Here is a 115343-nt window from a genome sequence, read left to right on the forward strand (position 1 = left end):
GCAGCAGGGGGTTGTGGGTGCGGATGGCGTCGGCTGGAGCGGCCGCGAGGAGTGATCTGCGGTGAGTCGTCCGTCTGATTGGTCGCCGGTGGGTCTGGATATCGATCCGACTCCGGGTGATCCGGTGCTGGTGCTGGCGGGTGGGCGGGACTACCTGGATGTCGCGTCGGCTATTGATGATGCGGCGTCGGCTCTGGACCGGTTGTCGGTCGACGGGACGGTGTCGGCGGCGGTGGATGCGGTGATGGACCGCAAGGAAGATGTCATCGCTGACATCCGCAAGGCGCACTGCCGGTACGAGGCGGCGGGGAACGCGTTGGTGTCGTATGCGGGGGTGCTGGACCGGGTCCAGTCGGACACCCTGGCGGCGTTGAACACGGCGATCACCGCGTTGGACGACTCTGCGGCCGCGACCGGGACCAAGTCGCGGTGGCAGCAGCTCGCGGACGACGCCACCGACCCGCACGAGAAGACCGTTTACCAGCACAAGGCCGATCTTGCGGGCGACCGGGTCTCCGCGGCGCACGGTGCGGTCAACGCGGCGAAGGGCGACATCGACACCGCCGTCCACGATCGTGACCGGGCGGCGGACAACGCGATCTCCCAGATCGAGGAGATCACCTCTCATGATGATCTGAACGACTCCTGGTGGGACAACTGGGGTTCCAAGGTCGTCGCCGCCATCGCGGACATCGCCGATGTCATCTCCCTGGTCACCGCCGCAGACGGTGACTCACCGGCGGGCACGACTCGTCTCGCCGCCATCGACCTCGATGACCGCCACGAGACCGTCTACAACATCCACGTCCACACCCACCACACCTACTACGTCCTCGCCGGCACCATCCCGGTCCTCGTCCACAACGCCGCCGGGCACGACGAGGCAGCTCGGGAGGCAGCCAAGAAGGCGGCCAACGACGTCATTACCAACGTCAAGGGCGCGAGCGGCAAGGACATCGATGAGGTCCGCGGGATGATCCCCGCTGACTGGTCTGCCACGACGCCGAAGAAGGTTCCGCCAGGAGGCACTGCGACGAAGTACGAACCACCGATCAAGAACACCGGACAGCAGATCATCTACGAGAGCGGCTGGCCGGGGCATCCTGACCCGCTTCACACAGGGCCCTACCTGCGGGTCAGCGACGGCCGTGGGGCGCCGGTCCGTGTCCCCTTGGCAGGGAATCCAACGCTGGCAGGAGGTTCACAGTGAACGCAGCGGAGATCGACATCCTGTGGCTCGGGTACGAGGACGTCTCGGGTCTCTGGGAGGTGACGTGGGGGGACGACGACGGTACCGAACCGTCTCGCACAGCGCGTCGTGGCGACCTGTTCGTGACCCTCCTCTCCGACGGCCTGATCGACGTGACCACCGGGCCGCCATCCGCCGACTTCGACGCGGCGCACCACCTGGCCCCTGACGAAGTCCGTGAGCTCCTGCGCGATCCTCGCTCGTGGCGTGGCCCACAGCTGGACGACGACGGACAGCACGTGCTGCTCTTCCGGACCACCGAGGCGGGACTCGCCGCCTACCGTGCGGCGACGGGGTGGAGAGCTGGCGGCGCGGAACCTCGGGGCTGAGGTCAGGCGTGTGAAGAGCTGCAGTAGACGGCGTTGTAGCTGTGCATCGCGGGGTCATCCGTTGCGTCGAATCGCTGGGTGCCCTTGCGCCGGATGACGAGCGACGACAGATTGTCAGTGGCGCGTCATCACGCCGGCAGCTCGATCGTCAGGGCCCACTGAACCTCCCGCCCCGTAGGGCGTCGTCGAGGCGTTCTGCGTGAACGAGACCGCGGAGACTGTCGTGGGGCTCCGGTCCGGCGTCGCCGAGCTGCTGTCGAGCGGTTCCGACCAGGCGCGGATGCGGGAGATCTGGCTCCGCCGCGGACGTGCGGACTGGAATCCGACGACTGACGGCTGGGCGAGCGTCCGCGCCTGGTTCGAAGCCGTCGAGCAGGTGGTGTCGTGATGCGTCCCGAGCGCTTCGCCCCAGCCGCCTGAGCCTGGGGATCCTTCACGCCAGCCCCTGGACCACTTCCGGCACCCGGGCGTCACGAGCGGCCACCTCGGGATGGAGGACGGCGACCCGGTGCGTCCACCGGTCGAGCCTGTCCGCGAGGTGGACGGCGTCGTGCTCGCCGTACGGGGTGGTGCGTCCCGTGACCACGTCGACGAGGGTGGCGACGAGGTCCGACCTCCCGGTCTCGTCCGCGACCGCTGCGGCGAGCGCCGCCGTCGACAGGATCGTGGTGGGCGTGAGCGCGTGCAGGACCTCGACCGCCCAGGGGACGAGGGCGTCGTCGTCCGTGAGCGACGCGGCCAGCACCGCCACGTCCTGGATCGCGACCACCTCTGCGGTCGCGGCGCCGAGCAGCATGCCCAGGTCGCGGGCGGACGTGCGGCGGAGCGCGACGGCCGACGTGAGCGCCGCGCCACGCAGCCGGTCGGCGAACGGCGCGAGGAGTGGCAGACCCAGCAGGTCCGTCCGACGGTCCGCACCGAACGCCGTGCGGAACTCGTCCGTGGACCGCAGCCCCTCGAGCTGCGGGTCGTGCCACATCCAGGCGTCCAACGACGGCGCGGCCTGGGCGAGCCGCAGCGCGCCGACGGCACGGTCGACCATCGACGTCGACGGCTCGTCGCAGTACGTCGCGATGGCGCACGCGAGCGTGTAGTAGCCCTTGGGGCTGCGCGCCAGCCCGTCCGCCGCCGACTCGGGGTCGAGGTCGGGCAGGGTCCCGTCCCGCTGCGACCTCCCCAGCCCGCTGCGTCGCTTCATCGCCTTCAGGGTGCGACGGTCGTCCGGGTCGTCCGGGTCGTCCGGTCGGTACCGGGCGCGGTCCACGACGAGCCGGACGAGCGGTGCGGCGCACCCTCGAAGGTCGTCGAAGAGGGCGGGCGCGGGCATCCCGGACGACCGTGGCGGCCGGGAACCCCACCAGGCGTGCCTGCTCGTGGCCTCCGCCTCGATCTCGGCGAGCCGGCGGACCAGGTCCATGGCGTCCTCGGAGTCCTGCGGCGTGAACGCGACGCCGCTCAGCGTGCCGTCGACGCCGACCGACGACCTCGCGAAGGCCGCGTTCACGTCGACGCTCAGTCGCGTGTACATCGCCCGGAGCGCCAGCGAGCGGTACTCGTCCCCGTCGAGCCGGTGCGCGAGCACCTCGGTGAGCCACCCCCGGTACGCGCGCAACACGGCCGGGTCCTGCGTGTAGCGCATGGTGACGTTGTGGTAGGCGAGCTGCGCGAGCCAGTTCCCGGGGTCGCGCTCGAGGGCACGGGCGAGGATCCGTGCCTGCTCGTCGCGGTCGTCCTGGAAATCGGTCGTGGCGACGTAGTGCAGGCCGAGGCTGCGCCAGTCCGTCGTGCCGCACAACCCGCGGAACTTGTCCGGGTACGACCGGGCCATCGCCGTCATGACCGCCGCGGCGGCGAACCGCTGCAGGTCGCCCCCGACGTCGAGCACCTTGCGGTCGACGACGGCTGCGCCCTTCTGGCGCCCGTTGCGCGTCACGGTCACGGCCAGGGTGTCCTCGTCCACGATGTCCACCAGCGCGCGCCAGGGCGACGACCCGAGGACCGCCTGCACCAGGCCGAGCGCGAGCTGCGCCAGCTTGCCCTGGGGCAGGTCGCCGATCACGCCGGCGAGGCTGCTGACGTCGGAGCCGCGGGGGACCTCGAGGCCGCGGGGCGCGCTCGCACCGAGGTCGGCCAGGAGGGCCGTGATGTGCGCGGACGACGTGGACGCGTCCGACCCGTCGGGCGCGGTCACCGTGACCGTGAGGCGCAGCCGGGTCGCGAGCCACCAGGCACCGAGGACGATCGCCCCGGCGGCCAGCACGATCCCCGCCAGGACGACCTGTCCGCCGCGCGCCGCCGTCCCGAACGTCAGGAGCGCGGCCGAGCCGAGCGCGAGGACGGCGGCGGACGTCGCGGTGCGGCTGCGCTCCTGCAGCGGGGGCCAGTCCGGTGCCACGATCACGAGCAGGCGGGCCAGGCCCGCGATCACCGCCAGGACGACGAGCGCCGCGAGAGCCACCTGACCCAGCGGCTGCAGGTCGTGCGTCAGGAAGGACTGCCACTGGGCGTACAACGACTCGGGTGTCGTTCCCGTCGCGGCACCCGGGATCGGGTCGCGCAGACGGTCAGGGGCGAGCTGCATCGGAACCTCCGGGCACCGAGCGGCAGCGGCAGGGGGCGTCGCTGCTCACCTGGACGGAGGGCAGCCGGCGGCGGCGTGATACGCGTTCGCCGCGCCGGAGCCCGGACAGGCTCCTAGCCTCGGAGCATGGGCGTCGTCACCCCCGGGTTCCACGGCCGGCCGCGACCGCACGGCGTCGCGCTCCCGCCCGGCCAGTACGTCGAGCAGGGCTTTCCCGTGCTGTCCGCCGGTCCCACCCCGAACGTGCACCTCGACCGGTGGAGGTTCGAGGTCGTCACCGAGCGCGGCGACCGGCAGGGGTGGACCTGGGACGAGTTCCTCGCCCTCCCGCAGGAGACGTTCACCACCGACATCCACTGCGTCACCCGGTGGTCGAAGTTCGGGACCCGGTGGACCGGGGTGTCGCTCGACACCCTGCTCGCCGACGTCGAGTCCATGGCCGATTACGCCATGGCGGGCTCCTACGGCGGGTACACCACCAACGTGCCCGTGCAGGACCTCCTCGGGGGCAAGGCGTGGGTCGTCCACGCGTACGACGACAAGCCGCTCCCCGCCGAGCACGGCGGACCGGCGCGCCTGCTCGTCCCGCACCTCTACCTCTGGAAGTCCGCGAAGTGGGTCCGGTCGCTTGAGCTGATGCTCACCGACCGGCACGGGTTCTGGGAAGGCCTCGGCTACCACGACCACGGCGACCCGTGGCACGAGCAGCGCTACCAAGGCGACTGACGGGGCGACGGACCAGATGACGGAGACGGCACTGCGCCTCGGGGCGCGCGTCGGGCCCCTGCCCGGGTGGCAGCTCGCGACGCTCGTCGACGCGTGGGACGAGAGCCCGTCCGCGCGCACGCTCGTGCTCGAGGTGCCGACGTGGCCCGGGCACCTGGCCGGGCAGCACCTCGACGTCCGGCTCACGGCGGAGGACGGGTACCGGGCGGAGCGGTCGTACTCGATCGGGGCCGGGGCCGGGGCCGGGATCGCAACGGTGGTTGAGGGGTCGGGGTCGTCGCGCGCGGGCTACCATCCGGCGCCTCGTTCCTCGGCGCCTCCCGCCAGCCCCGCCACGCCCGCGCGCGACGACCCCGACCCCGCCCTCTCGACGGACGTGCCGCGGGTCGAGATCACCGTGCAGCGGGTGCCCGGCGGGGAGGTGTCCGGGTACCTGACCGACCCGGTGGAAGGGTTCCGGGTGGGGTACCCCGTCGAGGTGCGAGGACCGGTGGGCGGCTGGTTCGTGTGGGACCCCGACGACACGGACCCGATGGTCGCCGGGCGGCCCGTGCTGCTCGTCGCGGGCGGGTCCGGGGTCGTGCCGCTCATGGCGATGGTGCGCGCCCGGCGGGCGGCCCGGTCGCGCGTGCCGTTCCGGCTCGTCTACTCGGTGCGCACACCTGACGACCGTCTCTACGTCGACGAGCTCACGCGGCCGCGGGCGGGGGACCAGGGACTCGACATCACCGTCGTCCACACGCGGGCGGCGCCGCTCGACGCGCGCCGCGGCCCCGGACGCCTGACGCCCGCCGAGCTCGCGGCGCACGGGTGGCCCGCCGACCTCGAGCCCGTCTGCTACGTGTGCGGGCCGACGCCGTTCGTCGAGGTCGTCGCGCGCATGCTCTTGTTGCAGGGGCACGCGCCCGAAAGGATCCGCACCGAGCGCTTCGGCCCGGCGGGGGACTGAGTGCACCGAGCCGTCACCGACGGAATTCGCCCATCGATTCCCCCCCCGGCCCTATCCGCACCGCCCGGTCGTCTCTAGTCTCGAGGCATGCCCGCGCGCGCCTTCCGAGACATCGCGGTGGTAGCCCTCTGGACGCTCGCGCTTCTTGCCGCGGGCATTCTGTCGGCGGTGCGATTTCACGCGACCGTGGTGGATCCGACGTCCGGGATCGATCTTCATGTGTTCCTGACCGCAGCGCAGCAGGTGGCTTCCGGCGGAGATCCCTACGACGCGAAGGACTATGTCTATTCGCCTCTGCTGGCGGTGCTGCTTGCTCCGTTCTCGGGGAGCACTCTCACGCGGGTGATCCCCGCGTGGACCGCGATCAGCATCGCCGCATCGATCGGCACCGTCGCGGTCGTGCTTGCCCTCGTCTGGTCACGGATCGGCCGTGTCATGCGTCCGACGCTGGCTCTTGTGGGCGTCGTGACCACGCTGTGGAGCTATCCGGCGACGTTCGTCCTGTGGTTCGGCCAGGTCGACTTCATCGTCTCTCTGATCATCGCGGTGTCGGTTGCTTCGGGTGTTGCCGGTCGGGCGGCGTGGTCAGGGGTCATGGCGGGTGTGGCTGCCGCTGCCAAGTCATGGCCAGGGGCTGAGGTCCTCTGGTATCTCAGGCGAGGCGCGCAGGGGCGGCGGCGCTCTCTCGTCGGATTTGTCGTGGTGGTCGCGGCCGTTGCCGTGCTCACCTGTGTCGGGCTCGGAACGAGCGCACTTCGGGAGTGGATCGCTGTCACGGTGGGTGCGCGGTCGCAGCCCCTCTCGTCCTTCTCGGCATGGGGTGTGGGGCGCGATCTCTTCTCTGACTCGGGTGTGCTCGCCACACCGGTCGCTGTGTCGCCGGCCATGCGGCTGGGGGCGACGCTCGTCGTGACCGCAGGCGTCGTCGCGCTGCTGGTTCTTGCGATGCGGAGGCCCGGTGACGCTGCGCTCGCCGCGTGGAACATTCTGGGCTGCGTGCTGCTCCTGATGCCCGTGTCTCACTTGACGTATCGGGTCTACCTGCTTCCGATGATCTGGCTGTGGCTGGTGCAGCGTGACCGGCTCCCGCGTGCGGAGTGGCTGACAGCGCTCGGCATCGTGGGAGTGTCCTGGTTGGTCGGCTACAGGACCGCGACCGGCGATCCGGGGCACGTCACGGTGGGGCCGTTCGTGACGGTGCTTGCGGCTAACCTGCTGATGGTCACGGCGTCCGTCATCGGAGCGTCCCGCATGGTGGATATGCGTTGCTCGGACACGCGGGTTTCGTCGGACGGGGCCGGACGGGTAGGCTAGTGGGGTTGCCTCGGCGAGGGACGTCTGACGGGCCGGGTTGAACCAGGGCCCGTCAATCACCACAAGATCGAACACCCGGACGTGTTTCCGGGCGTTCGGCGTCCGTGATCGACACAGGCGGCGTGCCCGCGCGCGTCCGTCATGCGTCCCGCGCCGATGCAGCCGCCGTCCGGACGGACGACCACGGCAGCACCCTCTCTGCGCGCCGCGGACCACCGCCCACCGGACGAAGCCGTCCGTACCCCACTGTCGGTCGGCCCGCACAGAACTGCTGGAGACTGCACATGTCCGAGACCAAGCTCACCGCCGAGACCCGCACCGAGTTCGGCAAGGGTGCCGCCCGCCGTCTGCGCCGCGCGCACCAGATCCCCGCGGTCGTCTACGGCCACGGCTCCGCGCCGCTCCACGTCGCCCTCCCGGGCCACGAGACGATGCTCGCGCTCAAGCACCACAGCAACGCGCTGCTCGAGCTCGACGTCGACGGCAAGGACATCCTCGCGATCGCGAAGGACGTCCAGGTCGAGCCGGTCCGCAACGTCATCGAGCACATCGACCTCATCATCGTGAAGAAGGGCGAGAAGATCGTCGTCGACGTCCCCGTCGTCGTCGAGGGCGAGGCCGCCCCGGGCACCACGACCCTGCAGGACGCCAACACCCTCTCCGTCGAGGCCGAGGCGACCCACCTGCCCGAGTCGCTCTCCGTCTCCGTCGAGGGCCTCGAGGCGGGCGCGAAGGTCACCGCCGGCGAGCTCGAGCTCCCGAAGGGCGTCACCCTGCTGTCCGACGCCGAGACCCTCGTCGTCGCCGTCAACGAGGCGTTCGTCGAGCCCGCCGAGGACGAGGCCGCCGACGCCGCCGAGGCCGCTCCCGCCGCCGAGGAGACCGAGGAGGCCTGAGCCTCCCCGCTCCGCCGCACGGCGCAGCACCCGCACGAGCGCCCGGTACCCTCGCGGTACCGGGCGCTCGGCGCGTCACGACCCTTCCACGAACACCGAAGAGAGGTGCGAGCATGGCGGACCGCTGGCTCGTCGTCGGGCTCGGCAACCCGGGCACGAAGTACGCCGGGAACCGGCACAACGTCGGGCAGATGGTGCTCGACGAGCTCGCCCGCCGCGTCGGCGCGCCGTTCAAGGCGCACTCCGGCGCGCACGGCCTCGCCGTCGCCGCGGAGGGACGCCTCGGGACGCTGCCCGGCGGCGCCCCCGGCCCGCGCGTCGTCCTCGCCAAGCCCACCTCGTACATGAACACGTCGGGCGGCGCCGTGAGCGCCCTCGCGAAGTACTACGACGTCGCACCCGAGAACGTCGTCATGGTGCACGACGAGCTCGACATCCCGTTCGGCGACGTCAAGCTCAAGATCGGCGGCGGCGAAGGCGGCCACAACGGGCTCCGCGACACCACGAAGGCACTCGGCACCAAGGACTACGTGCGGGTGAGAGTTGGCGTCGGACGCCCCCCGGGGCGCATGGACGCGGCAGACTACGTGCTCAAGGACTTCGCCGCGGTCGAGAAGAAGGAACTCCCGTTCCTCCTCGACGACGCCGCCGACGCCGTCGAGATGCTCGTCACGCAGGGGTTGCTCGCGGCGCAGGGGAAGTTCCACACGAAGGCCTGACAGGTCGCAGCCGCGGCCCGACACCGACAGGAGCCGCATGACCGACGGGGTGGCGCTCGCCCACGACTACGCGACGCAGCGTGGGGGAGCGGAACGCGTCGCCCTGCTGCTCGCGCAGGCGTTCCCCGGCTCACCGCTGTACACGACGCTGTACGACCCGGCGGGGACGTTCCCGGAGTTCGGGTCGCTCGACGTGCGGCCCGGGCCCCTGAACCGTGTCGCCCCGCTGCGGCACCACCACCGTGCCGCGCTGCCGTTCCTCGCCCCCGCCGTGTCCACCCAGAAGGTCGACGCCGACGTGCTCGTCGCGAGCTCCACCGGCTGGGCCCACGGCTACCGCGGCGCCCGGCGCACCGTCGTGTACTGCCACGCGCCCGCCCGCTGGCTCTACCAGCGCGACAAGTACCTCTCGGGAGACGCCGGGGCGCGCGTCGCCGACCGCGCCCGGCACGCCGTCGCCGGCGCCGCGCTCGGGGTGCTCGCCTCACCGCTGCGCGCCTGGGACCGCCGCGCCGCCGCGCACGCCGACGTCTACCTCGTGAACTCGACCGTCACGCAGCGCGCGGTGCGGGCCGCGTACGGCATCGAGGCCGAGGTGCTCGCGCCGCCGCCCGCGCTGCTCCCCACCGGCGACGGCGCCGCGCCCGCCCGCGCGGTCGACGGCATCGCGCCCGGCTACGTCCTCTGCGTCGCCAGGCTGCTCCCGTACAAGAACGTCGACCTCGTCCTCGACGCCGTGGGACGGCTCGGCGACCGGCGGCTCGTCGTCGTCGGCGACGGACCGGACCGCGCCCGGCTCGAGGGCCTCGCCCGCGCCGCCGGGAACGTGCCCGCCACGTCCGACGGGTCCGGCGGCGGGGCGCTGCCCGGGGCCGGCGAGCCGCGCGTCCGACTCCTCGGACGGGTCGACGACGCCGAGCTGCGGTGGCTCTACGAGAACGCCGGCCTGCTCGCCGCCGCGTCCTACGAGGACTACGGGCTCTCACCGCTCGAAGCCGGCGCCTTCGGCGTCCCCACCGTGGCCCTCCGGGACGGCGGCTACCTCGACACCGTCGCCGACGGCGTCAACGGGGTGTTCTTCGACGCGCCGGATCCTGTGGAGATCGCGTCGGCACTCGACCGGGCCACCACGGTCGCGTGGGATGATCAGGCGCTCGCGGCGCACGTCGCACGATTCGGGACCGGGCGATTTCTGGACAAGATCCGCGCGGTCGTCGAACAGCAGCGTCATGATGGGTGAGCGGGACAACCCGCGAACGGTCTCGGGAGGCAGGTAGCGCGTGACGGTTCGGGAGTTCCTCCGCACGGTGTGGGACGGCAAGTGGTACGTCCTCGCGGCGGTGGTGATCGTGGTGTTCGCGGCGCTGGTGTACCTCAACCGTCAGGTGACGACGTACCAGGCCACCGCCACGGTGACACTGGCGACCTCGGACTCCGGGTCGGGAGAGAGCGACACGACCGTCAGCGTGAACAGCGACCCGACGATCGTGACGTCGCCCGAGGTGTCCCAGGCAGCTGCCAAGAAGCTTGGCGTGTCCGACCCGTCGCAGATCGACGCCACCGTCTCGGCGTCCTCGGACGGCACCACGACCACGATCCAGGCGGAGTCGGGCGACCCGGCGACGGCGACTGCGGTGGCGAACGCCTTCGCCTCCGCCTACGTCGGATACCTCCCCAAGGTCGTCGACGAGCAGGTCGCCACCATCGACCAGCGGCTGGACGTCCTGAGCGCCCAGCTCGACGACGCCAACTCCACTCTCAAGAGCCACCCGAACGACCCGATCGCAGGGCCGACCAAGACGGCGATCACGAAGCAGATTTCCGCCTACACCGGGCAGAAGGTGTCGTACGCGTCACTCGATCCGGCGGGCCAAGTCACCGGGCCTGCGGGCGGCGCGATGCCACTCGGCCTCGGAACGCCGACGGTGCTCGCGCTCTCGTTGCTCGCCGGTCTGGCTGCCGGCGTGGGGCTGGCGCTGGCGCGACGTGCGGTTGACTTCCGACTTCGTGACTCCGCCCAGGCCGGCGAGGTCGCACACGCTCCCGTGCTCGCGGAGCTCGACGGAGTCCGTCGGGCGCTCAGGCAGGCCGAGCACCACGGTCGGCTGCCCGTCGCAACTCGATTCGCCACGCCGTACACCGAGTCGATTCGTGAGCTGCGGACCGCAGTCCAGGTGGGTATCGGCCATCCGGAGAGCATGGTCGTCGTCGTCACCGCGTCGGACCCGAGCGTCCCGAAGGCGTTCGTCGCGGCCAACCTGGCAGCGTCGTGGGCGTTGTCGGGGCGTTCCACGATCGCGGTGTCCGCCGATCTCCGACGGCCCGAGCTGGACGACATCCTGCCTGCCCCGGGGGAAGCAGAAGAGAAGAGTGCGGGACTGCGCTCCACTCAGGTGGCCGGTCTCCAGCTGTTCGCCCTGCCGGACCAAGGGCTCGACCCCGCGGACTATCTCGCGACCTCGCAGGTCCGAGACCTGATCGAGTCGCTACGCGACGACGCCGACGTCGTCGTGATCGACGCTCCACCCGTACTCGCTGCGGCGGACGCCGCGATCCTGGGGAACTACGCCGACGGTGTGGTCCTCGTGACGAACGTCGGCAGGACCGACGAGGCGGTGCTCGCAGCGGCTGCTCAGCGTCTGCGCGTCAACAACGTGCCTCTGACAGGTCTCGCTGTCGCCGGCGTGACGAGCTCGCGCCGGATGACTTATGCGGCTACCTACGGGACGCTGAACGAGGCCGACCACGACGCCGAGACGCCAGAGGCTCCGGCAGCGCGCCACCAGGGCCCAGGGGATGTCGCCAACACCGTCGCCACCCTCGTCCCGTCCGAGGGAGAGACAGAGGTGGAGAACACCACTGACGCCGAGACGCCGCCCGAGCGCGTGACGGTTCGCCAGCCGGTCAACCCGAGCGAAGCGGTCGAGAGTGGGTCGCGGAAGCTGCCCGACGGCCGAGTCGGGGACGCCACGCGTGATGGGGACGCAGGCCCGCCCGGGATCCATCCCTCGGCGCCCCGCGCGCGGCCCGCAGTCACGTCGATACGCACGGTGGCGCCGACCACGATGCGCGCCCCGAACCGCATCCGACCGGCGTGGAGCCCCGTGCAGAGCCCAGTCCCTGGGGGGCCCGACCCTGCGGGCGCCTCCTCGCCAGGTGAGGAGTGAGCGCGCCGTCCGAGCCGCGTCCCCTTCGTGTGGTCGTGATCGACCACACGGCGAAGCCCGGGGGAGCGGAGCTGGCACTCGTGCGCCTCTGTCGTCATCTGGACAGCAGGGAGTTCCAAGTCCGCGCCGTCCTGTTCGAGGAGGGCCCGCTCATCGGGCTCCTGGATGCCGCGGGCGTCCCGGTCGATGTCGTCCACCTCGACGCGGCAGTCCGGAAGCGCTCCCGAGGCGACCTTGGATCCGTCGCGGCGCTTCGCGCGTCGCTCGACCTCCCGGCCTTCGTCGTGAGATTGTCACGCGTCGTGCGTGAGCTCGATCCCGACGTCGTGCACACGACGTCGCTCAAGGCGGACGTCCTGGGCGGTGCTGCGGGACGGCTCGCCGGCCGTCCGGTGGTCTGGTACCTGCACGACCGGATCGCGGACGACTACCTTCCTCGCCCCGTGGTCAGGATCCTTCGCGTGCTGGCGCGCCACGTCCCGCGGCGCCTGATCGTGAACTCCCGGGCGACGTCGGACACGGTGGGACGGCGCGACGCGGTGGTGGCATATCCGGGCCTCGAACCGTCGCAGGTCGCTGCGCTCGCGCCCGCTCGCGCTGGGACACCTCTGGTGGGCATCGTCGGGCGAATCGGACCCACGAAGGGCCAGCTGGAGTTCGTCCGAGCTGCCCAGCGGGTGCTCGACGCGGCCCCTGCGGCGCGCTTCGTGATCGCGGGTGCGCCGCTGTTCGGGGCCGAGGACTACGCGCGTGCCGTGGAGGAGGAGATCAACGTCCTCGGCTTGTCGGATCGGATCGAGCTGCTGGGACATGTCGACGCCGTGTCCGTGCTGCTCGACCGACTCGCGGTGCTGGTGCACGCCTCACCCGTCCCGGAGCCCTTCGGGCAGGTGGTGGTCGAGGCGATGGCCCGATCCGTCCCGGTGGTCGCTACCGACCGTGGGGGCGTGCCCGAGATCCTCCGCGACGGAGCGGAGCTTCTCGGGGAGCTCGTCGAGCCTGGGGACGTTGACGCGATCGCGGCGGCCGTCGTCCGTATCCTCGGCGACCCGGACGGTGCGGCGAAGCGCGCGGACCGAGCCCGCGAATCAGTGGTCCGGCGGTTCTCCGTCGCCCAGACCGCGCGGGTCGTCGAGCGCGTCTGGGAGGACGCAGCCCGAGGCCGCTAGGTTCCCGGGCGAGCCGGGCGAGAGCGACCCCGGACGTGATTCACCCGGACGCGCGTGCCTGCCGCCCCCGATCCGGCCCTAGGCTATGTCGCATCTCTCGCAGTGCGCCGTTCCATGGAGGTCATCGTGTCGCCGAGGTCGGCCTCCCGCCGCATCACAACTAGAACCCATGTCGTCGCGTCGGCCCGACACGTGCGGAACACGTACCGACGGCAGAGCCGAGTCGCCCGGCGGCTGATCGCAGCAGGAGCGACCCTGCTGACCCTCGGTGCCTTGCTGCCGATCCTCCCTGCGGCCGCGTCTGACGACCCGTGCGGGCCGAGCTCCAATGCGATTGTCTGCGAGAACTCGAAGCCCGGCACGCCGGAGGACCAGTGGGACATCTCGGGCGCGGGCGACTCGAGCATCCAGGGCTTCGCCGACCAGGTCAGCGTTCAAGACGGCGACACGATCAACTTCAAGGTCGACACGGACGCGTCCGCCTACAGCATCACGATCTTCCGTACGGGGTACTACGGCGGAGACGGGGCGCGGAAGATCGCGACCGTCCAGCCGTCGGCAACGCTGCCGCAGGAGCAGCCCGCCTGCCTGTGGGACCAGACGACCGAGCTCACGGACTGCGGCGACTGGTCCGTGTCGGCGTCGTGGAAGGTTCCCGCCGACGCGGTGTCCGGCGTGTACGTCGCGCGGCTCCAGCGCACGGACACGGGCGGTGCCAGCCACATCATCTTCGACGTGCGGGACAACTCGAGCCACGCCGACATCGTGGTCCAGACGTCGGACACGACGTGGCAGGCCTACAACTCGTACGGAGGGTCCGACTTCTACGAGGGCGCGGCGAACGGCCGTGCCTACAAGATCAGCTACAACAGGCCGATCATCACCCGTGGGACCGTGGAGGACCGAAGCTTCTACTTCTCGGCGGAGTACCCGATGGTCCGGTTCCTCGAGCAGAACGGCTATGACGTCACGTACCAGTCCGACGTCGACACCGACCGGTACGGCAGCCTGCTCACGAACCACAAGGTGTTCCTGTCGTCCGGGCACGACGAGTACTGGTCCGGCCAGCAGCGCAAGAACGTCGAGGCTGCACGAGACGCCGGGGTGAACCTGGCGTTCTTCAGCGGGAACCAGACGTACTGGCGGACGCGGTACGAACCGGGATCCGACTACCGCACACTGGTCTCCTACAAGGAGACGTGGTCCTACGGCAAGATCGACCCCGCGAACGAGTGGACCGGCACCTACCGCGACCCGGAGTACGCGCCGCAGTCCGAGGGGGCAGGGATCCCCGAGAACGCACTCGCAGGCACGCTGTACGTCTCGGACGTCACCGACCTCCCGGTGACCGTGTCCGCCACCGAGGGCAAGCAACGGTTCTGGCGAGGAACGGGCCTGGACACGATGACTGCCGGGCAGTCGGTCACCCTCGCTCCGCACACGATCGGCTACGAGTCGAACGAGGACCAGGACAACGGCTTCCGCCCTGATGGCATCATCCATCTGTCCACGACGGAGGGTGACCTCACCCACTACATCCAGGACTTCGGCATGGTGACCGGCTTGGGTCACACCGTGCACAACACGACGCTCTACAAGGCGCCGAGCGGGGCCCTCGTCTTCTCGACAGGATCGATCCAGTGGGCATGGGGGCTCGACGCCGACCACGACGGTGCGACGGCGCCGGCCGATCCCCGGATGCGCCAGGCCACGGTCAACATCTTCGCCGACATGGGCGCGCAGCCGGTCACGATCGCCTCGGGCCTCGTCCGGGCGACAGGCTCGACGGACACGACTGGGCCCACCGTCACGATCACCAGCCCGACGACCGGCAAGAACATCGCCAACGGAACGGTCGTCACGGCGACGGGGACGGCTACGGACAGCGGGGGCGGGGTGGTCGCTGGTGTCGAGGCCTCAACCGACGGCGGCAAGACCTGGCACCCGGCGTCGGGCGGCGCCGCCTGGACCTACACGTACACGCAGTCCGGTTCGTCGACCGCGTCGCTCCGCGTTCGCGCCGTCGACGACAGCGCCAACATCGGGGCCGCCGCGTCCGTGTCGCTCCAGACCTCCTGCCCGTGCAGCGTCTACGGCGACGTGACCCCGCCCGACGTCGACAACTCGGACAACTCCGCCCTTGAGCTCGGGCTGCGCTTCACACCGGACTCCGACGGCTACGTCACTGGCGTCCGGTTCTACAAGAGTCGCTTCAACCTGGGCACCCACGTGGGCTCGCTCTGGTCGTCCGACGGCCAGCTGATCGCGCGGGCGACCTTCGCGGACGAGTCCGACACGGGCTGGCAGACCGTGGCGTTCAGCTCGCCTGCAGCCGTCACGGCAGGCACGTCCTACGTGGTGTCGTACTCGGACCCCCGCGGCCAGTACTCGTCGAAGACGTGGGAGTACTCCCTCGTGGGTCGAGACGCGCCGCCCCTGTCGGTGAAGGGGGGCTATGGGGCCGCCAAGGCAGGGACGTTCGGGTCGATCGGCACGTTCCCGGCGCAGTCGTACAACGACTCCACCTACTACGTCGACCCCGTGTTCGAGCTGTCCGACGCTTCGCCGGTGACGGTGACCGACCAGTGGCCCGTCGCCGACTCGACCAGTGCGGGAACCGGCTCCACGGTGACCGCCACGTTCTCCAAGCCCGTCGACGCGTCAACGGTCTCCGTCGCCGTGAGCGACTCGGCCGGCAACGCCGTCGCCGGCTCGACCTCTTACGCAGCTGCGAGTCGGATCGCGACCTTCACGCCGTCCTCTGCGCTCACGCCGGGGGTGACCTACACCGTGGCGGTGAAGGCGACCTCCGTGGACGGCACCACCCTCACGACGGGAAGGACGTGGAGCTTCACCACGGCCAAGCCGGACAGTTCGGGCGCCGACTGCCCGTGCTCGCTCTTCACGCCGGACACCGTCCCCGACGTCGTCGAGGACCCTGACCGAGGACCTGTCGTGCTGGGTGTCGAGCTCTCACCGACGCAGGACGGCACGATCACGGGAGTCAAGTTTTACAAGGGCCCCGACAACACCGGGACGCACGTCGGGTCGTTCTATGCCGCGGACGGATCATTGCTCGCGTCTGCGACCTTCACCGACGAGTCCAGCTCGGGATGGCAGACGGTCACGTTCGCCACACCGGTACCGGTGCGCGCGGGCGAACGGTACGTCGCGGCCTACAGTGCCCCCCGTGGCATGTACTCAGTCACCGTCGGAGGCCTCGCGAGCGCGACCTCGGCGCCCCCGTTGGTGACGCGTGCCTCCGCGGGCCGCTATACGTACGGGTCTGGGATGCCTGACACGTCGTCGACTGCGAACTACTTCGTCGACGTCGTCTTCCAGCGACCGCTTGCTGCTCAGGTCGTGTCGACGACCCCGGGGAGCGACGCCTACGACGTGGCGGCGGGAACCACTGTCGCGGCGACGGCATCCGAGCCGCTCGCCGGCGGGACCGAGCTCACAGTCGTCGACGCGGCAGGCGGCACCGTGGCGGGCACGTCGTCGCTGTCGTCGGACGCCCTGACGGTGGCCTTCGTCCCCGCCGCGCGCCTCGCGGCAGGTGCGACCTATACGGCGTCCCTCCACGGCGCGAAGACCGTCGACGGCGTGGTCGTCCCCGACGTGACCTGGTCCTTTACGGTGAAGGCTGCGGCCTCGGCGGGAGACTGCCCGTGCTCGCTCTTCGCAGCGGCCGTCCCGGACGTGGCGGGCGTCGGTGACGACCACTCCACCGTCGAGCTCGGCACGAGGTTCACACCGCAGGTCGACGGTTGGGTCTCCGCGATCCGGTTCTACAAGGGCCCGGGCAACGGCGGCACACATGTGGGGACGCTGTGGACCTCCGACGGTACGAAGCTGGCGAGCGTCACCTTCACGGACGAGACCGAAACAGGGTGGCAGACCGCTGCCCTCGACGAGCCGGTGAAGGTCACGGCCGGGACGACGTACGTCGCGTCGTACCTCGCGCCGCAGGGTGGCTACGCTGCGACGTCCGGTTACTTCTCGGCCGCACGCACGGTAGGCCCGCTCACGGCGCCCGGCGGTGAGAACGGCGTCTACGTCTACGGAGGCGGTTTCCCCCAGTACTCCTGGAGCTCCACCAGCTATTTCGTCGACGTGGTCTTCGACGACGACCCGGCGCCCAGCCTGACGTCAATGACGCCCGCGGCCGGCGCGGCCGGCGTCAGCACGTCGTCGACGGTCACGGCTGTGCTGTCCGCGGCGCCCGTCGGCGCCACCCCCGCCCTCGCGCTGTCGAGCGCGTCCGGGGGCGTGGACGGAGTGAGCACGTTCGAGACGTCATCGCGAACTGTGACGTTCACTCCCGCGGGCGAGCTGTCGCCGGCCACGAAGTACACGGCGAAGGTCACGACGGAAGACGGCACCGTGGTCGGGAGCTGGACCTTCACGACGGCAGCGGCAGTCGTCACCGGGCCGCAAAGTCTCTGGGCGACGACCGACGAGCCCGCTTCGGCGAGCTGGCCGGACAACGGTCCGGTGCAGGTCGGCGTCAGGGTGACCGTCGGATCGGCCGGAACGGTCACCGGTGTCCGTTTCTACAAGGGCCTGGGCAACGGAGGAGCGCACGTCGGGTACGTCTGGTCCGCATCAGGAGCCCGACTCGGGTCGGGGACGATCGCGAACGAGACGGCCATGGGGTGGCAGACCATCACGCTCGACACCCCGGTCCACGTGACCGCGGGCACCAGCCTGGTGATCTCGTACTACGCGCCACAGGGGCACTACGGGGTGACGGTCGGTGGGCTCGCGCAGCCGCGGTCCCAGGGCGACCTCACGACGTCGGCGACGGGCGGCGCGTACACGTACGGCACAGGCTTCCCCGACGGCACCTCTGCGGCGAACTACTGGGTCGACCTCGTCTTCGAGAAGGAGTGAACGTGCCCGGTCACGGCAACGGCACGGGCGACGACGCCGCGCCCCGGCTCGGCGTCGCCGTGGTCGGCGCGGGGTACTGGGGTCCGAATCTCGCCCGCAACTTCGCAGCGAGCGGCGCGTGGGACCTGGTCGCGCTCTGTGACCTCGACCTGGACCGCGCGTCGCGTCTGGCGCGGTCGGTGGGACGCGTGGACGTCGTGGGATCGGTCGACGACCTGCTGGCGCGTGACGACGTGGACGCTGTGGCGATCGCCACCCCTGCTCGCACCCATCACGGCATCGTGATGTCCGCGCTCCGGGCCGGCAAGCACGTCGTGGTCGAGAAGCCACTCGCGGAGAGCGGCGTCCAGGCGCGCGAGATGGTCGACCTCGCGCAGGAGCAAGGTCTCGTGCTCATGACCGACCACACCTACTGCTACACGCCCGCCGTACAGCGCATCCGTGAGCTCGTGCACGACGGAGTCCTGGGCGACATCCTCTATATCGACTCGGTCCGCATCAACCTCGGCATCGTCCAGCCGGACGTCGACGTCCTCTGGGACCTGGCCCCGCACGATCTCTCGATCCTCGACTTCATCCTCCCCGGTGGGCTCCGACCGGTCGGCGTCGCTGCGCACGGCGCGGACCCGCTGGGTGCGGGGAAGGCATGCATGGCATACCTGACGCTGCCGCTGCCGGACGGGGCGATCGCACACGTCCACGTCAACTGGATGAGCCCGACGAAGATCCGACAGATGGTGGTCGGTGGGAGCGAACGCACGTTGGTGTGGGACGACCTGAACCCGCAGCAGCGCCTCAGCGTCTACGACCGTGGCGTCGACCTCGCGCGGCGTGGCGGAGACGAGCGGGCCGCGGCGACCGTGTCGTACCGGCTCGGCGACACGTGGTCGCCTGCGCTGCCCGAACGCGAAGCGCTCGCTGCGATGGTCGACGAGTTCGCGGCGAGCATCCGAGAGCGGCGGGCGGCGAGGACCGACGGTCATGCCGGCGCGCGCGTCCTCGGGATCCTCGAGGCCGGCTCGACGAGCCTGCTGCAGGCGGGCACGTTGGTGAAGATGCAACAGTCAGACGACAAGGTGGGGATGGTGGCGTGACGAGTCTCGAGGGTGCTTCGGTGCTGGTGACCGGTGGTGCAGGGACGATCGGTTCGACCCTGGTAGACCATCTGCTCGCGGCGGGTGTCGGTCACGTCGACGTGCTCGACAACCTCGTGCGGGGGCGGCGCGAGAACCTGACGGACGCGCTCGTCTCGGGCCGAGCCGACCTGGTCGAGGGAGACCTCGCGGACCGTGACCTCGTCCACGACCTCACGCGCGGCAAGGACGTCGTCTTCCATCAGGCCGCGATCCGGATCACACAGTGCGCGGAGGAACCGAGACTCGCGCTGGAGGTGCTTGTCGACGGCACGTTCACCGTCCTGGAGGCCGCTGCGGCGCACGGTGTCGACAAGGTGGTTGCCGCGTCGAGCGCGTCGGTCTACGGTCTCGCGGAAGAGTTCCCGACGGGCGAGCGACACCATCACCACAACAACGACACCTTCTACGGTGCCGCCAAGTCCTTCAACGAAGGAATGTTGCGGAGCTTCAAGGCGATGTACGGGCTCGACTACGTGACGTTGAGGTACTTCAACGTCTACGGCCCTCGTATGGACGTCCACGGGCTGTACACCGAGGTCCTGGTGCGGTGGATGGAGCGGATCGCCGACGGTCTGCCCCCGCTCATCTTCGGTGACGGGAGCCAGACGATGGACTTCGTGTACGTCCCCGACATCGCACGGGCCAACGTGCTCGCTGCGCAGAGCGGAGTCACGGAGGGCGTCTACAACATCGCGAGCGGGACCGAGACCTCCTTGCTCGAGCTGGCGCAGGCCCTGCTCCGCGCCATGGACTCCGACCTGCCCGTCGAGTTCGGCCCGGAGCGGGCCGTGAACGGCGTGACTCGTCGCCTCGCAGACACGGACTCCGCCCGCCGAGACCTCGGTTTCGAGGCCACGACCGATCTCGAGACGGGGCTGCGCGGCCTGGTCGAGTGGTGGCGTCCGCAACGCGCGGCGATCGCCGCCGGGCGCACGCTCAAGAGCTGACCAGGAGGCCGGGATGAGCCGCATCAACGTCATGAAGCCGTGGCTCGGTCCTGAGGAGATCGATGCGGTGTCTGCCGTCATCGCCTCGGGGTGGGTCGCACAGGGGCCACGCGTGGCCGAGTTCGAGGACGCGTTCGCGCGTGCGCAGGGGATCGAGCACGCCGTGGCGACGTCGTCGTGCACGACGGCGCTGCATCTCGCGCTCGTCGTCGCCGGGGTGGGCCGCGGCGACGACGTGGTCGTCCCGTCGTTCTCCTTTGTCGCGACGGCCAACGCTCCCGTCTACGTGGGGGCCCGTCCCGTCTTCGCCGACGTGGACGCGACGACCGGTAACGTCACGGCAGAGACCGTCGCCGCGGCGCTCACCGAACGCACCAGGGCAGTGGTCGTCGTGGACCAGGGTGGGGTGCCCGCGGACCTCGACGCGATCCGCGCGGTCACAGCTCCGCGAGACATCGTCCTCGTCGAAGACGCTGCGTGCGCTGCCGGATCGACGTACCGCGGGGCACCTGTAGGACGTCGGTCGGACGTGACGGCCTGGTCGTTCCACCCTCGCAAGATCCTCACGACGGGGGAGGGGGGCATGATCACGACGAGCGAGACGAGCTGGGCAGACCGCGCGCGGCGACTGCGGGAGCACGCGATGAGCGTGTCGGCCGCGGACCGGCACTCGAGCACGCTCGCAGTCGCGGAGCAGTACCTGGAGGTCGGGTACAACTACCGCATGACAGACCTCCAGGCCGCGCTCGGGATCGTCCAGCTCGGGCGGCTCCCCGCAGCCGTCGCGCGGCGGCGTGAGATCGCCGCAGGCTACGCCGAAGGGTTGGCGGGAGTCTCCGGGCTGCGCCCCGTCAGGGACCCCGCGTGGGGCACCTCGAACTTCCAGTCCTACTGGGTCGAGATCGAGCCGGAGTATCCGCTGACCCGTGACGAGGTGCTCGCCCACCTCGCGGAGCGCGACATCTCGGCCCGCCGCGGGATCATGGCTGCCCACCGGGAACCGGCGCACGCTGGTCGTGACACGGGCTCGGCGCCGTTGCCCGTCACCGAGCGTCTCAGCGACTCGACCCTGATCCTCCCGCTGTTCCACGAGATGACCGCGGACGAGCAAGGTCGGGTGCTTGAGGCGCTCACGGACCCGACGCGCCCCACCGCGCATGGCTGAGATCGTCCTCGTCGCCGCCGGAGGGCTTGCGCGCGAAACGATTGCAGCCGTGCGCGCAGCGGGGGACGACCGCGTCGTCGCGCTCCTCGACGACGATCCGTCATCGTGGGGGAGCGAGGTCGGGGGTCTGCCGGTCGTCGGACCGGTGGAGTCGGCGGTGACCTGGGGTGGCGACACGACGTTCGTGGTGTGTGCGGGGCGGGGCACTGTCCGCGAGCGCCTCGTCGCGCGGCTGTCCGCGGTCGGCATCGAGCGCGAGCGCTTCGCCGCGGTCTTCCACCCCGCCGCGTCCGTCGCCGACGGGTGCCTCGTCGGCGCAGGCTCGATCCTCCTCGCGAACGTCGTGCTGACGGCCGACGTCGTCGTCGGCGAGCACGTCGTCGCCATGCCGGGGGCCGTGCTCACGCACGACGACGTGCTGCACGACTTCACGACCGTCTGTGCGGGTGTGGTGCTCGGCGGAGGGGTGGTCGTCGGGGAGCGCGCGTACCTCGGGATGGCCGCGTCCGTCCGGCAGGGTCTGACGATCGGCCGTGACGCAGTCCTTGGCATGGGCGCTGTGCTGCTCCAGGACCTACCCCCGGGCGAGACGTGGGCCGGAGCTCCCGCCCGCGCACTCGACACTGCGCGATCCACCAGGAGGCCGCTGTGAACATCCCTTTCGTTGACCTCGCCGCCCAGTTCGCCGAGGTGGCCGACGAGGTCCTGCCGGGTGTCGAGGAGGTTCTCCGGACCGCCGGCTACGTCGGCGGTCCGCACGTGGCGACGTTCGAGGCGGCCTATGCGCAGTTCGTCGGGGTGAGTCATTGCGTCGGCGTCGGCAACGGCACGGACGCCATCGAGCTGGCGCTGCGAGCGGTCGGCGTCCGAGCGGGGAGCGAGGTCGTCGTACCCGCGAACACGTTCATCGCGACTGCCGAGGCGGTCTCGCGCATCGGTGCGACGCCCGTCCTCGTGGACGTGGACGACGACTACCTGTTGATCGATCCCGAGGCCTGCGCCGCGGCGATCGGCCCGCGCACGGCTGCGGTGGTTCCTGTCCATCTCTTCGGTCAGGTGGCCCCCGTCGAGGAGGTCTTGATGCGGACGCGCGACGCGGGGATCCCGGTCGTCGAGGATGCCGCACAGTCTCAGGGGGCTCGGCGTCACGGACGTGCAGCGGGGACCCTGGGGGCGGCGGCGGCCACGAGCTTCTACCCGGGCAAGAACCTCGGGGCTGCGGGTGACGCAGGAGCCGTATTCACCGACGACTCCCGGGTTGCACGGGACGTGCGTGTGCTCGCGCAGCACGGTAGCGAGCAGAAGTACGACCACGAGGTCGTCGGCATGAACTCGCGGCTCGACGCGATCCAGTCCGTGGTCCTGTCGGCGAAGCTGGCACGACTCGAGACGTGGAACGCTGCGCGCCGAGCCGCAGCCGCCCGCTACGCCGAGCTGCTCGCCGACCTTCCGGTCCGCGTGCCGACGACCAGGGAGGGCAACGACGACGCCTGGCACCTGTACGTCGTCCGCGTCGAGGGCCGCGACCGGGTGCTGGCAGACCTGGCCGGCGCGGGGATCGGCACCGGTGTCCACTACCCGACGCCGCTGCACCTGACGCAGGCGTACGCAGGGCTGGGTCTGCGCCGCGGGGCATTCCCGGTCGCCGAAGCGGCGTCGGCACAGATCCTGTCGCTGCCGATGCATCCCCACCTGACGGAGGACCAGCAGGTACGGGTCGTCGATGCCTTAAGGCGCGCGCTCGGCGCCTGACAAAGCGACGCGAGCCACCACCTCCGCCATGAGCCGCGACTGACGGTCCCAGGTCGCGAGCCCGTCCGGTGGCACGAGGCGGGGAGCATCCTGCTCCAGGGCCGCCAGGACAGCGTCGGCGAACCGGGCCCGGTCGGCGATCGTGGCACGGTCTGGGTCGAGGTCACGGAAGCCTGCCACGGGCGTCGCGACGACGTGCCGTCCCGCAGCGAGGTATTCGTAGAGCTTGATGGGATCGAGCGACTCCGTGAAGGCGTCCACGACGTGCGGGACGACGAGGACGTCGGCCTGCTGGAGATATGCCGGGACCGCCAAGTGCGGGCGCCGCCCAAGGAGGACGACCCCGGCGTCGACGAGCGCGGAACGTGACGACTCCTCGAGCGCGTCGGGCCCCAGGAGCACGAGGGAGCCGCTGCCGCCGATCTGTCGAGCGGTCCGGCACACGAGCTCGACGTCCAGCCGGTCCTCGTGCAGGGTGCCGACGTAGAGGGCGACGGGTCCTGGGGGCAGATCTCTGGGGCGAGGCTGATCGGCCTCGTAGGCGGCGAGGTCCACGCCGTTCGTCACCAGGTGGACGGCCCGGGTCCGCCCTTTGAGGGACGCGAGGTGGGGGGAGCAGACCACGACCTCGGCCGCCCGCTCGAGCAGGGTTTCCTCATAGGCGATCGTCTTCGTCAGCTCGTTCTTCGAGCGCGAGGCCGCGGTCCAGTCGTCCGTGATGTCGTACAGCGTGGGGAGCCCTGCGTCGAGCAGCGCGGCGGTGCTCGGGTCGTTGATCCATATGACTGGGCGCCGCGCACCCACCGCTTCGGCTGCACGCAGGATGGCTCGCGCCCTGCGCGCGTCGTATCCCGGGTCCACCCGGCGGGGGAGCAGCTTGGTGGGCTGGTACAGCCAGAGCCGGCTTCCGGCGACACCCTTGAGCATCGGGCCGTTGCGGAGCCCTGCGCCGCGACGGATCCGCCGTTCCCGACGCATCTCGTGCGTCGCGTCCACAGCGGGCTCGACGAACAGGACGGTCAGCTCGGGGTCGTGGCGCAGCAGGCGGGCCACGAGGTGCTGGTTGCGGCGCCAGACATCGTCCCAAGCCTCGAGCGACGTGACGACGAGCGCGCGCGGAGTCATCGCGCGACCACCTGACGATAGACGGCGTCGGTCGCCGTGACCTGACGCTCGACCGTGAACATCTCCCGCTGGCGTGCCTGCAGCCCGGCACCGAGCAGGTCGCGGTCGGACTCGGAGTCGGCCAGCTGTCGCAGTCGGGCGGCTGCGGCCTCGGCGTCCCGCGACGCGAAGAGGCCGGCACTCCCCACCGTCCCGAGCGACTCGAGATGGCCTCCCGACCCGTCGGCCACCACCGGGGTGCCCGCCGCCATCGCCTCGATCACGCTCAGGCCGAAGTGCTCGCCTGGCGTGGGTGCGAGGAAGATTGCCGCCTGCCCGAGGCGATCCGGAAGATCGGAGACGCGCCCGACGAACTCGGTCGAACCGTCCACGCCGAGGCGCGACGCCTGGTGTTCGAGGCTCGCTCGCTCCGTCCCGTCGCCGGCGATCGTGAGCGTCCAGCCGTCAGAAGCGAGACCCGCTCGGGCGAAGGCCTCCAGGCCGAGGTCGGCGTGTTTCTCGGGCTCCAGGCGTTGCGCCATGAGGATCTGGCGGGGCCGGGTGCGCTGGGGGAAGCTGTCGGGCTGGTCCTCGGTGCCTGCGTACACCACGACGGAGCCGCCGTCTATCGACTGCTGCACGAACCTGCTGATCGCGATCTGCTCCTGCACAAGACGACGGGCGACGCCAGCACCGAGCGGTCCGAGCGGCCCACGCCCACGCGGTGCCGCGAAGTGCCGCGTGGCGACGACCGGCGGGAAGTCTCGGCGGACCGTTCCCGCCAACGAGACGGCGATCTCGGCGGCGGTCATGTGGACGTGCACGACGTCGGCGCCGTCCGCCGCGTGGTGCACGGCCCTCGCGACCGGGAGCACGCGGTCACCCGCCACGACGAGCTCCACGCCGTCGACCAGCGCCGATCTCATGGCGACGGGCTCGCCGCCGACCACGCGGACGTCGTGCCCTGCTTGCTGCTGACCTGATGCGAGCACTGCGATGTGCCTTTCGGCTCCGGCGAAGCCTGACGATCGGATGACGTGGAGGATCTTCACGGGCTCACCATCGTGGTCGTCGGTCGGTAGGACGGGGGCGCGAGCTCGGGCGGCGGGACGTGGTGTCGTCCCTTGGCGCGGCGGCTGGGTGGGAGGTCTCCGCGTTCGTCCGCGAGCGCGGCCGCGCCGACGCAGACGCCGGCGATCAGGTACGGGACCGAGACGCTGACGGCGACCCAGAACAGGTCGAGCTGCCCCTGGACGAGACGCATCAGGACGACCGTGAATGCTACGGTGCCGAAATCAGCGCGGACCTTCCAGAGCACCCACAGGCCCCCGATCGCGAGCACGACGAACCCCGTGAGCCCGACGACTCCGGTCGACGAGAGCACCTCGAGCTCGGCGTTCGGCGGCTGGAACGAGAAGTACTTGCCCGTGTACCACCATCGGAGACCGACACCGAACAATGGTGCGACGCGCCACACCGTGAGCGAGTCCTGGAACCAGCTGAGCCTCTGGTACGTGGAGTTGAACTGGTTGCCGCTGTCGACCTGCTCGTGCGTGCTCGTGAGGACGAAGACGACGGCCACCACGATCGGCACGAGCACCCAACGCGAGTGCCGGACGCCCTGCCCTGGGCGCAGCATGAGGATCACCAGGCCGACCGCCAGGCTCACGTACGCCTGGCGCGCCTGCGAGGCCGCGACCGCGAGGACGAAGAGCCAGAAGAGCGCCCGAGTGAGGTTGCGCGGCCAGCGGAGCCACGGGGGCCGTGCGTACATGACAGCCGCGGCGAACGCGAGCGTCGTCCCGATGTAGTTCTTGTGCATGCCGTACGGCCAGAACAGGTAGACGGCGCCGAAGTCGCCTCGCGCTGCTTGCGTCAGCCACGTGAAGAGCGTCCCGACGGCGATGGCGGCGCAGGGCGCCAAGAGAAGTGCCAGGGCTGCGGACGCGTGTCCGGAGCGCCCGAGCGCCCACCCGACGACAAGGGCGCCTGCGACGAGCATCCACGCGTGGCACCACTCGACGACGTTGGCCGTGTACGGGTTCGCGATCACGGTGAAAAGGGTCGTGAGCTGGTAGAAGGCCGAGATCCAGAGGAGCGCGCGCATGGGCCGGGAGAAGGGTCGGGGCCCCAGTGCCAGGGCGACCCAGGTGGCGCCGAACAGGACGAAGTCGCTGAGAGAGAGGCTGACACCACCGCCGACCCGCTGGACGACGATCATCCCGAGCATCGACAGGAGCGGTACCGCCATCGGGTCGAGCAGTGACGCCCCGACGGCGACGACCAGGGACACGAGCGCGACGGCCACGATCCGGTCGGCGGGCAGCGCCCAGCCGATAGCGGCGAGCACCGCTACCGCGGCGAGAGCCGTGGTCGTCCATGCGCCGATGCGCACGACCGGTATCCGTGCGGTGCCGAGGCGGCTGGTCACGGCCATCGGCCCCCCAGCAGCCGACGCTCGGTGCGGTGCGGGCCTGAGACGAGGATCCGTGCGCGAGCACGTGCCGCCGCGCCGCGCTGTCCGGTGAGCAGGAGTCCACGGGCGGCGGCTCCTGCGACCTGCGCGGATCGCGCCACCTGCCAGCCGAGCGCGCCGAAGTGCTTGCGGAAGTACTTCTCCTGTGAAGCGTAGAAGTGAGTGATCCGTCGCCCTTCGTGATCGCTCGTGCCCCCGCCGGCGTGCACGGCGGACGCGTTCGGGACGATGGCGTGCCGCCAGCCTCGGTCGGACGCCCGCCGCGCCCAGTCGGTCTCCTCCGCGTAGAGGAAGAACTGCTCGTCGAGCCCGCCCACGTCGCGGATCGCCTCGGCTCGCAGCAACAGCACGGAGCCGATGACGAAATCGTCACGGTCGCACAGACGGCCGAGGCCGAGCGCCTCGGCGAGCGCGCGCCCCGGTGAGGGCCACGGCCACGAGACCCGTGCCGGGACGCCGTCGTCGTCCACCTGCCGGGGGCCCACGCTGGCGAGGCGAGGGTCGGCCTCCAGCGCGAGTCCCATCGCCTCCACGCTCCGGAGGTCGACCTCCGCGTCGGGGTTGAGGAGGAGCACGTCAGCGTCGGGCGCGAGACGGTTGGCGAGGGCGAGGTTCACCGCTCGCGCGAAGCCGGTGTTCGCCCCGGGGTCCAGGTAGATCACGCCGGCGTCGTCCGCGACGTGGCGCACCGCAGGACTCGACGAGTTGTCGACGACGGTCGTGGGCAGGGTGCCGGCGACCGGCGACAGCGCCCGGGCCAGCATCTCCGGGTGGTGGTACGCGACCACGATCACCTCGACCGGGCGCGGACGGCGTCCTGCCGTCGGCACGGGCGAACCTGCCGAGCCGGGCCCGACCGCCCGCTCGTACATGTGGAGGTACTGTCGCGCGACCTCTGTCCACGTGCACCGCCGCGCGCAGGCCAGACCGGCGTCGCGGAGCGCGCCGGCGCGGTCGGTGGCTGCACGCAGCAGCGCGGACCGAAGAGCCTCGCTGTCGCCTTCAGGTACGACGAGCGCCGCGTCGCCGAAGAGCTCCGGGAGCGCGCCGGAGCTGCTCACGACGACGGGAGTCCCGCACGCCATCGCTTCGACGACAACCCGGCCGAACTGCTCGACCCAGGTCGGCGTCGTCAGAGACGGGACGGCCAGGACGTCGAGGTCCCGGTAGAAGCGGGTGAGCGCAGCGCCGGCCAGCGAGCCGTGCCAGGTCGTGCGGGGAGCCTGGAGCAGCTCGGCCCGGAGCGGACCGTCTCCTGCGACGTGGAGCTCCAACCGGTTGTCGCCGGCCACGGCGTCCAGGAGCACCCGAAGGCCCTTCCGTTCCTCCAGCCGCCCGGCAAAGCCGACGCGGACGACCCCGTCGTCCGCCTCGCGCGGGCTGGAGCCCGGAGACATCGCATCCGGATCGATCCCGAGCGGGATGAGGTCCGGTGCCGGCACGAGACCGCGTTCGCGCGCGATCTCGCCGGCCTCGGCATTGCAGACGCTCAGGCCGGAGGCGTGCCGAAGGAGGATGCGCTCGATCCAGCGGAACGGGACGGGGTGCTTCTTGCGCAGGTTCTGCGCCGAGTACAAGGTGTAGCGCAGCCGTGGGCGCGGGCGGCGGTGCAGGAGTCGGCTGAGCCAGGCCAGCGCGAGGACCTCCGTGGCGGCGAGGGAGTAGGGCTCCTCGTGCACGTCGACGAGGTCCCACGAGCCGCGTACGGCGCGCCACACGGCCACGGGGTCGTAGACGAACAACGCCGGATGGTCGCCCCAGGTGCGCGCGGACCGCAGGTCCTCTCCGTCCCGCGCCTCGGCGCGCACGACGGAACCGGCTTCGGGCCAGGAGCGGGCCGTAAGGAGCGCCACCTCGACCCCGAGCGACCGCAGCTCGCGCTCGCGCTCGCGCCACGCGTCCACGACCGCGCTGTGCGACACGCGAAGGACCTTCATGGGGAGGATTCTCGCCTACTCGTCCGCCTCTCCCGACCGTCCGCCTTCATTTCACCCGCGACCTGGCGGGACGTGAGCGACACGGTCGGTGAGGATACGATCGCGTACCTTCCGAGGAGTGCCTGTGCCAGAGCTTTCCGTCCTGCTGTGCGTCAAGGACGGTCAGGAGACCGTCGGTTCCGCCGTGCGGTCGACCGTCCGCGCCCTCCCGTCGGATGCGGAGCTGGTCGTCCTCGACGACGGCTCGACGGATGCCACGGTCGACGTCGTCCGGCGTGTCGCAGACCGGCGTGTCCGCGTGCTCTCGGAGGCGACGAGTCTCGGACCGGCCATGGCGCGTCAGGCTCTCGTCGACAGGACGGACAGCCGGTTCATCGCCATGATGGACGCTGACGACGTGGCAATGCCGTGGCGCTTCCGAGCGTCGCGCCGAGTGATGAGACGCCACGACGCACCGATGGTGTTCACCCAGGTCGTGCCTTTCCGGGACGCGCGTCACCCGCTGCGACCTGGTCTCCCGGTCACGGCGTCACCGGCGGCGGTCCGGCTGCTGCTCCTCATCGGCAACAACCTCTACCATCCGACGCTGTTCGCCCGCCGGGACGTGCTGGAGAGCCTCGGGGGCTACCGCGACTGCGTGGCCGAGGACTACGACCTGTGGCTGCGCGCGGCGACTTCAGGTGTGCGGATCGCGCGCTGGGGCGGTCCGGGGATCGCCTATCGCATCCATGACAAGCAGGTGAGCAAGGCGCCTGACTTCATGGCACGTGCCGAAGCGCTGGGGATGCTCGCCGAGAGCCGTGACGGGCTCCGGAGCGTGTTCGGACTGGTGCCGGGGTCGGATGACGGCTCGCTCCGTGCGGTCGTCGCGAGCGCGGCAGAGGCCTCGGGGCTGAACCGTGGTGAGCGCTTCGCCGTGGATCAGTTCGTCCGCGAGCGGCTCCGGGGCTGACCACACCAGGGCTGGTGCGCCGCGTCAGGTGACGATGTGACCGGCCAGCTTCTCCTCGTGCACGCGCTGGTAGACGTCGTAGGTGCGGTCCGCGACCTGCGACCACGAGGCCTGTCGCGCTGCATCCCTGCGAGCTTGTTCTCCGAGCCGGCGCCGCATGTCACGGTCGGCCACGATCGGTGCGAGGGCACGCACGATCGACACGGGGTCATGGTCCACGATCGCGCCGTTGCGGCCGTCGACGACGAGATCCTCCGAGACCCCGAGCGGTGTGGCGACGACTGGAAGGCCGGCCGCCGCCGCCTCCAGCACCACGAGCCCGAACGCCTCGTAGGTCGTGGGGAACACGAAGACGTCGCCGGCCTGGAACGCGGACTCGACGGACGACGTGTGACCCGCGAACACCACCCGGCTCGCAACCCCGAGCCGTGCGGCACGGGCTCGGAAGGGCGCGGGGTCGTCGCCTCCGACGACGAGCAGCCGGGCGTTCGGGGGCAGGTGCGGCAGGGCGTCGATGACGGGCGCGAGCCCCTTGCGCCGGAACTCCTTGCCGACGAAGAGCAGCACGACGTCGTCGTCCGAGAACTGGTGGCGGGCGCGAACCTCCGCCCGTCGTGCAGCGGCGTCCGGCGGCTGGAACCGGGCCGTGTCGACCGCGTTGGGGATCACGGTGATGCGGTCGGGGTCGACGTCGTAGAAATGCGTGAGCTCTCGCCCGACGCTCTGCGAGACCGCGATGACACGGCGGAAGCGGCTCGGCCGGTAGTTGCTCCGCTCGACGTGGAGGACGGCGTGGTGGAACGGGTTGGCCAGCGCCCGTACGACCTCGCCGTGGTGGAGCTTCATGTCCCACCATGCGCGGTGGCAGCTGTGCGCGGTGATCACGTCCTGGGAGCGCGCAGCGCAGCCGCCCTGATTGTGGACGATGTCGAAAGCCCGCGTCGTGACGCTCCGGGTTGCCGCAGCGGAGTACGTCAGCGGGACCATGAAGGACGGACGGGTGCGCGCCGGCACCCGCAGCCAGGTCAGGGGTGGCTCGGGCTCCGGATCGACCGCGGTGGCGACGAGGGTGAGGTCCAGCCGCTCTGCGAGGCGCGAAGCCAGCTCGTAAGAGACGCGCTCGATCCCACCTTCGTGGTTGAACCGGAACGAGGACATGGCGACACGCACCCGGTCATGCTAGGTGCGCCCGGAAGACGCGTGGGCGACGTGACCACAGCTCGTCGGAAAATCACCCATGCCGCCCGCATCCCAGTGTCGCTGCGGGACCTTAGTGTCGGCAGCATGTCCTCGGCGCTGCAGGTGCTCGTCCGCCCCCACGCATTGATCGCGACGTCACCACATCGACGCGTGCCTCCTCGGCCGCCCGAGCGCCAAGAAGCTGGTTACCTCGAGAAGTTCGACGACAGCACGGTGTTCTACGACGTGTTCCGGTGCGGGCGGAAGGTCTTGGCCGTCGGTCCGCCCGCTCACGGCCTGGAATCCGTGGTCGACGACGCCGTCGTCACGCCGGCTTTCGGTTCCAAAGGGTCGGGGGTGCACTTCGCCTCGGAGAAGGGTCTGGATCGTCTCGGACGCTTCTGGGCGTCGTCCCCGAGGTCGGACGGGCCGCTCCGCATCCGTGCTGGCGCAGGCCCGGACGACATCGAGGTCGGTGCCGATCTCGCGGGAGCGTTCGCTGGGAGGCGTGCAGTCATGACGCTGTCGAAAGACAACGACCTGGAGTGGATCCGGTATTGGGCGGGCTGGTACGCGCAGCGGCACGGTGCCGATGCCCTCGTCGTGTACGACAACGGATCCACGGCGTACTCGACGGGCGACCTCGTCGAGACGCTCGCCGGTACCGTGGGCGTTGCGGTCGCAGCCGTCGTGGAGTGGCCGTTCACGTACGGCCCGCAGGGCTTCGAGCCGTATCGGACGTGGGACTCGAACTACGCGCAGCACGGCGCGCTCGAGCACGCGAGGTGGCGGCTGCTTCGTCGGGCGGCAGGCATGGTGAACGCGGACATCGACGAGCTGATGCTCGACCCCGAGGGCCGTTCGGTGTTCGACGCGACGACCGCTTCGCGCTCTGGTGCACTGTCGGTGCCCAGCACGCTCCTCCATCCCGCACCGGGCGCAGTCCTTGGGCGACCGCGGCACAGCGACTCATATTTTGAGCGCGTCGAGAGGGAACCGACCGACCCGAAGTGGTGTGTCGTCCCGTCGCGCCTCCCAGCGGTGGCGCAGCTGGGGATCCACGGGGTGGTCGGCGTCAGGATGGACCGCGCGCCCGGCTTCAGGCTCGGCCACTTCTACGCGATCACGACGAACTGGGCGACCGGTGACCGGATCGCGGCGCACGCCGATCTGTCGTCGTCGAAGGTCGACACCGAGTTCCGCAGCAGGTTCGCGGGAGAAGTGGCGTCGGTCGGAGTGGCTGAACCTGCCTCGCAGCGGCTCTCGGCGCGGGTGAGCCGCACCGCGTCACGCGCAGCGAGCGCTGCGCGCGAGCGCGTCAAGCGAAGCACGTTCGGGGCGGCGCTCCGACGACGCCGTTGACCGCCGGTCGCGTCAGACGAGGATGCCGTCAGTCGTTGGGGGCTCTTGGGAAACAGCATCGAGGGGGAGATCACGCACGTGACGAGCCGGCACGCCCACGTAGAGACCGTGGGCTCTGAGGTCGCTCGTAACCACGGCCCCGGCACCCACCACGCAACCGGGCCCGATAGTCACTCCCGGCAGGACCATGGCCCCTGATCCGATCCAGGTGCCGGTGCCGATGGTGATTCCCTCTGCGTGGTGCTCACCCGCCCGGCCGTCCGGCGCACCGATTCGGTGCGCGCCCGTCACAAGACTGACGTTGTCCCCGATCCCCACGTTCTCTCCGAGAACGATCGGTCCGGACGTGTCGATCGTCATCCGTGGGCCGAGGTAGCAACCTCGCGGCACGGTCAGTGGCCCGACATCGCGGATCAACAGGCCAGCGCAGACCTCGGCGTGGTCGTCGACGTGCACGGCGGCGCGCGAGAGTATCCGTCGCCGGGCGCGCTGTCGCCACAAGGGCCACCCCGCGATCCAGACGATGGTCTCGCGGCGCCTCGAGTAGGCGGGCATGTGTCTCCTCAAGCAGCTCTCGACGGCCAGCGACCGGTCGACGTCGTGGTCCTCATGGCAAGCGTCATGCGCTTCCCAGGTAGCGCCGAGTCTTCCGCACGAGATTCCCACCGCGCATGTGCACATAGCACAGTCGGCCCACAGCTCGCCGTGTGCGCGCAGACTGATCGTCCTGCACGAGGCGGGCGAGGAGCCGTTGCGCGAGCGATGAGCTCCCCGGTCGCGTGCTTTGGCCCAGCGCGAGGAACTCGACCGACATCTCGCTCTCGTTGCGGGCCACGCACTCGAGGCCGGTCCAGACAGCGTGCGACGCGATCCGCTTCTCGACGGCCCGTCGCAGGCCCACGCTGCTTGGCGGGATCGCCATCCGGAACGTGCGCAGCCGCTCGGAGAGGTCCGCGAGCTGGCTGTATCGCGTGTGATGCATGTTCTTGTCGTGGATTCGATAGTGCGCCTGTGGAGGACCGCTCAGTCTGACGACCGAGCCGTGGAGCGCGCTCTGCAGCCAGTAGTAGAGGTCCCCCGTGTGGGGGAGGTCCTCCCGATACGGCCCGACGGCATCGAGTGCGCTCCGCGAGATGATCGCTTCAGGGCTGTAGATCACGTTGGTGGCGAGCCGGCATACCTGCTCGACCCACCTGCTGCCGCTGATCACGTGGGCATGGCCCGGGGCGTCGGAGACCGCAGTGGGTCGATCCCGAAAGACATCGACCGGGCCGTAGATCAACGCGAGATCCGGGTTTGCGAGGAAGGCGTCCTGTGCTCGTCGCAGCGCCCCCGGGGTGAGGAGGTCGTCCGCGGACAGGAGGACGACGAGGTCACCGCCGACCTGCGCCAGCCCGTCGTTGTACGTCCGGATATGTCCTTGGTTGGTCTCGTGGACGACGATTCGCACTCGCCCGTCGCCGTCCGCGATCCGCTGTGCGACCCGCAGGCTGTCGTCCGTCGAGCAGTCGTCCACGATGATCACCTCGACCTGGACGGAGTCCTGGTCGAGAACACTTCGTACCGCGCGCTCGAGGAAGCGTGCGTAGTTGTAACAGGGGATCACAACGGAGAAGAGCGGCTCTCCTGCGCCCCGTGTACTGCCCGTCATGGACTGCCGCCCCTCCCGTGATCAGCGGTGGCCGCGCGTCGCCGCGCTCACACGGTAGCGACCCATCCTGCGTCGACGGCCACGTCGAGCGGGGTTTTCACCCGGACCGTCGGCACGGAGACCTCCGCGGGTCGCCTATCGTTCCTGTCGTGCCCCCGAACCAGCCAGCCGTCCGGGCGGTCGGACTCGGGAAGACGTTCCAGATCGGCCGTACCGACTCACGCGCCACCGCCGTCGAGGCGGCGCTGCGCTTCGTGCGCAACCCCAGTCGTCGCGGGGCGGCGTCCGAGCTCCGGGTGCTCGACGACCTCACCTTCGACATCGAGTGGGGTTCGGCGACGGGGATCATCGGACGAAACGGCGCGGGCAAGTCGACCCTGTTGAAGATCCTCACGCGTGTCTCGCCTCCGACGGACGGCCGCATCGAGCTGGCGGGCCGCGTCGGTTCGCTCCTCGAGGTGGGGACGGGGTTCCACCCAGAGCTCACAGGCCGCGAGAACATCTTCCTCAACGGCAGCCTGCTGGGGATGACGCGCAAGGAGATCCGCGCACGGTTCGACGAGATCGTCGACTTCTCCGGGGTGGAGAAGTTCCTCGAGACACCCGTCAAGCGCTACTCGTCCGGGATGTACGTGCGGCTGGCGTTCGCCGTCGCAGCCCACCTGGAGACGGAGATCCTCGCCATCGACGAGGTGCTCGCGGTGGGCGACGCCGACTTCCAGGCCAAGTCGCTCCGTCGCATGAGAGAGGTTGCGAAGGAGGGGCGGACCGTCCTGTTCGTGAGCCACCAGCCGCAGACGGTCCTCTCGTTGTGCACGTCGGCCATGTTTCTCGATCGCGGTCAGCTCGCCTACCACGGTGACGTCGAGGGCGCGCTCGATCTCTACCGACGCTCCTACGAGAAGTTCGCCGTGGAGCAGTCGGACCCGTCAGCCCGGCCGGGGTCGGGCGAGATCCGCGCCGCCGAGGTCCAGGTCGGGGCCGACCAGTACGAGCCGGAGGACGAGAAGGTCGTGACGGTGCACGTGCCACCGCACCCTGCCGAGAGCGCGCCCTACTACGTCTCGTGCCACGTCAACGACGTCAACGGCACAGTGCTCCTGCAGTGCGACTCGCGGCTGGTCGGCGGGTGGTACGACCCGACGACAGACAACACCGTCGAGCTGCGAATCACGTCGCCATGGCTCAAGCCGGGGCGCTACACGATCGACGTGTTCGTCTGCGGGCGCGTCGTCCTCGACTCGTGGGAAGGTGCTGCGGCCTTCGAGGTCTACCCCCACAACCCCTATCCGGAGTTCGCGACCGACGACGCGTTCGAGAGCGGTCTGGTCTTTCCGAGATTCCAGTACAAGGTGAGCTGACGTGGCCGAGACAGTGGTGATCACGCCGCCGGGGCGCTTCAGCGTCCCCCACTGGCGCGAGCTGTGGAACGCACGCGAGATCCTCTTCCAGTTCGGGATGCGCGACGTGCTGCTGCGCTACCGTCAGACCGCTGTCGGGGTCGCGTGGGTCGTGGTCCAGCCGTTGGCGGCGGCCGCGGTGTTCTCGGTGGTCTTCGGCCGCGTCGCAGGGCTGTCCAGTGCCGGCGTCCCGTACTTCTTGTTCACCTACATGGGCATGCTGGCCTGGACGCTCTTCAGCACGGCGCTCTCGCGCTCGGCCGCATCGGTCGTCGGCAGCCAGGCCCTCATCCAGAAGGTGTTCTTCCCTCGCCTGATCGTCCCGGCAGCATCCGTGCTCTCCTCGGTCGTCGATTTCGTGGTCGGACTGTTGTTCGGGTTGGTGCTGCTCGTCGTCTACGGGGTGAACCCGGGCTTCCAGGTGCTGCTCGCGCCCGTCGTCGCTCTGCTCTTCCTGATGTTCGGGCTCGGCATCGGCACTGCGGCCTCCGCCGTGATGGTCCGCTACCGCGACGTCGCCTACGTGCTGCCCTGGCTGATCCAAGTGCTGCTCTTCGCGTCACCTGTCGCGTACGCGCTGGACGCCGTGCCGTCGAGCCTCAAGCTGTGGTTCGAGGCGAACCCGCTGACCTGGTACCTCGAGCTCTTCCGCTACACGCTCCTTCGGCAGCCGGCGCCGCCGGCATGGCAGTTCGTGGGAGCGGCGGTGCTCGCGCCCCTGGTCCTGGCCGGCGGCGTCCTGGTGTTCCAGCAGTTCGAACGGCGCTTCGCGGACATCGTGTGATGGCCGTCGAGCTCCCGAACCGTGCGCAAGACGGTTCGCCGACGGTGAGCGTGATCGTCATCACCTTCGCCCGGCCCACGTACGTGGCCCAGTGCTTGGCCCATCTCGCCCGCCTGCGCACGCGCCCCGCGCAGGTGATCGTGGTCGACGGGTCGCCCGACGACGACACGGCGGCCGTCGTCACGGACATGTCGGATGTCGACTACGTCCGGCACGCCCTCGGCCGGGGGACGATGCCCGAGTCGAGGCAGCTGGGACTCGCCCGAGCCACCGGCGACGTGGTCGCCTTCATCGACGACGACGCCTACGTGGACCCCGAGTGGATCGACGAGCTTGTGCGACCGTACGCCGATCCGGAGGTCGTCGGGGTCGGCGGCCGTGCCGTCAACGGCATCCCGGGGGAGGACGTCGAGGGCCTGGACGAGATCGGCCGCTTGCGTCCGGACGGCACGCTGACGGGGTACTTCGGCGCGGATCCGCACGAGGTCGTCGACGTCGACCACCTCCTCGGCGCCAACATGTCGTTCCGACGCTCGGCGTTGCAGGAGATCGGGGGCATCCGAGGCAACTACCCCGGCACGTGCCTCTGCGAGGAGTCCGACATCTCGCTCCGTCTAGGGTTACGCGGCGGGCGACTCGTCTTCGCGCCGGCGGCTGTCGTCCGCCACGTCGCAGCGCCGTACACCACTGGTGGTCAGCGGTTCGACCGGCGCTACCTGTACTACTCGCGCCGCAACCATGTGGTCCTGCTCGCGCGGGTCTTCGGCTGGGCCAGCCCGATGCTGCGGCGCTACGCGAGGACGGCCATCGTCGCTCAGCGCTCCTACCTGAGGGTGTTCTGGGAGCGTGCTACCGGCGCCGAGGGGGACGGCTCGACCTCCTCGCGTCTGCGTGCGCCGATCGTGCTCACGCGGTCGGTCGTCGAGATGGTCGGTCTCGTGGCCGGGGTCCCCGCAGCGTGGGTGGCGCGGGCCCGGGATCGGCGAGCGGGCGTCCGAAGCCCTTGATGACGGTCAGCGTCGGCGGAGGCTCCGGCCGAGCCCGCGCGCCGCGTCGACGGGTGCACGGCGCGCGCCCCAAGCAAGCTCCGCCATGGCGTCGCCAGGTCCGTTTCTCCGGGCGACACCGACGGCAGCGGCGCCCGCCTCGGTCGCGGCCCTGCCGCGGAAGCGCGTCAGATGCTCCTCGAGCAGCTCCGCGTTGTGAGAGTCGCCCCGCAGTCGCGCCGCAGCCGCGAGCCGGACGAGCGACTGCTCCATGACCGACCGGCGCGCCCGAACGTTGGCGCGGTCGGTGCTCGTCATGTTCGCGTCGTGGCGGCGGTAGCCGAGTGCTTCGCCCGGCACGCAGGAGAACGTGCCCTCGTACAGCAGCCGGAGCATGAACTCGAAGTCCTCCATGATCGGCAGCTCCGGGGCGAACCCCCCGACCGTCACGAACGCGTCTCGACGAATCATGAGAGTGCCGCAGATGTGAGGCGTGGGCACGGCGCCGCGGAGCATGTCTGCGGCCGTCGCAGGCACGGCAGGGAACGCCGGCTCGAAGGGAGCCCCGCTGGCATCCATGTGCCATCCGCCCACATAGCAGGCCGGTGCGTCGGGGGTGCGCAGCAGCGACTCGACCTGAAGGGCGAGCCGCTCCGGGATCCACAGGTCGTCGTCGTCGTGGAACACGACGAGGCTTCCGCGCGACTCGCCGAAGCCGACGTTGCGTGAACGACCGAGGGTTGCGGGGCGCGTCGTGATGACACGCGTGCGGGGGATCCCGTCCAGCGCTGCCGTGAGCCAGACGTCGTCCTCGACCCCGTTGTCGACGATCACCAGCTCCCACATCTCGTACGTCTGGTTCGCGACGGTCTCGACCGCGGCGCGCAGATACGGCGAACGGCGGTTGGTCGGCAGGACGATGCTGACGAGCGGACGTGGCGTGGTCTGTGACGCGTCCGGAATCATCGGTGTCCCTCTTCGGTCGTGACGTGCGGGCGAGGCGCCCGGCGGAGCGCCGCCACCGCCTCCGGCCGCCCCCCATGCAGGACGACCTCGCGCAGACCGAGGAGGTTCCCGTGAAGTCGCCCCTCGCGGTCGGGACGGTGTCGATCGCGGAGGTGGATCACGTTCGCGCCGAGGTAGACCGCCCAGTCGTGGACAAGCTGACGGGCGCTCTTGGTCCCCTTGCGCCACAGGTAGAAGGGGTTCACGATCTGCGCGAAACCGAGCGTTCGCCCATCGACGCGGCCCGACCCGACGGCCAGGTGGACAGCCACGCACCCGTGGTAGTGGACGACGCGACCGAGGCGGCCGGCACGCACGCTGAAGTCGTAGTCCTCCTGCCAGGCGTAGAGCCGCAGCCGCTCGTCGAACGGCTCACCAGCGACCACCGCACCGCGTGCCGTCATGTTCGCACCGTAGGCCGCCCGGACGTCGCGTTCGAACTCCGTGGGCCTGTGCGCGGCGAGTGCGCCTGCAGCCTCGTCGCGAGAGATCTCGCGGTCCTCGTTCGCGCCGTCGACGACCACGAGGCCCGTCATGAGCGCGACGTCGGGGTGCCCGGTCATGTAGGCACGCGCCTTCTCGATGTAGTCACGGGCGAGGACCGCGTCGTCGTCCATGAAGGTCACCAGGTCGGGAAGCACCTCGAGCGATCGGAAAGCGGTGTTGCGCTGTACGGAGGATCCGCGTTCACCGACGACGACCCGCACCCACGGGTCCGCGCGGAAGGCGTTCGGCACGTCGCCGTCCGCGGCGACCCCCAGGACGACCAGGTCGGGACGGATCGTCTGGGCACGCAACGAATCGACCGTCCGTCCTAGCACCTCAGGTCGACGGGTGCTCGCGATCAGGACGATGTGCTGAGGAGCTGTCACGGCTTGACCACTGACGGGGACCACGCTTCCTTGATCAGTACCTCGGGGGAGGAGCGGCCCGCGGCCGGCATCTGCCAGACGTCCGAGACGCCCGTCTGCCCGTCACGCGGAACGCCGTACATGAGCGTCGCGCTGTCGAGCCAGGCGATCTGGTCGTCGACCGATCTCTTCTCTGCGCTCAGGATCGTGATGGTGCCGGTGGCAAGGTCCAGCACTGCTGGGGTCCAGTGGGTCGCGCCCCCTTCGCCGACGTTGCGCTTAAAGGCGATGCGCGTGCCGTCCGGCGACAGCGACGGACACTCGACATGGTCGACCACGACGGTCAGCGTCCTGCGCGCGAGGTCTCCCTTGACGAGCCAGGTGTGCCCCATCGACTTCGACTGGGTGGTTGCGTAGAACGTGTTGTCGTCGGCGAACGTCACGCCCCACATGTTCCGATCAACCGGCCGGATGGTGTGTCCGTCCTCGATGAGCCGGTAGTCCTCGATGTTGCCGTAGTCCGTCCCGTCCGTCCCATGGATCTCGGTCACGGTCGAGAAGTTGGTGGAGGCGTACGAGTGTCCCGTGACGAATGCCGTCGTCCCGACCAGTGTTCCATCAGGCGACAGCCTGGTGCGGCTCGGGACGCCCGGGAGCGCCCACGAGCTCGTGACCTTCCAGTCAGCGTCGAGGAGCTCCGCCTCCCACGTGGTCACCACGCCGGGCTTCGTCCGGAGACAGGCTGCCTGTGCCGCCTGAGCGTCGATCCGGTCGCACGTCACCCCGGTGAACGCGCGCGGGCCTGCCGGGTCGTCGAGCGCGACCTCGGCCACCCGCCCGTACAGGTTGCCCGTCGCCGTGCTGCGGAACACGATCCGTGGCTGCCGGGAGAGCGTAGCGAGGTCGGCCTGCTCGACCTGGGTGGGCTTCTTCTGCTCAGCATGGGAACGCACGACCGCTCGCCACGTGTAGGCACCGCTCGCGACGAGCACGACCACCACCAGTGCGGCGAAGGCCGTCAGGTTCCTCCGCTTCATGCCTGGCCCGCGCGGCGCTCACTCGCAACGGGCTGGGGGCGCCCCTCGTCGGGTGCGCCGCCTGACGTACCTGGTGCGTCCAGGTGGCGCAGGGCGTAGGCGGCAGCCGGGACCGCCGCGGCGAGCAGGCAGGCGACGGTGAGCACCGCCTCGCTCCGACCGATCGTGAACCACAGGATGCCGAACGCGCTGGATGCGACGAGTCGTGAGACGTCGACGGCCGACTGTGCCGTCCCGATGGCGGACGCTCGCGACTCGGTCGCGATCAACCGACCCACGAGCGCCGCCAGAACGCCGTCCGTGGTCGCGTAGAAGATCCCGAGCAGCAGGAGCGCGAGCAGTGTCACGCTCGTCGAACTCACTGAAGCGCCCGCGCAGAGGTAGGCGCCTACCAGTGCGACGTGGCCCCACACGAGCACCTTGGCTCGTCCGACCTTGTCGGCCAGCCGCCCGGCAGGGACGGCGAGCGTCATGTACGCCACGTTGGTCCCCACGTAGAGGAGGGGAAACCACTGCGTCGCGAACCCGTCCTTGGCCTGGAGGCTGAGGTAGATGAACCCGTCCCCGACGGTGAGCAGGCCCAGGACGACGGACACGGTGAGGATGCGGCGCAGCTCCCGTCCGCGCAGGAACGTCCAGCTGAACGTGGGGGCCCCCTCGGCGGCGAGCGCGGTGACGCCGCAGGTGCAGTTCTTGCACTTGGGTAGACCCCGGGCGACGCGGCTCCTGTGGCGCTCGAGCCAGGCGGCCCGGCGTGGCCTGAGGTCGGGGACCAGCAGGACCAGTGCGCCCACCCCGATCACGGCGACACCGAACGAGATGACGAACACGTTGCGGTACCCGCCGGGTATGAGCCAGAGCACGACGAACGCGAGCAGGGGGCCGATGGCGCTGCCGGCGGTGTCGAGCGCACGGTGCACACCGAACGAGCGACCGATTGTCCTCGGGTCGGACGACGCAGCGATCATGGCGTCTCGTGGTGCCGTCCGGATGCCCTTGCCTACCCGGTCGATAGCGACGGTGGCAGTCACAGCGGCGAGCGACGTGCTGAGCAGGAGGATGGCGCGCGTCGCCGCCGACAGTGCGTAGCCGAGAGCGGCCACCCGTTTGGGGTGGTCACGCTTGTCCGACATCCAACCTGCCACGATCCGCATGAGCGACGGGGCGCCCTGCATGAGGCCGTCGATGAACCCGTAGGCGACCGTGGTCATGCCGAGGGACGCCGTGATGTAGAGAGGGAGGACGGCCGCCACCGACTCGGACGAGATGTCGGTGAGCAGGCTGACGATCCCGAGCGTGACGACGGTCGACGAGACCCTGCCGCGGCGCTGCCGGCGATCCTGGCTCTGTGCGGGCGGCGGCTCGGCCTCCGCGTAACGGTCGCGGATGGCTTGGAGCGCAGCAGCCCGTTCCTCAGGGGAACGTCGGCGCGGTCGTGCTTCGGCCGTCACCGGTCGAGCTCCAGATTGGCGAAGACCGAGTAGGCGGTGCTCCCCTTCGTGGTGTGGAGCGTGACGCTGACCGTCTCGTCGCCGCGTCGGAACGCCGCCGTGGTCGCACCGGGTCGACCTTGTACGGCGACCTCTGTGAACCCGCCCCCGAGGAACCATTGCCGGTAGTCGTTGAGGACGAAAGGCAGGCCCTGCGACGTCGCAGCCTCGACGGTCACCTGCACGTGGTCGTCCTGCGAGGACACGCTGCTCGTGGTGATCCTCGAGTAGGAGGCGACCTTCACGACGTCTCGCGGGAAGTCGTCGAGGAGGCGGCCCTTCGACGCACCGGAGCGAGGCGCCGACTTGCCCAGGTGACCGGCCCCGGAGCCGTCGAGCAGCTGGCTGAGCCCGGTCGGGGTCGGTGTCGGCGTCGCGTTCGGTTCGGAACCGACCTGTGGGTCGGCAGAAGTTCCGGTCTGCCCGGTCGACCCGTCGGAAGCAGGGGGTGCGTCTGGCGACGTGTGGGCGGTGGTGCCGCCTGGCGAGGACGTGCCGTGTGTCGGGGTCGTCGAGCCGCCGTCACTGCCCGACGCCGAGCTGGCGGGTGCGCCTGCGCTGGCTGCCCCTCGGTCGCCGGTGTCTCGAAGGATCCCGACGACGGCAAGGACGCCGATCACGAGGAGCACGACGGTCACGGCCGCGACACCTACGACTCGGCGGACCGGACTCATGTGGACCTCACGGGAAGACTGCGGCTGCCCGACCGCGATCACATCGAAGGGCGTCTTGAGCCTAGTCGTGGTTGGTCACGTCGAAGTACCACCCACAGGGTGAATCGTGCCGCAGAGCATGTGACGGTCGACCATCCTCTCTCTATGCTCCGGGCATGCCGAAGATCGCAGACAGCGCCGACGTGGACCCCTCGGCATCGGTGGGTGAGGGCACCACGATCTGGCACCTCGCCCAGGTCCGGGAGGATGCCGTGATCGGTGAGGGCTGCGTCGTGGGCCGTGGCGCGTACGTCGGCCCAGGCGTGCAGACGGGGCGCAACTGCAAGCTCCAGAACTACGCCCTGGTCTACGAGCCCGCGGTGCTGGGCGACGGTGTCTTCGTCGGCCCCGCCGCCGTCCTGACGAACGACCAGCATCCGCGTGCGGTCACCGTGCACGGCGCGCTCAAGACCGTGGACGACTGGAGCATGGTCGCCGTGACCGTCGGGGACGGTGCCGCCATCGGCGCCCGCGCAGTGTGTGTGGCTCCGGTCACGATCGGTCGCTGGGCGACCGTCGCCGCGGGCGCGGTCGTCACCCACGACGTCCCCGATCACGCGCTCGTCGCGGGCGTCCCGGCCCGGCAGATCGGGTGGGTGGGGCGCGCGGGAGCGCCGCTGACGCCGAACGAGGACGGTATCCGCTGGCACTGCCCCGACACGGGCGAGGTGTACCGCGAGACGTCTGCGGGGCTCGAGCGGTCCGAGAAGGAGTGAGCGCCGTCTGGCGGCTGGCCGACGCTATCCGGCGACCTCGCGCCAGATGTCGGCGTGCGCCCTTGCGGTGGCCTCCCACGTGAATCGGCGGGCACGTGCCCGTGCCCGGTCGAGCCTCGCGGCAAGGCCCGCGTCAGGGTCGACGGTGACGGCGAGCAAGGCTGAGGCAAGAGCCTCGCGACGCGGTTCGACGACGAAGCCGCAGTCCCCGACCACCTCCGGCAGGGCGCTGCAGTTCGAGACGATGACCGGCGTGCCCGCTGCCATGGCTTCGAGCGCAGGAAGGCCGAAGCCCTCGTACGTCGACGGGACGACCACTGCCTCGGCCGACGCGACGATGGACGGCATGAGGCGGTCGGGCTGGCGACCCAGGAGCACCGTGCGCTGCAGCGGTGCGAAGAGCCGGGTGCGTGTGGGGTGCTCGGGGCCGGCGAGGGCCAGCGTGATGCCTGATAGAGAAGGGGAAGCCAGCTCCCAGGCGGCGGCCAGCTCGCCGAGGTTTTTTCGCTGTGACGCACCACCCGCATGGAGGACGTACGGCCCTTCGAGCCCGAGCGCGCGGCGCACGTCCGTTCCGAGCGGTGGTGCGTCGAAGTAGGCGTCGTCCACGCCGTTGTACACCACGCGCGGCTCCGCGACACCGAGCAGGCTCCGGACCTCGTCTGCCGAGAACTCTGAGACGCAGACGACCGCGGCCGCACGGCGCGCCTCGTCCGCCGCTGCGCGGACCGGTGCGGACTCGTCGGGGTAGCGCCAGGCGACCGTGTCGTGGATCGTGACGACGTCACCCTGGGGAGCCGGCGGGATAGCGAGGTCCATGCGGTGCAGGACGGACTGCCGCGAGTGCAGCAACCGCCCGACCAACCGTCGTTCCTCGACGCTCGCCGAGCTGAGCCAACCGAACGGAAGTCGTCTCGTCCCGGGCAGGTCGGACCGGAGCGAGCGCGACACCGAGACGTCGACCCGCCACCCGGGGAGCAAGGCAGCGGCGCGCGTCTCGACCTCCGACTCGTAACGCTGTGCACCCATGGGATGCGCGGCCGCGCTGCGCGCGATGACGAGCCTGGTCATGGCCCTCCGTCCGAGAGAGGTGACACTATATCGGCCATGTCGCGATCACGGGTCGACGTGGCGCTCGTCACGAGCTCGTTCCTCCCGCACTTCGGCGGGGTCGAGGAGCATGTCCTCAACACGGCTCGCGCGCTGCGTGCGCGAGGGGTGGGCGTCGTCGTCTGGACCGTCGACCGCGGCGACGCCGGCGCGCCCTCGGAAGTCGACGGGATCGCCGTCAGAGTCTTGCCCTGCCCCCTCCCGGCGCGCAACGCCCGTTCGGTGTGGGACTTTGCGCGACGAGTCCCGGGAGCCGCTGCGGCGTGGATCGTGGCACTTCTCCGTGACCGTCCTCGGGTCCTGCACGTGCAGTGCTTCGGGCCGAACGGGGTGTGGGCGTCCGCGCTCGCACGCCTGGTGCGCCGTCCTCTCGTGGTCAGCGCGCACGGTGAGACCTTCATGGACGCAGACCACGTGTACGAACGGTCTCGCCTGCTGCCGCGCGCGCTGCGAAGCGCGCTCGCCCGCGCCAGCGCGATCACGGCCTGCTCGGCCTACGTCGCTCGGGATCTCGAGCGCTTCGGGGGTGACCCTGCAGGCGTCGTGGTCGTACCCAACGGGATCGATCTGGACGAGCCGCCCGGCCCGCCGCCGGCGTGGCTCCCGGAGCGGTACGTCCTGGCCGTGGGCCGTGTGGTCCACACCAAGGGTTTCGACCTCCTCGTCCGGGCTGTCGCATCGCTCGACCGCGTGCACCTGGTCGTGGGTGGCGACGGCCCCGAACGGGGTCGGCTGGAGGCGCTCTCCGACGAGCTGGGCATGGCGGACCGTGTGACCTTTCCCGGGCGGCTCGCACGGCCGGAGATCGTCGCGGCGATGGCCGGTGCGGACTGCCTGGTCGTGCCGAGCCGGGTCGAGGCGTTCGGCATCGTCGTCCTCGAAGGCTGGCGAGCAGGCGTCCCGGTGGTCGCGACATCCCACGGTGGCCCCCCGGAGTTCGTCGACGACGGTCGGACGGGATACCTCGTGGACCCGGAGGATGTCGTCGCGCTCTCCCGTGCGATCGACGAGGTCGTGCGAGATCCCGCTCGTGCGCAAGAAGTGGCGGAGGCAGGACGGCGTCGTGTCGAGGGGTTCACCTGGGCAGCGGTTGCCGGCCGTTACGAGGAGCTCTACGACAGCATCTCGGGTTCCCGCGAGGGCACGTAGGCTGGTGAGTCGGAGCCCGGTCTGACCCTCGGATCGGGCCAGTTGTGCCGCCAGACGCTGGGCGGCGCTGGATCGCTCCCGAAGGACCCATGAACCTCACCGCCCTCCTCCCCGCCCTCCTGACCGAGCCGACGTTCGCGTCGGTCGTCGAGCGCACCCGCACGGGCGGCGAGCTGGACGTCGTCGGCCCGCTGGGTGTGCGCCCGCCGCTGCTGGCGGCGGCGAGCGAGACCCGCCCGTTGGTGGTCGTGACGGCGACGGGCCGTGAGGCCGACGAGCTCGCGGCAGCGACACGCCTGTACCTGTCGGAGGGCGACCGGGACGCCGTCGCGGTCCTGCCGAGCTGGGAGACCCTCCCGCACGAGCGTCTGTCGCCGCGCGCGGACACGGTGGCGCGTCGGCTCGCGGTGTTCCGCCGGCTCACTCACCCGGACCCGGAGACGCCGTCCGCGGGTCCGGTCCGCGTGCTGGTCGTGCCGATCCGGGCGCTGCTGCAGCCCGTCGTCGAAGGACTGGGCGAGCTGGAGCCGGTGAGCGTGCACCACGGTGACCGGGTCGACCTGGTCGACCTGGAGCGCAGGCTCGCGGACGCCGCCTACAGCCGCGTCGACATGGTCGAGCGGCGCGGGGAGTTCGCCGTCCGCGGCGGGATCCTCGACGTCTTCCCGCCGACGGAGGACCACCCGCTGCGTGTCGAGCTGTGGGGCGACGAGGTCGAGGAGATCCGCTGGTTCTCGGTGGCCGACCAGCGGTCGCTCGAGGTCGCCGAGCACGGTGTGTGGGCGCCGCCGTGCCGCGAGATGCTCCTCACGCCGGCGGTCCGGGCGCGTGCCGCGGCGCTCACGGAACAGCTTCCGGGTGCGCTCGACATGCTCGACAAGCTCGCGGCCGGGATCGCGGTCGAGGGCATGGAGTCCCTCGCGCCGGCGCTCGTCGACCACATGGTCCCCGTGCTCTCGATGGTGGACGACGCTGCTCTCCTCGTCGTGTCCGAGCCGGAGCGCGTCCGCCGTCGCGCGCACGACCTCGTCGCGACCACCGAGGAGTTCCTGGCCGCCGCGTGGACGAGCGCGGCCGCCGGCGCGAAGACTCCGCTCGACCTGTCGGCGGCGTCGTTCCTGACGCTCGCGGACGTCCGCGACGACGCCGCCCGCCAGGGCCTGGGCTGGTGGACGCTCAGCGCGTTCGGGCTCGACCCCGAGGCTGCGATCGACCCGGCGGGAGACGGGCACGGCACGGTCGGATCGGCGGGCGTCTCGGCGGGCGCCGACACGGTCGTCCTGCCGGCGCGGGACGTCGAGCGGTACGCCGGCGACGTGGAGCGCGCGGTCGACGACGTCCGCGGCCTGCAGCACGGCGGGTGGCGGCTCGTCCTGACGACGGACGGCCACGGCCCGGCGCAGCGCCTCACCGAGCAGCTGCGTGCCGCCGAGACGGCCGCGCGCCTGGTCCCGGACCTCGACGCGGCGACGAGCCCCGACGGGCCCGAGCCGGGCGTCGTCGTCGTGACGGCGGCCCCGGGCGTCCCGGGCTTCGTCATGCCGGACCACCGGCTGGCCGTGTTCGCGGAGTCGGACATCACCGGCCGCTCGGGCAGCAGCACCAAGGACATGCGCCGCATGCCGAGCCGGCGGCGCAACGTCGTCGACCCGCTACAGCTGCGCGCGGGTGACTTCGTCGTGCACGAGCAGCACGGCGTAGGCCGGTTCGTCGAGATGGTGCAGCGCACCCTCGGGGCAGGAGCCAACGCGGCGACCCGCGAGTACCTCGTCGTCGAGTACGCGTCGTCCAAGCGCGGCCAGCCCGGGGACCGGCTGTTCGTCCCGATGGACCAGCTCGACCAGGTCACGAAGTACGTGGGCGGCGAGGCGCCGTCGCTGAGCCGCATGGGTGGCGCGGACTGGCAGAAGACCAAGACGCGGGCCCGCAAGCACGTCAAGGAGATCGCGTCCGAGCTCATCCGGCTGTACTCGGCGCGCATGGCGACCGAGGGGCACGCGTTCGGCCCGGACACCCCGTGGCAGCGTGAGCTCGAGGACGCGTTCGCCTACATCGAGACGCCCGACCAGCTGTCCACGATCGACGAGGTCAAGGCCGACATGGAGAAGTCGGTCCCGATGGACCGCCTGATCTGCGGCGACGTCGGCTACGGGAAGACGGAGATCGCGGTCCGTGCCGCGTTCAAGGCCGTGCAGGACGGCAAGCAGGTCGCGGTCCTCGTGCCCACGACGCTGCTGGTCCAGCAGCACTTCGAGACGTTCTCGGAGCGGTACGCGCAGTTCCCGGTCACCGTCCGCGCGCTGTCCCGGTTCCAGTCCGACAAGGAGTCGGCCGAGACGGTGGACGGCCTCGCGGACGGCTCGGTGGACGTCGTCATCGGCACGCACCGCCTGCTCACGGGAAGCGTCCGGTTCAAGAACCTGGGCCTCGTCATCATCGACGAGGAGCAGCGGTTCGGCGTCGAGCACAAGGAGACGCTCAAGGCGCTGCGCACCAACGTCGACGTGCTCGCGATGTCCGCGACCCCGATCCCGCGCACGCTCGAGATGGCCGTCACCGGAATCCGCGAGATGTCGACGCTGGCGACCCCGCCCGAGGAGCGCCACCCCGTCCTGACGTACGTCGGCGCCCACGACGAGAAGCAGATCACCGCAGCCGTGCGGCGCGAGCTGCTGCGCGAGGGTCAGGTCTTCTACGTGCACAACCGGGTCGAGTCGATCGACCGGGCGGCCGCCCGCATCCGCGAGCTGGTCCCCGAGGCCCGCGTCGACATCGCGCACGGCAAGATGTCGGAAGGCCAGCTCGACCGGGTCATCCGGTCCTTCTGGGAGAAGGAGCTCGACGTCCTCGTCTGCACGACCATCATCGAGACCGGCCTCGACATCTCGAACGCCAACACCCTCATCCTGGAGCGCTCCGACCAGCTCGGGCTCAGCCAGCTCCACCAGCTCCGCGGACGCGTGGGCCGCGGTCGCGAGCGCGCGTACGCGTACTTCCTGTACCCGCCGGAGCGTCCGCTGACCGACACGGCGCACGACCGCCTCGCGACCCTCGCCGCGCACACCGACCTCGGTGCGGGCATGCAGGTCGCGATGAAGGACCTCGAGATCCGCGGCGCCGGCAACCTGCTGGGCGGCGAGCAGTCCGGCCACATCGAGGGCGTCGGCTTCGACCTCTACGTGCGGATGGTGGGGGAGGCGGTGGCGTCGTTCCGTGGCGACACAGAAGAAGAGCAGGCCGACGTCACGATCGAGCTGCCCGTCGACGCGCACCTCCCCGTCGACTACATCGCGCACGAGCGGCTGCGTCTCGAGGCGTACAAGAAGATCGCGGCCGCCCAGGACGACGCGGCGCTCGCGGAGGTCCGCGCCGAGCTGCAGGACCGGTACGGCACGCTGCCCGACATGGCGTCGGCGCTGTTCGACGTCGCAGCGTTCCGCAACCACGCGCGCCGCGCCGGGCTCACTGACGTCACCGCGCAGGGCAAGTTCGTGCGGTTCGCGCCGGTCGAGCTGCCGGAGTCCGCTGCGCTCCGGGTCAAGCGGCTCTACCCGGGGACGATCCTCAAGCCCGCCGTGCGGACCGTGCTCGTGCCTTTCCCGACCACCGCGCGCATCGGCGGCAAGCCGCTGCACGGCGCCGACGTGCTCGCGTGGGCGAAGCAGCTCATCGAGGCCGTGATCCTGGGCGACGTGTCGGCGGCGGCGAGCGTGGGGACGTCCACCGTGCGCCTCAAGTGATCCCGGTCGCCTCGGGGACGCTGGGCACGGCCGAGCCCCGGGGCACGTTACGCCGGATCGCCTTACATCGTCCTCGACGCGGGTGAAACCTGTCCGGGCTCGATACCCAGGGGTTTCGCCGGACGGGTGCCTCGCAATATCGTCGCGCTATGGGCGACGCCCCGCTGGCGGACCACCTGCAGGTGAACGGTGAGGGGATGGCCCGCCGCGGATGGCGTGGTGCGCGGGCAAGCGCCGGTGTGCTCTGTCTCCTCGGCTTTCTGTCTCTCTATGCCGTCGCCGTCCGAACGGTCGCCGGTCAGCGGTACGACGCAGAGATCTTCGGCGCTGCCCAGCGAGTCCCGTTTGGCGGGCACGCGCAGATCCCGCGGGTGGGCGTCCCTCTGACGCTGCTCGGGGTGCTGTGCGGGTGCGTCCTCGTCGCACTGCGCCGGCGGCGAGGGCAGGCGATCTTCTGCGCCGCGGCATCGTGCCTCCTGACCGTCGCGGCGGCTGCAGCGGCCCAGCAGGTGCTCGGCAGGCCGCGGCTCGGCGCGTTCGCCTATCCGTACAACACCTACCCCTCCGACCATGTCGCAGTCACGGCCGCGCTCGGACTTGCCGTGCTGATGCTCTGGCCCCGCCCGCGATGGTTCGGCCAGATGCTGCTCGGAGTCGTCGCGCTGGTCTGGATGGCATGCGTGTACAACGTTGTCGGATTCGCCCACCGCCCGTCGGACGTGTTGGGCGGGGTGATGCTGGCGGGAGGCGTCGCGGCCGTGGTCGTCGCCGTCGTCGGTCTAGGGCCGTCGATCCCGAGTGGCCGGCAACAGTCGGTGTGACGAGTTTCATCCTGGCCGTCGTGCGCCCTTGGTGGCATCTTGACCGGCATGGTCCAGCCGATCGGAGTCGCGGGGGAGTCCGAGGCCGTCTCGTCGCGCGACGCGTCGCGCTACCTCGTGATCGATGCCCTCCGCGGGGTGGCCGCCGTGTCCGTGCTCGCGTTCCACCTGTTCTACAGCGGTCCGCAGGCGACGCTCCTGCACGACGGTCTCCCGCATTGGCTGACACACGGCATCGAGTACGGGCGCAGTGGGGTGGCGATCTTCTTCGTGCTCTCCGGCTTCGTGATCGCTCTCACCACCCGCCGGCTCGGCTCCCGGTCCCGGGACGCGCTGCGCTTCGGTGCCCGGAGGCAGCTGCGGTTGGACCCGCCGTACTGGCTGATGCTCGCGGTGGTGCTGCTCCTCGGAGCCATGGAGCGGTTGGTGCCGGGGCTCGTATACCAGTCGTACAGCTTCGCCGAGGTAGTCGAGAACGCGACCTACACCCAGGGCTTCTTCGGCGATCCGTCGATCCTCGCCGTCGCCTGGACGTTGTGTCTCGAGGTGCAGTTCTACCTGGTGGTGCTGCTGCTGGTGATCGTCGCGGGCGTGTTGGTCGGTCGCACGGGCGCCGTGCCGACGCCGAGCCTGGCGCCGCGCCAGGCATGGGTCCGCTCCGGCGCATGGGCGCTGGGCATCCTGTCGTTGCTCTACGCGGACATGGGATGGAGCGCGGGGCCCTGGTTCATCGGGGCGTGGTGGACGTTCTGCCTGGGGGCGACGGTGTGCTGGTTCGTCAAGGGCGACATCGGCGTCGTCTCTCTGACCGTGGCGCTCGGCATCGCCCTGTTCGCGCAGACGATCTCGGTGGCGCAGGGCTTCGGCGACGAGTGGGGAGGGCAGTGGTTTGCCCTGGCAACCGCAGCGGTGCTGGTCATTCTTTTCCTCGTCGGGCGCCTCGGGTCCCGACCATGGCGTTGGCTGCTGTTCCTCGGGAGCATCTCCTACTCGCTCTACCTTGTGCACCTCCCGGTGATCGACGTCGGGATGGGCGCCCTCGACAAGGTGCTGCCGCAGACGCTCGTCGGAGCCTTGGTCGCTGTCGTCGTCGGCGCGGCGGCCGCGATGACGGTGGCGGTCGTCCTGCATCGTTGGGTGGAGGTCCCCGCGATCCGGCTCTCCCGTTCGCTGACGACGGGTTCGCGCGAGGAGATCAAGGCCCGGCTCAGGGCATATCGATGGTGGCCGACCGCAAGAGCTGCACGAGCGGCGTCGGTAGGTCGCGACACAGGAGGCACCTGACCACGCCGGGGCTCGGGCCGCGTCCGATAGGCTCGCTCCCACCATGAAGCTGTTCGTCCAGATCCCGTGCCTCAACGAGGAAGAGACCCTCCCGCTCGTCCTCGCCACCATCCCGCGCGAGATCCCCGGGATCGACGAGGTCCACGTCCTCGTCATCGACGACGGCTCGACGGACCGCACGGTCGAGGTGGCCCGCAACCTCGGCGTGACGCACTTCGTGCACCACCGTGGACGCATGGGCTTGTCGCGCTCGTTCCGCGACGGCATCGACTACGCCCTGCGGCACGGCGCGGACATCGTCGTGAACACGGACGGCGACAACCAGTACCCGCAGCAGTCCATCCCCGAGCTGGTGGCGCCGCTGCTGCGCGGCGAGGCGGACATCGCGATCGGCGACCGGCAGACCGCGACGATCGAGCACTTCTCGCCGTTCAAGAAGGCGATGCAGCGGTTCGGCAGCCGGGTGGTGAGCCGGGCGGCGGGGACCTCCTTGCCGGACGCGGCGAGCGGCTTCCGCGCCTACTCGCGCGCGGCGCTGTACCGGCTGAACGTCGTGACGCAGTTCTCGTACTGCATGGAGACGATCATCCAGGCGGGCAACAAGCGCCTGCGGATCGCGTCCGTCCCGGTCGTCACGAACGAGAAGACGCGCGAGTCGCGCCTCTTCAACAACGTGTTCGAGCACATGGCCAAGTCGGGCCAGGCGATCACGCGCTCGTACGTGATGTTCAAGCCGTACACCCTGTTCGTGACGCTCGGCGTGGTCTTCTTCGTGCTGGGCCTGGTGCCGTTCGTGCGGTTCCTGTGGTTCACCGTCGCGGGGGAGCCCGGCAACCACATCCAGTCGCTCCTGCTGGGCACGATCATGATGGTCGGCGCTCTCCTGTCGTTCGCGCTGCTCATCATCTCGGACCTCCTGCGGACCAACCGCACGCTCCTCGAGGACACCCTCGAGCGCGTCAAGGAGGTGCAGTACGGGGCGTCGCCGTCGCCGGTCCTCCCGTCCGCGCCGGACGACGTGTCGGTCGCTGTCCCGGACGACGTGCCCGCCGCCCCGTCGGCCCGGTGACGGGCGCCCGCGTGCCCGGGCGCGTCGTCGCGTTCGGGACCTACGACACGTCCCGTCACCCGCGGGTCGGCATCCTCGTGGACGGCCTGCGCGCGCGCGGGGTCGACGTCTCCGAGCTGGACCGCCCGCTCGGGCTGTCGACCGCGGAGCGCGTCCGCATGCTCACGCAGCCCTGGCGGCTCCCGGCGCTCGCCGGACGTCTCGCCGCCCGCTGGTGGTCGCTGGCCCGCGACGCGCGGGCCGACCGCCGCGCCCACGGCACCCCGGACGTCGTCCTCGTCGGGTACCTCGGGCACTTCGACGTCCTGCTCGCGCGGGCGCTGTTCCGCCGCTCGTACCGGGTGCTCGACCACCTCGTGTTCGCGGGCGACACGGCGCGCGACCGCGGTGCGGGCGGCCTCAAGGCGCGCCTCCTCACCGGCCTGGACCGGGCGGCGCTCGCGGCGTGCGACCTCGCCGTCGTGGACACCGACGAGCACCTGGCGATGCTGCCCGCGAGGACGGCGGGCGTCGTCGTCCCGGTGGGCGCGACGGACGACTGGTTCGCCGCCGGGGACGCCTCCTCCCGCGCCCCTTCCGCCGTGCCGTCCGAGGCGCCCGCCGCCGCCCCGCTGAGCGTCGTCTTCTTCGGCCTCTTCACGCCGCTGCAGGGCGCCCCGACCATCGCGTCGGGCCTCGCGGACCTGCTGCGCGAGCGTCCGGACGTCCGGGTGACGCTCGCCGGGACCGGTCAGGACCTCGACGCGGCCCGCGCCACCCTGACCGCGGTGCCCGCCGCCGCGACGCAGGTCACGTGGCTCGACTGGGTCGAGCCGGCCGACCTGCCCGCCCTCGTCGCGTCGCACGACGTGTGCCTCGGCATCCTCGGCGACACCCCCAAGGCGCTGCGCGTCGTGCCGAACAAGGTCTACCAGGGCCTCGCCGCGGGCTGCGCGGTCGTCACGAGCGGCACCCCGCCGCAGCGTCGCGCGCTCGCTGACGCCGCCGTGCTCGTCCCGCCGGGCGACGCCGCCGCGCTCGCCGCCGCCCTGCGCGCCCTCGCCGACGACCCGGCCGCGCTCGCGGACGCCCGGACCCGTGCCCGCACCGGCGGCCGCCGCTTCACCCCCGACGCGGTCGTCGCCCCGCTGCTCGAGGCTCTCCGGGTCGCCGGCCACGCACCCACCGCGCAGCAGGTCCCGCCGCACGTCCCGCAGCCCGCCGAGGACGCGTCGTGAACCGGCTGCTCGCCGCCGCGCGGTCGCGGGTGACCCGGTGGGTGTTCCTCGGCGTCGCGGTCGCGCTCGCCGTGTGGGCCGTCGTCGCGAGCTGGGACGAGATCACCGCGGCCCTGGCCGACCTGTCCTGGCTCCTCGTGGGCGGTGCGCTCGTCGTCTCGATCGCCTACGTGCTCGCGACGATGGTCTCGTGGCTCCGCCTGCTCAACGACCTCGGCGAGCCGCTGCGTCCGTCGAGCGCGCTCGCCCTGTTCGGGGTCAGCCAGCTCGGCAAGTACATCCCGGGCGGTGTGTGGAACGTCGTCGCCGCCGCCGAGCTCGGCGCGCAGCACAAGATCTCGCGCCGTCGGTCGGTCGCCGCGATGGCGGTCGCGGTCCTCGTCTCCGTCGTGTCCGGGCTGCTCGTCGGCGCGCTCGCCCTCTGGCTCGGACCGCCCGACACGCGCGACCGCTGGGGCTGGGCCGGGCTCCTCGTCCCGGTGCTCGTCGTCGTGCTCGTCCCGCCCGTCCTCAACCGGCTCGTCGACCGCGCCTTCCGGCTGATGCGCCGCGAACCCCTCGACCAGCCGCTGTCGACGCGCGGGCTCGGCACCGCCACCCTGTGGGCGCTCGTGGGCTGGCTGCTCGTCGGGCTCCAGGTGTGGATGCTCGCCGTCGGGGTCGGCATGGAGGCGTCCTGGCGGACCTTCGCGCTGTGCGTCGGCGCGTACGGGCTGGCGTGGGTCGTCGGGCTGCTCGTCGTGTTCGTGCCCGCCGGGGCGGGGGCTCGCGAGGCCGTGCTGCTCGTCGCACTGTCGGGCGTCCTGCCGCACGGTGCGGTGCTCGCCGTCGTGCTCGTCAGCCGCGTCCTCGTGACCGTGACCGACCTGTTGCTCGCCGGCGCCGGGCTCACCATCGCGCGACGCCAGGCACGGGATGCCGCGCCCGCCGGCGAGGTCCCGGCCGCGTGAACCAGCGGACGCGGGCCGCGCTGTCGGGTGACGGGTCGCTCGGCGCCGCGTCCTGGTCGCTCGTGGTCGTGACGGTCGTGGCGTTTGTCGTCCGCGCCGCGGCGTACGTGCGGCCGTCCCAGCTCCTCGCCCCGCGCGAGCTCGACGACGCCACCATGTACTCCGCCGCCGTCGACGTGCTGCACGGGCAGACCCTCTACGGCGACGTCCTCTACCTGCACCCGCCCGGCCTGGTCACCGCGCTGCTCCCGTTCGCGTGGCTCGGCGAACACGTCGGCGACGCGCTGGCGCTCGCCGTGGCTCGCGCGCTCACGGTGCTGGTCGGGACGCTGTCGACGTTCCTCGTCGCGTGGCTCCTGCGCCGCCGCGGCACGGTGGCCGTGCTTGCCGGTGCCGGCCTGTACGCCGTGTGGGTGCCGGTCGTGTACTCCGAGCGGGTCGTGTTCCTCGAGCCCGCGCTGACGCTCTGCCTGCTGCTCGCGCTCGTCGTGCTGCGGCTCGACCGGCCGACCGGCGCCGCCCGCGGGTGGCTGCGCCCGACGACGACCGCGCCCCTCGTCGCGGGCGCGCTCACGGGTGTCGCCGCGTCGTTCAAGGTCTGGGCGTTCGTGACCGCGGCCGCGCTGCTGGTCGTCGTCCTCGTCTGGCGGGGCGGGCGCGCGGCCGGGTGGTTCGCGCTCGGCGGGCTCGTGGTCGTCGCGGCGTTCGTCGTGTCGTTCGCGGTCCGGGCCCCCGGCGACCTGTGGCGCGATGTCGTCGGCGTCCAGGCCGGGCGACCGAGCACGACGACGTCGTTCGGTCTGCGCCTGCGCGAGTTCGCCCCCGTGTCGTCCGTCCCCGCCGCCTGGTGGACGACCGCGCTCGCCGTGCTCGTCCTCGTGCTGGTCGTCGTCGCGCTGGCGCTGACCCTCGCCCGCGGGGTCGTCGCGTGGCGGCGTGACCGGTCCGGCCTGCCCGAGACGGCCGCGTGGGCGCTCCTCGCCCTCGTGCAGGGTGCGACCGTGCTCGCCGCGCCGTCGTTCTTCCTGCACTACGCGGCGTTCCCCGCGCCCGCGATCGCCCTGCTGGCCGGTGCGGGTGCCGCGACGGCCGCGGCGTGGCTGCGTGCGTGGGCTGGGACGTCACCGGACCGCGGGCGCGCCGTCGTCCTGCGGACCGTCGCCGTCGTCGCGGTGCTGGCGCTCGCGGGCGCTGCGATCGCGGGTGCGACGGCGCGCCTGCGCTGGACGGGATCGCGCGCCGAGCTCGTCACCTGGGCCGCCCAGCAGGACTGCGTGTGGGGGCTCGCGTCGGGCGTCGTCGCCGCGGGCGCTGCGACCCGCAACGCGGAGAACGACTGTCCCGTCCCCGCCGACGTGTGGGGCGAGGGCCTCGCCGCGCTGGACGACTCCGGTGACGGCGCGGGGGAGGGGGGCGCCGTCGAGGAGCGGGACGCGTTCGTCGCCGAGATGCAGCGCGAGCTCGCGCAGGTCGACGCGGTCGTCGTGCCGATCGTCACGGACGGCACGTGGCTGCACGGTGCGGCCGAGGCCTACCTCAGCCGGAACTTCGACCACGTCGGCACGGCCGGAGGCTTCGAGATGTGGGAGCGGACCTGACGCAGCGGTCATCCGTTCGGACGCGCGAGGCGGAAGAGCCGAGCCAGCTCGGGCGGCAGCTCGGCGACGATCCCGTGGCCCGCCTGGTTCGGCAGTGGGAGACGGAAGAGGAAGGACGTGCCGATGACCGTCTTCACCGAGTCCTCGTCGCTTCGGGCGCTCTCGTCGAGGAAGGCAAGAACTCCGCGCCAGTCGAGCCCACGACCTGAGGTGGCGTCAGGGTCCGCGACGTAGGCCGCGACGACCCGCGGCGTCACCTCGACCCCGACGTACACGTGCGCCAGGAACTCGTCCGGGCCGTCATAGCAGTGGTCGAGCGTCGCGCCGAGGACCGGGAACCGCTCCGCGAGCGCGATCGCGAACGCCTCGTCCGGGGCGGTCACGCGTCCCGCCCGCCCGACGCGAGCCAGGCGCCGCAGCGGCGGTCGAGCTCGTCGTCGGCGACCACGAAGTCCCGCGGCCCCTCGGCCGTCGTGGGGTGGACCGACAGGCCGTCCGAGCGCACCACGTCGAGCACCAGGGACTCTGACACGGACGTCATCCTCCCGCACCGTCTCGCCCAGTGCACGGATCTGCCTCGCCGGACCGAGGCGACTAGGCTGAGGTCGCATCCCCCTCCCTCCACGCTTAGGAGCCACTGTGGCCAGCATCGAAGCCGTCGGAGCCCGCGAGATCCTCGACTCGCGCGGCAACCCCACCGTCGAGGTCGAGGTCGTCCTGGACGACGGCACCTTCGCCCGCGCGGGCGTCCCCTCGGGTGCCTCGACCGGTGCGTTCGAGGCCGTCGAGCGCCGTGACGGCGACAAGGGCCGTTACCTCGGCAAGGGCGTCCAGGGCGCCGTCGACGCCGTGAACGACGAGATCGCCCCGGAGCTCGTGGGCTTCGAGGCCGAGGACCAGCGCCTCGTCGACCAGGCGCTCATCGACCTCGACGGCACCCCGAACAAGGGTCGCCTCGGCGCGAACGCGATCCTCGGTGTCTCGCTCGCCGTCGCGAAGGGCGCCGCGAAGTCGGCCGGCCTGGAGCTGTACCGCTACGTCGGCGGCCCGAACGCGCACGTCCTGCCCGTGCCGATGATGAACATCCTCAACGGTGGGTCGCACGCCGACTCGAACGTCGACATCCAGGAGTTCATGGTCGCCCCGATCGGCGCGTCCACGTTCCGTGAGGCCCTGCGCACCGGCGCCGAGGTCTACCACTCCCTCAAGGCCGTGCTCAAGGAGCAGGGTCTCGCGACGGGCCTCGGCGACGAGGGCGGCTTCGCCCCGAACCTGTCGAGCAACCGTGCCGCGCTCGACCTCATCCTCGTCGCGATCGAGAAGGCCGGCTTCAAGCCGGGCGTCGACGTGGGCCTCGCGCTCGACGTCGCCTCGACCGAGTTCTTCAAGGACGGCGCCTACCAGTTCGAGGGCCGCCCGCACTCGACCGACGAGATGGTCGCGTACTACGAGCAGCTCGTGGCCGACTACCCGCTGGTCTCCATCGAGGACCCGCTGTCCGAGGACGAGTGGGGCGCCTGGTCGTCGCTCGTCGCTCAGGTCGGCGACAAGGTGCAGATCGTCGGCGACGACCTGTTCGTCACCAACCCGGAGCGCCTGGCCCGTGGCATCGAGGAGAAGTCGGCGAACTCGCTCCTCGTGAAGCTCAACCAGATCGGCACGCTCACCGAGACCCTCGAGGCCGTCGAGATGGCGCAGCGCGCGGGCTTCACCGCCATGACGTCGCACCGTTCGGGCGAGACCGAGGACACCACGATCGCCGACCTCGCCGTCGCGACGAACGCCGGCCAGATCAAGACCGGTGCGCCGGCCCGTGGCGAGCGCATCAACAAGTACAACCAGCTCCTGCGCATCGAGGAGGCCCTGGACGACGCGGCGGTGTACGCGGGTCGTTCGGCGTTCCCGCGCTGGAAGGCGTGACGCGCGTCCTGACGTCTGTCTGACGGGAGCCCCGGTCCTCGCTGAACCTGCTGCGAGGACCGGGGCTCCTGCGCGCACACGGTCGCACAGGGCGTGTGCTCCGGGCGTGGGGCCCGGACCGCTGGCACGATCGACCCATGTCCGCTCCTCGGCGCCCTCGGGTGCCCACACCGGCGTCCCGTCCGGGCGCGCGCGCCACCGGCCGTCCGACGACGGGCGCCACGCCCTCCGTCCCGACGTCGAGCGCGTCCGGTGCGTCGAACCCTGCGAAGGACGCGCGGGGCGGGCGGTCGAGCCGGCCCGCGCCTCCTGCGTCCGCCGGTGGCACGCGCGCCGAGCCGAGGACGCCGCGGAAGCCCGCGGGGAAGAAGCGCACCCGGGGGGACGGTGGTCGCCTGCGGGACGTGCTGCCCGAGACGGTCACGGTCCGGACGGTCATCCTCGGGGTGGCTCTGTTGATGGCGGTGATCCTGCTCCTGCCGACGGCACGTGAGTACGCCAAGTCGGCGTCGGCGCTGCGGACCCTGAGCCACGAGCTCGACGCCGCGAAGGCGCAGCGGGACGTCGCGCAGAGCCAGCTGGACCGCTGGTCCGACCCCGCCTACGTGAAGGCACAGGCGCGTGAGCGGCTCGGGTACCAGATGCCGGGCGAGACGTCCTACCGTGTCATCGACCCGGGGGACGTCGCCGACCACGTCGACCCGCTGACCGGGGCGGCGGTCGAGCCGGGCCTCGTCGCGGCGGGCACGGGCGGGTCCGGCCCGTGGTACGAGCAGGCGTGGGCGTCGGTGCAGGTCGCGGGGATCGGCGTCGCGCACGACGGCTGAGCGGGTGGGGGAGAATGGCCCCATGCCCCGAACTCCCGTGACCGACGACGACCTCGCCGTGCTCGCCGAGCAGCTCGGCCGTGAGCCCCGCGGCGTGGTCGCCGTGGGGGCGCGCTGCGTGTGCGGCCGCCCGCTCGTCGTGGTGACGTCCCCCCGCCTGCCCGACGGGACGCCGTTCCCGACGACGTACTACCTCACGCACCCCGGTGTGGTGGCGGCGATGAGCACGCTCGAGGCGAACGGCGTGATGCGCGAGCTCACCGAGACGCTCGACGACCCCGACGTCGCTGCGGCGTACCGGCGGGCGCACGAGGCGTACCTCGCGGACCGCGCGGAGCTCGGCGACGTGCCCGAGGTCGCGGGCATCTCCGCGGGCGGCATGCCGACGCGCGTCAAGTGCCTGCACGCCCTCGCGGGTCACGCGCTCGCGGCCGGCCCGGGCGTCAACCCGGTCGGCGACGCCGCGCTCGAGCGTGCGACGGACCTTCCCACGCCCTGGCGCCGCGACCGCTGCACCTGCTGACCCGTCGTGCGCCGTCGGCCGCGGGACCGCCACGAGCGGTCGGCGCGGTTGTGGCAGGCTCTTCCGCATGACCTCGAGCGCCGCCGTCCCGTCCGCCTCCGACCTCCGGGTCGCCGCCGTCGACTGCGGCACGAACTCCCTGCGCCTCCTCGTCGCGGACCTCGACCCGGCCGCCGGGACCCTCACGGACCTGCACCGCAGCATGGAGGTCGTCCGGCTGGGCCAGGGCGTCGACAGGACCGGACGGATCGCCCCCGAGGCCCTCGAGAGGACTCTCGACGCGACGGCCCGCGCAGCCGAGGTGTGCCGCGAGCTGGGCGTCTCGCGCGTGCGTTTCGTCGCGACGAGCGCGTCACGCGACGCGTCCAACAAGGACGACTTCTTCGCGGGCGTGCAGCAGCGCCTCGGCGTGCTGCCCGAGGTCGTCTCGGGCACGGAGGAGGCCGAGCTGTCGTTCCGGGGGGCGACGAGCGTGGTCGCGGGCCGGTTCGACGCCCCGTACCTCGTGGTCGACCTGGGTGGCGGCTCGACGGAGCTGGTGCTGGGTGGCGAGAGCGACGGCGAGGTCGAGGCGGGGACGGGGCTGGCGGCGTTCTCCATGGACGTCGGCTGCGTCCGCATGACGGAGCGGCACCTGCACGACGACCCGCCGACGGCCGAGCAGGTCGCCGCGGCGCGCGCGGACGTGGCGGCGGCGCTCGACGAGGCGCTCGCGACGGTGCCGGTGGGCCGTGCGGCGACGCTGGTGGGCCTCGCCGGCACGGTCACGACGATCACGGCGCACGTCCTGCGCCTCGAGCGCTACGACCGCGACCGCATCAACGGCGCGTCGCTCCCCGTGGACGACGTCCTGCGGGCGTGCGACGAGCTGCTCGCGATGTCGCGCGAGGACCGCGCGGCGCTGCCGTTCATGCACCCGGGTCGCGTCGACGTCATCGGTGCGGGTGCGCTGGTGTGGGCCTCGGTGGTGCGCCGGGTGCGCGACGAGGTCGCGGCCGCCGGGGGCGAGCTGACCCACGTCGTGACGAGCGAGCACGACATCCTCGACGGGATCGCCTGGTCGCTCGCCTGACGCACGGGCGAGGCGGGCTGGCTCGGTCCCTGAGCGAAAGATGCTCAGGGCAACGTGTCTTCGGCCACACGCTCTCTTCGCGAGCCGAAATGCGCTCGCAGTGTCACGACGCAGGGGTAACGTCATCTTGTCGAGGGGGACGTCGTGAACATCTGATGACGTCTCGGACCGTGTCCGGTCATCGTCGAACGATCTGTGAAGGGGGCAGCCGGTGAGTCGTGCGCGAGCCCTGAGTGTGACATCGAGGCAACGCTGGCGGCCGGGGCAGGTCCCTCCGTGGTGGGCCGAGGTCGTCCTCGTCCTCGGGCTGTACGCCGTCTACGACGTGATCCGCGGGCTCGGGCGGCCCACCGAGGTCATCGCCCAGCACAACGCGTGGCAGATCGTCGACGTCGAGCGGGCGCTGTCGGTCGCGATCGAGGAGCCGCTGAACCGTGGCCTGGCGTCCCTGCCGGCGCTCGCGGTGCCCGCCTGCTTCTTCTACGCGACGCTGCACTTCATCCTCACCCCGCTCACCCTCGTCTGGCTCTACCGGCGCCATCCCGCGGTCTACAACCGCGAGCGCATGTGGATCGTCATCGCGACCGCGACCGCGCTCATCGGGTTCTGGCTGCTGCCGGTCGCCCCGCCGCGGCTCCTGCCGGGGGTCGGTTCCGTCGACGTCATGGCGGAGTTCGCGAGCTGGGGCTGGTGGCAGGGCGACGGGAGCTCCGCGTCCAAGGCCATCGCCAACGAGTACGCCGCCATGCCGTCGCTGCACTTCGCCTGGTCCCTGTGGGTCGGTCTCGTGGTCGCCCGGTACGCGCGGCACCGCGTCGTGCGCGTCCTCGGCATCGCGTACCCGGTCGCGACCGCGCTCGTCGTCCTCGGCACGGGCAACCACTACCTGCTCGACGTCGCCGCCGGTGGTGCGCTGCTCGGTGTGGCCTGGCTCGCGACGCGCGCCATCTGGCCGGACGAGGTGGTCGCCCGGGCGCTCGAGATCGAGCGGGGCGGCGTGGTCGCGCCGCCGTCGAGCCCAGAGTGATCCACGGCTCGGGCGCCGTCGCGGACGACGGGACGTCCCCGGCCGTTCGCTGCACAAGACAGAGGATTTTCGCCGGGCCACAGTCGGTAATACCCTGACCCTATGCCTCAGAACGATCTGACCCCGGTCAGCCCTGCCCAGAGCTCCGGCTCGTCCGTCCCGCGGATCCTCGTCCTCGGCGGCGGGTCCGTCGGCCTCTACGCCGCCCGCCGCCTGCGCAAGCGGCTCGGTCGGGGCGAGGCCCGGATCACGATCGTCGACACGAACCCGTACCTCACGTACGCGCCGTTCCTCCCGGAGGCCGCGGCGGGCTCGATCGAGTCCCGCTACGTCGTCGCCCCGCTGCGCAAGGCGCTGCCGGGCGTCGAGGTCGTCGAGGGCAAGGTCACGAGCATCTCGCACGCCGACAAGTCCGTCACGGTCGAGCCGGAGGAGGGCGAACCCTTCCGCCTGACCTACGACCAGGTCGTCGTCGCACTCGGCTCCGTCGCCCGCCTGCTGCCCATCCCGGGCCTCGCGGAGCAGGGCATCGGCCTCAAGACCGTCGAGGAGGCCATCGCCGTCCGCAACCACGTCCTCAACCGGATCGACGTGGCGTCGTCCGCGCAGGACGACACGCTCAAGGCCCGCCTGCTCACGTTCACGTTCATCGGGGGCGGCTTCGCGGGCATCGAGGCCATCGCCGAGGTCGAGGACATGGCGCGCGCCGCGGTCAAGAAGCACCCCACGCTGCAGCAGTCCGACCTGCGCTTCGTGATGATCGAGGGCACCGGCCGCATCCTGCCCGAGCTGTCCGAGCCGATGGCGCTCTACGCGCTCGAGCAGCTCAAGGACCGCGGCATCGAGTTCCACCTCTCGACGTTCCTCAGCTCGTGCGAGGACGGCCACGTCGTCACGTCGACCGGTGTCGAGTTCGACTCCGACACCATCGTGTGGACCGCCGGCATCAAGTCGAACCCGGTCGTCGGCCAGTCCGACCTCCCGCTCGACAAGCTCGGCCGCCTCCAGGTGCTCGCGACCCTCCAGGTCGCGGACGACGAGGGCTCGATCGTCGAGGGCGCCTGGGGCGCCGGCGACGTCGCCGCCGTGCCGGACGTCTACAACCCCGGCAAGTTCTGCCCGCCGAACGCGCAGCACGCGATCCGCGAGGGCGTCCAGCTCGCCGAGAACCTCGTCGCCACGCTGCGCGGCGAGCCGACCAAGGAGTATGCGCACAAGAACGTCGGCACCGTCGCGTCCCTCGGCCTGTACAAGGGCGTCGCGGAGCTCTTCGGCAAGTTCAAGCTGCGCGGCCCGCTCGCCTGGGCGATGCACCGCGGCTACCACGTCATGGCGATGCCGACGTGGAACCGCAAGCTCCACATCTTCAACGGCTGGGTCGGCCAGTTCGTGTACGGCCGCGAGACGGTCGCGCTCGGCGCCATCGAGGACCCGCGCGCATCGTTCCGCGCCGCCGCTGTCCCGCCGAAGCCGAAGGACGAGCCGCTCAAGCAGGAGGCGACGTCCGCCGCCGCCGAGTGACCGTGATGTGCTGGGCACACAGGCCCTGCTGACGCACGACGGGGACGACACCGCGCAGGTGTCGTCCCCGTCGTCGTACGCTCACCTGCGGGCGCGCGCCCCGGACGCCGCGCGCAGACCGCCCTCGTAGCCCAACTGGCAGAGGCAGCCGGCTTAAACCCGGCCCAGTGCGGGTTCGAGTCCCGCCGGGGGCACCCCGTTCACGTGACCGCCCGACCCCGAGGAGCACCCATGAAGACCTTCACCCTGCCCGGCACCTCGATCACCGCGCCGAACGTCGTCGCGGGCATGATGCGGATCGCCGACAAGCCCGACGACGAGATCCGGACGCTCGTGCGCACCGCGCGCGACGCCGGCATCGACTTCTTCGACCATGCCGACATCTACGGCGGCACGCTGCACCGCTGCGAGGAGCGCTTCGCCGAGGCGCTGGCGCTCACGCCGTCCGAGCGCGACGAGATCACCATCCAGACGAAGTGCGGCATCGTGCCCGACGGCCCGTACTTCGACTTCTCGTACGAGCACATCCTGGAGTCGGTCGACGCCTCGCTCCGCGCGCTGCGGACCGACCACGTCGACGTCCTGCTGCTGCACCGTCCCGACGCGCTCGTGGAGCCCGACGAGGTGGCGCGCGCGTTCGACGAGCTCGAGGCCGCCGGCAAGGTGCGCGCCTTCGGCGTCTCCAACCACACGCCCGGGCAGATCGAGCTGCTGCGCCGCTCGGTCACGCAGCCGATCGTCGCCAACCAGATCCAGCTGTCGATCACGCACGCGCCGAGCGTCGCGCAGGGCATCGCGATGAACATGGGCGACCTGGACCAGTCGATCAGCCGCGACAACGGCATCGTGGACTACTGCCGCCTGCACGACATCACGCTCCAGGCGTGGTCGCCGTTCCAGGCGCGGTTCTTCGACGGCGTGTTCCTCGGCGACGACCGCTACCCCGAGCTCAACGCCGTCATCGACCGGCTCGCCGCGCAGTACGACGTGCCGCCCATCGCGGTCGCGACCGCGTGGATCACGCGCCACCCCGCGCAGATGCAGGTCGTGCTCGGCACCACGACGCCGCAGCGCGTCGCCGACGCGGCCCTCGGGTCCGACCTGCCGCTCACCCGCGCCGAGTGGTACGAGCTGTTCCGCACCGCCGGGCACCGCGTCCCCTGACGGCCGCGTGGGCGCGGGCTCGCGGCACCACCCGCGTCACCAGAGGGTCCGCAGCCCGGGCAGGGCGCGCAGGGCGGCGTCCGACGTCACGAGCACGAGGTTGTCGTGCAACGCCTGGGCGGCCAGCAGGCGGTCGAAGGGATCACGGTGGTCCCACGCGAGCGAGCCGGCGAGCAGTGCGTGCGGTGCCGTGACAGGCAGCGGGGCGAGCCGGAGCTCGGTGAGCCGCTCTTCCCAGGTCGCGACGAGATGCTCGGCACCCGGCAGGCGCCCGATGCGGACCTTCGTCGCGACCTCGAGCGCGGACACCGCCGACACCACGAGGCCGGCGCGCGGGTCGGCGACGACGGGCCGAGCGGCAGCCGACAGGCGGGCCGGGTCGCCGAGCATCCACAGCACGACGTGGGTGTCGAGCAGGTAGGTCACTGCCACGCGTCGAGCTCCTCGTCGGGCAGCGCCGCGAAGAAGCTGTCGGGCACCTCGACCCGGACCGTGCCGAGCGGGCGCTCCCAGGCGAGGTCGACGGGCGCGAGCCGCGCGACAGGCGTGCCCGCACGCGCGATCACGACGTCCTCGCCGCGCTCGACCCGGTGCAGCAGCTCGGACAGGCGCGTCTTGGCGTCCTGGACGTTCACCACGGTGGTCATGAGGCCAGGCTAGGACGTCCTGACCAGGGTGACCAGGTCTGACTGACCAGCTGCCGGCGGGGACGGCCCGGGACGCGAACGCGACGCCCGGCTCGTAGCGTGAGGGGATGACGACGCCCGCCGACGCCGCGTGGTCGCCCGACGTCCTGGGTGAGGGCTTCGAGCAGCTCACCCTCCCGCTCGGCGAGGACGCCGAGGGCGAGCTCGTCGCGACGCTCGTGCGGTACCGGCCGGACGCCGACGGGTCCGCGGGGCCGGACGTTCTCGGCGGCGCGGGGCGGGCCCCTGGCCCGCTGGACGGGGCCGACGTCCTGTACGTGCACGGCTGGTCGGACTACTTCTTCCAGGTCGAGCACGCCCGCTTCTGGCACGCGCTCGGCGCCCGCTTCCACGCTCTCGACCTGCACAAGTACGGCCGCAGCCTGCGCCCCGGCCAGACGCCCGGGTTCACCTCGGACCTGCGCGGCTACGGCCGCGACATCGAGGCGGCGCTGGCGGTCATGGGCCACGGCCTCGTCCCGTCCGAGCGCACGCGCGAGGACGCGCCGCTGGTGCTCGTCGGGCACTCGACGGGCGGGCTGACCCTGAGCCTGTGGGCGGCGGCGTTCCCGGGTCGCGCGTCGGCGCTCGTCCTCAACAGCCCGTGGCTCGAGTTCCAGGCGGGCGCGGTCGCCCGTGCCGCGATGGCACCGGCCGTCGGGGTGCGGTCACGGTGGCAGCCGCGCGGCCGGATGCCGACGGTCGACCTCGGCTTCTTCACGCGGACCGTGTCCCGCCGGTTCGGCGGCGAGTGGGACTACGACCTCGCGTGGCGCCCGGAGCACGGCTTCCCGCTGCACCCCGCCTGGCTCGACGCGGTGTTCCGCGCGCAGGCCGAGGTGGCGCGCGGGCTCGGGGTCGAGCTGCCCGTGCTGGTGCTGCTGTCGACGCGCAGCGTGCTGCAGCCCGTGTGGTCGGAGGCGATGGCGCACGCGGACGTCGCGCTCGACGTGGACCGCGTGGCGCAGCGTTCGTTGGACCTGGGTCGCCACGTCACGGTCGCGCGCATCGAGGGCGCGCTGCACGACGTCCTGCTGTCGGCCCCGGACGTGCGCGCGTCCGCCTACGACGTGGTGCGGCGGTGGGCGGAGGCGTACGCGGGGGGCTGAGGCGGCGTCGGTCGGCGGCCGGCGTCGCGTCGATCGGACGCGTCAGTCGCGGCGACGGAAGGTGTCGAGGTCGGCGTTGAGGCGGTGCAGGAGCTCGGCGAGCAGCGACCGGTCGAGCTGGGACCAGCTCGCCAGCACCTCGGCGTAGAGGTCCTTGCGCTCGGTGCGGTTGTGCTCGAGGGCCGCCAGGCCGCTGTCGGTCGCCTCGACGAGGACGGCCCGGCCGTCCTGCGGGTCGCGCCGCCGCTTGACGTGGCCGGCCTTCTCGAGCGAGTCGACCTGGCGCGTGACGGTCGACGCGTCGAGCCCGAGCCGCTCCGCGGCGGCGTTGACGTTCTGCGCACCCTCGACCGCCAGGACGTGGAGCAGCAGGTAGGCGGAGCGGTCGAGCATGCCCGTGCCGCCGGCGACCGCGCCACGCATCCCGCGCGCGACGGAACGGTCGGCCCGCCGCAGCAGCTGGGCCACCTCGAACTCGATGCGGGAGAGGGCGTCCCTCGACCGGTCGAGGGCAGCGCCGGTGGGGGAGGGTGTCGTTCCCGAAGTCATGAGGTGTATCCTACAGGGAAGTACCTGTGGCATACAGATAAATCAAGGAGTGACGGCCGCATGGCCTCGACCCGGAACGAACCCAACAAGACCGCGATCTACGCGACCGCGCTCACCGCCTTCTTCGCCATCGCCGGCATCGCGATCGTCGACCCGATCCTGCCCGTCATCGGCGCCGAGCTCGGCGCCACCAGCTGGCAGATCGAGCTTCTCTTCACCGCGTACATCGCGATCATGGCGATCGGCATGATCCCCGCCGTCCTCGCGACCGGGAAGTTCGGCTTCAAGAAGATCCTCGTCGCCGGTGTCAGCCTCGTCGGGCTCGCCGCCATCCTCGCGTCCCTCAGCCAGAGCATCGGCCAGCTCGCCGTCCTGCGCGGGTTCTGGGGACTCGGCAACGCCATGTTCTTCGCGACCGCGATGGTCCTGCTCGTCTCGCTCGCCAACGACCGCAACTGGGTCGTCGAGCTCTTCGAGACCTGCGTCGGCCTCGGGTTCGCCGTCGGCCCCCTGCTCGGCGGCCTGCTCGGCCAGATCTCCTGGCGCATCCCGTTCCTCGCGTGCGGCGTGTTCATGGTCGTCGCGCTCGTCGTGTCGTCGTCCAAGCTGAAGGACCCGGCCGAGAAGCCCGCCCCGCTGCGCGTCGGCAACGTCTTCTCGCTGTTCAAGAAGCCCGCGTTCGTCGCCCTGTCCGTCGTCACCGCGACGTACAACTACGTGTTCTTCGTCGTCCTCGGCTGGGTGCCGTTCTTCCTCGGGCTCGACGTCGTCCCGCTCGGGCTCGTGTTCACCGGCTGGGGCATCGGGCTCGCGATCGGCATCCTCGTCGTCGGTCACCGCATGGCGCACAAGATCGGCGCCGTGCAGACCGTCGGCATCGCGATCGTCGGCGTCCTCGCCGCCGTCATCCTGTTCGCGCTCGACCTCGGGCAGGCCTGGACCATCGTCGTCCTCGTGTTCGCCGGCCTCTGCATGGGTCTCGTCAACGCGAACCTCACCGACCTGTCGCTCGCGCTCGGCTCGCCCGACCGCCGCGCCACCACCGGGGCGTTCAACCTCGTCCGCTGGGGCTTCGCCGCCCCCGCGCCCGTCATCGCCGGCCTCGTCGCCAGCGGGCCGGACGACGTCACGCCCTTCTGGATCGCCGCCGGCGTCCTCGCCGTCGGCATCATCACCTTCCTCGCGACCGCGCACGTCATGGCGCGCGGCGTGGGCGAACGCGTCCTGTGGCAGCGCTGGAACAAGGGCGCCGCGCAGGTCGAGGGCGTGCCCGAGGAAGCGCTCGGCGAGGTCTGACCTCACCGGCCTGGACAGGTCCGGGCGGCGCGTCGACGGGGACGCACCGGCCGGGCCGACCACGACGACGACGGCCCCCGCAGGATCGCTCCTGCGGGGGCCGTCGTCGTGGGGGAGGGTTCAGGCGTCGCGACGCTTCGTCAGGATGATCCCCACGGCGAGCGGGACGAAGGCCCACAGCAACGACACGACGAGGCCGGCCGTCGGCGACAGCAGGGTGTCGCTCTCCGTCGTCGAGGCGTAGGCCTGGCCGGCGTTGCCGGGCAGGTACTTCGCGATGTCGCGCACCACGTCGTTGCCCTGGAAGATCGCGCCGACGATCGGGAGCACGAACAGGATGCCGAGCACCACCGCGATCGATCCGGCGGTGACGCGCAGGAGCAGGCCGACACCGAGCGACAGCAGCGCGACGAGCCCGAGGAACAGGATCGAGCCGCCCAGAGCCCGCCAGGTCGTCCACTCCCCGAGGTCGGGCATGACCCCGTCACCGCTCAGGACGGCGCGCGCGATCACGTAGGCGAGCACCAGGCCCACCGCGCCCGCGACGATCGCGCTGACGAACACGACGAGCGCCTTCGCAGCCAGCACGGGCGTGCGGGTCGGGACCGCGGAGAACGTCGCGCGCACCATCCCCGACGAGTACTCGTTGGTCGCGACCAGGACGCCCAGCACCGCGACGACCAGCTGCGCGATCGAGATGCCGGACGTGATCGCGTCCACCCCCGTGAACTGCGCCCGACCGTGCCGGACGTCGCTGTGGAGCTGGGCCGAGGCGCCCCACGAGAGAAGAGCCATCACGGCGACGGTCGAGCCGAGGACCCACCACGTCGACCGCAACGAACGAAGCTTGACCCACTCCGAGCGCAGCACGCGGACGAACGTCGGGTGGTACCGGTCGGCCTCGAAAAGGGGCTTGCTGGCAGGGAGAGCTGCGGCGCTCATCGCGCGTCTCCTTCGGTGGTCGGGACTGCGGCGGCGGAGGGTGCGGGCTCCGCCGACGGGGCGGTGGCGGCGGCACTCTCAGCGCCGGTGGTCGCGTGGTACTCGACCGAGTCGGCGGTGAGCTCCATGTAGGCCTGCTCGAGGGTCGAGCGCACGGGCGTGAGCTCGTGCAGGACGATCCCGTTCGCCGCCGCTGCCTCGCCGATCGCCGGCGCCTCGACGTCGGACACGCTGAGCAGACCTGGCTCGTCCGACGTCACCGTGCCGCCCTGCCGCTGCAGGACGTCCGCGAGCTTCGCGGCCTCGGGGGAGCGGACCGTGACCGTCTTGGTCGACGCGCCGTCCACGAACTCCTGCACCGTGGCGTCGGCGAGGATCTCGCCGCGGCCGATGACGAGCACGCGGTCCGCGGTCTGCGCCACCTCGCTCATGAGGTGGCTCGACAGGAAGACCGTGCGGCCCTCGGACGCGAGGTACCGGGCCAGGTGGCGGACCCACAACACGCCCTCGGGGTCGAGGCCGTTGACAGGCTCGTCGAGGATCAGGGTCTTCGGGTCGCCCAGCAGGGCGACAGCGATGCCGAGCCGCTGGCCCATGCCGAGCGAGAAGCCGCCCACGCGCTTCTTCGCGACGGCCCGCAGGCCGGTCATCTCGATGACCTCGCTCACGCGAGAGCGGGGGATGCCGTGCGTCGCCGCCAGTGCGTAGAGGTGGTTGGCGGCAGACCGGCCCGTGTGCACGGCCTTCGCCTCGAGCAGGGCGCCGACCTCCGTCAAGGGGGAGCGGTGCTGCGCGTACGGCTTGCCGTTCACGGTCACCGTGCCGGCCGTCGGGCGGTCGAGGCCCATGATCATGCGCATCGTGGTGGACTTGCCGGCACCGTTCGGGCCCAGGAAGCCGGTCACGACTCCCGGGCGGACGGTGAACGAGATCCCGTTCACCGCAGTCTTGGGGCCGTACCGCTTGGTCAGCCCGTGAGCTTCGATCATCACGTTCCTCGGACAGGGATGGGTCAAGGGGACTCCCCGACCCTACGGTGACCCGCGGCGTCTGCACAGGTGGAACAGGGTGGCGGGACGGCGATCCCAGGGTCGGCTCAGGGAAGAACCGGGGGTGTCCTTCGTGCTTTCGGCGATCTCCCAGGATCGCTGGCGCTGCAGACCCTAGGATGGTGTACCCGGCCGCGCCGAGAACGGCGTCCGACCGTCGCCCAGGAGGCACGAGTGAGCAACCCCGTCTTCGACAAGAGCCCCGTCTTCAGCGAGCGCCCGCCGAGCGGAGTCACGAACCCCGGAGCACAGGCCACGGCCGCGTACCCCGCGACCGACGCCGCGACGCTCCAGACCATGTACGACGCCCCGACGGCGACCACGCGCGACACCGGTCGCCTGACCTACGACGACGTCATCATCAAGACGGGCGGCCTCTTCGCGGTGCTCCTCGTCGCTGCCGCCATCACGTGGCAGCTGTCCGACGCGATGCCCGGGCTCTGGGTCGGCGGCATGGTCGTCGGGCTCGCCCTCGGACTCGTGAACGCGTTCAAGCGCCAGCCCAGCCCGGCCCTCATCCTGCTCTACGGAGTCGCGGAGGGCGTGTTCCTCGGAGGCCTGTCCAAGGTCTACAACGACTGGTACGACGGGATCGTCGTGCAGGCCGTCCTCGCCACGTTCGCGACGTTCGCGGCCGCGCTCGTGCTGTTCCGTTCGGGCAAGGTCCGCGTCACCCCGAAGTTCACCCGCTGGCTGCTCGTCGCGATGACGGGCTACCTCGTGTTCTCGCTGGTCAACCTCGTCCTGGTCTGGACGGGCGTGCTGGGCGGCTGGGGCCTGCGCGGCGGAGGCTTCGGTGTCGTGATCGGCCTCCTGGCCGTCGGCATGGCGGCCGCGTCGCTGCTCGTCGACTTCGACGCGATCAAGCGGGGCGTGGAGCGTGGGGCGCCCGCGAAGATGGCCTGGTCGGCAGCGTTCGGACTCGTCGTCACGCTCATCTGGCTCTACACGGAGATCCTGCGGATCCTCGCGATCCTTCGTAACTGACGGCACGCGCTCAGAAGAGGTGGCTGCGGCCGTCGCGGTCGACGACGAGCCCGGTACGGCAGCACCGGGTGCGCAGCCACCTCAGCGCGTCGGCGCCCAGGACGAACGCCGCCGTCGCGTCGATGTCGGCCCAGACGAGGTCGGGCCCGACGACCGTCACGGAGGCCAGCGCCGTCGGGACCAGGCCCGTGCGCGGGTCGACGAGGTGCCCGCGGCGGTGCGCGAGCCCCGACGTCGCCACGGCCCCGTCGCGGACCGGCACCACGGCGACCAGACGGCCTGGGTGGTGGGGGGCCTCGACGCCGATCCGCCATCCCCGCGACCCGACGGCGCGGGTCCGGCACACCATGTCGCCCCCTGCCGACAGGCAGACGTCGGTGCCCTCGAGGTCGTCGAACGCCCGCGCCGCCCGGTCGACTGCCCAGCCCTTCACGACGCCGCTCGGGTCGAGGACCGTGCGACGCCAGGGGCCCGGCCTGCGCACGTCGAACGCCCCGTCGCTCTGACGGCGGGCCTCCTCCGCGATCGCGAGGACCTCCGTCACGACCGGGGGAGCGTCCCCGAGCCGCGCGTCAGCCCGCGCCAGTCGGGACACCCAGGAGTCGGCGCGGTAGGTGCTGAAGATCGCGTCGGCGCGGCGGAGCTCGGCCAGCGCCGCCGCCCACGCGGCGTCCGCTCGCGGCCCCTGCGCGTGGCGTCCCCGGAGCGCGAGGCTGATCGGCATCCCCATGACGTGCTCGACGCGGCGCGCCGTGCCTCCAGCGTGCCCGGGGTGCGCGGCGGCCGCCGTCACGGCCGGGTGGACCACGTCGGCGGTGGTCACAGGCCCGCCTTGTCGAGAGCGCTCTGCAGCGACTGCACGTATCCGTCGCTGGTGACGGTCGCGCCGCTCACCATGTCGACGTCCGCGCTCTGCGCGGAGAGCGTCTCCTGCTTCAGGACCGGGATCGCGTAGGCGTTGATCTGCTGGTCGCGACCGTTGCCGTCGGGCTGCTGCAGCACGTCCACGGCCGTGACCTCGCCGTCTGCCACGGTGATCTCCACCTGCACCGGGCCCCACCGTGTCTGTGTGACGTCCCCGGTCGCCGTCGACGACGACCCGCCGGACGACGACCCGCCGGACGACGACCCGCCGGACGACGAGCCGCCGACGTCGTCCGGCGCACCCTGAGCGACCTCGGACGACTCGGCGCCGAGCGACGTGCGGCTCGAGGTCGAGGTGTGGTAGCTGAGCAGGAGCAGGAGGACGGTCACCGTCGACAGGGCCCACAAGGTGATGCGGCGCATGGTCACCACGCAAAGGTCTCGAGGTGGAGGCGCTCGGCCGGGAGGCCGGCGTCGAGGAGGGTGGCGCGCACGAGCGCTGTCCAGCCCGGTGGCCCGCACAGGTACACGTCGCGGTCGGCGATGTCCGGGATCCAGAAGACGAGGGCGGTCAGGTCGTCCGCGGCGCCGACGCCGTCGCCGAGCCACGAGCCCGCAGCGCGCCGGCGGCCGGGGAGGCGCAGCACCTGCAGGCCGCGGCGGGCGTACAGGTCGTCGATCTCGCGCGCGAACAGCGGGGCGTCCGTGAAGCGCTCGAGGTAGACGGCCTCTCCGGACGCGTAGTCGAGCTCCTCGGCGAGGGCCCGCAGGGGCGTGACCCCTACGCCGGCACCGAGGAAGGCGACCTTGCTGACCGTGCGGGCCCGAGCCGACAGGCGTCCGTACGGCCCCTCGAACAGGACGCGCGTCCCCGGGACCAGGGAACGGGCCGCGCGGCTGCCGTCGCCGACGCCCGCGACCGTGAGGCGGAGCCGCTGCCCGTCCGGAGGTGCGGACAAGGAGTACGGGTGACCCCGCGTCCAGCCAGTTCCCGCGAGGAACCGCACCGTGAGGAACTGTCCGGCGGTCGCCCCCAGCCGGTCCAGGTGGCGTCCCGTCAGGTGCACCGACCACAGGTCCGGCGCCTCGTCCACCACACCGACGACGGTGAGGCGGTGGCGCAGGTTGAGGACCGCCGGGCGGCCGACGCGCCACACGAGCACGGCGGCCGCGGCGACGCCCCACAGCGTCCACCAGAAGACGGTCCGCGCCGTCGACACCGCGAGGTCCTCTCCCGTCCAGAGCTGGTGCGGAAGAGCGAGCCCCACGCCGAGGTACGCGTACAGGTGGAGGAGGTGCCACGACTCGTAGCGCAGGCGTCGCCGGGCGGCTCGGACGCTCGTGACGACGACCATGACGAGGCAGGTGGCGCCCGCGACGGCGAGCAGCATGCCGGGGTAGTGGGTCGCGAGGTCCCAGAAGGTGGCCGGGGTGACGCCGAGCCTCCCGTCCGCGTACCCCCAGGTCACGAGGATGACGTGCCCGACCATGAGGTCGAACGACGTCAGGCCGAGGAGCCGGTGCAGCCTGGCGAGGCGGTCCTGCCCGAACGCATGCTCGAGCACCGGGAGCCGGACCATCGCGACGACCTGGGCGAGGAGGAGCACCGAGGCGGCGAGCCCCGTGAGCCGGCCCACGGCGGTCAGTCCGGAGGCCCACCCGGCGAGGTCCTGCACACCGCCGTCGCCGACCCACCAGGACGCCACGAGCAGCAGGGCGAGCCACAGCACCGAGCCCGCCACGACGCGCACCGCGGCGTCGCGCCGCGCGAGCCGCGCGGCCGGCGGCGGAGGGACGCGCTGTGCCGGCGGGCTCGCGGCCGCGTGCGCGGCGGTCAGGACGGATGCGGTCGTCTCACCTGTCGTCGGAGCGGACAATGCGTCCTCCTGTGCCGGAGCGGGGCGGCGGAGCGCCGCCTGACGTGACCAGGGTGTCGCCGGCGCCTCGGAGCACCGTGTCGAACCCCTGTGCGTGCGCTGGGACGCGTCGAGGCCGGGCTCGTAGGATCGTGGTCATGCCGCCGCGCAGTGTGCGACCCCGGCGGTCCGCGGCGCCCCGCCCCCGACGAGAGGACCCACGCATGTCCGACGCACCCGAGCTGCCCACCGCCTCCGGGACCTACGGCGAGAAGCCGACCCTGACGTTCCCCGGACCCGACGCGCCCGAGGGCCTGCAGATCCAGGTCCTCCAGCAGGGTGACGGCCCCGAGATCTCGAAGGGCGACACCATCGTCGTGCACTACCTCGGGCAGACCTGGGGCGGGCACGTGTTCGACAACTCGTACGACCGCGGCACGACGATCGACTTCCCGATCGGTGTCGGCATGGTCATCGGCGGCTGGGACAAGGGTCTCGTGGGCCAGAACCTCGGCTCGCGCGTCCTGCTCTCCGTCCCGCCGGAGCACGGCTACGGCCAGCGCGGCGTGCCGCAGGCCGGCATCGGCGGCACGGACACGCTGGTGTTCGTCGTCGACCTGGTCGACATCGCCTGACGCCCCGCCGCGCCCCGCGCGGCCCGTCCCTCGCCGGGTGACCTTGCCTACGCAAGGTCACCCGGCGTGCGTTTCGGCGCACGCGAAGAGCCGAATCGCACGCGAAGACCGGTGCGGTCGGCGTCAGAGCGGACGCACCGACCGGGTCACCGTGAACGTCCGGTCCCGTGACACCTGCACCGTCGGCCCCACCACGCGCTGCAGCTCCGCCCGGTAGCGCAGGTGCGAGTTCCACACCGTCCACAGCTCCCCGCCCGGCCGCAGGACGCGCGCGGCCGCCGCGAACATCTTCGACGCCGCCCCCGTATGGACCGCCGAGCCCACGTGGAACGGCGGGTTGCACAGCACCAGGTCCACCGAGCCGTCCGGCACCCTCGAGGCGACGTCGTCACGCAGGACGTCCACCCGGTCGCCCGCACCCGCGGCGTCCGCCGTCCGACGCGCCGACGCGACAGCAGACGCCGACCGGTCAGTCGCCACCACGCGCGCCGCAGGGAGCGCGAGCGCGGCACGCGTCGCGAGGATGCCCGTCCCGCATCCGAGGTCCAGCACGACGCGCGGGTCAGCGCCGCCCCAGCCGTCCGCACCGGCGCCGCCCAGGCCGTCGAGCAGCGCCCGCGTCCCACGATCCAGCCGCGCCCCGGCGAACGTCGCACCGTGCGCCCACACCGTCAGGCCGGCGTCGGGGACGTCCGCCGCGACCGGGAACGACGGCACGACGCCGGGCCGTGGCCCGCGGGCCACCAGCACGCGCGCCTTGTAGCGGCCACGGGTGGCGTGCACGTCCGAGAACGAGCGGCCCAGCACGTCGTTCATCGCGGGCGTCATGTGCTTCACCATCCCGCCGGCGAGCACGACGACGTCCGGCCCCGCGTCCCGCGCGACCGACTCCGCGAGCTCCGCGAGCGCGTCCAGACCGCGCGGCAGACGGACGAGCACGACGGACGCCCCCGCCAGCGTCGGCGTCGGGACGAGGCCGCCGGCAGGACGGGCGGGCGGGGGTGTCGGCTCGGTCGGCGCACCGTCCGCGGACCGGGCGGCCGTCGTGCCGGGACCGTCGGCGGTGGCAGGACCCGACCGGACGACGCGGTCGGCGAGGCCGGCGCGTCGGGCGTTGGCGTCGAGCGCACGCTCGGCGACGATCGAGTCCTGCCACACCCGGACGGGTGCGTCGACGAGCGTCGACGCACCGAGGGTCAGCGCGCCGTACGCGTCGTCGAGGACGACGATCCCGCCGTCGCCCCGGCCGCTGCCGCCCTCGAGGAGCGCGGCCAGCTCGTCCAGCAGGAGCCGGTCGGCGCCGTCGACCGCGACGAGCTCGGGCGCCTCGACGTCCGGCCACCGGTGCAGCGAGGCGAGCAGGTCGGCGAGCGCGGGGAAGGTCACGTCCTCATCCTCCCGCACCCGTGGCGCGGCGAGCGGCTCCGGGGACGCCGCGCCGCGGTGCCGGGCGCCCGGCGGGAACGACGCACCACCGGGGCGCGCCGCGACTTCGCGTGCGGTTCGGCGCTTCGCGTGCGCCGCGACGGACGCGAAGCGACCTTGCGTAGGCGACGGCGCGGCCGCGCGTCAGGCGAGACCGCGGTGCGCGGCCTCGAAGCCGACAGGTGCACCGGTGGTCTCGGCGCGGATGACGTGCATCACGGCGTTGATGAGCGCCAGGTGCGTGAACGCCTGCGGGAAGTTGCCGAGGTGCCGGCCGTTGCGGGTGTCGATCTCCTCCGCGTACAGGCCGAGCGCGCTCGAGAACGACAGCAGCCGCTCGCACAGGCCGCGTGCGCGCTCGACCTCCCCGATCTCGACGAGCGCGGACACGAGCCAGAACGAGCAGATGGTGAACGTCCCCTCCTCGCCCGCCAGCCCGTCGTCGGTCTCGTGCGTGCGGTACCGCAGGACGAGCCCGTCCTCGGTGAGCTCGTCGGCGATCGCGAGCACCGTCGCGCGCACGCGCTCGTCGTCGTTCGGCAGGAAGCGCAGCAGCGGCACGAGCAGCAGGGACGCGTCGAGCGCGTCGGTGTCGTAGTGCTGCCGGAACACGCCGCGCGCGTCGACGCCCTTGCGCAGGATGTCGTCGCGGATCTCGTCGGCGAGCTTCGACCACTGGTCCGCGAAGTCCTGCTCGTCGTACATCTCGGCGAGGCGTGCACCGCGGTCGAGCGCGACCCAGCAGAACAGCTTGGACGACGTGAAGTGCTGCGGCTCGCCGCGCACCTCCCAGATGCCGCGGTCCTTCTCGTGCCAGTGCTTCGCGGCCTCCTCGACCTGCCGCTTGAGGACGGGCCACAGGGACTCGGGGAGCTGTTCGCGCGACTTCGCGTGCAGGTACACGGAGTCGAGCACCGCGCCCCACACGTCGTGCTGCTGCTGCGCGTACGCGGCGTTGCCGACGCGCACGGGCCGGGCGCCCTCGTACCCGAACAGGTGGTCGAGCTCCGCCTCGTCGAGCCGGTCCTCCCCGCCGACGCCGTACATCACCTGCAGGTCCTTGTTGTCACGGCAGACGTCGTGCACGAACGAGAAGAAGTCGTTGGCCTCCCGGTCGAACCCGAGGGTGTACAGGCCCCAGAGCGCGAACGTGGAGTCGCGGATCCACGCGTACCGGTAGTCCCAGTTGCGCTCGCCGCCCGGGGTCTCGGGCAGCGACGTGGTCGCAGCGGCGAGCAGGGCGCCCGTCGGTGCGTACGTGAGGCCCTTGAGCGTCAGCGCGGACTGCTGCAGGTAGGAACGCCACGGGTGGTCGGGGAACACGCCCTGGGTGAGCCACTCGCGCCAGTACCTCTCGGTGCGCTGCATGGCGTGGAGCGCCTCGTCCCAGTCCTTCGGGGCGGGCAGCGGGGACCAGGACATCGCGACGTACGCGTGCTCGCCGGCGCGCAGACGCGTCCGGGCGTGCACGCGGCGGTCCTCGACACCGAGCCGCAGGCTCGACGTGATCCGCAGGTCCGGGTTGGGCCCGTCGCCCTTGCGGGCCACGAGGTGGTTGTACCCCTCGCCCTCGTACTCCCAGGTGCAAGCGAACCGGCCGTAGTCCGGCATCGGCTCGCACATGACGTCGAGCTCGACGGTCCCGTTCACGCAGATGACCGTCCGCAGCAGGACGTGCTCGGCGTCGTAGTCGGTCGGGGTGCGGCGGTGCGTCTGCGACCGCTGCTCGACGTTGTGCCACGGGCCGAGGACCATCGCGTCGCGCACGACGAGCCAGCCCGTCGTCGTCTGCCAGGTCGTCTCGAGCACCAGGGTGCCGGGCAGGTAGCGGCGCGCGACGGGCACGCTCACCCCGTACGGGCCGACGCGGAACGACCCGGTGCCGCGGTCGAGCAGCGCGGAGAAGACGCTCGCGGAGTCGGGTCGCGGCACGCACATCCACTCGACCGCGCCCGAGGGCGCGACGAGGGCGTTCGACTCGCAGTCCGACAGGAACGCGTAGTCCGCGATCGCGGGGAACGGGCTGCGGCCGTCGCGGCCGCCCTGGGCGGGCCCGGTGACGTCGAGGTGGAGGCCCAGCGCGCTGGCGTGGCCGTGGTGGGTGCCGTCGTCTCCGGGGGCCGCCTCGCTCGGCGCGGTGACGGAGGCCGCTGCCGTGACGGGGGCCGCTGAGGTCGCGGGGCCGGAGGTCGCGGGGACGGACGGGAGCCGCGGCGTCGGGGGGGTCTGCTTCGCCATCCCCCCAGGGTGCGCCCCGGACCTGGGCCGACGCCACTTCCGGCGCCGACGTTTACGTGTCTGTCACACTCGCCGCCAACGTTTCCGGCACCTCGTTCGTGGAGGGGGGTGAAGGGCGGCGAGGGGTCGTCGTCCACGACGAAGGGGCAAAGACGTGAGCAACTGGGACGCGGAGCTGGGCGAGCTGCTCGCCCACCGTGGCCGAGCGCTTGTCCGGTACGCGTACGTGCTGTGCGGGGACCGCCAGGAGGCGGAGGACCTCGTCCAGGAAGCGGTGGTGCGGGTCTTCTCGCACTGGCGTCGTACGGGCCGACGGGTGGGGGCGGAGCGGACGACCGCTCGGGGGGCAGGTGCCACCGTGAGCGTGGACACCGAGGACAACGGTCTGGAGGCCTATGTGCGGCGCACGGTCCTCAACCTCTACGTCGACGGTTACCGGCGGCGGCGGCACTTCTCGCTGCTGGTGCCGAAGGTCGCGCGGATCGACGAGGTCCGCGGCCCGGCGTCGGGGGCGTCGGTCCGCGTCGACGTGGCGCTCGCGCTCGCGTCGCTCGCGCCGCGCCCTCGGGCGTGCGTGGTCCTGCGGTACTTCGAGGACCTCTCGGTGCCGCAGATCGCGGTCCAGCTGGGGATCGCGGAGGGGACCGTCAAGAAGTACCTGCACGAGGCGATGAAGAACCTGCGGGGCGTGCTCGGCCCCGTGGATTCCGCTGGGTCGGCGAGCACGAGCACGGTGACGACGATTCGGACGGAGGTGGCCTGATGGCACAGCACGAGGACTGGGCGACGCCCAGCGAGGCAGATTCGGTGCGCGGGGTCCTGGGGGCGTTCGCGGACGCCGCCGGGGACCCGGGACAGCTGGACGCGCGGCTGGAGGTCGTGCGGGCGGGTGCCCGACACCGCGTCCGGGTGCGCCGGACGGCGAAGGCCGCCGCGACGGGTGGCACGGCGTGCGTGCTCGTCGGGGCGATCGTCGCGGGGGTCGCGCAGGGCGCGCCGTGGCGGTCGGACCCGGTGGTCCCGGCAGGGTCGCCGTCGGCGGTGTCGACGCCCGACCGGCCCGGGCCGACGCCTACGGGCACGTCGCGCGCCACGCCGACGCAGTCGCCGTCCGCGACGTCGAACGCGGTCCCGGTCGGGGCGGCGGACCAGGCGCGGGTGGCAGCGGTCGTCGACCACCACGCGTGGGCGATCGACGACGAGCGCTTCGTCGACGCCTACACGGACTTCGCCCCCACGATGCGGTCGAAGGTCGGGGCGGAGCAGGCGTGGGCGACGCAGATCGCGGGCGTGACCTGGACGGGCTGGGAGGTCGGCGCGGCGACGTCGAGCGACGACGGGTTCCGGGCGACGGTCGAGACGGCGCGCACGGGCGACTCGAGCGTCGGCGGGACGTGCCACGTCTGGACGAAGGACTACACGTTCGTCGCGTCGGGCAGCACCCTGAAGATCGCCTCCGTCACGGACGTGGGTCAGCCGGTGGCGTGCGGTGCGTCCGCACCGGAGGCGCCGAAGGCGCCTCGGCAGGCGTGGGACACCGTGACGGCGCACACGGAGAACGGGTACGTCTCGCCGTACTGGGCCGACGACGCGGCCGACGGCGCGTTCACGTGCGGCGCACCGGTCTCCGGGATGCTGGACCTCCGGTCGGACAAGTACGTGTCCACGGTCTCCGGGACGTTCGGTCCGGGTTCCGGTGAGGCCGCGGGCGGTCTCGTCACCGATGTCGACGTCACGCGGCTCGCCGCTGACAACGGTGCGGTCACGTGGGGACGTCCGGCGGTCGTGCTCACCCAGGGCGGTCGCATCGTCGACTTCGGCCAGTGGGGCTGGAACCAGGCGACGGTCGACGGCGACAAGGGCATCGTGCGCGGCAAGGCGGTCACGCAGTCGACCGGCGCGTGGGAGACCTCGTCGTTCTGCACCCCGACCGGGGTGTCCATGATCGGCCGGCCGACGGCCTCGACGCCGCGCCACGCGGCGGGCACGTACCTGGCGTACTTCGTCTCGTGGTACTCCGACGCGGGCAGCTCGGGGCACGACTGGGCCGTGAGCGACGCCTTCCCGGTGACCGTGGGTCAGGACGGGAAGGTGACGAGCCCGGTCGCGGGCCACTGAGGACGACGTCCTCCGCGGGCTGCTGACGACGGCGGCGACGACAGTGCAGGGGGCTGTCGTCGCCGCCGTCGACACTCCCGCCACGACGAGGGGGACGACATGGACGAGGGACGACCGGCAGCGCAGGCGGGGGCGACGCCGAGGGTGTGCTGAGCGACGCGTTCGTCGTGACGATCGGTGCCGACGGCATGCCGGAGTCGCCGCTCGCGGGCTGAGCCGCCCGCCCGAGGCCCCGCGCACCGCGTGCGCGGGGCCTCCTGCGTTCCCGGACGCCGGACTCCCGGGCGCCGAAGCTCGTCCGAAAAAAGTTCGGACCGGGGGCAACCGGCCCGCGGGGTCCTTCGTCGTAAGGGGTGAGGGAAGGACACGCCCTCCCGACGAAGGAGAGAACGCACATGAACGCTCGGCCGGACGTACAGCTCGACGCCCTCGCCGCACAGAAGTCCGCGGCGCAGCGCGCGCGGCGCCGCCGCACGACGGCGGTGGGGGCGACGGGTGTGGCGGCGTGCGCGCTCGTGGCGGCCGCGGTCGTCGGGGTGGCGCAGGCGGCGCCCTGGGGGAGCAGCCCGGTGGTTCCCACGGCGACGGACGGCGGGGCGTCGACCCGCACCGTGGGCTCGACGCCGGTCCCGACGCGCACGGTCGCGGCTCCCGCGCCGACCGCCACGACCCCGGTGCCGGGTGACGCGGCGGGCGACGTCGTGACGGCCACGTACGACGACGGCTTCGAGCCCTACCCGTACCACGTGGCGTCGGACCGGCAGTGGGAGGGCTGGTCGTACACGACGGCGACGGACGACCGGTTCTACACGTGCGGCGCGCCCGAGTCGGTGCTCACCGGGGCCGTCGGCGACACGCTGGCCCTGACCCGTGGCCTGGGTCCGGTCGAGGTGACGGGCGAGGGCGTGACGTCCCAGGAGACCGGGTACACCTTCCGGGTGAGCGACCCCGCGCTCGGCACCCTGCAGGTGGCAGGCCCGGACGTCGTGCTCGTCCAGGGTGGCGTGGTGGTCGGCTTCCTGCAGGACGGTCACGGGCCGCAGACGTACGACGGCACGTCGACGGCGTCGGGCTCGGTCGCTCTGGGCTACCTCGACTCGATGCCCAACCGGTGCCTCGCGGCGAGCTGGGAGAAGTCCGCGGACGGTCTCGAGCAGTGGGACGTGCGGACGGACGCGCCGCGGCAGGCCGCGGGCGAGTACCGCGCGTACCTGGTCTCCGAGCTGTCCTGCCGTGACGACGTGACGTGCGGCGAGGGTGCCGACACGCCGCGGACCGTCGTGAGCGAGCCGTTCACGGTCACCGTCGGCGGGGGCGGGAAGACGACCCTGTCGCTCGCCCGGTGATCCGGGCGTCGTTCGTGGTCAGGGTTGAGGAAGGATATGCCTTCCACATCGAGGGAGGAAGCACGTGAGCAGTCGCTGGGAAGGGGAGCTCGACGATCTCGTCGCGCGGAGGTCGTCGGCGCTCGTCGGGTACGCGTACACGTTGTCGGGCAACGTGTCGGACGCGGAGGACCTGGTGCAGGAGGCTCTGACGCGCGTGTTCTCGAGCTGGCGGCGCCGGGCGCCGCGCAGCGCGTCGGGGGTGGGGACCGTCGCGGTGGACACCGCGGGCGAGCGCAGCGTCGAGGGGTACGTCCGCCAGACGATCCTCAACCTCTACCTGGACGGGTACCGCCGGCGGGGCCGCTGGTCGGGTCTGCGCCACCGGGTGGCGACGCCCGACGAGGTGCGCGGGCCGGCGTCGGGGGTCGCGGTGCGGGCGGACGTGGTGGCGGCGCTCGCCGCGCTGAGCCCGCGTCAGCGGTCGTGCATCGTGCTGCGCTACCTCGAGGACATGTCGGTCGCGGAGGCGGCCGAGGCGCTGGGGGTGTCGCAGGGCACGGTGAAGCGGCAGGTGTTCGAGGGGCTGGCACGCCTGCGCGGGGTGCTGGGGGACGACGTGATGGTGCTGGGACAGGTGGCTGTGACGCACGCCGGGGCCGTGGACACGACGACGAAGGAGGAGCAGCGATGAACGGGCACGGAGACGACGGGTCGTTCGAGGAGCAGCAGCTCCCGGACGCCCCCGGACTGCGCAACGTCCTGGCGTCCTTGGCGTCGGCTGCGGGTGACGGCGGTGAGGCGCTGCGGACGGGGGTGCGCACGCGCGTGCGGCGGCGTCGGGCGGTCAAGGCGGGAGCCACCGGCGCCGCGGCGTGCGTCGTGGTGGGGGCTCTGGTCGTGGGGGTGGCGCAGGCGTCACCCTGGCAGCGCGGGCCGGTGGTCCCGGCCGTGACGGACAGCCCGACGAGCACGCCGACCCCGACGCCGTCGCAGTCGTCGACCCCGTCGTCGTCGACCCCGACGCACACCACGACGTCCGCGCCGACGCACACGCAGTCCGAGACCCCGGCCGGACCGGGCGACGTCGTGACCGCGACGTACGACGACGGGTTCGTCCCGTACCCGTTCTCGGCGGACATCTCGCAGTGGGACATGTGGCCGTACTCGCCTGTCGCCGACGCGACGGCCTACACCTGCGGCGCGTCGGAGGACGTCCTGCAGCAGGCCACCGCAGACGGCCCGGTCGACGTGGCGGTCACGGGCGGTCTGAAGTCGTCGCCGTACCAGGGCGAGGGCGGCGGTGAGCAGACGGTCCTGCCGGTGCGTGTCACCGACCGGTCGGAGGGCGCGTTCGGCGGTGTGCACGCGGTGACGATCGCGCTCGTGCAGGGTGGTCGGGTCGTCGGCTACCTGGGTGACGACGACAACCCGGCGTTCACGCCCGGCGGCGCCGCATCGGTGGAGGTTCCCGTGCTGACCACGAACCCGCGGGCGTACTGCACGCAGGCGGCGTGGTCGCGCGACGACACGGGTGGTGCGACGGCCTGGTACGTCGACCCCGACGCCGTGCAGGCCGCGGGGACCTACCGCGCGTACGTCCTGGCGGAGCCGACGTGCCCCGAGGCGACCACCACGACGTGCACCGCATGGCTCGCCGACACCCCCGCCGTGGCGAGCGAGCCGTTCGTCGTCACGATCACGAAGAACGGGACCATGACGGTCGCGCTCGACGGGTGAGCCGCCCGCGTCGCTAGCCTGGCCCCATGAGGACGCCGCGCGTAGAGATCGAGTACTGCACCCAGTGCCGATGGCTCCTGCGCGCGGCGTGGGTCCAGCAGGAGCTGCTGACGACGTTCGGCACGCGGCTCGGTGAGGTCGCGCTCGTCCCGGGCACGGGTGGAGTGTTCCGGGTCGTCGTGACCGCGGAGCCGTCGGCGGAGCCGGTCCTCGTGTGGGACCGGGCCGCCGACGGCTCGTTCCCGGAGCTGCCGCAGCTCAAGGCGCGCATCCGGGACGTCGTCGCCCCGGACCTCGCGCTCGGGCACACGGACCGGGCGGCGCGGCGCGGCGACCCAGACGACCCGGCTCCCGAGCGCGCCCGCTGACGACGCGCCCGCCGACGTCCTGCCCGCTGGGGTCGGCGGACCGGCCGCGCGGATCGGACGGTGGGCTCAGGAGCCCGCGGGCTCCTGGGTCTTCCGCGTCGCGGCGAGGCGCTCCTCCTCGGCCTGCACGGCCTTGAAGGTCGCCCGCTCGGTGTCGAGCCACGCGGGCGGGTCCTGCCGGAGGTCGTCGATCTGCTCGGTGGTGAGCGGCTCGGTGATGCCGCCGCGGGTGAGCCCGGCGATCGAGACGCCGAGGCGCCGGGCGACGACGGGGCGGGGGTGCGGGCCGTTGCGACGCAGCTCGGCGAGCCACTCGGGCGGGTTGCGCTCGAGCTCCTCGAGCTCGGTGCGCGTCACGCTCCCGTCACGGAAGGCCTCCGGTGTGGCCGGCAGGTACACGCCGAGCTTCTTGGCGGCTGTGGCCGGCTTCATCGACTGCGACGACGGGGGACGGGTGCTCATAGGACCAGAGTAGAGGTCCCGGGTCCGTCGGCAGCCCGTCGTTACGCTGGTGGCATGGCGCACCCCGAGGGTCACGACACCGCAGCACCCCCGGACGAGCCGTCCCCGGCAGCGTTCCGGCTCGGGTACGTCCCCGGGGCGACGCCCGCGAAGTGGGCGCGCACGTGGCAGGACCGGCGTCCGGACCGTCCGCTCGCCCTGGTGCCCGTGAGCGCCGGCGACGCCGCGGACGCGCTCCGGTCGGGTGCGCTCGATGTCGCGCTGCTGCGGCTCCCGGCGGTGCGGGACAGGCTGCACGTCGTGGCGCTGTACGAGGAGGTCCCGGTCGTCGTCGTGGGGGTCGAGCACGTGCTGGCCGCGCTCGAGCCGGACGAGGAGGTCGACCCGGCGGACCTCGCGGACGAGGTGCTGCTCCAGCCCGCGGACGACGTCCTGGACTGGTCGTCGGCGGGCTCCGGCGTGCCGGGGCGCGAGCCGGTCGAGCAGCCGGCGACGACGGCGCTCGCGATCGAGCTCGTCGCAGCGGGCGTCGGGGTGGTGGTGGTCCCGAAGTCGTTGGCGCGTCTGCACCATCGCAAGGACGTGACGTACCGGCCCGTGGGTGGTGCGCCGGTGGCGCCGGTCGCGCTGGCGTGGCCGACGGGCCTCGAGGGCGACGCTGCGCGCGACGCCGACGACTTCTTCGGGATCGTCAAGGGGAGGACGGCCCAGAGCTCGCGCGGCCGGGACGCGTCCGCGGGCACGGGGTCGGCGGGCGCGGGGTCGGCGCGGGACGGGGCGGCGGGCTCCGGCACGGCCGGACGGGGCGCGGCCGGTGGCGGGCGGTCCGCGGCCCCGAAGCGCTCGGCGCAGGCCGACCGTCAGGCCGCCGCGGCGCGCAAGGCCGCGGCCCGCACGCCGGGGAGCGGCGGCCGCAAGGGTCAGAAGGGCCGACGCTCCCGCTGACGGGTCAGCTCGGCTGCGGGATCTCGCAGTGGACCTTCGGGTCCAGGCCGACGTAGTTGAGCGGGCCGGCGATGACGGTGACGCCGATCGTGGCGACGCGGTTGCAGCCGTCGGGGTCGGAGTTGAGGTAGCCGCGCTGGGCGGCGGCGACGATCCCGACGACGAGCCACAGGATCAGGAAGAGCGAGACGGGTCGGGCGTAGCTCCGGGTCATGGTGCCGGGCCTCCTCGGGTCGGATCACAACGGACGTATGCCCCCAGTCCAGGCAACCTACGAACGGGAGTGGGGGCTCGCCAGCGGTGCGCGGTCTCGGCGTCCTGGCCGTTTCCCCGCGTGCGAGAACCGCGATGAGGGGGTAGGGCGCAGCAGGGTCGTGGTCCGCGCGTCCGCGCGTCCGCGCGTCCGGGTGGCCCGGACAGGGCGACGTCAGGCGACGCCGGAGGTCTCGCGGGCTCGCTGCGGGGCCGTCGCTGCGGCGACGTCGAGCGAGACCGTCGGATGCGTCCCGCGGTTCCGGCGGATCAGCTTGTCGACCTCGACGACCACCCCGACCACGGCGGCGAGGCCGAGGCACGCGAGCCACTGCGTGCCCGACAGCGACGTCGTCATGAGCGCAACCTGGAGGAACGGCAGCTCGACGGCGGCGACGACGAGGAGCACGGGGATGGCCAGGATGCGCAGGGCCGGCAGGACGGGCCGGTCGAAGCCGCTGGCGGGGTCGCGGCGCATGAAGAACCCGGAGACCACCGTGGCGAGCGCGGTCACGACGAACGTCATCGTCATGCGGACCGTGGCGTGGTCCTGGCTGAGGTCGCCGGGTCCGAAGGCGAGCGGCACGAGCATCACGGCCGCGGTCACCGCGCCGTAGAGCAGCCACTGCCGCACCGCGCGGGCGTTCGCGACGCCGAGCCTCGGGTCGCGCGGGGGGCGGGACATGATCGTCGGGTCGGCCGGGTCGAGGATGATCGCGACGACCGGGAAGATCGCGACGAAGAAGTTCAGCGCGAGGACCATGAGGGGCGTCATCGCGACGCCGCCGTTGAGGTCGAACGCGCTCGCCACGAGGAACAGCAGCACCAGCGAGAGCAGCTGGGCCATCTGGAACCGTACGTACGACACGATCTTGTCGTAGATCGCGCGGCCCAGGCGGACGGCCCGGACGAGCGTGCCGAAGTTGTCGTCCGTCAGGATCATCTTCCCGGCCTGCTTGGTGACCTCCGAGCCTGAGCCCATCGCGACGCCGATGTCGGCCTGCTTGAGCGCGGCGGCGTCGTTCACGGCGTCGCCCGTCATCGCGACGATGTCGCCGCCCTCCTGCATGAGGCGGGCGAGGCGGAGCTTGTCCTGCGGGGTGACGCGGCCGAAGACGTGGAGGTCGGGCAGGGCGGCGGAGAGCTCCTCGTCCGACATCGCCTGGAGCTCGACGCCGCTGATCGCTCCCGCCCCGAGCCCTAGCTCCGCCCCGATCGCCGCGGCGGTGACCGCGTGGTCGCCTGTGATCATGCGGACCTCGATGCCGGCCTCGTGCGCGATGCGGACGGCGTCCACGGCCTCCGGCCGCAGGGGGTCGATGATCCCCACCATGCCGACGAACGTCAGGTCGGTCACGGCGGCCATCGGGTCGGTGACGACCTCGTCCTCGCGCCCGTCGAGCTCGCGGATCGCGAACGCGAGCACGCGCAGACCCTGATGCGACAGCTCGAGGTTGGCGGCGTCGATGTCGGCTCGGGCGTCGGCGAGCGGGACAGGGCGCCCGTCGACGGTCGCGTGGGAGCAGCGGTCGAGGACGACGTCGGGGCCGCCCTTGACGAGGCCGACGAACGCCTGCCGCCCCCCGACGGGCGCGTGGTGGAACGTGGCCATGAACTTGTAGTCGGAGTCGAACGGGACCTCGGCGACGCGCGGGTAGGCGCGCCGGGTCTGCTCGGCGTCCACCCCCACCTTGGCGGCGAGCACCACGAGCGCGGCCTCGGTCGGGTCGCCGACGACGACCCCGGTGTCGGACACCGTGGCGTCGGAGTCGAGGCACAGGCCGTAGGCGAGCGGGGTGAAGTCGGGCGCCTGGGTGCCCGCGGCCTGCCGGATCGCACCGGTCTTCGCGTAGCCCTCGCCGTCGACGGTGTACCACCGGCCGCCCAGGTAGAGGGAGCGGACCATCATCTGGTTGAGGGTGAGCGTCCCGGTCTTGTCGGAGTTGATGGCGCTGGTGGCACCGAGCGTCTCGACGTCCGAGAGGTTCTTCACGACGGCCTTGTGGTCGGCGAGCTGGCGCGCCCCGTACGCGAGGATCGCCTGCACGAACGACGGCAGTCCGGTCGGGATCGCGGACACGGCCATCGAGATGCCGAGGAGCAGGATCGCCTCGGTGTCCTCGCCGCGCAGCAGCCCGACGACGACGATGACGAGCACCGCGGACCAGGCGATGATCCCGAGCACCCCGGTGAGCTTGTCGAGCTCGCGCTGGAGCGGCGACCGGGTGGGCTTGACCGCGTCGAGCATGGAGGCGATGCGGCCCATCTGGGTGCGCATGCCCGTCTCGGTGACGACGACGGTCGCGGTGCCGCGGGTCACCGACGTGTTCTGGAAGACCATGTCGGTGCGGTCGCCGAGGGCGGTGTCGGCGGACGGGAGCGCGTGGGAGTCCTTGGGGATCGGAGCCGACTCGCCGGTGAGCGCGGCCTCCTGCGTCTCCAGGGTGGCCGAGCGCACGATGCGCGCGTCGGCGGGCACGAGGTCGCCGGCCTCCAGCTGGACGACGTCGCCCGGCACGAGGTCGGTCGCGGGGACCTGACGGAGCGTGCCGGCGCGGACGACGCGCGCCTGCGGCGTCTGCAGGTGGGCGAGCGCGTCGACGCTGGCGCGGGCCTTGAGCTCCTGCTGGGTGCCCATCACGACGTTGATGAGGACGAGTGCCGCGACGAGGATCCCGACGGGGACCTGACCGATCACGAAGCTCACGATCGCGACGCCGACCAGCATGAGGTTCATGGGATCGCGGAGCTGGGTGAGGGCGACAGACCAGGCCGAGGGGGCGGGGGCGGCCACGATCTCGTTGGCGCCGACGCGGGCGCGGCGCGCGGTCACCTCGGTGTCGTCGAGGCCCTGGTCGAGCTGCGTGCCGAGGCGTTCGACGACGGCGGGAGCGTCGAGGGCGTGCCAGGCGACCTGGTCGTCCGGCGGGGCGGTCGTCGCTGCGGTGCCGGTGCTCATCGGACCTCCTGGCGGGGGGTTGGCCTCACCATCGTGGCAGCGTGGACCGAGGAGTGCGCGCCGGGCTCGTGGCCTGTCGGGTCGGACGCGTCGAGGCTCTGATTTCACCCGGCGCGAGGGCGTGGTCGGCCCCGCGGGCCGTCTAGGTTGTCCATGCATACGTATCGGTATGTCCTAGCAACAACATGGGAGTGAACGCATGGCGAGTGCCCGCAAGCTCTGGCTCGTCCCGTCGGCCGTGGCCGCCACCTGTGTGACGACAGTCGGCCTCGTCGCACCGGCCGCCGTGGCAGCGGACGACACCACCGGCCCGACGATCACCGTCAAGCCCGAGTCGCTGGGCATCCCTGACGGCGCCGGCGGTGGGACCTTCCGCTCGGCGAGCTTCACGCTCTACGACGCCGGCAAGGTCGCCGGTCTGACGCTCAACGGTGTCGACAAGGACCTCACGGACAGCGTCTGGTCGGACCTCAACGGCGTGAAGCCGGGCGTCTTCGGTGCGGTCGAGGGCACGAACACGCTGGTCGTCCGCGATGCCGCGGGCAACACCACCACGCAGACGTTCACGCTCGACACGCGCGGCCCGCTGATCACGGTCAAGCCCGAGTCGCAGGGAGGCGACGGCACGTTCCGCTCCGTCTCCTTCAAGCTCCACGACATCAACGGGAAGGTCGACGGACTCACGCTCAACGGCGTCGACAAGGACCTCGCGGACAACCCGTGGAGCGACCTCAACGGCGTGGTCCCGGGCGCGTTCGGCGCGAAGGAGGGCGTCAACACCCTCGTCGTGCGCGACACGCTCGGCAACACGTCCACCCTCACGTTCACGCTCGACACGACGGGCCCGACCGTCAGCGTCAAGCCCGGGTCGACGCTCGGTGCGGACGGCTCCTACCGCTCGGTGAGCTTCACGCTCTACGACGCGGGCAAGGTCGCGGGCCTGACGCTCAACGGCGTCGACAAGCCCGTGACGGCGAACGTGTGGTCGGACCTCAACGGCGTGGTCCCGGGCGTCTTCGGCGCGAAGGAGGGCGCCAACACGCTCGTCGTGCGCGACGTCGCGGGCAACACGACGACGGTCACGTTCACGCTCGACACCGTCGGGCCGGAGATCACGGTCAAGCCGGAGTCGGAGGGCGCGAACGGTTCGTACCGGTCGGTGAGCTTCACGCTCCACGACGTGACGAGCAAGGTCGACTACCTGACGCTCAACGGCGTGACGAAGGACCTCACGGACAACGCGTGGTCCGACCTCAACGGGGTCGTCCCGGGCGCCTTCGGCGCGGTCGAGGGCGAGAACACGCTCGTCGTCGTCGACACGCTCGGCAACACGACGTCGACGACGTTCCGTCTCGACACGGTCGCCCCGGACGTCACGGTCAAGCCCGAGTCGGTGGCCGCCGTCGACGGCACGCCCGACCTCTACTCGACCGTCTCGTTCAAGCTCCACGACGCGGGCCAGGTCGCCGGTCTGACGCTGAACGGCGTCGACAAGCCCGTGACGGCGAACGTGTGGTCGGACCTCAACGGCGTGAAGCCGGGGGTCTTCGGTGCGGTCGAGGGCGTGAACACGCTCGTGGTGCGCGACGTCGCAGGCAACACCACGACCGTCACGTTCACGCTCGACGCGACCGGCCCGAACGTCACGGTCAAGCCCGAGTCGCAGGGCAGCCTCGACAGCGCCGGCGTCGGCTCGTACCGCTCGGTCTCGTTCACGCTTCACGACGCCACGAGCACGGTCGACTACCTCACGCTCAACGGCGTCAAGAAGGACCTGACCGACAACGCGTGGTCCGACCTCGACGGCGTGGTGCCGGGCGTGTTCGGCGCGGTCGAGGGCGAGAACACGCTCGTCGCGTACGACGTCCTGGGTAACGCGACGACCGTCCGGTTCCGTCTGGACACCGTCGGCCCCGACGTCACGGTCAAGCCGGAGTCGGTCGGTGCTGCCGGCGTCGACGGCGTGTACTCCACGGTGTCCTTCGCACTCCACGACGCAGGAAAGGTCGCCGGCCTGACGCTCAACGGCGTCGACAAGCCCGTGACGGCCAACGCGTGGTCGGACCTCAACGGCGTCGTGCCGGGCGTCTTCGGGGCGAAGGAGGGCGTGAACACCCTCGTCGTGCGCGACCTGGCGGGCAACACGACGACGGTCACCTTCACGCTCGACACGGTCGGCCCGGAGATCACGGTCAAGCCCGAGTCGCTGACCGGGACGGTCGCGCCCGCCGACGGGACCGTCGCGTCCTACCGCAGCGTCTCGTTCAAGCTGCACGACCTCGGCTCGCAGGTCGACCGCGTGACCCTGAACGGCGTCGAGAAGGACCTCACGGACAACCCGTGGTCCGACGTCAACGGCGTCGTGCCCGGGGTCTTCGGCGCGGTGGAGGGTGTGAACACGCTCGTCGCGTACGACGTCCTGGGCAACTCCACGACGTTCATGTTTCGGCTCGACACGGGTCGTCCGGTCGTCCACGTCACGGCGCCGACGGACGGTGCGGTCGTCCGCAGCGCCGACGTGGGCCGGGTGGCGCTCGACGCGTCCGACGAGGGTGGGCTGTCCCGCCTCGCCGCGAACCTGTACCGCGACGGCGCGCTCCTGAAGGCGATCGGCTCGACGCCCGCGTCGTCGGCGCTCGGGACGACCACGTGGAGCGGCGGCTGGGCGCTCCCGGCGAACCTCGCCGAGGGCGACTACACGGTCCGTGCCGGCGCGACCGACCTGGCCGGCAGCTGGGGCGGCGACGACGTGACGTTCAGCGTCGACGACACCGTGCCGTCCCTCACGGTCCCGTCGGGGGCGGTGGCCCTGACGACCGGCGAGAAGCACACGGTCGACCTGTCGCAGGTCGAGCTGCACCCCGACTGGTCGTACGTCGAGGTCGACCAGCTCGGCCCTGACGGGAAGTGGCAGAAGATCACGGGCCAGCGCTACGAGGGCACCAACACGTTCGCGTTCTCCCTGGACGGCGCGACCCTCACCGCGGGCGTCCAGACGCAGGTGAAGATCACGTCCGTCGACAAGGCCGGGAACCGGACCTCGAAGACGGTCTCGGTCGCCGTGTCTGCGCCCGCGGCGCCCAGCACGCCGACCTCGGTGCCCGCCGCCTCGGTCACCACGGCGAAGGCGTCGAGCGTGGCCGCGCTCCTGGCGCAGCTCGTGAAGATCCTCGTCGCGGCGCTGACGCACCTGTTCGGCTGACAGTCTCCGTGCGGTCGGGTCCGTCCCGCCCGCACGGCGTCCGGCGGCCCCGCCCGGCCCCGGACCCACGAGGGCCCGTCCGCGTCAGCGGACGGGCCCTCTGTGGTCTCAGCCGTCAGGCGGGGACGGGACAGGCGACGCCCGTCGAGTGCACCGGGCAGTACCCGTTCGGGTTCTTCGCCAGGTACTGCTGGTGGTAGCCCTCCGCGTACCAGAACGGTCCGGCCTCCTCGGCCGGGCGCAGCTCGGTGGTCACGTCGCCGAAGCCCTTCGCGGCGAGCCGCTCGGCGTACATCTCGCGGGTCTGCCGGGCGGCGACGCCCTGCTCGGGCGTCGTCCAGTAGATCGCGGACCGGTACTGCGTGCCGCGGTCGTTGCCCTGGCGGAAGCCCTGCGTCGGGTCGTGCGCCTCCCAGAACGCGCGGAGCAGCTCGACGTCCGACACGACCGTCGGGTCGTAGGCGACCAGGACGGTCTCGGTGTGCCCGGTCAGGCCCGAGCACGTCTCCTCGTAGGTGGGGTTCTTCGTGATGCCGCCCATGTACCCGGCGGCGGTGGTGACGATCCCGGGCTTCTGCCAGAACTCCTTCTCGGCACCCCAGAAGCACCCGAGGGCGAGGTACAGGACGCGCGTGCCCTCGGGCCAGGGGCCCTGCAGCGGCGTGCCCAGGACGGCGTGCTTCTCGGGGACGGTGAACTCGGGGTCGTCGCGGCCGCGCAGCGCGCGCTCCGGCGAGACCATCTGGTGCTTGATCGACGTTCCGAACAGGGACTCGAACACGGGTTCCTCCGACTTCCTGCGCCTGTCGTGGTGCGGGTCGCGCACCGGCGTCACCCGGTGCAACGCCGGGCGCCCGACCGGTGTTCCGGCGCCGCTGCGCCGACGCCGCACCACGGAGGTGCGGGGGCACGGCGCCTGGATAGGGTGGCGCGGTGAGCACACAGAGCAGCACGGGGGAGCCGGGCGACACCGGCGTCACGTCGACGAAGGCCCCGGGCGGTGTGCCGCCCGCGGTCCAGGGTGCCGCCGCCTGGTCGTGGCGGATCCTCGCGATCGCCGGGGTCGTCGTGATCGTCGGCTACCTCGCGGTGATGCTGCGCGTGATCCTCGTGCCGGTCGCGATCGCGCTCCTGCTCACGGTGCTCCTGCTGCCCGTCGTGCGCTTCTTCGAGCGACGCCTCCACCTCGGCACGACGCTCGCGCCCGCGCTGTCGCTCCTGGTGCTCGCGATCGTGGTGCTGGGACTCCTCGCGCTCGCCGGCAGCTCGATCGCGCACGGGTTCAGCGACCTGAAGGACCAGGCCGTCCAAGGCTTCCAGGAGTTCTCGCACTGGCTCAAGACCGGCCCGCTCGGCCTCGACACCGACGACCTGTCCGACTACACCGACAAGCTGAGCAAGACGGCGTCCGAGAACTCGTCGGTCTGGATCTCCGGTGCGCTGGGCGCGGCCGTGACCATCGGGCACGTCGCCGCCGGCACGCTCATCGCGCTGTTCTGCACGTTCTTCTTCCTCCACGACGGGCGACGCGTCTGGGCGTGGCTCGTCGGCCTGCTCCCGGTCGCGCAGCGCGACCCCGTCCACCAGGCCGCCCGCCGCAGCCTCGTCACGCTCGCCGCCTACACCCGGACGCAGATCCTCGTCGCGGCCGTCGACGCGGTGGGCATCGGGATCGGCGCGTTCGCGCTGCAGCTCCCGCTCGCCCTCCCGCTCGCGATCCTCGTGTTCGTCGGCTCCTTCATCCCGATCGTCGGTGCGGTCCTCACGGGTGCGGTGGCCGTCGCCGTCGCGCTCGTCGTCAAGGGGTGGGTCGCGGCGCTCATCATGCTCGGCGTCGTCCTGCTCGTGCAGCAGATCGAGGGACACGTCCTCCAGCCGTTCCTCATGGGCCACGCCGTGTCGCTGCACCCGGTCGCCGTCCTGCTCTCGGTCGCGGCCGCGTCGTTCGTCGCCGGCATCATCGGCGCGCTGTTCGCCGTGCCGCTCGTCGCCGTGCTGAACACCTTCGTCCTCTACCTCACGGGACACGACAAGTTCCCCGAGCTCGGGAAGGACGACCATCTCGAGATCCGCGGGGTCCCGACCGACGAGGGCGCAGCCCTGCCCCCGGCCGTCGCCACGGCGGAGGCGGACACCGCGTACCGGGGCGGCGCGCGGAACGACGAGGCGCCCGCGTGACGGTCGGCCTCGCGGAGGTCCGTGCCGCGGCGCGCGAGCTCGACGGTGTCGTCAAGGAGACCCCGCTCCTCGACTCGCGCGTGCTGTCCGAGGCGGTCGGGGTCGACGTCCTCCTCAAGGCCGAGAACCTGCAGCGCACCGGCTCGTTCAAGGTGCGCGGCGCCTACGTGCGGATGTCGCGGCTCACCGCGGACGAGAAGGCGCGCGGCGTCGTCGCGGCCTCGGCCGGGAACCACGCGCAGGGCGTCGCGCTCGCGGCCGCCCTGCTCGGCATCCGTGCCGTGATCTTCATGCCGGTCGACGCCGCCCTGCCCAAGGTCGCGGCGACCCGCGAGCACGGGGCGGAGGTCCGCCTCGTCGGTCTCACGGTCGACGACGCCCTCGTCGCGGCGCACGACGAGGCCGAGCGGACCGGCGCGGTGTTCATCCACCCGTTCGACCACCCGGACGTCGTCGCCGGCCAGGGCACGCTCGGGCTGGACGTCCTCGCGCAGTGCCCCGACGTGCGCACGGTGCTCGTCCCGATGGGCGGCGGCGGGCTCGTGGCCGGTGTCGCCGCCGCGCTCGCCGAGGCGGCGCCGCACGTGCGCGTCGTCGCGGTGCAGGCCTCGCAGGTCGCCTCGTACGGCGCTGCGCGCGAGGCGGGCCACGTGGTGTCCGTCCCGGTGCGCCCCACCATGGCGGACGGCATCGCGGTCGGCCGGACGGGCCAGGTGCCGTTCGAGCTCCTCGACCGGCTCGGGGTGGACGTCGTCGGGGTGTCCGAGGACGACCTGTCGCGCGCGCTGCTCCTGGTCGCCGAGCGCGCCAAGCTGCTCGTCGAGCCGGCGGGCGCGGCCGGTGTGGCTGCGCTGCTCGCGGCCGCCGACCGCGGAGACTCGCCGTTCGAGGGGCCGGTCGTCGCCGTGCTCTCGGGCGGGAACGTCGACCCGGTCGTCCTGCTCCGGGTGATCCGGCACGGTCTCGTCGCCGCCGGACGCTACCTGCAGCTGCGGATCATGCTGGACGACCGCCCCGGCTCGCTCGCGCGGCTGCTCGAGATCCTTGCCGTGCGGGGCTGCAACATCATGCACATCGACCACGGGCGCACCGACGTCGGCCTGTCCGTCGACACCGTGGCGGTGCGCCTCCAGGTCGAGACGAAGGGGCCGGGCCACCAGGAGGAGGTCGTCGCGGCGCTCCGCGAGGCCGGTTACGCCCTCGTGGCGGGCTGAACCCTCCTCGTCAGCCGCCGTCGCGACGTCAGTGCGCTCCGTCCCGGTCGCTCGCCGCGTCGGCGAGGCGCGACAGGGCGCCGGCCGCACCGCGCAGCGCCGCGACGTCGTCGTCCGCCAGCGTGCCCAGCAGGTCGCGCACCGTCGCGGCCCGCTGCTCCTGCGCGGTCGCGAGCAGCGTGCGCCCGGGCTCCGTGATCGACACGAGCACGGAGCGGGCGTCGGCGTCCGAGCGGACCCGCGCCACGAGCCCTCGCTCGTCGAGCGCGCCGACCACGCGCGTCATGCTGGGCGCGGCCATCCGCTCCGTCCGGGCGAGGTCGCCGACCCGCTGCGGCCCCTGGCGCTCCAGGGTCGCGAGCACGGAGAAGTGACCGGCGGACAGGTCGTCGGCGGTCGGCCGGATGCGGCGGATGACGCGTCCGACGACCCGGACCAGCAGGTCGGCGAGGTCGTCCTCGGCTGCGCGGTCCGGGGCGCCGGTCACGCGGCGCTCCGCGTGGCGGGAGCTCCGGCAGCGACGGTCGCGGGCTCGACGACGGCGAGCTGCCCGTCGTCGTGCACGAACCGCTTGCCGCGGCTGAGCGACGCCGCGGCGCCGATGAGCGACATGATCGCCGCGGCGGTGAACACCACCACGAGACCGTGGTGGAACGCGTCGGAGATGAGCTGCGGGAAGAACTCCTTGCCCGTGAGCGTCGCGGCGTCGGCCGGCGGCAGCGTCTCGAGGACGCCGGTGGGTGCGAGGAGCGACTGGACGGGGTTGTAGCCGAGGAAGGCTGCGAACAGGCTCCCGACGGGCGGCAGCTGGGCGACCTGGTCGGCGACGGCCGTCCCCACGCCGTGGGACACGAGCCCGCTGCGCAGCGCCGCCGGCAGCGTCGACGCGAGCCCGACCACCATGAGCGAGAAGAACACGCCGATCGACAGCGACGACCCGGCGTTCTGCACGGTTCCCGCGACGCCCGACGCGGCGCCGCGCTCCTTCGCGGGGACGGCACTCATGATCGCCGACCGGTTGGGGGCGCCGAACATGCCGGAGCCGACGCCGTTGAGGAACGTGATGACGGCGAACTCCCAGTACGCGAAGTTCACGGGGATGAAGATCAGGGCGACGAACGTCGCGGCGACGAGCACGAGCCCGCCCGTCGCGAAGCCGCGCGCGCCGAAGCGGTCGGACAGCGTGCCGGACAGGGGCCCGGCGACGAGGAACCCGATCGTGATGGGCAGCATGTAGATGCCGGCCCACAGGGGTGTCTGGTCGTACGAGTACCCGTGCAGCGGCAGCCAGATGCCCTGCAGCCAGATGATGAGCATGAACTGCAGACCGCCGCGGCTCACCGCGGCGAGCAGACCGGCGAGGTTGCCCATCGAGAACGCGCGGATGCGAAACAGGCGCATGTCCAGCATGGGCGCCCGGCTGCGCACCTCGATCACGACGAACAGGGCGAGCACCGCCAGGCCGCCGACGATCGCCCCCAGCACCCAGGGGTTGGTCCAGCCGGTCGGGCGTCCGCCGGAGGGCTGGATGCCGTAGGTGATGCCGGTGAGCACGGCGACGAGCCCGACCGCGAACGTGATGTTGCCGGGCCAGTCGAGGCGGCCGGGGTTGCGCGTGCCGGTCTCGTGCAGCGAGCGGTAGGACCACACCGTCCCGAGGATGCCGATCGGCACGCTGACCCAGAACACGGCGCGCCAGTCCACGACCGCGAGCACGCCGCCGACGAGCAGGCCGATGAACGAGCCCGCGATGGCCGCGACCTGGTTGATGCCGAGCGCCATGCCGCGGCGCTCCGCCGGGAAGGCGTCCGTGATGATCGCGGTCGAGTTCGCGAACAGCATCGCGCCGCCGACGCCCTGCACGAGGCGGAACCCGATGAGCCACAGCGCGCCGCCCGCCCCCGTGAGCGGGTCGAGGGACAGGGCGATCGAGCCTGCGGTGAAGACCACGAACCCGAGGTTGTAGATCCGCACCCGCCCGTACATGTCGCCGAGGCGCCCGAACGTCACGACGAGCACCGCCGTGACGAGCAGGTAGCCCATGAGCATCCACAGCAGGTAGCTGACGTTGCCCGCCTCGAGGGGGTCGAGGTGGATGCCCTCGAAGATCGCGGGCAGCGAGATGAGCACGATCGACGCGTTGATGGTCGCCATCAGCATGCCGAGAGTGGTGTTGGACAGGGCGACCCACTTGTACCGGGGGTGGTCCTTGGTGACGAAGGGCGTGCGCGAGCTCACGGTGCTCCGGGGGTGTCGGGCGGCAACTACTTAGCAAGTGCTAAGCACCTTAGGACGACCTCGCCCGCGCCGCTGCGCCGTCCGCGGGCCGGGACGGCACGGCCCCGGACGCACGACAGCCCGGCCCCTGCAGGGACCGGGCTGTCGGACGTGCTGCGTCAGCCGACGAAAGGCTTGGCGTCGAGGATCTTGACGGGGACCTCGTTCCCGTTCGGCGCGGTGTACGACGTGGAGTCGCCCACGGCGCGTCCGTTGACGGACGCGCCGATCGCGGAGCCGGGGGAGAAGACGTCGATGTCCGTGGTGCCCGCGATCTCGCGCGAGCCCAGGAGGAACACCATCTCGTCGCCGGCGACCTCGGCCGTGACGACCATGCCCGGCTCCACCTTGCCGTCGTCGGGCGGGGTGCCGATCTGCGCGGTGCGCAGCTTCTCGGTGAGCTCGCGGATGCGGGCCTCGTTCTTGGCCTGCTCCTCACGGGCGGCGTGGTACCCGCCGTTCTCCTTGAGGTCGCCCTCGTCGCGAGCCGCCGCGATGCGCTCCGCGATCTCGGTGCGCCCAGCCGTGGACAGCTGGTCGAGCTCGGCCTGCAGCCGGTCGTAGGCCTCCTGGGTCAGCCAGGTGACGGTCGTGTCGGTCACGGGAGTCGCTCCTTCCTTCGGTTCGGGCCGTGCGGGGACCAGGTCGGTCCCCGGGGCCGGATGTGCGTGACGCGTGCCGCCGGTGCCCTGCTCGTGACGGCTCGTAGTGCTCGGTGAGCGTCGACCCTCGCGGGCCGGTCGGCAGGTCAGGCTGCACGCGCTGAACCCACCACGATACCAACACCGCGGTCCGGCGCCCGTGAGGCGCGAGCAGGCGCGGCTCAGCTCGCCGTGCGGCAGGAGTCGACGACGCCGTTGACGGGCTTCTCCGTCGTGCGGACGGTCACCGTGTAGCGCGTGGTGTCCTGGTCGGACGCGGGCAGCGACGCGTCGAGCGTGCCGACCTGGGCGTGCAGCGCGTTGCTCGCGTCGATCGTGCACACCACCGCGGTGCCCTGCGCGACCGTCACGTCGAACGTCACGTCGACGGACTCGGCGGTGACGTTCGAGTAGCCGTAGTTCTGGAAGCTCACGGTCGGCTCGGAGTGGTGCAGGCCCAGCCAGGAGACGGCGCCCAGCGCCACGACCGCGCACGCGACGAGCGCCGCGAGCCGCCACCGTCGGCCCGTCGAGGTCCGCTCGGGTCCGTAGCGTCCGGGGGGTGCTGCCACGCTCGTCATGGCTCCCATTCTCCCCGACTATCCTCGTGTCAGGACCATCGCTGGTCGTGACGCCCGAACACCTGGAGCACCCCGTGACCGCCCAGCCTTCCGAGCCCCTGCGGCTCATGGCCGTGCACGCCCATCCCGACGACGAGTCGAGCAAGGGCGCCGGCACCACCGCCCGCTACGCCGCCGAGGGCGTCGACGTCCTCGTCGTGACGTGCACCGGCGGTGAGCGCGGCGACATCCTCAACCCGTCCTTCGGGCCGGGGCCGACGTCGATCGAGGGGACGCACGAGCTGCGTCGCAGCGAGATGCTCCGCGCGGCCGAGGCCCTCGGCGTGCGGCAGGAGTGGCTCGGCTTCGTCGACTCGGGCCTGCCCGAGGGCGACCCGCTGCCCCCGCTGCCCGACGGCTGCTTCGGGCTCGTGCCGGTCGAGACGGCGGCCCGGCCCCTCGTCGAGCTCGTGCGCGCGTTCCGCCCGCACGTGATGACGACGTACGACCCGTCGGGCGGCTACCCGCACCCGGACCACATCATGTGCCACAAGGTCGCGTACGAGGCGTTCTGCGCGGCGGGCGACCCGTCGCGCTACAGCGGCACGGGCGCGCCGTGGGAGGTCATGAAGCTCTACTACAACCACGACTTCTCGATGCGGAAGATGCGCACCATCCACGAGGCGATGGCCGACGCCGGACTCGAGTCGCCGTTCGGCGACTGGATCGAGTCGCGCGAGGCCAAGGAGATCCCCGAGCGCCGGGCCACGACCCGCGTCGACGTCTCCGCCTACTTCGCGCAGCGTGACGGCGCCCTCGTGGCGCACGCCAGCCAGATCGACCCGGCGGGCTTCTTCTTCGCCGTGCCGCGCGACCTCGAGGCCGAGGTCTGGCCGTGGGAGGAGTACGAGCTCGCGGAGTCGCGCGTCGAGACCTCGCTGCCCGAGACCGACCTGTTCGCGGGCGTGCGGACGGGGGAGCAGGCATGAGCGCGGGTGCGGTCGGGGTGCTGGGCGCGCTGGGCCGGTTCGGCGTTCCCGCGGTGGACCCGACCCCGGCGCCCACGCCGGTCCAGGAGATCAACCTCGACACCACGGGCGGCGGCGGCAGCCACAGCTTCGAGTTCTTCGTCGTGTCGTTCTTGCTGGCCCTCGCGTGCGTCGCGATCGCGATGCTGCTGGCCCGCCAGCTGCGCCGCATGAACCGCAACTACCAGGACAGGGTCGACGCGGGGGAGCTGCCGGACGAGCGGCGCCCCACGTTCCAGGGCACCGGCGAGGCGTCGTCGCGCCGCGGCGCGCCCGGTGCGCCCGGTGCGCCGGGGGCGTCGGGACCGTCCGACGACGCCGGCGGGGACCGCTGACGTGCGTCTGACCGTCGCGCAGCTCGGTGCGGGCACGGACCGCTCCGCGAACCTCGAGGCGTCGCGCGACGCCGTGTCGCGTGCCGGGCGCGTCGGGGCTGACCTGGTCGTCCTGCCCGAGTACGCGTCGGCGTTCGACCCCCACGGCGTGGGCGCCGCGCACGCCGAGCCGCTGTCCGGGCCGTACGTCACCGGGCTGCGCGACGTGGCGCGTCGCCGCGGCGTCGGGGTCGTGGCGGGCACCCTCACGCCGGGCACCGCCGGCCGGGCGGTCAACACGGTCGTCGCGATCGACTCCACGGGCGAGCTGGTGGGCGCCTACGACAAGGTCCACCTGTACGACGCGTTCGGGCACCGCGAGTCGGACCGGCTCGACGCCGGTCCCGCGGACGCGGCGCCGCTCGTGTGGGACGTCGCCGGCCTGCGGGTCGGTGTCATGACCTGCTACGACCTGCGGTTCCCGGAGTCGGCGCGACGGCTCGTCGACGCGGGCGCCGAGGTGCTCGTGGTGCCGGCGGCGTGGGCGGCCGGTCCGCTCAAGCTCGACCACTGGCGCACCCTGGCGCGCGCCCGGGCGATCGAGAACACGGTCGTCGTGGCGGCCGTCGGGCAGTGCGGCCACGGGGTGACGGGACACTCGCTGCTCGTCGGCCCGGACGGCGTCGTCGCGCTCGAGTGCGGGGACGAGCCGGAGCTGCGGACGGTGGACCTCGACCCGGCCGAGCTGGCGGAGGTCCGCGTCTCCAACCCGTCGCTCGCGAACCGGCGGTACGCGGTGGTCCCCCGAGGCTGAAGCGCCTGGGCGCTCAGGCGCGCACGGCGACGATCATGATCGCGACGGCGTGGCAGGTGAACCCGACGACGGTCAGCGTGTGGAACACCTCGTGGAACCCGAACCAGCGCGGGCTGGGGTCGGGCCGCTTCGTGCCGTAGACGACCGCGCCCAGCGTGTACGCGAGGCCGCCGGCGACGACCAGCCACGTCACGGCCGGCCCGCCGTCGTGCCAGAACTGCGGCAGGAACCCGACGGCCACCCAGCCGAGCGCGACGTAGACGGGCACGTAGACCCATCGGGGTGCGCCGAGCCAGACGATGCGGGCGAGCAGGCCGAGCGCTGCGCCGCCCCACACGACCCAGAGCAGCCACACGGTGGTGTGGTGCGGGAGCAGCATCACCGCGAGGGGCGTGTAGGTGCCCGCGATGATGAGGAAGATGTTGGAGTGGTCGGCCCGCCGCAGCACGGCGGCGGTGCGCGGCGACCACGTGCCGCGGTGGTAGACCGCGGAGGTGCCGAACAGGAGGCACGCGGACAGGCCGAAGACGGCGACGGACCACCGGTCGGCGCCCGCGGGGGCGAGGCACACGGAGACGATCGACAGCGCGAGGACGAACGGGATGGCGCCGGCGTGGATCCAGCCGCGCAGGTGCGGCTTGACCGCCTGCGCGACGGCGCCGGCGGCGTCCTCGACGGTCTCGGCGGCGTCGCGCGCGGCGCGGACGGGTCCGCGGCGGGCGGGCTCGGCGTGCTGGGTCACGGGTCCTCCGGTGTGCTGGGCGCGGCGGCGGCCGGGGTGCTCCCGGTCCCACCTACGCCAGCGTAGGTTACGCAACCGTAGGTTGTCGACGGGCCCCGGGGTCGGCCGCTGTGGATCTCGTGAGAGCTCGCGCACACGGTGAGCAGGTAGCGTGTGCACCGTCCTTCCCACCCCTGACCGAGGAGCTCGGCGTGCGCCTTCCCCACGTGCTCTACGGCGTCTACGAGCGCCGTCTCGCGGGGTCGCTGCCGACGACCGACCTGCCGCGCCACGTGGGTGTCATCCTCGACGGGAACCGTCGCTGGGCGCGGTCGTTCGGAGAGACCGCCGCGACCGGGCACCGGCGCGGAGCCGACAAGATCGGCGAGTTCCTCGGGTGGAGCGAGGAGCTCGGCATCGAGGTCGTCACCCTGTGGATGCTCTCGACCGACAACCTCAAGCGGTCCGCCGACGAGCTCGGCGACCTCCTCGACATCATCGGGGACGCGGTCCGCGACATCGCGGACTCCGGCCGCTGGCGGCTGCGCGTCGTCGGCCGTCTCGACCTGCTGCCCGACCGGATCGCCACCGAGCTGCGCGAAGCCCAGGAACGTACCGCGCGCGTCGACGGCCTCCAGGTCAACGTCGCCGTGGGCTACGGCGGACGCCACGAGATCGCGGACGCCGTGCGCGGGTTCCTGCTCGCCCGGTCCGCCGAGGGCGCGACGCTCGACGACGTCGCGCGCGACCTCGACGTCGAGGACATCGCCGCGCACCTGTACACGAAGGGGCAGCCGGACCCGGAGCTCCTCATCCGCACGTCGGGCGAGCAGCGGCTGAGCGGCTTCCTGCTCTGGCAGAGCGCGAACTCGGAGTTCTACTTCTGCGAGGCCTACTGGCCGGACTTCCGGCGGGTCGACTACCTGCGCGCGCTGCGCGCCTACTCGACGCGCGAGCGACGGCTCGGACGCTAGGGTCACACCCGTGAGCCGTGGCGAGGACAGGGACGACGAGGCACCGACCGCGGTGGCGGCCTGGGAGTCGCTGTTCCGGGCGCAGGTCGCCGTGCTGCGCCGGCTGGGGCGCGACCCGATCTGGGGCGAGGTGTCGTTCCGCGAGTACGACGTGCTCTACACGCTGCGGATCCGCCCGGGGTGCTGTGCGCGCCTGCGCGAGCTCGCGGCGTCCAGCCTGCTCACCCAGCCGTCGTTGAGCCGGATGGTCGAGCGGCTCGAGGAGCGCTCGCTCGTGGAGCGCCGACCGGTGCCGGACGACGCCCGTGGCACGCTCGTCGTCCTCACGGACGCCGGGATGCGCCTGGTGACCACCGTCGGGCGCCGCCACGCCGAGGCGATCGACGCCTATGTCGGCGAGGCGCTCGAGCCGTCGGAGCGCGCGGCGCTGCGCACGCTCACCGAGAAGCTGCGTGCGGCGCAGGGCCAGATCCCGGACCTGGCCCGGGGCTGACCCCCGGCCCGCCGAGCGCGGTCGCGAGCGCCCCGAGGAACCGGACGACGGCGTCGCGGTCGGCGGGGGAGAGCTCGTCGGCCGCCGCGCGCATCCGTCCGTGCATCGCACCGAGCGTCTCGCGGACCTCGCGGTGCGCGTCCGGCGTGAGGACGAGCCGCAGCGCACGCCGGTCGGTCGGGTGCGGTTCGCGGCGCAGGCGCCCCTCGGCCTCGAGCCGGTCGATCAGCTTGGTCGTCGACGCCGTCGAGATGCCGAGCTCGCGGCTGAGGTCGCGCGGGGAGAGCCGGCGCTGCGCGAGCTCGGCGGCCGCCATGACGCGCAGGGCGCGCAGGTCGGTCTCGTTCATGTCCATCGCGTGCCGGAGGCGTCGGCGCATCGCCTCGTCGGCCCGCAGGAAGCCGCGGACGGCGGTGAGCACGGGTGTCGCGTCGGCGGTCTCGTACCAGTAGCCCGCGGCCCTGGGGCCGTCCCCGCGCGTCGCACGGGGGGCCGGCCCGTCGGGGGCCCTAGGGTGCGTGGGGTCCATGGGTCGATCATAATCAGGCATGCATCTAGCCTGGCTAGCGAATCGCGGACGCGCAGCCACGACGGCTCGACAACCAAGGAGGGTGCGTTGACGATCCCAGCAGCGGACGAGGTCGTGCTCGTGGACCGGGAGGGCGTGCCCGTCGGCACCGCGCCACGGACCGACGTCCACCGGCGCGACACGCCGCGCCACCTCGCCTTCTCGTGCCACGTGCTCACCCCGGACGGCCACGTCGTCGTGACGCGGCGGGCGCTGGCCAAGCGCACCTGGCCCGGTGCCTGGACCAACGCCTTCTGCGGACACCCGCGTCCGGGTGAGCACCTCGAGGACGCCGTGCGCCGCCGCGCGTCCGACGAGCTCGGCGTCGAGATCACCGACCTGCGGCTCGTCCTGCCCACGTTCTCCTACGAGGCCGTCGACGACTCCGGGGTCCGCGAGAACGAGCTCTGCCCGGTGTACGTCGCCACGCTCGCCACCCCCGTCGACCAGATCGCACCGGACCCGGACGAGGTCGCCGCGTGGCGGCTCGTCCGGCCCGAGGCCCTCGTCGCGGCGGCCGCCGCCGCACCGTGGACGCTCAGCCCGTGGAGCGCCTGGCAGCTCGCCGAGCGCGACCTGCGCCTCGCGCTCGGGGTGCCCGTCACGCCCGGTCCCGTCACCGGCAAGGAGGCGTGCGGCCATGTGTGAGACCACGGAGACCGCCCGGACGAGCAGGCCCGGGACCGTCACCGTCGACGACGAGCTGCGCCGCGTCGAGGCCGACGTCGCACGCCACCTCGGTGCCGCCCGCGAGCGCGCGGTCGCCGCGGGCGGCGCGGCCGCCGTCGCCCTGTGGGACGCGGTCGCCGACGCGGCGCGCGGCGGCAAGCGCCTGCGACCCCGGCTGGTGCTCGACGTGCACGCCGCGCTGCGCGGGTCCGAGGACGACGCCGCCCGCCAGGTCGCGACGGCCTTCGAGATGCTGCACACCGCGTTCTGCATCCACGACGACGTCATCGACGCGGACCAGCTGCGCCACGGGCGTCCCACCGTGGCGCGGCGTTACGCGGAGGCTGCGAGGACCGCGGGCGCCGGACCGCAGACCGTGCGCGCGACCGGGACCGGTGCCGGCGTGCTGGCCGGCGACCTCCTGCTCACCCTCGCGCTGCGGCTCGTCGCGACGGCCCCCCTGCGTGCGGACGGGCCGCCGCCCGGCGACACCGTGCGCACCGCCCTGCTCGACCTCGTGGACGACGTGGTCCAGCGGACCGCCGCGGGCGAGCTGGACGACGTGCTGGCGCCTGCGGGACCGTCCACCGTGACGCTCGAGGACGTCGTGCTCACGGCGGCGCACAAGACCGCCGAGTACACGTTCGTCGGCCCCGTGATCGCCGCCGCGCTGCTCGCGCGCGCCGACGCGGAGCTCGTCGACGTGCTGCGCCGCGCCGCGCGCGCCCTCGGCATCGCGTACCAGCTCTCCGACGACCTGCTCGGCACGTTCGGCGACGAACGCGAGACCGGCAAGAGCGCGCGCGGCGACCTCGCGGAGGGCAAGGTCACGGCGCTCGTCGTCCTCGCGCGCGACACCCTCGCGTGGCCCGTCCTCGCGGCGCACCTGGGCGACCGGTCGGTCACCGACGAGCAGGCCGACGCGGTCCGGGTCGCGCTCGAGGCCCACGGCGTGCGCCGCGACGCCGAGGAGCTCGTCGGCCTGTACACGGCGACCGCGACCGGGCTCCTCGACGAGCCCGTCGTGCCGGCCGCCGTCCGCGACACGCTGCACCGGCACGTCCGTGCCCTCGCGGGGAGGACCCGATGAGCGGGAGCGTCCTCGAACGGCACGAGCTCGCGTCGCTGCGGGCGTCCCGGCAGGTCATCCGCACGTACTCGACGTCGTTCTCGCTCGCCGCGCGGCTGCTGCGCGGGCAGGTCCGCGACGACGTCGTGTCCGTGTACGGACTGGTGCGGCTCGCCGACGAGGTCGTCGACGGCGCGGCCGAGGAGGCGGGGATCGGTCCGCGCCGCCGGCGCGACGTCCTCGACGACCTCGAGCACCAGGCGCTCGACGCGATGGTCACCGGCTACTCGACCAACCCGATCGTCCAGGCGTTCGCCGACACCGCGCGGCGCACCGGGATCGAGCCCGAGCTCGTGCGGCCGTTCTTCGCGTCGATGCGGGCCGACCTGACCGTGCGGTGGCACACCCCGGAGTCGTTCTCGGAGTACGTGTACGGGTCGGCCGAGGTCGTCGGGCTCATGTGCCTGCGCTGCTTCCTCGTCGGGCACGACGTCCCGGCGGCGGAGCTGCGGCGACTCGAGGGCGGCGCCCGGGCCCTCGGGTCCGCGTTCCAGAAGGTCAACTTCCTGCGCGACCTCGGTGACGACACGCAGCTCGGCCGGCGCTACTTCCCGGGCGTCGACCCGGCGCACCTCGACGTCGCCACCCGGGACGTGCTCGTCGCGGACGTGCGGGCCGACCTGGCGCGCGCGCTCGACGTCGTCCCCGCGCTGCCCGGGTCGTCGCGCGCCGCCGTCCTCGCGACGCACGACCTCTTCGCGGAGCTCGCGCGGCGGCTCGCCGTGACCGACCCCGTGGACATCGTCTCGGGACGCGTGCGGGTCCCCGACCCGGTCAAGGCGGCGCTCGTCGCCCGGTCGGTCGTGCGGGCGTCCTGGGCCGGTCGGGCGACGTGGGCCGGCCGTGCGACCGCGCCTGGTCGGCCCGCCGGGCGCCTGCCCGGCAGCGGGGCCGCCGCATGAGCCGGGTCGTCGTCGTGGGGGCCGGCATCGCGGGTCTCGCGTCCGCCGCCCTCCTGGCGCGCGACGGCCACCAGGTCACGGTCCTCGAGCGCAACGACCACGTCGGCGGACGTGTCGCGACCTGGCACGAGGACGGGTTCACGTTCGACCTCGGTCCGTCCTGGTACCTCATGCCCGAGGTGTTCGAGCGGTTCTTCGCGCGGCTCGGCACGAGCGTCGACGCCGAGCTCGACCTCGTGCCGCTGCCGACCGCGTACCGGGTGTTCCTCGAGGACGGCGCCCGGCTCGAGATCACCGACGAGGTCGAGGCGACGCGCGCGCTGTTCGAGGCGCGCGACCCGGGGGCCGGCGCCGCACTCGACGCCTACCTCGCGTCCGCGTCCGACACCTACCGGCTCGCGCTCGACCGGTTCCTCTACACCGACTTCGCCGGCGCGGCGGCGTGGCGTGACCTGGCGCGCGGCCTCGGTCCGCGCGCGCTCGGGCGGCTCGTCCGCCTCGCCACGACGTCCTTGTGGGACCGCACCGCGCACGCCACCCGCGACCACGGGCTGCGGCAGGTGCTCGCGTACCCGGCCGTCTTCCTCGGCGCGTCCCCGTACGAGGCGCCCGCGCTCTACCACCTCATGAGCCACCTCGACCTCGTCGAGGGGGTGCGCTACCCGATGGGCGGCTTCTCGACGATCACCGACGCGGTCGCGCGCCTCGCCGTCGCCGCGGGCGCCGAGATCCGGACCGGGTGCGAGGTCGAGCAGGTGCTCGTCGACGACGTCGGCCGCGCGCGCCGCAGCCGACGGCCCGTGCGCCGGTCACGGGGCGCGGTCCGCGGGGTCCGCTGCCGGGACGTCAGGTCTCCCGCTGCGGGCGCTGAGGAGGTCCCGGCGGACGTCGTCGTCGCCGCCGGCGACCTGCACCACACCGAGACGCGGCTCCTGGAGCCGCAGTGGCAGACCTACCCCGAGCCCTGGTGGGCCGGCCGCGACCCCGGCCCGGGTGCCGTGCTGCTGTGCCTCGGCGTGCGCGGCGAGGTCGACGCGCTCGCGCACCACAACCTGTTCTTCACGCAGGACTGGCAGGCCAACTTCGACGCCGTGTTCGGGCCCGGGCACCGCATGCCGGACCCCGCGTCCGTGTACGTGTGCCGGCCCAGCGCGACCGACCCGGGCGTCGCGCCCGACGGGCACGAGAACCTCTTCGTCCTCGTGCCCGTGCCGCCCGACGTCACCCTGACGCCCGACGACCCGCGCGTGCGCGCCCTCGCCGACCGCGTCGTCCGGCAGATCGACCGCTGGGCCGGGGTGCCGTTCCTCGCCGAACGGGTCGTCGTCCGGCACGTGCTCACGCCGTCGTCGTTCGCCGAGACGCTGCACTCGTGGTCGGGCGGCGCGCTCGGCCCGGCGCACACCCTGCGCCAGTCCGCGATGCTGCGCGCGCGGGGGGCGTCGGCGCGCGTCGACGGCCTCGTGTACGCGGGCGGGTCCACGATCCCGGGTGTCGGTCTGCCCATGTGCCTCATCAGCGCGGAGCTCGCCGCCGCGCGCGTCGGGCGGATCGTCGGCGCTGTCACGGAGGACTCCGTCCGGTCCGGGACCGAGCGGGGCGCGGTATGAGGTTCGCGTACCTCGCCGCGCTGCTCGTCTCGCTCGCCGGCGTCGCGGTCGTCGACGCACGGTGGCGGCTCGTCCTGTGGCGCGACGCGCGCCGGGGAGCCGTCGCGCTCGGCGTCGGCCTCGCCGCGTTCCTGCTGTGGGACGGCGTCTGCATCGCCGCCGGGGTCTTCGTGCGCGGCGACGGACGCTGGTCGACGGGAGTCGAGGTGGCACCGCACCTGCCCCTCGAGGAGCCGGTGTTCCTGCTGTTCCTGTGCTACCTCGCGCTCGTGCTCTGGACCGCGGCCCGGCGGGTCGAGCGAGCCGTGCGTGCGCGCGCGGCCGAGCCCGCCCGGGACGCCGCGCCGGCCCGCGACGCGGGGGGAGCCCGATGACGTACCTGCCGCTCGCCCTCGCCGGGATCGGTGTCGCCGCCGTGGTGTTCGCCGTCGCCGTGCCGCGCTGGCGCTCCCGCGGCGTCCTGCGCGACGTCACGGTCGCCGTGACCGTCACCGCGCTCGCGCTCATGGTCCTCACCGTCGTCTTCGACTCGCTGATGATCGGCGCCGGCCTGTTCCGGTACCGTGACGGCTCGCTCGTCGGCGTCACCCTGTGGCGCGCACCCGTCGAGGACCTCTCGTACCCGCTCGCCGCGGCGCTCCTGCTGCCCGCCGTGTGGGAGCTCGCCCGCCGGGAGGACGCATGACGACCGCGGCCACGCCCTCGTCCACCCGGACGCGCACCGTCGCGACGGCCCTGACGCTGCTGCGCGCGTCACGGCCGCTCAGCTGGATCGACACCGCGTTCCCGTTCGCCGCCGCGGTGCTCCTCGCCGCGCACCACCACGGGATCTCCCTCGCGCCGTTCGTCGTCGTCGGCACCCTTTTCTTCCTCGTCCCGTACAACCTGCTCATGTACGGGGTCAACGACGTGTTCGACCACGAGTCCGACCTGCGCAACCCCCGCAAGGGCGGCGTCGAGGGTGCGCTCGTGGACCGATCCGCCCTGCGCACCCTGCTGTGGTGGTCCGTCGGGCTGCCCGTGCCGTTCGTCGTCGCGATGCTCGTGCTCGTCGCGCGCGAGAACCCGGCCCGCGCCGGGTGGACTGCGCTGGCTCTCGTCGTCGTCCTGTTCGCCGTCGTGGCCTACTCCGCGCCCGGCCTGCGGTTCAAGGAACGGCCCTTCCTCGACTCGGCGACCTCGAGCAGCCACTTCGTCGGCCCGTGCGTCGTCGGGCTCGTCGCCGGGGGAGCGGCCGCCGACCGCACCACCGTCGCCGTCGTCGTCGCGTTCTTCTGCTGGGGCGTCGCCGCGCAGGCGTTCGGCGCCGTCCAGGACGTCGTGCCCGACCGCGAGGCCGGCATCGCGTCCGTCGCCACCGTGCTCGGCGCCCGCCGCACCGTGCGGTTCGCGCTCGCGCTGTGGGCGCTCGCCGGCGTCGTCGTCCTGGCCGCCGGGCTGCCGGCGGCCTTCGCGGCCGTCCTCGTCGTGCCGTACCTGGTGCTCGCGTGGCCCTACCGGTCCGTGACGGACGACGCGTCAGCGGCCGCCAACCGTGGCTGGCGCACCTTCCTGTGGGTCAACTACGCGTGCGGGTTCGTCGTGTTCTGGCTGTGCGTGGCGGGCTGGTCGGCGGGCTGACCCGCACGGTCTCACCTACTGTCGCAGGAGTGAGCACCAGGTCAGGGGGAGCGGCCGCGCCGTCGCACGTCGTGGTGTGTCCCGACGCCTTCAAGGGGTCGTTGACCGCCGCCGAGGCCGCTGCCGCGATCGGCCAGGGCGTCACCGCCGCCCGACCGGACGCGCGCGTCGACCGCGTGCCGCTCGCCGACGGCGGCGAAGGGACCCTCGACGTCCTGGCCGCGGCGTGGGGCGTCGACCCGTCCCGAGCCCGCACGACCGACGCGCTGGGCCGGCCGACCGACGCGGCGTTCGGCGTCACCGCCGACCGCAGGCTCGGCGTCGTCGAGCTCGCCCAGGCCTCCGGGCTGCCCGGCGTCGCGGACGTCCCCCGGCAGCCGCTCCTCGCGACCACGCGCGGCACCGGCACCCTGCTGCGCGGCCTGCTCGACGAGGGGGTCGACGAGGTCCTCGTGTGTCTCGGGGGGTCGGCGACGACCGACGGCGGCTCCGGGGTCCTGCGGGCGCTCGGCGCCCGGCTGCTCGACGCGAGCGGGCGAGAGGTCGGCGACGGGGGCGGCGCGCTCTCCGACGTGGCCGCGCTCGACCTCGACGGGCTCGACCCGCGCGCCCGCCAGGTGCGGTGGCGGCTGGCCGTCGACGTGACCAACCCGCTCGTCGGGCCGCGCGGCGCAGCCGCCGTGTTCGCGCCGCAGAAGGGCGCACGCCCCAGCGACGTCGCGTTCCTCGACGCCGCGCTCGGGCGCTGGGCGGGCGTGCTCGCCGCCACGACCGGCACCGACGTCCGGGACGTGCCCGGCGCCGGCGCGGCGGGCGGGGTCGCGGGCGCCCTGCACGCCGTCCTCGGTGCCGAGCTCGCCCCCGGGGCGCGCCTCGTCGCCGAGGCCGCCGGTCTGCCCCGGCTGCTCGACGGCGCCGACCTCGTCCTCACCGGCGAAGGGTCGTTCGACTCGCAGTCGCTCGGCGGGAAGGTCGTGGGGACGGTCGCCGAGCTCGCCGCGGCCGCGCGACCCGACGGCGCGCGACCCGACGGCGTGCGACCCGACGGCGGGCGGCCGGCGCCGCCCGTCGTCGTCCTCGCCGGTCAGGTGCTGCTCCCCGCGGCACGCACCGCGGAGGCCGGGATCCGCGCCGCGTTCTCGATCGCCACGGGCCCGTCGACGTTCGACGAGCTCGCCGTGCACGCCCCCTCGCGCCTCACCGAGCTCGCCGAGCACGTCGCCCGGCTGACGCTGCGCTGACGTCGGGGGTCGTGGCCGAGGCGGGTCAGACCTCCCGCGCGACCTCTGCGACGAACCGGGCGGACCGCTCCCGCAGCCCCTCGATCCGCAGGGCGGTCATGACGGCCCGCTCTTCGTCGGACGCGTTGCCCGCCTCGGTCGCGGTGAGCCGTCGTCGGACGTTGCGCGAGCAGCGGAAGTCCTCGCAGATCAGCGTGCCGACGGTGTCGCCGCGGCGTCCGGCGGCGCCCGCGCGCCGGGCCACGAACAGGCCCACGTCGGACGTCTCGACGACGTCCTCGCACCACGCGCACACCGCGCTGCGGCGCACGCGGCCCGCGGGGTCGGTGGCGCGCAGCAGGATGCCGACGGGCTCGTCATCGACAGGGACGACCGCGTACGACATCAGGGGTGCCTTGCGGTCCTGCCAGCCGAGGTAGTCGAGGCGGTCCCAGTCGAGCGCGTCGAGGTCGGGGAGGACGGCCTGCGAGGCCTCGCGCTTCGAGGTGTTGACGAAGGACGTGCGGATCTGGCGTTCGGTCAGGGGGATCATCGGTTCTCCGGGTGGGGGAGCGGGTGCGGACGGCGTGCTGCCGCGCCGCTGCGCACCCCGGCGCCTGAGGTCAGGCCGCGCGGGGAGCGGTGCGGTCGCGGGTCGCGGGGTCGCCCGAGCAGGCCGGTACGGCCACCCCGCCCCCTGCGGCGACGCCGGCGACGTCGATGACGTCCTGCATCCGCTCGCTCCTCGTCCTCGTCCCGCTCCTGAGAGCCGGATGCCCGGGGCACCCGTCCTTCGAGGGTACCCCGCCGTTCACGGAGGGGTTTCTTGTGGGACCCCGCTCCGGTCGGTACCTTTCGTCACTGTTGCCGGAGAACGAACCCCAGGAGCAGTACGTGCCCTTTCGAGCGAGCGCCCACGACGTCCGACGCATCGCGGTCACCGTCCCGACCGTCGTCGCGCTCCTGCTCGGCGCGTGGGCGGTGCCCGCCCGTGCGGACGACGCCGACGTCGTCGACCCGACGATCGCGCCGCCTCAGAACCTGTCGGTCAGCATGCAGGACTGCGTCGACGGCACCGACCTGCTGCTTCCGTCGGTGGGCCAGATCGGCGCGACCGTGACCGGTCCGCCCCGTGACGACGCCGCGGGCACCGGGCCGGCGAACGTCGCGGCGACCTTCGAGCTGGCCCTGGCCGCGACTCCCGACGAGGTCCTCTGGCGCTACACGACGGGCGCTCAGGCGTCCGGCAGCTGGTTCGGGCACTCCATCGCCGTGATGACGGAGAGCGGGCACCGGTACGTGTGGCGGGTCCGCGTCGTGACGGACGAGGGGACCACCGGGCCGTGGGCGAGCTGCACGTTCGTGACGGACTTCGAGCGTCCCGACCCGCCGACCATCGAGCCCGTGCGGGACCAGCCGACCCTCTACCCGGCGGTCTACGAGGACGGGGTCGAGAGCCCGGGCGTGGGCCGGTCCGCGGCCTTCCGCATCACGTCGTCCCCCGACACGGCGAGCTTCGCCGTCGAAGGCTGCGGGCTGTCCGAGACCGTCGCCGCCGTGGACGGTGCCGCCGTGGTGCCGTTCGTCGCCGGGCGGTCCGAGCACTGCAGGCTCATGGCGCACGCGACCGACCGGGCGGGGCAGAGGAGCCTGGTGAGTCCCGAGTACGACGTGCGCGTCGGGCTCCTCACGACGACCCTCACGGCGACCGTCCCGGCGCGCGTGACCCGCGGAGTGCCGGTGGTCCTCCGGGCGACCCTCGGTGGCCCCTACGGACGGCCGTCGTCCGGGGACGCGACGGTCACCCTCTCGCGGCTCGACGGCAGCCCCGGAGGAGCGGCGGAGTACGTGCACATCGCCGCGGACGGAACGGTGTCACTGCCCCTCTACTCGTCGTCGAACGCGGTCGCGCCGGACGCCGGCACGTACCGTGTGACGATCACGGGACCGATCTCGTCGTCCACGTACGCCGGGTCGTCCTGGACGAGCACCCTCACCGTCGACCGGGCGAGGCCGACGATCTTCTTCGGTGCGACCGAGGCCGGGCGGTGGGACTACGACGAGATCCCTGCGAGCGATCACACGGTCAGCGGCCGCGTCGAGGAGTGGCAGCGGCTCGCGACGGGTTCCGTGACCCTGTGGGAGGGCTCGAAGAAGATCGCGTCCTGGACGGTCTCCCGCGACCGGGGTCATACGACCGCCGACCACACCTTCCCGGTCCACGCGCTCGCACGGGGCACGCACGTCCTGACCCTGCGCTACGCCGGGGACGCCGACACGCTGCCGGGTAGCGCGACGACGACGGTGCAGGTCTTCCCGCTGCCGATGACCGCCCCGGTGCCGAAGGTCGCGGGCAGGGCGCGCGTGGGTGCGACGCTCATCGCGTACCGCGGGACGTGGACCCCGTCACCCAGCGCCGTCCGGTACCAGCGGCGCATCAACGGCGTCCCGGTCCACGGCGCGAACGGGAGCCGCTTCGTGGTGCCCGCGTCGGCGCTCGGCCGCCGCGTCTCCGTGAGCGTCACCGGCTCCCGCTCGCGCTACCTCACGCGGACGACGACGAGCCTGCAGACCGCCCCGGTGACGCGCTGAGCGCCCGCGGGCGGCGGGGGATCCAGCGCCACAGGGCCGCGGCGGCGCCGTAGCCCAGCGCGCCCGACACGACGACGGCGGGCGCGAGCCCGGCGAGCGCGGTGATCCCGGACAGGAGCAACGGCCCCGCGCCGGCCCCGCCGTCGGCGATCTCGCGCCACAGGGCGAGGAACGTCGGGCGCCCCACCGTGGGGGACGCGTCCGCACCGAGCGTCATGACGATCCCCGCGCCGATGCCGTTGCCGAACCCCAGCAGCATGGACACGGCGGTGAACGGGACCACGGCGTGGGTCAGCGGCATGAGGACCATCGCCGTCGCCATGAGCAGCATCGACGGGACGGCGACCCACTGGCGTCCGCGGCGGTCCATGACCTTGCCGGCAGGGTAGAAGACGGCGACGTCGATCGCGCCCGCGATGCCGTAGACGATCGACGCGGCGGTCGGGTCGAGGCCGATGTGGTGCGCCCACAGCGGGATGACGACCTGCCGGCTCGCTCGGACGGCCGACAGCAGGAAGACGCCCGACCCGAGCGTCACGAACACCTGCCAGTGTGTGCGCAGCATGCCCATCGTGGTCACGGTGGATGCCGTCGGAGGGAGGGCGGACGGCGCTCCTGCTGCCGCCGAGCCCGCGTCCCGTGCGGCGGCCGGCGGCGGGGGCGCGACACGCTCCTCGAGCTCCGGGACGCCGAGCGCGAGCGCGCCCGCGGCGACCGCTGCGACGAGCGCGACCCAGAACCCGCCGGGCGTGCCCAGGACGCTCACGGCGGCGGCGCCCAGGAACGGGCCGACGAACGCCCCGACGCGCATGCTGCCGCCGAGCGTCGACATGGCGCGTGCCCGCAGGTGCACGGGGACGGCCGCGGTGAGGAACGACTGCCGCGCGAGGTTGAACACCGAGCTGGCGGCGCCGACGAGCAGCACGCCGAGGGAGAACACGGCGAGCGACGCGCCGCCGTGCCCGGCGTCGACGAGGCAGAGGACGATGCCGACCGCCGACAGGGCGGCGGCCCACACCATGGCCCAGCGCTCGCCGACGCGCGTCGTGAGGATCCCCGCGGGGATGTTCGACAGGATCGACCCGATGCCGAGCAGCGACGCCACGAACCCGGCGAGGGCGAGCGTCGCACCGCGCTCCTGCGCGGCGAACGGGATGACGGGCAGCATCGCGCCCTCGGCGAGCCCGAACAGGATCGACGGCCCGAACGCGGCGACAGCGATCGAGCGGAGGCTGAAGTCCGTCCCGAAGCCGGTGTCTGCGTCGGCGCCGCCCGCGGACCGGCCCCGGCGCGCGGTCACGCGGGCAGCGGCGCGTCCGTCACGGCGAGCGCGTCGATCTCGACCAGCATCTCCTCGCGCGGCAGCCCCACGAACACGGTGGTGCGGCTCGGCAGGACGCCGCCGGGGCAGTGCTCTGCCACGAACGCGCCGTACGCCTCGTTCATCAGCGGGAAGTCCTCACGCTTCGTGAGGTAGACGCGCAGCATCACGACGTCGTCGAACGTCGCGCCCGACGCCTCGACGATCGCGCGCACGTTCTCGAGCGTGCGGGTCGTCTGCGCCCGCACGTCGCCCGGGTAGAGGTACTCGGCGGTGGCGGGGTCCTGCGGGCCCTGCCCGGACACCTGGACGAACGGTCCCTTGCGCACGCCCTGGTGGAACGTGTGCGCGGGCGCGGGGGCGCCGTCGGTGCGCAGCGGGACCTTGGGGGTGACGGGTCGTGCGTCGGACATCGGGGGAGTCTCCTCGAGGGTGAGCGGTGGTCGGTGCGTCCGGTGGGGGTCAGAAGTCGAGCTGGACGAGCGAGACGGGGCGCTCGCCGTCCATGACGACGGCGACGCGCCACTTGTCCATGAGCGTGCAGGGGTGCGAGATGCCGAACCCGACGACGTCGCCGGGGCGCAGGGTGCGGATGCCCAGGCCCTGCTCGTCGCGTGCGTGGTGGCTCAGGTGCAGGAACAGGTGCTGGTCGTTGAGCGCGGTGACCTCGGCGCCGCCGAGGTCGAGGGCGGGCCCGTGGTTGCCGTCGGGCCCGGTGGCACGGACCCACAGGGGCACGGGCAGGTCGATGTCGAACGGCACGTCGCGTCGTCCGATGCCGACGAGCGCGAGGCCCGGCTCGGGCACGGACAGGACGGTCCCGACGACCGTCGCCGCGGGGTGCAGCGGCTCGGCGCCCGGGATGCGCGACAGGGGGTCCATGCGGCCGTAGAAGCCGTGGTCGTGGACGACGTACGCGCCCGACCGGACGACGACGTGCGGCACGCAGCCCGCGACGGGCGACTCGTCCGGGAACGCGCCGGGCAGCACGTCGAGCACGACGTCGAGGTACGCCGACCCTCCGGCCGAGATGACGAGCCGGTCGCGGCGCACGAGCTCCTCGGTGACGAGCCGCTCGGCCGTCGCGCGCAGCTGCTCGCAGTACGCGCGCACCTGCGCGAGGGACTCCTCGTCGGTGCCGTGCGCGACCGCGCCCTCGTACCCGGCGACGCCGAGCAGCGTCAGCGGGCTGAGGTCGACGGCGCGCGCCAGGTCGAGCACGCGCGCCGGGCTGCGCACCCCCGTGCGCCCGCCTTCGACACCGAGCTCCACGAGGACGCCGCAGCGGGCCGCGACGTCGGGGGAGACCCCCGCGAACGCGCGGGACAGCACCGTGACGCCCTCGACCGAGTCGACGTACACCCACAGCTCGGCGTCGGGGTCGCGCTCCAGGTCGTCGCGCACCCACACGGCGTCCCACGGGTCCGTGAGCTCGTTGGCGAGGAAGACGCGCCGCACCCCCCAGTCGCGCACCACGCGCAGCTGGGCCGGGCTCGCGACCGTCGCGCCCCACGCCCCGCCCGCGAGCTGTCGGGCGAAGATCTGCGCCGACATGTGCGTCTTGACGTGCGGGGCGATCTCGACCGACCCCGGCTTGCCGACCGCCTCGGCCGCCCGGTCCAGCACCGCCGCCATCGTGGCGACGTTGTGGTCGAGCGCCGTCGTCTCGAGCGTCAGCAGCGGGTACCCGAAGGGGCCGTCGTCCAGGCTGGCCGTGCCCGCGAGCAGGCCGTCTCCCGCCGTCTCGCCGCGCAGGCGCAGGCCCTTGGTGCGCGGGCCGACGACCACCGGCGGGATGGGCCGGTCGAGCCGCTCGGTCCGGCGGGCGGGCGCCTCCGCGGGCGCTGCCCCGGGCGTCGTC

Annotated in this window: 106 protein-coding genes and 1 tRNA gene (1 of these 107 running past the window's edge); 67 read left to right on the forward strand and 40 right to left on the reverse strand. The window is 72.3% G+C overall.

The annotated features are described in order from the left end of the window. Positions 1-88 precede the first annotated feature (88 nt). The 3 genes from CLV34_RS07810 to CLV34_RS07820 all read left to right on the forward strand — a co-directional run bounded on the left by CLV34_RS07810 (position 89) and on the right by CLV34_RS07820 (position 1966). Positions 89-1210 (forward strand): hypothetical protein, encoded by a 1122-nt coding sequence (locus CLV34_RS07810; protein ID WP_157803749.1) that lies wholly within the window; start codon positions 89-91, stop codon positions 1208-1210. Next, complete coding sequence (locus CLV34_RS07815; protein ID WP_100349675.1) at positions 1207-1578, forward strand: hypothetical protein; 372 nt, start codon at positions 1207-1209, stop codon at positions 1576-1578. The genes CLV34_RS07810 and CLV34_RS07815 overlap by 4 nt, the downstream gene beginning before the upstream one ends. Positions 1579-1777: 199 nt before the next feature. Further along, on the forward strand, positions 1778-1966 hold the full coding sequence (locus CLV34_RS07820; protein WP_100349676.1) for a hypothetical protein: 189 nt from the start codon (positions 1778-1780) through the stop codon (positions 1964-1966). Between the two features lie 45 nt (positions 1967-2011). Here the strand turns inward: CLV34_RS07820 and CLV34_RS16560 are convergent, their stop codons facing one another. Beyond that, entirely contained in the window at positions 2012-4159 is a 2148-nt protein-coding gene (locus tag CLV34_RS16560; protein WP_100349677.1) for a hypothetical protein, read from the reverse strand. 126 nt (positions 4160-4285) lie between these two features. On the opposite strand from CLV34_RS16560, the gene CLV34_RS07830 reads away from it, so the two are divergent. The 14 genes from CLV34_RS07830 (at position 4286) to CLV34_RS07895 (ending at position 22995) form a co-directional block, all read left to right on the forward strand. Beyond that, on the forward strand, positions 4286-4885 hold the full coding sequence (locus CLV34_RS07830) for a molybdopterin-dependent oxidoreductase (RefSeq protein WP_100349678.1): 600 nt from the start codon (positions 4286-4288) through the stop codon (positions 4883-4885). A gap of 16 nt (positions 4886-4901) precedes the next feature. Continuing rightward, positions 4902-5834: a ferredoxin reductase domain-containing protein gene (locus CLV34_RS07835; protein ID WP_100349679.1), complete on the forward strand. Its 933-nt coding sequence runs from the start codon at positions 4902-4904 to the stop codon at positions 5832-5834. 87 nt (positions 5835-5921) lie between these two features. Next, complete coding sequence (locus CLV34_RS07840; protein WP_100349680.1) at positions 5922-7148, forward strand: glycosyltransferase family 87 protein; 1227 nt, start codon at positions 5922-5924, stop codon at positions 7146-7148. A 284-nt stretch (positions 7149-7432) separates the two neighbouring features. Further along, entirely contained in the window at positions 7433-8044 is a 612-nt protein-coding gene (locus tag CLV34_RS07845; protein WP_100349681.1) for a 50S ribosomal protein L25/general stress protein Ctc, read from the forward strand. Positions 8045-8157: 113 nt separating this feature from the next. Continuing rightward, a complete protein-coding gene (gene pth, locus CLV34_RS07850; RefSeq protein WP_100349682.1) occupies positions 8158-8763 on the forward strand; it encodes an aminoacyl-tRNA hydrolase in 606 nt (201 codons plus the stop codon). Between the two features lie 37 nt (positions 8764-8800). Further along, positions 8801-10003, forward strand: a complete 1203-nt coding sequence (locus CLV34_RS07855) for a glycosyltransferase (RefSeq protein ID WP_100349683.1) — start codon at positions 8801-8803, stop codon at positions 10001-10003. Between the two features lie 40 nt (positions 10004-10043). After that, entirely contained in the window at positions 10044-11930 is a 1887-nt protein-coding gene (locus tag CLV34_RS07860) for a polysaccharide biosynthesis tyrosine autokinase (protein ID WP_100349684.1), read from the forward strand. Positions 11931-11965: 35 nt separating this feature from the next. After that, on the forward strand, positions 11966-13099 hold the full coding sequence (locus CLV34_RS07865; RefSeq protein ID WP_170044617.1) for a glycosyltransferase: 1134 nt from the start codon (positions 11966-11968) through the stop codon (positions 13097-13099). A gap of 273 nt (positions 13100-13372) precedes the next feature. Next, a complete protein-coding gene (locus tag CLV34_RS07870; RefSeq protein WP_170044619.1) occupies positions 13373-17995 on the forward strand; it encodes a DUF4082 domain-containing protein in 4623 nt (1540 codons plus the stop codon). 2 nt (positions 17996-17997) lie between these two features. Continuing rightward, complete coding sequence (locus tag CLV34_RS07875) at positions 17998-19089, forward strand: Gfo/Idh/MocA family protein (RefSeq protein WP_245859091.1); 1092 nt, start codon at positions 17998-18000, stop codon at positions 19087-19089. After that, positions 19086-20078, forward strand: coding sequence for an NAD-dependent epimerase/dehydratase family protein (locus CLV34_RS07880; RefSeq protein ID WP_100349688.1), 993 nt, complete (start codon positions 19086-19088; stop codon positions 20076-20078). The genes CLV34_RS07875 and CLV34_RS07880 overlap by 4 nt, the downstream gene beginning before the upstream one ends. Positions 20079-20091: 13 nt before the next feature. Continuing rightward, positions 20092-21243 (forward strand): DegT/DnrJ/EryC1/StrS family aminotransferase, encoded by a 1152-nt coding sequence (locus CLV34_RS07885; RefSeq protein WP_100349689.1) that lies wholly within the window; start codon positions 20092-20094, stop codon positions 21241-21243. Further along, positions 21236-21895, forward strand: coding sequence for a NeuD/PglB/VioB family sugar acetyltransferase (locus CLV34_RS07890; protein WP_100349690.1), 660 nt, complete (start codon positions 21236-21238; stop codon positions 21893-21895). The genes CLV34_RS07885 and CLV34_RS07890 overlap by 8 nt, the downstream gene beginning before the upstream one ends. After that, a complete protein-coding gene (locus CLV34_RS07895) occupies positions 21892-22995 on the forward strand; it encodes a DegT/DnrJ/EryC1/StrS family aminotransferase (protein ID WP_100349691.1) in 1104 nt (367 codons plus the stop codon). The genes CLV34_RS07890 and CLV34_RS07895 overlap by 4 nt, the downstream gene beginning before the upstream one ends. On the opposite strand, the gene CLV34_RS07900 is transcribed toward CLV34_RS07895, so the two are convergent. Genes CLV34_RS07900 through CLV34_RS07915 form a run of 4 tightly spaced genes read right to left on the reverse strand, consistent with a single transcriptional unit; the run spans position 22972 to position 28512 of the window. After that, a complete protein-coding gene (locus tag CLV34_RS07900; RefSeq protein ID WP_100349692.1) occupies positions 22972-24120 on the reverse strand; it encodes a glycosyltransferase in 1149 nt (382 codons plus the stop codon). The two genes, CLV34_RS07895 and CLV34_RS07900, sit on opposite strands and share 24 nt — an antisense overlap. After that, the gene (locus tag CLV34_RS07905; protein ID WP_342747212.1) at positions 24117-25151 is read right to left on the reverse strand and encodes a glycosyltransferase family 4 protein; all 1035 of its coding nucleotides are present in this window, start codon (positions 25149-25151) and stop codon (positions 24117-24119) included. Before CLV34_RS07905 ends, CLV34_RS07900 begins: the two co-directional genes overlap by 4 nt. Beyond that, positions 25148-26494, reverse strand: coding sequence for an O-antigen ligase family protein (locus CLV34_RS07910; protein ID WP_157803751.1), 1347 nt, complete (start codon positions 26492-26494; stop codon positions 25148-25150). The genes CLV34_RS07905 and CLV34_RS07910 overlap by 4 nt, the downstream gene beginning before the upstream one ends. A gap of 32 nt (positions 26495-26526) precedes the next feature. Continuing rightward, positions 26527-28512 carry a glycosyltransferase gene (locus CLV34_RS07915; RefSeq protein WP_100349695.1) on the reverse strand — a complete coding sequence of 662 codons (1986 nt, stop codon included), beginning with the start codon at positions 28510-28512 and terminating at the stop codon, positions 26527-26529. Between the two features lie 124 nt (positions 28513-28636). Here CLV34_RS07915 and CLV34_RS07920 point away from each other — a divergent pair, with 124 nt between their 5' ends. Beyond that, positions 28637-29464: a glycosyltransferase family 2 protein gene (locus CLV34_RS07920; protein WP_157803752.1), complete on the forward strand. Its 828-nt coding sequence runs from the start codon at positions 28637-28639 to the stop codon at positions 29462-29464. 24 nt (positions 29465-29488) lie between these two features. Here the strand turns inward: CLV34_RS07920 and CLV34_RS07925 are convergent, their stop codons facing one another. Further along, a complete protein-coding gene (locus CLV34_RS07925) occupies positions 29489-30634 on the reverse strand; it encodes a glycosyltransferase family 4 protein (protein ID WP_100349697.1) in 1146 nt (381 codons plus the stop codon). Positions 30635-30748: 114 nt separating this feature from the next. Between CLV34_RS07925 and CLV34_RS07930 the strand changes: the two genes are divergently transcribed. After that, on the forward strand, positions 30749-32005 hold the full coding sequence (locus tag CLV34_RS07930; protein ID WP_170044620.1) for a hypothetical protein: 1257 nt from the start codon (positions 30749-30751) through the stop codon (positions 32003-32005). A 12-nt stretch (positions 32006-32017) separates the two neighbouring features. Here the strand turns inward: CLV34_RS07930 and CLV34_RS17205 are convergent, their stop codons facing one another. Then, positions 32018-32560, reverse strand: a complete 543-nt coding sequence (locus CLV34_RS17205; RefSeq protein ID WP_100349699.1) for an acyltransferase — start codon at positions 32558-32560, stop codon at positions 32018-32020. A gap of 64 nt (positions 32561-32624) precedes the next feature. Then, positions 32625-33656: a glycosyltransferase family 2 protein gene (locus CLV34_RS07940; RefSeq protein WP_100349700.1), complete on the reverse strand. Its 1032-nt coding sequence runs from the start codon at positions 33654-33656 to the stop codon at positions 32625-32627. A gap of 149 nt (positions 33657-33805) precedes the next feature. Between CLV34_RS07940 and CLV34_RS07945 the strand changes: the two genes are divergently transcribed. Genes CLV34_RS07945 through CLV34_RS07955 form a run of 3 tightly spaced genes read left to right on the forward strand, consistent with a single transcriptional unit; the run spans position 33806 to position 36847 of the window. Continuing rightward, positions 33806-35017 (forward strand): ABC transporter ATP-binding protein, encoded by a 1212-nt coding sequence (locus tag CLV34_RS07945; RefSeq protein WP_211289374.1) that lies wholly within the window; start codon positions 33806-33808, stop codon positions 35015-35017. 1 nt (position 35018) lies between these two features. Continuing rightward, positions 35019-35840 carry an ABC transporter permease gene (locus tag CLV34_RS07950; RefSeq protein WP_100349701.1) on the forward strand — a complete coding sequence of 274 codons (822 nt, stop codon included), beginning with the start codon at positions 35019-35021 and terminating at the stop codon, positions 35838-35840. 50 nt (positions 35841-35890) lie between these two features. Continuing rightward, positions 35891-36847 carry a glycosyltransferase family 2 protein gene (locus CLV34_RS07955; protein WP_157803754.1) on the forward strand — a complete coding sequence of 319 codons (957 nt, stop codon included), beginning with the start codon at positions 35891-35893 and terminating at the stop codon, positions 36845-36847. A 6-nt stretch (positions 36848-36853) separates the two neighbouring features. On the opposite strand, the gene CLV34_RS07960 is transcribed toward CLV34_RS07955, so the two are convergent. The 5 genes from CLV34_RS07960 to CLV34_RS16965 are packed head-to-tail and all read right to left on the reverse strand — an operon-like array spanning position 36854 to position 41847. Continuing rightward, entirely contained in the window at positions 36854-37792 is a 939-nt protein-coding gene (locus CLV34_RS07960; protein WP_100349703.1) for a glycosyltransferase family A protein, read from the reverse strand. After that, entirely contained in the window at positions 37789-38727 is a 939-nt protein-coding gene (locus CLV34_RS07965; RefSeq protein ID WP_342747213.1) for a glycosyltransferase family 2 protein, read from the reverse strand. The genes CLV34_RS07960 and CLV34_RS07965 overlap by 4 nt, the downstream gene beginning before the upstream one ends. Further along, positions 38700-39719, reverse strand: a complete 1020-nt coding sequence (locus CLV34_RS07970; protein WP_100349705.1) for a PD40 domain-containing protein — start codon at positions 39717-39719, stop codon at positions 38700-38702. Before CLV34_RS07970 ends, CLV34_RS07965 begins: the two co-directional genes overlap by 28 nt. Then, a complete protein-coding gene (locus CLV34_RS07975; protein WP_245859096.1) occupies positions 39716-41170 on the reverse strand; it encodes an MFS transporter in 1455 nt (484 codons plus the stop codon). Before CLV34_RS07975 ends, CLV34_RS07970 begins: the two co-directional genes overlap by 4 nt. Beyond that, the gene (locus tag CLV34_RS16965) at positions 41167-41847 is read right to left on the reverse strand and encodes a hypothetical protein (protein ID WP_245859097.1); all 681 of its coding nucleotides are present in this window, start codon (positions 41845-41847) and stop codon (positions 41167-41169) included. Before CLV34_RS16965 ends, CLV34_RS07975 begins: the two co-directional genes overlap by 4 nt. A 191-nt stretch (positions 41848-42038) precedes the next feature. On the opposite strand from CLV34_RS16965, the gene CLV34_RS07980 reads away from it, so the two are divergent. Then, positions 42039-42638: an acyltransferase gene (locus CLV34_RS07980; RefSeq protein ID WP_100349707.1), complete on the forward strand. Its 600-nt coding sequence runs from the start codon at positions 42039-42041 to the stop codon at positions 42636-42638. Between the two features lie 24 nt (positions 42639-42662). On the opposite strand, the gene CLV34_RS07985 is transcribed toward CLV34_RS07980, so the two are convergent. Continuing rightward, entirely contained in the window at positions 42663-43709 is a 1047-nt protein-coding gene (locus CLV34_RS07985; protein WP_100349708.1) for a glycosyltransferase family 4 protein, read from the reverse strand. Between the two features lie 36 nt (positions 43710-43745). Between CLV34_RS07985 and CLV34_RS07990 the strand changes: the two genes are divergently transcribed. The 8 genes from CLV34_RS07990 (at position 43746) to CLV34_RS08025 (ending at position 55576) form a co-directional block, all read left to right on the forward strand. Then, positions 43746-44897, forward strand: coding sequence for a glycosyltransferase family 4 protein (locus tag CLV34_RS07990; RefSeq protein WP_170044621.1), 1152 nt, complete (start codon positions 43746-43748; stop codon positions 44895-44897). A gap of 89 nt (positions 44898-44986) precedes the next feature. Beyond that, on the forward strand, positions 44987-48637 hold the full coding sequence (gene mfd / locus CLV34_RS07995) for a transcription-repair coupling factor (protein ID WP_100349710.1): 3651 nt from the start codon (positions 44987-44989) through the stop codon (positions 48635-48637). A gap of 149 nt (positions 48638-48786) precedes the next feature. Continuing rightward, a complete protein-coding gene (locus CLV34_RS08000; RefSeq protein ID WP_100349711.1) occupies positions 48787-49458 on the forward strand; it encodes a phosphatase PAP2 family protein in 672 nt (223 codons plus the stop codon). Between the two features lie 48 nt (positions 49459-49506). Continuing rightward, positions 49507-50742, forward strand: coding sequence for an acyltransferase family protein (locus CLV34_RS08005; RefSeq protein ID WP_100349712.1), 1236 nt, complete (start codon positions 49507-49509; stop codon positions 50740-50742). Between the two features lie 43 nt (positions 50743-50785). Continuing rightward, positions 50786-51811 (forward strand): glycosyltransferase family 2 protein, encoded by a 1026-nt coding sequence (locus CLV34_RS08010; protein ID WP_100349713.1) that lies wholly within the window; start codon positions 50786-50788, stop codon positions 51809-51811. An 11-nt stretch (positions 51812-51822) separates the two neighbouring features. Further along, positions 51823-53028 (forward strand): glycosyltransferase, encoded by a 1206-nt coding sequence (locus CLV34_RS08015; protein WP_100349915.1) that lies wholly within the window; start codon positions 51823-51825, stop codon positions 53026-53028. Beyond that, entirely contained in the window at positions 53025-53978 is a 954-nt protein-coding gene (locus tag CLV34_RS08020; protein WP_100349714.1) for a lysylphosphatidylglycerol synthase domain-containing protein, read from the forward strand. Before CLV34_RS08015 ends, CLV34_RS08020 begins: the two co-directional genes overlap by 4 nt. Further along, on the forward strand, positions 53975-55576 hold the full coding sequence (locus tag CLV34_RS08025) for a hypothetical protein (RefSeq protein ID WP_100349715.1): 1602 nt from the start codon (positions 53975-53977) through the stop codon (positions 55574-55576). Before CLV34_RS08020 ends, CLV34_RS08025 begins: the two co-directional genes overlap by 4 nt. Positions 55577-55584: 8 nt before the next feature. Here CLV34_RS08025 and CLV34_RS08030 read toward each other — a convergent pair whose 3' ends face one another. Next, complete coding sequence (locus CLV34_RS08030; RefSeq protein ID WP_100349716.1) at positions 55585-55959, reverse strand: hypothetical protein; 375 nt, start codon at positions 55957-55959, stop codon at positions 55585-55587. Further along, a complete protein-coding gene (locus CLV34_RS16335; protein ID WP_157803757.1) occupies positions 55956-56108 on the reverse strand; it encodes a hypothetical protein in 153 nt (50 codons plus the stop codon). Before CLV34_RS16335 ends, CLV34_RS08030 begins: the two co-directional genes overlap by 4 nt. Positions 56109-56215: 107 nt before the next feature. On the opposite strand from CLV34_RS16335, the gene eno reads away from it, so the two are divergent. The 8 genes from eno to CLV34_RS08070 all read left to right on the forward strand — a co-directional run bounded on the left by eno (position 56216) and on the right by CLV34_RS08070 (position 63630). Next, on the forward strand, positions 56216-57496 hold the full coding sequence (gene eno / locus CLV34_RS08035) for a phosphopyruvate hydratase (RefSeq protein ID WP_100349717.1): 1281 nt from the start codon (positions 56216-56218) through the stop codon (positions 57494-57496). Positions 57497-57900: 404 nt separating this feature from the next. After that, on the forward strand, positions 57901-58323 hold the full coding sequence (locus CLV34_RS16340; protein ID WP_157803758.1) for an FtsB family cell division protein: 423 nt from the start codon (positions 57901-57903) through the stop codon (positions 58321-58323). A gap of 22 nt (positions 58324-58345) precedes the next feature. Further along, on the forward strand, positions 58346-58846 hold the full coding sequence (locus tag CLV34_RS08045; RefSeq protein WP_100349719.1) for a DUF501 domain-containing protein: 501 nt from the start codon (positions 58346-58348) through the stop codon (positions 58844-58846). 67 nt (positions 58847-58913) lie between these two features. Continuing rightward, a complete protein-coding gene (locus tag CLV34_RS08050; protein ID WP_100349720.1) occupies positions 58914-59918 on the forward strand; it encodes a Ppx/GppA phosphatase family protein in 1005 nt (334 codons plus the stop codon). Between the two features lie 235 nt (positions 59919-60153). After that, positions 60154-60945 (forward strand): phosphatase PAP2 family protein, encoded by a 792-nt coding sequence (locus CLV34_RS08055; RefSeq protein WP_157803759.1) that lies wholly within the window; start codon positions 60154-60156, stop codon positions 60943-60945. 102 nt (positions 60946-61047) lie between these two features. Further along, complete coding sequence (locus CLV34_RS08060; RefSeq protein WP_100349722.1) at positions 61048-62466, forward strand: NAD(P)/FAD-dependent oxidoreductase; 1419 nt, start codon at positions 61048-61050, stop codon at positions 62464-62466. A 120-nt stretch (positions 62467-62586) separates the two neighbouring features. Next, a tRNA-Leu gene (locus CLV34_RS08065) sits at positions 62587-62660 on the forward strand. Between the two features lie 37 nt (positions 62661-62697). Continuing rightward, the gene (locus CLV34_RS08070; RefSeq protein ID WP_100349723.1) at positions 62698-63630 is read left to right on the forward strand and encodes an aldo/keto reductase; all 933 of its coding nucleotides are present in this window, start codon (positions 62698-62700) and stop codon (positions 63628-63630) included. Between the two features lie 36 nt (positions 63631-63666). Here CLV34_RS08070 and CLV34_RS08075 read toward each other — a convergent pair whose 3' ends face one another. Both CLV34_RS08075 and CLV34_RS08080 read right to left on the reverse strand, forming a co-directional pair. Further along, positions 63667-64062 (reverse strand): type II toxin-antitoxin system VapC family toxin, encoded by a 396-nt coding sequence (locus tag CLV34_RS08075; protein ID WP_100349724.1) that lies wholly within the window; start codon positions 64060-64062, stop codon positions 63667-63669. Continuing rightward, positions 64053-64277 carry a type II toxin-antitoxin system Phd/YefM family antitoxin gene (locus CLV34_RS08080; RefSeq protein WP_100349725.1) on the reverse strand — a complete coding sequence of 75 codons (225 nt, stop codon included), beginning with the start codon at positions 64275-64277 and terminating at the stop codon, positions 64053-64055. The genes CLV34_RS08075 and CLV34_RS08080 overlap by 10 nt, the downstream gene beginning before the upstream one ends. A gap of 107 nt (positions 64278-64384) precedes the next feature. On the opposite strand from CLV34_RS08080, the gene CLV34_RS08085 reads away from it, so the two are divergent. After that, positions 64385-65425 (forward strand): alpha/beta hydrolase, encoded by a 1041-nt coding sequence (locus tag CLV34_RS08085; protein ID WP_100349726.1) that lies wholly within the window; start codon positions 64385-64387, stop codon positions 65423-65425. Between the two features lie 42 nt (positions 65426-65467). On the opposite strand, the gene CLV34_RS08090 is transcribed toward CLV34_RS08085, so the two are convergent. After that, positions 65468-65974, reverse strand: coding sequence for a MarR family winged helix-turn-helix transcriptional regulator (locus tag CLV34_RS08090; protein WP_100349727.1), 507 nt, complete (start codon positions 65972-65974; stop codon positions 65468-65470). A 60-nt stretch (positions 65975-66034) separates the two neighbouring features. On the opposite strand from CLV34_RS08090, the gene CLV34_RS08095 reads away from it, so the two are divergent. Next, complete coding sequence (locus tag CLV34_RS08095) at positions 66035-67270, forward strand: MFS transporter (protein WP_100349728.1); 1236 nt, start codon at positions 66035-66037, stop codon at positions 67268-67270. Between the two features lie 120 nt (positions 67271-67390). Here the strand turns inward: CLV34_RS08095 and CLV34_RS08100 are convergent, their stop codons facing one another. After that, positions 67391-68212: an ABC transporter permease gene (locus CLV34_RS08100; RefSeq protein WP_100349729.1), complete on the reverse strand. Its 822-nt coding sequence runs from the start codon at positions 68210-68212 to the stop codon at positions 67391-67393. Next, positions 68209-69201 carry an ABC transporter ATP-binding protein gene (locus CLV34_RS08105; protein WP_100349730.1) on the reverse strand — a complete coding sequence of 331 codons (993 nt, stop codon included), beginning with the start codon at positions 69199-69201 and terminating at the stop codon, positions 68209-68211. The genes CLV34_RS08100 and CLV34_RS08105 overlap by 4 nt, the downstream gene beginning before the upstream one ends. A 234-nt stretch (positions 69202-69435) precedes the next feature. Here CLV34_RS08105 and CLV34_RS08110 point away from each other — a divergent pair, with 234 nt between their 5' ends. After that, positions 69436-70248: a Bax inhibitor-1/YccA family protein gene (locus CLV34_RS08110; protein ID WP_100349731.1), complete on the forward strand. Its 813-nt coding sequence runs from the start codon at positions 69436-69438 to the stop codon at positions 70246-70248. A gap of 10 nt (positions 70249-70258) precedes the next feature. Here CLV34_RS08110 and CLV34_RS08115 read toward each other — a convergent pair whose 3' ends face one another. Genes CLV34_RS08115 through CLV34_RS08125 form a run of 3 tightly spaced genes read right to left on the reverse strand, consistent with a single transcriptional unit; the run spans position 70259 to position 72989 of the window. After that, positions 70259-71071 (reverse strand): FAD:protein FMN transferase, encoded by an 813-nt coding sequence (locus CLV34_RS08115; protein WP_211289375.1) that lies wholly within the window; start codon positions 71069-71071, stop codon positions 70259-70261. After that, on the reverse strand, positions 71068-71535 hold the full coding sequence (locus CLV34_RS08120; protein WP_100349917.1) for an FMN-binding protein: 468 nt from the start codon (positions 71533-71535) through the stop codon (positions 71068-71070). The genes CLV34_RS08115 and CLV34_RS08120 overlap by 4 nt, the downstream gene beginning before the upstream one ends. 2 nt (positions 71536-71537) lie before the next feature. Continuing rightward, entirely contained in the window at positions 71538-72989 is a 1452-nt protein-coding gene (locus CLV34_RS08125) for a ferredoxin reductase family protein (RefSeq protein ID WP_211289376.1), read from the reverse strand. 203 nt (positions 72990-73192) lie between these two features. On the opposite strand from CLV34_RS08125, the gene CLV34_RS08130 reads away from it, so the two are divergent. After that, the gene (locus CLV34_RS08130) at positions 73193-73603 is read left to right on the forward strand and encodes an FKBP-type peptidyl-prolyl cis-trans isomerase (protein WP_100349732.1); all 411 of its coding nucleotides are present in this window, start codon (positions 73193-73195) and stop codon (positions 73601-73603) included. Positions 73604-73726: 123 nt separating this feature from the next. Here CLV34_RS08130 and CLV34_RS08135 read toward each other — a convergent pair whose 3' ends face one another. Beyond that, on the reverse strand, positions 73727-74989 hold the full coding sequence (locus tag CLV34_RS08135) for a class I SAM-dependent methyltransferase (RefSeq protein ID WP_211289377.1): 1263 nt from the start codon (positions 74987-74989) through the stop codon (positions 73727-73729). 183 nt (positions 74990-75172) lie between these two features. Continuing rightward, the gene (locus tag CLV34_RS08140) at positions 75173-77266 is read right to left on the reverse strand and encodes a glycoside hydrolase family 15 protein (RefSeq protein ID WP_245859098.1); all 2094 of its coding nucleotides are present in this window, start codon (positions 77264-77266) and stop codon (positions 75173-75175) included. 154 nt (positions 77267-77420) lie between these two features. On the opposite strand from CLV34_RS08140, the gene CLV34_RS08145 reads away from it, so the two are divergent. From CLV34_RS08145 to CLV34_RS08170, 6 genes are all read left to right on the forward strand, one after another. Continuing rightward, on the forward strand, positions 77421-78029 hold the full coding sequence (locus tag CLV34_RS08145; RefSeq protein ID WP_100349733.1) for a sigma-70 family RNA polymerase sigma factor: 609 nt from the start codon (positions 77421-77423) through the stop codon (positions 78027-78029). Continuing rightward, a complete protein-coding gene (locus CLV34_RS08150; protein ID WP_100349734.1) occupies positions 78029-79384 on the forward strand; it encodes a hypothetical protein in 1356 nt (451 codons plus the stop codon). Before CLV34_RS08145 ends, CLV34_RS08150 begins: the two co-directional genes overlap by 1 nt. A 395-nt stretch (positions 79385-79779) precedes the next feature. Continuing rightward, positions 79780-80730 carry a hypothetical protein gene (locus CLV34_RS08155; protein ID WP_100349735.1) on the forward strand — a complete coding sequence of 317 codons (951 nt, stop codon included), beginning with the start codon at positions 79780-79782 and terminating at the stop codon, positions 80728-80730. Between the two features lie 64 nt (positions 80731-80794). Continuing rightward, entirely contained in the window at positions 80795-81403 is a 609-nt protein-coding gene (locus tag CLV34_RS08160) for a sigma-70 family RNA polymerase sigma factor (protein WP_100349736.1), read from the forward strand. Next, the gene (locus CLV34_RS16345) at positions 81400-82449 is read left to right on the forward strand and encodes a hypothetical protein (protein WP_157803760.1); all 1050 of its coding nucleotides are present in this window, start codon (positions 81400-81402) and stop codon (positions 82447-82449) included. The genes CLV34_RS08160 and CLV34_RS16345 overlap by 4 nt, the downstream gene beginning before the upstream one ends. A 26-nt stretch (positions 82450-82475) precedes the next feature. Beyond that, on the forward strand, positions 82476-82817 hold the full coding sequence (locus CLV34_RS08170) for an Rdx family protein (protein WP_100349737.1): 342 nt from the start codon (positions 82476-82478) through the stop codon (positions 82815-82817). A 66-nt stretch (positions 82818-82883) separates the two neighbouring features. Here the strand turns inward: CLV34_RS08170 and CLV34_RS08175 are convergent, their stop codons facing one another. After that, a complete protein-coding gene (locus CLV34_RS08175) occupies positions 82884-83279 on the reverse strand; it encodes a DUF5997 family protein (protein WP_100349738.1) in 396 nt (131 codons plus the stop codon). Between the two features lie 54 nt (positions 83280-83333). Here CLV34_RS08175 and CLV34_RS08180 point away from each other — a divergent pair, with 54 nt between their 5' ends. Further along, positions 83334-84224, forward strand: a complete 891-nt coding sequence (locus tag CLV34_RS08180; protein ID WP_100349739.1) for a LysR substrate-binding domain-containing protein — start codon at positions 83334-83336, stop codon at positions 84222-84224. Positions 84225-84228: 4 nt separating this feature from the next. Here the strand turns inward: CLV34_RS08180 and CLV34_RS08185 are convergent, their stop codons facing one another. Further along, on the reverse strand, positions 84229-84438 hold the full coding sequence (locus CLV34_RS08185; protein ID WP_100349740.1) for a hypothetical protein: 210 nt from the start codon (positions 84436-84438) through the stop codon (positions 84229-84231). A gap of 213 nt (positions 84439-84651) precedes the next feature. Beyond that, on the reverse strand, positions 84652-87435 hold the full coding sequence (locus tag CLV34_RS08190) for a cation-translocating P-type ATPase (protein WP_100349741.1): 2784 nt from the start codon (positions 87433-87435) through the stop codon (positions 84652-84654). 199 nt (positions 87436-87634) lie between these two features. Between CLV34_RS08190 and CLV34_RS08195 the strand changes: the two genes are divergently transcribed. Then, a complete protein-coding gene (locus CLV34_RS08195; RefSeq protein ID WP_100349742.1) occupies positions 87635-90637 on the forward strand; it encodes an Ig-like domain-containing protein in 3003 nt (1000 codons plus the stop codon). Positions 90638-90752: 115 nt separating this feature from the next. On the opposite strand, the gene msrA is transcribed toward CLV34_RS08195, so the two are convergent. Then, on the reverse strand, positions 90753-91379 hold the full coding sequence (gene msrA / locus CLV34_RS08200) for a peptide-methionine (S)-S-oxide reductase MsrA (protein WP_100349921.1): 627 nt from the start codon (positions 91377-91379) through the stop codon (positions 90753-90755). Positions 91380-91570: 191 nt separating this feature from the next. Between msrA and CLV34_RS08205 the strand changes: the two genes are divergently transcribed. Next, positions 91571-92815, forward strand: a complete 1245-nt coding sequence (locus tag CLV34_RS08205) for an AI-2E family transporter (RefSeq protein WP_100349743.1) — start codon at positions 91571-91573, stop codon at positions 92813-92815. Beyond that, positions 92812-94029 carry a threonine ammonia-lyase gene (gene ilvA, locus CLV34_RS08210; RefSeq protein WP_100349744.1) on the forward strand — a complete coding sequence of 406 codons (1218 nt, stop codon included), beginning with the start codon at positions 92812-92814 and terminating at the stop codon, positions 94027-94029. Before CLV34_RS08205 ends, ilvA begins: the two co-directional genes overlap by 4 nt. 28 nt (positions 94030-94057) lie before the next feature. Here the strand turns inward: ilvA and CLV34_RS08215 are convergent, their stop codons facing one another. The 4 genes from CLV34_RS08215 to CLV34_RS08230 form a co-directional block, all read right to left on the reverse strand. Next, on the reverse strand, positions 94058-94516 hold the full coding sequence (locus CLV34_RS08215; protein ID WP_100349745.1) for a MarR family winged helix-turn-helix transcriptional regulator: 459 nt from the start codon (positions 94514-94516) through the stop codon (positions 94058-94060). After that, positions 94513-96267: an MFS transporter gene (locus CLV34_RS08220; RefSeq protein ID WP_245859099.1), complete on the reverse strand. Its 1755-nt coding sequence runs from the start codon at positions 96265-96267 to the stop codon at positions 94513-94515. Before CLV34_RS08220 ends, CLV34_RS08215 begins: the two co-directional genes overlap by 4 nt. A gap of 158 nt (positions 96268-96425) precedes the next feature. Then, positions 96426-96908 carry a transcription elongation factor GreA gene (greA, locus tag CLV34_RS08225; protein WP_100349746.1) on the reverse strand — a complete coding sequence of 161 codons (483 nt, stop codon included), beginning with the start codon at positions 96906-96908 and terminating at the stop codon, positions 96426-96428. Between the two features lie 221 nt (positions 96909-97129). Continuing rightward, positions 97130-97528, reverse strand: a complete 399-nt coding sequence (locus tag CLV34_RS08230) for a DUF4307 domain-containing protein (protein WP_157803761.1) — start codon at positions 97526-97528, stop codon at positions 97130-97132. Between the two features lie 107 nt (positions 97529-97635). On the opposite strand from CLV34_RS08230, the gene mca reads away from it, so the two are divergent. The 3 genes from mca to CLV34_RS08245 are packed head-to-tail and all read left to right on the forward strand — an operon-like array spanning position 97636 to position 99663. Beyond that, positions 97636-98496 carry a mycothiol conjugate amidase Mca gene (gene mca / locus CLV34_RS08235; RefSeq protein WP_100349923.1) on the forward strand — a complete coding sequence of 287 codons (861 nt, stop codon included), beginning with the start codon at positions 97636-97638 and terminating at the stop codon, positions 98494-98496. Next, on the forward strand, positions 98493-98870 hold the full coding sequence (locus CLV34_RS08240; protein WP_100349748.1) for a hypothetical protein: 378 nt from the start codon (positions 98493-98495) through the stop codon (positions 98868-98870). The genes mca and CLV34_RS08240 overlap by 4 nt, the downstream gene beginning before the upstream one ends. 1 nt (position 98871) lies before the next feature. Next, positions 98872-99663 carry a carbon-nitrogen hydrolase family protein gene (locus tag CLV34_RS08245; RefSeq protein WP_100349924.1) on the forward strand — a complete coding sequence of 264 codons (792 nt, stop codon included), beginning with the start codon at positions 98872-98874 and terminating at the stop codon, positions 99661-99663. Between the two features lie 13 nt (positions 99664-99676). On the opposite strand, the gene trhA is transcribed toward CLV34_RS08245, so the two are convergent. After that, a complete protein-coding gene (gene trhA, locus CLV34_RS08250; RefSeq protein ID WP_100349749.1) occupies positions 99677-100405 on the reverse strand; it encodes a PAQR family membrane homeostasis protein TrhA in 729 nt (242 codons plus the stop codon). Between the two features lie 191 nt (positions 100406-100596). Here trhA and CLV34_RS08255 point away from each other — a divergent pair, with 191 nt between their 5' ends. Together CLV34_RS08255 and CLV34_RS08260 are read left to right on the forward strand one after the other, a co-directional pair. Beyond that, positions 100597-101358: an isoprenyl transferase gene (locus CLV34_RS08255; protein WP_100349750.1), complete on the forward strand. Its 762-nt coding sequence runs from the start codon at positions 100597-100599 to the stop codon at positions 101356-101358. A gap of 10 nt (positions 101359-101368) precedes the next feature. Next, positions 101369-101851, forward strand: a complete 483-nt coding sequence (locus tag CLV34_RS08260; protein WP_100349751.1) for a MarR family winged helix-turn-helix transcriptional regulator — start codon at positions 101369-101371, stop codon at positions 101849-101851. On the opposite strand, the gene CLV34_RS08265 is transcribed toward CLV34_RS08260, so the two are convergent. After that, on the reverse strand, positions 101796-102380 hold the full coding sequence (locus CLV34_RS08265; protein WP_157803762.1) for a MarR family winged helix-turn-helix transcriptional regulator: 585 nt from the start codon (positions 102378-102380) through the stop codon (positions 101796-101798). The genes CLV34_RS08260 and CLV34_RS08265 overlap by 56 nt on opposite strands. An 87-nt stretch (positions 102381-102467) precedes the next feature. Between CLV34_RS08265 and idi the strand changes: the two genes are divergently transcribed. Genes idi through CLV34_RS08305 form a run of 8 tightly spaced genes read left to right on the forward strand, consistent with a single transcriptional unit; the run spans position 102468 to position 109590 of the window. Further along, a complete protein-coding gene (gene idi, locus CLV34_RS08270) occupies positions 102468-103067 on the forward strand; it encodes an isopentenyl-diphosphate Delta-isomerase (protein WP_100349753.1) in 600 nt (199 codons plus the stop codon). Further along, positions 103060-104178, forward strand: a complete 1119-nt coding sequence (locus tag CLV34_RS08275) for a polyprenyl synthetase family protein (protein WP_100349754.1) — start codon at positions 103060-103062, stop codon at positions 104176-104178. The genes idi and CLV34_RS08275 overlap by 8 nt, the downstream gene beginning before the upstream one ends. Next, complete coding sequence (locus tag CLV34_RS08280; protein WP_100349755.1) at positions 104175-105119, forward strand: phytoene/squalene synthase family protein; 945 nt, start codon at positions 104175-104177, stop codon at positions 105117-105119. Before CLV34_RS08275 ends, CLV34_RS08280 begins: the two co-directional genes overlap by 4 nt. Beyond that, complete coding sequence (crtI, locus tag CLV34_RS08285) at positions 105116-106729, forward strand: phytoene desaturase family protein (protein ID WP_100349925.1); 1614 nt, start codon at positions 105116-105118, stop codon at positions 106727-106729. Before CLV34_RS08280 ends, crtI begins: the two co-directional genes overlap by 4 nt. Beyond that, positions 106726-107103 carry a lycopene cyclase domain-containing protein gene (locus tag CLV34_RS08290; RefSeq protein ID WP_100349756.1) on the forward strand — a complete coding sequence of 126 codons (378 nt, stop codon included), beginning with the start codon at positions 106726-106728 and terminating at the stop codon, positions 107101-107103. The genes crtI and CLV34_RS08290 overlap by 4 nt, the downstream gene beginning before the upstream one ends. Then, a complete protein-coding gene (locus CLV34_RS08295; RefSeq protein WP_100349757.1) occupies positions 107100-107414 on the forward strand; it encodes a lycopene cyclase domain-containing protein in 315 nt (104 codons plus the stop codon). The genes CLV34_RS08290 and CLV34_RS08295 overlap by 4 nt, the downstream gene beginning before the upstream one ends. Further along, a complete protein-coding gene (locus CLV34_RS08300) occupies positions 107411-108349 on the forward strand; it encodes a prenyltransferase (RefSeq protein ID WP_100349758.1) in 939 nt (312 codons plus the stop codon). The genes CLV34_RS08295 and CLV34_RS08300 overlap by 4 nt, the downstream gene beginning before the upstream one ends. 29 nt (positions 108350-108378) lie before the next feature. Then, entirely contained in the window at positions 108379-109590 is a 1212-nt protein-coding gene (locus CLV34_RS08305) for a glycerate kinase (protein ID WP_100349759.1), read from the forward strand. 25 nt (positions 109591-109615) lie between these two features. Here the strand turns inward: CLV34_RS08305 and CLV34_RS08310 are convergent, their stop codons facing one another. Further along, positions 109616-110122, reverse strand: a complete 507-nt coding sequence (locus CLV34_RS08310) for an FBP domain-containing protein (protein ID WP_100349760.1) — start codon at positions 110120-110122, stop codon at positions 109616-109618. A gap of 341 nt (positions 110123-110463) precedes the next feature. Here CLV34_RS08310 and CLV34_RS08315 point away from each other — a divergent pair, with 341 nt between their 5' ends. After that, a complete protein-coding gene (locus tag CLV34_RS08315; RefSeq protein WP_100349761.1) occupies positions 110464-112161 on the forward strand; it encodes an Ig-like domain-containing protein in 1698 nt (565 codons plus the stop codon). Here CLV34_RS08315 and CLV34_RS08320 read toward each other — a convergent pair. The 3 genes in view from CLV34_RS08320 to CLV34_RS08330 are tightly spaced (at most 49 nt apart) and all read right to left on the reverse strand, a layout consistent with a single transcriptional unit that may run on beyond the window. Next, positions 112115-113461, reverse strand: a complete 1347-nt coding sequence (locus CLV34_RS08320) for an MFS transporter (RefSeq protein ID WP_100349762.1) — start codon at positions 113459-113461, stop codon at positions 112115-112117. The two genes, CLV34_RS08315 and CLV34_RS08320, sit on opposite strands and share 47 nt — an antisense overlap. Then, positions 113458-113895 carry a RidA family protein gene (locus CLV34_RS08325; protein ID WP_100349763.1) on the reverse strand — a complete coding sequence of 146 codons (438 nt, stop codon included), beginning with the start codon at positions 113893-113895 and terminating at the stop codon, positions 113458-113460. Before CLV34_RS08325 ends, CLV34_RS08320 begins: the two co-directional genes overlap by 4 nt. A gap of 49 nt (positions 113896-113944) precedes the next feature. Then, positions 113945-115343 carry the 3' portion of an alanine racemase gene (locus CLV34_RS08330; RefSeq protein WP_100349764.1) on the reverse strand. 14 nt of this gene lie beyond the right edge of the window, so the window shows 1399 of its 1413 coding nt (coding positions 15-1413); the start codon falls outside the window, past its right edge; the stop codon is at positions 113945-113947.

The sequence above is a fragment of the Luteimicrobium subarcticum genome (assembly GCF_002798015.1).
In the GTDB taxonomy this organism is placed as follows: Bacteria; Actinomycetota; Actinomycetes; order Actinomycetales; family Cellulomonadaceae; genus Luteimicrobium; species Luteimicrobium subarcticum.

What these genes read in the sequence shown, in the direction of transcription:
- CLV34_RS16560 (WP_100349677.1), bottom strand. Translation starts at nt 4,159, where the DNA reads ATGCAGCTCGCCCCTGACCGTCTGCGCGACCCGATCCCGGGTGCCGCG.
- CLV34_RS07830 (WP_100349678.1), top strand. Translation starts at nt 4,286, where the DNA reads ATGGGCGTCGTCACCCCCGGGTTCCACGGCCGGCCGCGACCGCACGGC.
- CLV34_RS07835 (WP_100349679.1), top strand. Translation starts at nt 4,902, where the DNA reads ATGACGGAGACGGCACTGCGCCTCGGGGCGCGCGTCGGGCCCCTGCCC.
- CLV34_RS07840 (WP_100349680.1), top strand. Translation starts at nt 5,922, where the DNA reads ATGCCCGCGCGCGCCTTCCGAGACATCGCGGTGGTAGCCCTCTGGACG.
- CLV34_RS07845 (WP_100349681.1), top strand. Translation starts at nt 7,433, where the DNA reads ATGTCCGAGACCAAGCTCACCGCCGAGACCCGCACCGAGTTCGGCAAG.
- pth (WP_100349682.1), top strand. Translation starts at nt 8,158, where the DNA reads ATGGCGGACCGCTGGCTCGTCGTCGGGCTCGGCAACCCGGGCACGAAG.
- CLV34_RS07855 (WP_100349683.1), top strand. Translation starts at nt 8,801, where the DNA reads ATGACCGACGGGGTGGCGCTCGCCCACGACTACGCGACGCAGCGTGGG.
- CLV34_RS07885 (WP_100349689.1), top strand. Translation starts at nt 20,092, where the DNA reads ATGAGCCGCATCAACGTCATGAAGCCGTGGCTCGGTCCTGAGGAGATC.
- CLV34_RS07890 (WP_100349690.1), top strand. Translation starts at nt 21,236, where the DNA reads ATGGCTGAGATCGTCCTCGTCGCCGCCGGAGGGCTTGCGCGCGAAACG.
- CLV34_RS07900 (WP_100349692.1), bottom strand. Translation starts at nt 24,120, where the DNA reads ATGACTCCGCGCGCGCTCGTCGTCACGTCGCTCGAGGCTTGGGACGAT.
- CLV34_RS07915 (WP_100349695.1), bottom strand. Translation starts at nt 28,512, where the DNA reads ATGAAGGTCCTTCGCGTGTCGCACAGCGCGGTCGTGGACGCGTGGCGC.
- CLV34_RS07930 (WP_170044620.1), top strand. Translation starts at nt 30,749, where the DNA reads ATGTCCTCGGCGCTGCAGGTGCTCGTCCGCCCCCACGCATTGATCGCG.
- CLV34_RS17205 (WP_100349699.1), bottom strand. Translation starts at nt 32,560, where the DNA reads ATGCCCGCCTACTCGAGGCGCCGCGAGACCATCGTCTGGATCGCGGGG.
- CLV34_RS07940 (WP_100349700.1), bottom strand. Translation starts at nt 33,656, where the DNA reads ATGACGGGCAGTACACGGGGCGCAGGAGAGCCGCTCTTCTCCGTTGTG.
- CLV34_RS07960 (WP_100349703.1), bottom strand. Translation starts at nt 37,792, where the DNA reads ATGATTCCGGACGCGTCACAGACCACGCCACGTCCGCTCGTCAGCATC.
- CLV34_RS07970 (WP_100349705.1), bottom strand. Translation starts at nt 39,719, where the DNA reads ATGAAGCGGAGGAACCTGACGGCCTTCGCCGCACTGGTGGTGGTCGTG.
- CLV34_RS07980 (WP_100349707.1), top strand. Translation starts at nt 42,039, where the DNA reads ATGCCGAAGATCGCAGACAGCGCCGACGTGGACCCCTCGGCATCGGTG.
- CLV34_RS07985 (WP_100349708.1), bottom strand. Translation starts at nt 43,709, where the DNA reads ATGACCAGGCTCGTCATCGCGCGCAGCGCGGCCGCGCATCCCATGGGT.
- CLV34_RS07990 (WP_170044621.1), top strand. Translation starts at nt 43,746, where the DNA reads ATGTCGCGATCACGGGTCGACGTGGCGCTCGTCACGAGCTCGTTCCTC.
- mfd (WP_100349710.1), top strand. Translation starts at nt 44,987, where the DNA reads ATGAACCTCACCGCCCTCCTCCCCGCCCTCCTGACCGAGCCGACGTTC.
- CLV34_RS08000 (WP_100349711.1), top strand. Translation starts at nt 48,787, where the DNA reads ATGGGCGACGCCCCGCTGGCGGACCACCTGCAGGTGAACGGTGAGGGG.
- CLV34_RS08005 (WP_100349712.1), top strand. Translation starts at nt 49,507, where the DNA reads ATGGTCCAGCCGATCGGAGTCGCGGGGGAGTCCGAGGCCGTCTCGTCG.
- CLV34_RS08010 (WP_100349713.1), top strand. Translation starts at nt 50,786, where the DNA reads ATGAAGCTGTTCGTCCAGATCCCGTGCCTCAACGAGGAAGAGACCCTC.
- CLV34_RS08045 (WP_100349719.1), top strand. Translation starts at nt 58,346, where the DNA reads ATGCCCCGAACTCCCGTGACCGACGACGACCTCGCCGTGCTCGCCGAG.
- CLV34_RS08050 (WP_100349720.1), top strand. Translation starts at nt 58,914, where the DNA reads ATGACCTCGAGCGCCGCCGTCCCGTCCGCCTCCGACCTCCGGGTCGCC.
- CLV34_RS08060 (WP_100349722.1), top strand. Translation starts at nt 61,048, where the DNA reads ATGCCTCAGAACGATCTGACCCCGGTCAGCCCTGCCCAGAGCTCCGGC.
- CLV34_RS08070 (WP_100349723.1), top strand. Translation starts at nt 62,698, where the DNA reads ATGAAGACCTTCACCCTGCCCGGCACCTCGATCACCGCGCCGAACGTC.
- CLV34_RS08080 (WP_100349725.1), bottom strand. Translation starts at nt 64,277, where the DNA reads ATGACCACCGTGGTGAACGTCCAGGACGCCAAGACGCGCCTGTCCGAG.
- CLV34_RS08085 (WP_100349726.1), top strand. Translation starts at nt 64,385, where the DNA reads ATGACGACGCCCGCCGACGCCGCGTGGTCGCCCGACGTCCTGGGTGAG.
- CLV34_RS08090 (WP_100349727.1), bottom strand. Translation starts at nt 65,974, where the DNA reads ATGACTTCGGGAACGACACCCTCCCCCACCGGCGCTGCCCTCGACCGG.
- CLV34_RS08095 (WP_100349728.1), top strand. Translation starts at nt 66,035, where the DNA reads ATGGCCTCGACCCGGAACGAACCCAACAAGACCGCGATCTACGCGACC.
- CLV34_RS08100 (WP_100349729.1), bottom strand. Translation starts at nt 68,212, where the DNA reads ATGAGCGCCGCAGCTCTCCCTGCCAGCAAGCCCCTTTTCGAGGCCGAC.
- CLV34_RS08105 (WP_100349730.1), bottom strand. Translation starts at nt 69,201, where the DNA reads ATGATCGAAGCTCACGGGCTGACCAAGCGGTACGGCCCCAAGACTGCG.
- CLV34_RS08120 (WP_100349917.1), bottom strand. Translation starts at nt 71,535, where the DNA reads ATGCGCCGCATCACCTTGTGGGCCCTGTCGACGGTGACCGTCCTCCTG.
- CLV34_RS08130 (WP_100349732.1), top strand. Translation starts at nt 73,193, where the DNA reads ATGTCCGACGCACCCGAGCTGCCCACCGCCTCCGGGACCTACGGCGAG.
- CLV34_RS08140 (WP_245859098.1), bottom strand. Translation starts at nt 77,266, where the DNA reads ATGGCGAAGCAGACCCCCCCGACGCCGCGGCTCCCGTCCGTCCCCGCG.
- CLV34_RS08150 (WP_100349734.1), top strand. Translation starts at nt 78,029, where the DNA reads ATGGCACAGCACGAGGACTGGGCGACGCCCAGCGAGGCAGATTCGGTG.
- CLV34_RS08155 (WP_100349735.1), top strand. Translation starts at nt 79,780, where the DNA reads ATGAACGCTCGGCCGGACGTACAGCTCGACGCCCTCGCCGCACAGAAG.
- CLV34_RS16345 (WP_157803760.1), top strand. Translation starts at nt 81,400, where the DNA reads ATGAACGGGCACGGAGACGACGGGTCGTTCGAGGAGCAGCAGCTCCCG.
- CLV34_RS08170 (WP_100349737.1), top strand. Translation starts at nt 82,476, where the DNA reads ATGAGGACGCCGCGCGTAGAGATCGAGTACTGCACCCAGTGCCGATGG.
- CLV34_RS08175 (WP_100349738.1), bottom strand. Translation starts at nt 83,279, where the DNA reads ATGAGCACCCGTCCCCCGTCGTCGCAGTCGATGAAGCCGGCCACAGCC.
- CLV34_RS08180 (WP_100349739.1), top strand. Translation starts at nt 83,334, where the DNA reads ATGGCGCACCCCGAGGGTCACGACACCGCAGCACCCCCGGACGAGCCG.
- CLV34_RS08185 (WP_100349740.1), bottom strand. Translation starts at nt 84,438, where the DNA reads ATGACCCGGAGCTACGCCCGACCCGTCTCGCTCTTCCTGATCCTGTGG.
- CLV34_RS08190 (WP_100349741.1), bottom strand. Translation starts at nt 87,435, where the DNA reads ATGAGCACCGGCACCGCAGCGACGACCGCCCCGCCGGACGACCAGGTC.
- CLV34_RS08195 (WP_100349742.1), top strand. Translation starts at nt 87,635, where the DNA reads ATGGCGAGTGCCCGCAAGCTCTGGCTCGTCCCGTCGGCCGTGGCCGCC.
- msrA (WP_100349921.1), bottom strand. Translation starts at nt 91,379, where the DNA reads ATGGTCTCGCCGGAGCGCGCGCTGCGCGGCCGCGACGACCCCGAGTTC.
- CLV34_RS08230 (WP_157803761.1), bottom strand. Translation starts at nt 97,528, where the DNA reads ATGACGAGCGTGGCAGCACCCCCCGGACGCTACGGACCCGAGCGGACC.
- mca (WP_100349923.1), top strand. Translation starts at nt 97,636, where the DNA reads ATGGCCGTGCACGCCCATCCCGACGACGAGTCGAGCAAGGGCGCCGGC.
- CLV34_RS08240 (WP_100349748.1), top strand. Translation starts at nt 98,493, where the DNA reads ATGAGCGCGGGTGCGGTCGGGGTGCTGGGCGCGCTGGGCCGGTTCGGC.
- CLV34_RS08265 (WP_157803762.1), bottom strand. Translation starts at nt 102,380, where the DNA reads ATGGACCCCACGCACCCTAGGGCCCCCGACGGGCCGGCCCCCCGTGCG.
- CLV34_RS08275 (WP_100349754.1), top strand. Translation starts at nt 103,060, where the DNA reads ATGTGTGAGACCACGGAGACCGCCCGGACGAGCAGGCCCGGGACCGTC.
- CLV34_RS08280 (WP_100349755.1), top strand. Translation starts at nt 104,175, where the DNA reads ATGAGCGGGAGCGTCCTCGAACGGCACGAGCTCGCGTCGCTGCGGGCG.
- crtI (WP_100349925.1), top strand. Translation starts at nt 105,116, where the DNA reads ATGAGCCGGGTCGTCGTCGTGGGGGCCGGCATCGCGGGTCTCGCGTCC.
- CLV34_RS08290 (WP_100349756.1), top strand. Translation starts at nt 106,726, where the DNA reads ATGAGGTTCGCGTACCTCGCCGCGCTGCTCGTCTCGCTCGCCGGCGTC.
- CLV34_RS08295 (WP_100349757.1), top strand. Translation starts at nt 107,100, where the DNA reads ATGACGTACCTGCCGCTCGCCCTCGCCGGGATCGGTGTCGCCGCCGTG.
- CLV34_RS08300 (WP_100349758.1), top strand. Translation starts at nt 107,411, where the DNA reads ATGACGACCGCGGCCACGCCCTCGTCCACCCGGACGCGCACCGTCGCG.
- CLV34_RS08310 (WP_100349760.1), bottom strand. Translation starts at nt 110,122, where the DNA reads ATGATCCCCCTGACCGAACGCCAGATCCGCACGTCCTTCGTCAACACC.
- CLV34_RS08325 (WP_100349763.1), bottom strand. Translation starts at nt 113,895, where the DNA reads ATGTCCGACGCACGACCCGTCACCCCCAAGGTCCCGCTGCGCACCGAC.